The 115,343-nt window shown below is 64.3% G+C and carries 92 protein-coding genes, 1 tRNA gene and 2 pseudogenes (1 of these 95 running past the window's edge); 76 read left to right on the top strand and 19 right to left on the bottom strand.

Annotation, left to right across the window (positions count from 1 at the left end):
- The 4 genes from AC1AZA_RS07040 to AC1AZA_RS07025 all read left to right on the top strand — a co-directional run.
- Nucleotides 1-2,796 carry the 3' portion of a glycoside hydrolase family 2 protein gene (locus AC1AZA_RS07040; RefSeq protein ID WP_476513951.1) on the top strand. It extends 12 nt beyond the left edge of the window, so the window shows 2,796 of its 2,808 coding nt (coding positions 13-2,808); its start codon lies beyond the left edge, outside the window; it ends in the stop codon at nt 2,794-2,796.
- A gap of 109 nt (nt 2,797-2,905) precedes the next feature.
- Nucleotides 2,906-6,256 carry a DUF5107 domain-containing protein gene (locus tag AC1AZA_RS07035; RefSeq protein ID WP_476513950.1) on the top strand — a complete coding sequence of 1,117 codons (3,351 nt, stop codon included), beginning with the start codon at nt 2,906-2,908 and terminating at the stop codon, nt 6,254-6,256.
- A gap of 10 nt (nt 6,257-6,266) precedes the next feature.
- On the top strand, nt 6,267-8,627 hold the full coding sequence (locus AC1AZA_RS07030) for a beta-galactosidase (protein ID WP_476513949.1): 2,361 nt from the start codon (nt 6,267-6,269) through the stop codon (nt 8,625-8,627).
- 83 nt (nt 8,628-8,710) lie between these two features.
- Nucleotides 8,711-9,424: a YesL family protein gene (locus AC1AZA_RS07025; protein ID WP_476513948.1), complete on the top strand. Its 714-nt coding sequence runs from the start codon at nt 8,711-8,713 to the stop codon at nt 9,422-9,424.
- Nucleotides 9,425-9,473: 49 nt separating this feature from the next.
- Here AC1AZA_RS07025 and AC1AZA_RS07020 read toward each other — a convergent pair whose 3' ends face one another.
- A complete protein-coding gene (locus AC1AZA_RS07020; protein ID WP_476514021.1) occupies nt 9,474-10,418 on the bottom strand; it encodes an AEC family transporter in 945 nt (314 codons plus the stop codon).
- A 252-nt stretch (nt 10,419-10,670) separates the two neighbouring features.
- On the opposite strand from AC1AZA_RS07020, the gene dapE reads away from it, so the two are divergent.
- The 4 genes from dapE to rpmA all read left to right on the top strand — a co-directional run bounded on the left by dapE (nt 10,671) and on the right by rpmA (nt 15,735).
- A complete protein-coding gene (dapE, locus tag AC1AZA_RS07015; RefSeq protein ID WP_476513947.1) occupies nt 10,671-11,834 on the top strand; it encodes a succinyl-diaminopimelate desuccinylase in 1,164 nt (387 codons plus the stop codon).
- Nucleotides 11,835-12,190: 356 nt separating this feature from the next.
- On the top strand, nt 12,191-15,016 hold the full coding sequence (locus AC1AZA_RS07010; protein WP_476513946.1) for an Rne/Rng family ribonuclease: 2,826 nt from the start codon (nt 12,191-12,193) through the stop codon (nt 15,014-15,016).
- A gap of 118 nt (nt 15,017-15,134) precedes the next feature.
- Nucleotides 15,135-15,443: a 50S ribosomal protein L21 gene (gene rplU, locus AC1AZA_RS07005; protein WP_476513945.1), complete on the top strand. Its 309-nt coding sequence runs from the start codon at nt 15,135-15,137 to the stop codon at nt 15,441-15,443.
- Between the two features lie 40 nt (nt 15,444-15,483).
- A complete protein-coding gene (gene rpmA, locus AC1AZA_RS07000; protein WP_476513944.1) occupies nt 15,484-15,735 on the top strand; it encodes a 50S ribosomal protein L27 in 252 nt (83 codons plus the stop codon).
- A 399-nt stretch (nt 15,736-16,134) separates the two neighbouring features.
- Here the strand turns inward: rpmA and AC1AZA_RS06995 are convergent, their stop codons facing one another.
- Nucleotides 16,135-17,088 carry a CTP synthase gene (locus AC1AZA_RS06995; RefSeq protein ID WP_476513943.1) on the bottom strand — a complete coding sequence of 318 codons (954 nt, stop codon included), beginning with the start codon at nt 17,086-17,088 and terminating at the stop codon, nt 16,135-16,137.
- A gap of 474 nt (nt 17,089-17,562) precedes the next feature.
- Here AC1AZA_RS06995 and AC1AZA_RS06990 point away from each other — a divergent pair, with 474 nt between their 5' ends.
- The 11 genes and pseudogenes from AC1AZA_RS06990 (at nt 17,563) to nusG (ending at nt 27,027) form a co-directional block, all read left to right on the top strand.
- Nucleotides 17,563-18,525, top strand: a complete 963-nt coding sequence (locus AC1AZA_RS06990; RefSeq protein WP_476513942.1) for an ATP-binding cassette domain-containing protein — start codon at nt 17,563-17,565, stop codon at nt 18,523-18,525.
- An 8-nt stretch (nt 18,526-18,533) separates the two neighbouring features.
- On the top strand, nt 18,534-19,358 hold the full coding sequence (locus tag AC1AZA_RS06985) for a hypothetical protein (protein WP_476513941.1): 825 nt from the start codon (nt 18,534-18,536) through the stop codon (nt 19,356-19,358).
- 40 nt (nt 19,359-19,398) lie between these two features.
- Nucleotides 19,399-20,430, top strand: a complete 1,032-nt coding sequence (locus tag AC1AZA_RS06980) for a sensor histidine kinase (RefSeq protein WP_476513940.1) — start codon at nt 19,399-19,401, stop codon at nt 20,428-20,430.
- Nucleotides 20,427-20,771 (top strand): annotated as a pseudogene (locus AC1AZA_RS06975) (response regulator transcription factor); the annotation flags it as partial. The gene AC1AZA_RS06980 and the pseudogene AC1AZA_RS06975, both read left to right, overlap by 4 nt.
- Before the next feature lie 239 nt (nt 20,772-21,010).
- Nucleotides 21,011-21,160, top strand: coding sequence for a winged helix-turn-helix domain-containing protein (locus AC1AZA_RS06970; protein ID WP_476514020.1), 150 nt, complete (start codon nt 21,011-21,013; stop codon nt 21,158-21,160).
- 172 nt (nt 21,161-21,332) lie between these two features.
- Nucleotides 21,333-23,060: a GTPase ObgE gene (obgE, locus tag AC1AZA_RS06965; RefSeq protein WP_476513939.1), complete on the top strand. Its 1,728-nt coding sequence runs from the start codon at nt 21,333-21,335 to the stop codon at nt 23,058-23,060.
- A 4-nt stretch (nt 23,061-23,064) separates the two neighbouring features.
- Complete coding sequence (gene proB, locus AC1AZA_RS06960; protein ID WP_476513938.1) at nt 23,065-24,198, top strand: glutamate 5-kinase; 1,134 nt, start codon at nt 23,065-23,067, stop codon at nt 24,196-24,198.
- A gap of 121 nt (nt 24,199-24,319) precedes the next feature.
- On the top strand, nt 24,320-25,531 hold the full coding sequence (locus AC1AZA_RS06955; protein WP_476514019.1) for a pyridoxal phosphate-dependent aminotransferase: 1,212 nt from the start codon (nt 24,320-24,322) through the stop codon (nt 25,529-25,531).
- A 209-nt stretch (nt 25,532-25,740) separates the two neighbouring features.
- Nucleotides 25,741-25,816, top strand: a tRNA-Trp gene (locus tag AC1AZA_RS06950).
- 38 nt (nt 25,817-25,854) lie between these two features.
- A complete protein-coding gene (secE, locus tag AC1AZA_RS06945; protein WP_476513937.1) occupies nt 25,855-26,082 on the top strand; it encodes a preprotein translocase subunit SecE in 228 nt (75 codons plus the stop codon).
- A 27-nt stretch (nt 26,083-26,109) separates the two neighbouring features.
- A complete protein-coding gene (gene nusG / locus AC1AZA_RS06940; protein ID WP_476513936.1) occupies nt 26,110-27,027 on the top strand; it encodes a transcription termination/antitermination protein NusG in 918 nt (305 codons plus the stop codon).
- 1,480 nt (nt 27,028-28,507) lie between these two features.
- Here nusG and glgX read toward each other — a convergent pair.
- Together glgX and AC1AZA_RS06930 are read right to left on the bottom strand one after the other, a co-directional pair.
- Nucleotides 28,508-30,784: pseudogene (glgX, locus tag AC1AZA_RS06935) on the bottom strand (glycogen debranching protein GlgX); the annotation flags it as partial.
- 42 nt (nt 30,785-30,826) lie between these two features.
- Nucleotides 30,827-31,957, bottom strand: a complete 1,131-nt coding sequence (locus AC1AZA_RS06930; RefSeq protein ID WP_476513935.1) for an ROK family transcriptional regulator — start codon at nt 31,955-31,957, stop codon at nt 30,827-30,829.
- Between the two features lie 440 nt (nt 31,958-32,397).
- Between AC1AZA_RS06930 and adhE the strand changes: the two genes are divergently transcribed.
- Entirely contained in the window at nt 32,398-35,136 is a 2,739-nt protein-coding gene (adhE, locus tag AC1AZA_RS06925; protein ID WP_476513934.1) for a bifunctional acetaldehyde-CoA/alcohol dehydrogenase, read from the top strand.
- A 189-nt stretch (nt 35,137-35,325) separates the two neighbouring features.
- Here adhE and budA read toward each other — a convergent pair whose 3' ends face one another.
- Complete coding sequence (budA, locus tag AC1AZA_RS06920; RefSeq protein WP_476513933.1) at nt 35,326-36,078, bottom strand: acetolactate decarboxylase; 753 nt, start codon at nt 36,076-36,078, stop codon at nt 35,326-35,328.
- 359 nt (nt 36,079-36,437) lie between these two features.
- Here budA and AC1AZA_RS06915 point away from each other — a divergent pair, with 359 nt between their 5' ends.
- From AC1AZA_RS06915 to AC1AZA_RS06800, 24 genes are all read left to right on the top strand, one after another.
- Nucleotides 36,438-37,412 (top strand): glycosyltransferase family A protein, encoded by a 975-nt coding sequence (locus tag AC1AZA_RS06915; protein ID WP_476513932.1) that lies wholly within the window; start codon nt 36,438-36,440, stop codon nt 37,410-37,412.
- 261 nt (nt 37,413-37,673) lie between these two features.
- Nucleotides 37,674-37,982 (top strand): 30S ribosomal protein S10, encoded by a 309-nt coding sequence (gene rpsJ / locus AC1AZA_RS06910; protein WP_003827292.1) that lies wholly within the window; start codon nt 37,674-37,676, stop codon nt 37,980-37,982.
- 17 nt (nt 37,983-37,999) lie between these two features.
- A complete protein-coding gene (gene rplC / locus AC1AZA_RS06905; RefSeq protein ID WP_476513931.1) occupies nt 38,000-38,653 on the top strand; it encodes a 50S ribosomal protein L3 in 654 nt (217 codons plus the stop codon).
- 6 nt (nt 38,654-38,659) lie between these two features.
- Nucleotides 38,660-39,325, top strand: coding sequence for a 50S ribosomal protein L4 (rplD, locus tag AC1AZA_RS06900; RefSeq protein ID WP_476513930.1), 666 nt, complete (start codon nt 38,660-38,662; stop codon nt 39,323-39,325).
- Between the two features lie 5 nt (nt 39,326-39,330).
- Nucleotides 39,331-39,627, top strand: a complete 297-nt coding sequence (gene rplW, locus AC1AZA_RS06895; protein WP_476513929.1) for a 50S ribosomal protein L23 — start codon at nt 39,331-39,333, stop codon at nt 39,625-39,627.
- A gap of 36 nt (nt 39,628-39,663) precedes the next feature.
- Entirely contained in the window at nt 39,664-40,494 is an 831-nt protein-coding gene (rplB, locus tag AC1AZA_RS06890; protein WP_476513928.1) for a 50S ribosomal protein L2, read from the top strand.
- A gap of 15 nt (nt 40,495-40,509) precedes the next feature.
- Nucleotides 40,510-40,788 (top strand): 30S ribosomal protein S19, encoded by a 279-nt coding sequence (gene rpsS, locus AC1AZA_RS06885; RefSeq protein WP_003814508.1) that lies wholly within the window; start codon nt 40,510-40,512, stop codon nt 40,786-40,788.
- Nucleotides 40,789-40,801: 13 nt separating this feature from the next.
- Nucleotides 40,802-41,161: a 50S ribosomal protein L22 gene (rplV, locus tag AC1AZA_RS06880; protein ID WP_476513927.1), complete on the top strand. Its 360-nt coding sequence runs from the start codon at nt 40,802-40,804 to the stop codon at nt 41,159-41,161.
- A 2-nt stretch (nt 41,162-41,163) separates the two neighbouring features.
- Nucleotides 41,164-41,970 carry a 30S ribosomal protein S3 gene (rpsC, locus tag AC1AZA_RS06875; protein ID WP_476513926.1) on the top strand — a complete coding sequence of 269 codons (807 nt, stop codon included), beginning with the start codon at nt 41,164-41,166 and terminating at the stop codon, nt 41,968-41,970.
- Nucleotides 41,971-41,974: 4 nt separating this feature from the next.
- On the top strand, nt 41,975-42,394 hold the full coding sequence (gene rplP, locus AC1AZA_RS06870) for a 50S ribosomal protein L16 (protein ID WP_476513925.1): 420 nt from the start codon (nt 41,975-41,977) through the stop codon (nt 42,392-42,394).
- On the top strand, nt 42,394-42,657 hold the full coding sequence (rpmC, locus tag AC1AZA_RS06865) for a 50S ribosomal protein L29 (RefSeq protein WP_476513924.1): 264 nt from the start codon (nt 42,394-42,396) through the stop codon (nt 42,655-42,657). The genes rplP and rpmC overlap by 1 nt, the downstream gene beginning before the upstream one ends.
- Before the next feature lie 2 nt (nt 42,658-42,659).
- A complete protein-coding gene (rpsQ, locus tag AC1AZA_RS06860) occupies nt 42,660-42,935 on the top strand; it encodes a 30S ribosomal protein S17 (RefSeq protein ID WP_476513923.1) in 276 nt (91 codons plus the stop codon).
- Nucleotides 42,936-43,059: 124 nt separating this feature from the next.
- Nucleotides 43,060-43,428, top strand: a complete 369-nt coding sequence (gene rplN / locus AC1AZA_RS06855; RefSeq protein WP_003814521.1) for a 50S ribosomal protein L14 — start codon at nt 43,060-43,062, stop codon at nt 43,426-43,428.
- A 2-nt stretch (nt 43,429-43,430) separates the two neighbouring features.
- Complete coding sequence (rplX, locus tag AC1AZA_RS06850) at nt 43,431-43,766, top strand: 50S ribosomal protein L24 (RefSeq protein WP_476513922.1); 336 nt, start codon at nt 43,431-43,433, stop codon at nt 43,764-43,766.
- A complete protein-coding gene (gene rplE / locus AC1AZA_RS06845; RefSeq protein ID WP_476513921.1) occupies nt 43,763-44,341 on the top strand; it encodes a 50S ribosomal protein L5 in 579 nt (192 codons plus the stop codon). Before rplX ends, rplE begins: the two co-directional genes overlap by 4 nt.
- A 1-nt stretch (nt 44,342) precedes the next feature.
- Nucleotides 44,343-44,528 carry a type Z 30S ribosomal protein S14 gene (locus AC1AZA_RS06840; RefSeq protein WP_476513920.1) on the top strand — a complete coding sequence of 62 codons (186 nt, stop codon included), beginning with the start codon at nt 44,343-44,345 and terminating at the stop codon, nt 44,526-44,528.
- 80 nt (nt 44,529-44,608) lie between these two features.
- A complete protein-coding gene (gene rpsH, locus AC1AZA_RS06835; RefSeq protein ID WP_476513919.1) occupies nt 44,609-45,007 on the top strand; it encodes a 30S ribosomal protein S8 in 399 nt (132 codons plus the stop codon).
- 17 nt (nt 45,008-45,024) lie between these two features.
- Nucleotides 45,025-45,564 (top strand): 50S ribosomal protein L6, encoded by a 540-nt coding sequence (gene rplF / locus AC1AZA_RS06830; protein WP_476513918.1) that lies wholly within the window; start codon nt 45,025-45,027, stop codon nt 45,562-45,564.
- A gap of 1 nt (nt 45,565) precedes the next feature.
- Nucleotides 45,566-45,937 (top strand): 50S ribosomal protein L18, encoded by a 372-nt coding sequence (gene rplR / locus AC1AZA_RS06825; protein ID WP_476513917.1) that lies wholly within the window; start codon nt 45,566-45,568, stop codon nt 45,935-45,937.
- A complete protein-coding gene (gene rpsE, locus AC1AZA_RS06820) occupies nt 45,934-46,674 on the top strand; it encodes a 30S ribosomal protein S5 (protein ID WP_476513916.1) in 741 nt (246 codons plus the stop codon). The genes rplR and rpsE overlap by 4 nt, the downstream gene beginning before the upstream one ends.
- A gap of 5 nt (nt 46,675-46,679) precedes the next feature.
- Nucleotides 46,680-46,862, top strand: a complete 183-nt coding sequence (rpmD, locus tag AC1AZA_RS06815; RefSeq protein ID WP_476514018.1) for a 50S ribosomal protein L30 — start codon at nt 46,680-46,682, stop codon at nt 46,860-46,862.
- A 2-nt stretch (nt 46,863-46,864) separates the two neighbouring features.
- The gene (gene rplO, locus AC1AZA_RS06810; RefSeq protein WP_476513915.1) at nt 46,865-47,323 is read left to right on the top strand and encodes a 50S ribosomal protein L15; all 459 of its coding nucleotides are present in this window, start codon (nt 46,865-46,867) and stop codon (nt 47,321-47,323) included.
- A 250-nt stretch (nt 47,324-47,573) separates the two neighbouring features.
- Entirely contained in the window at nt 47,574-48,914 is a 1,341-nt protein-coding gene (gene secY, locus AC1AZA_RS06805) for a preprotein translocase subunit SecY (protein WP_476513914.1), read from the top strand.
- 72 nt (nt 48,915-48,986) lie between these two features.
- The gene (locus AC1AZA_RS06800) at nt 48,987-49,550 is read left to right on the top strand and encodes an adenylate kinase (protein WP_476513913.1); all 564 of its coding nucleotides are present in this window, start codon (nt 48,987-48,989) and stop codon (nt 49,548-49,550) included.
- Nucleotides 49,551-49,754: 204 nt separating this feature from the next.
- Here AC1AZA_RS06800 and AC1AZA_RS06795 read toward each other — a convergent pair whose 3' ends face one another.
- Nucleotides 49,755-50,945 (bottom strand): Gfo/Idh/MocA family protein, encoded by a 1,191-nt coding sequence (locus AC1AZA_RS06795; protein ID WP_476513912.1) that lies wholly within the window; start codon nt 50,943-50,945, stop codon nt 49,755-49,757.
- Nucleotides 50,946-51,196: 251 nt separating this feature from the next.
- Between AC1AZA_RS06795 and AC1AZA_RS06790 the strand changes: the two genes are divergently transcribed.
- Nucleotides 51,197-52,249: a LacI family DNA-binding transcriptional regulator gene (locus tag AC1AZA_RS06790; RefSeq protein ID WP_476513911.1), complete on the top strand. Its 1,053-nt coding sequence runs from the start codon at nt 51,197-51,199 to the stop codon at nt 52,247-52,249.
- Between the two features lie 161 nt (nt 52,250-52,410).
- Here AC1AZA_RS06790 and tatC read toward each other — a convergent pair whose 3' ends face one another.
- The 3 genes from tatC to AC1AZA_RS06775 are packed head-to-tail and all read right to left on the bottom strand — an operon-like array spanning nt 52,411 to nt 54,155.
- Complete coding sequence (tatC, locus tag AC1AZA_RS06785) at nt 52,411-53,277, bottom strand: twin-arginine translocase subunit TatC (RefSeq protein ID WP_476513910.1); 867 nt, start codon at nt 53,275-53,277, stop codon at nt 52,411-52,413.
- Between the two features lie 57 nt (nt 53,278-53,334).
- Nucleotides 53,335-53,754: a Sec-independent protein translocase subunit TatA gene (gene tatA, locus AC1AZA_RS06780; protein ID WP_476513909.1), complete on the bottom strand. Its 420-nt coding sequence runs from the start codon at nt 53,752-53,754 to the stop codon at nt 53,335-53,337.
- Entirely contained in the window at nt 53,751-54,155 is a 405-nt protein-coding gene (locus tag AC1AZA_RS06775; protein ID WP_476513908.1) for a twin-arginine translocase TatA/TatE family subunit, read from the bottom strand. The genes tatA and AC1AZA_RS06775 overlap by 4 nt, the downstream gene beginning before the upstream one ends.
- Nucleotides 54,156-54,592: 437 nt before the next feature.
- On the opposite strand from AC1AZA_RS06775, the gene AC1AZA_RS06770 reads away from it, so the two are divergent.
- From AC1AZA_RS06770 to rplQ, 13 genes are all read left to right on the top strand, one after another.
- The gene (locus tag AC1AZA_RS06770; protein WP_476513907.1) at nt 54,593-57,367 is read left to right on the top strand and encodes an exo-rhamnogalacturonan lyase family protein; all 2,775 of its coding nucleotides are present in this window, start codon (nt 54,593-54,595) and stop codon (nt 57,365-57,367) included.
- A gap of 43 nt (nt 57,368-57,410) precedes the next feature.
- Nucleotides 57,411-59,768, top strand: coding sequence for a bacterial Ig-like domain-containing protein (locus tag AC1AZA_RS06765; RefSeq protein ID WP_476513906.1), 2,358 nt, complete (start codon nt 57,411-57,413; stop codon nt 59,766-59,768).
- A gap of 203 nt (nt 59,769-59,971) precedes the next feature.
- On the top strand, nt 59,972-61,993 hold the full coding sequence (locus tag AC1AZA_RS06760; protein ID WP_476513905.1) for a sialate O-acetylesterase: 2,022 nt from the start codon (nt 59,972-59,974) through the stop codon (nt 61,991-61,993).
- Nucleotides 61,994-62,339: 346 nt separating this feature from the next.
- Complete coding sequence (locus AC1AZA_RS06755) at nt 62,340-65,729, top strand: glycoside hydrolase family 2 TIM barrel-domain containing protein (protein WP_476513904.1); 3,390 nt, start codon at nt 62,340-62,342, stop codon at nt 65,727-65,729.
- A 331-nt stretch (nt 65,730-66,060) separates the two neighbouring features.
- Nucleotides 66,061-67,425 carry an ABC transporter substrate-binding protein gene (locus AC1AZA_RS06750; RefSeq protein WP_476513903.1) on the top strand — a complete coding sequence of 455 codons (1,365 nt, stop codon included), beginning with the start codon at nt 66,061-66,063 and terminating at the stop codon, nt 67,423-67,425.
- A gap of 104 nt (nt 67,426-67,529) precedes the next feature.
- Nucleotides 67,530-68,510: a carbohydrate ABC transporter permease gene (locus AC1AZA_RS06745; protein ID WP_476513902.1), complete on the top strand. Its 981-nt coding sequence runs from the start codon at nt 67,530-67,532 to the stop codon at nt 68,508-68,510.
- 1 nt (nt 68,511) lies between these two features.
- Nucleotides 68,512-69,411: a carbohydrate ABC transporter permease gene (locus AC1AZA_RS06740; RefSeq protein WP_476513901.1), complete on the top strand. Its 900-nt coding sequence runs from the start codon at nt 68,512-68,514 to the stop codon at nt 69,409-69,411.
- A gap of 349 nt (nt 69,412-69,760) precedes the next feature.
- On the top strand, nt 69,761-69,979 hold the full coding sequence (gene infA, locus AC1AZA_RS06735; RefSeq protein WP_004268611.1) for a translation initiation factor IF-1: 219 nt from the start codon (nt 69,761-69,763) through the stop codon (nt 69,977-69,979).
- 24 nt (nt 69,980-70,003) lie between these two features.
- Nucleotides 70,004-70,117 (top strand): 50S ribosomal protein L36, encoded by a 114-nt coding sequence (gene rpmJ / locus AC1AZA_RS06730; protein WP_003814578.1) that lies wholly within the window; start codon nt 70,004-70,006, stop codon nt 70,115-70,117.
- 127 nt (nt 70,118-70,244) lie between these two features.
- On the top strand, nt 70,245-70,622 hold the full coding sequence (gene rpsM, locus AC1AZA_RS06725; RefSeq protein WP_150353344.1) for a 30S ribosomal protein S13: 378 nt from the start codon (nt 70,245-70,247) through the stop codon (nt 70,620-70,622).
- Nucleotides 70,623-70,707: 85 nt separating this feature from the next.
- Nucleotides 70,708-71,106, top strand: coding sequence for a 30S ribosomal protein S11 (rpsK, locus tag AC1AZA_RS06720; RefSeq protein WP_476513900.1), 399 nt, complete (start codon nt 70,708-70,710; stop codon nt 71,104-71,106).
- 80 nt (nt 71,107-71,186) lie between these two features.
- Complete coding sequence (locus tag AC1AZA_RS06715; RefSeq protein ID WP_476513899.1) at nt 71,187-72,182, top strand: DNA-directed RNA polymerase subunit alpha; 996 nt, start codon at nt 71,187-71,189, stop codon at nt 72,180-72,182.
- An 83-nt stretch (nt 72,183-72,265) separates the two neighbouring features.
- Nucleotides 72,266-72,781, top strand: coding sequence for a 50S ribosomal protein L17 (gene rplQ, locus AC1AZA_RS06710; RefSeq protein WP_476513898.1), 516 nt, complete (start codon nt 72,266-72,268; stop codon nt 72,779-72,781).
- Nucleotides 72,782-72,892: 111 nt separating this feature from the next.
- Here the strand turns inward: rplQ and AC1AZA_RS06705 are convergent, their stop codons facing one another.
- Nucleotides 72,893-73,921, bottom strand: a complete 1,029-nt coding sequence (locus tag AC1AZA_RS06705; RefSeq protein WP_476513897.1) for a LacI family DNA-binding transcriptional regulator — start codon at nt 73,919-73,921, stop codon at nt 72,893-72,895.
- A 422-nt stretch (nt 73,922-74,343) separates the two neighbouring features.
- On the opposite strand from AC1AZA_RS06705, the gene AC1AZA_RS06700 reads away from it, so the two are divergent.
- From AC1AZA_RS06700 to AC1AZA_RS06670, 7 genes are all read left to right on the top strand, one after another.
- Nucleotides 74,344-78,312, top strand: coding sequence for an immunoglobulin-like domain-containing protein (locus AC1AZA_RS06700; RefSeq protein ID WP_476513896.1), 3,969 nt, complete (start codon nt 74,344-74,346; stop codon nt 78,310-78,312).
- Between the two features lie 254 nt (nt 78,313-78,566).
- Nucleotides 78,567-79,502: a tRNA pseudouridine synthase A gene (locus tag AC1AZA_RS06695; RefSeq protein WP_476513895.1), complete on the top strand. Its 936-nt coding sequence runs from the start codon at nt 78,567-78,569 to the stop codon at nt 79,500-79,502.
- A 319-nt stretch (nt 79,503-79,821) separates the two neighbouring features.
- Complete coding sequence (locus tag AC1AZA_RS06690) at nt 79,822-82,017, top strand: circularly permuted type 2 ATP-grasp protein (RefSeq protein ID WP_476513894.1); 2,196 nt, start codon at nt 79,822-79,824, stop codon at nt 82,015-82,017.
- A 152-nt stretch (nt 82,018-82,169) separates the two neighbouring features.
- Nucleotides 82,170-82,970 carry a transglutaminase family protein gene (locus tag AC1AZA_RS06685; protein WP_476513893.1) on the top strand — a complete coding sequence of 267 codons (801 nt, stop codon included), beginning with the start codon at nt 82,170-82,172 and terminating at the stop codon, nt 82,968-82,970.
- A gap of 12 nt (nt 82,971-82,982) precedes the next feature.
- Entirely contained in the window at nt 82,983-83,690 is a 708-nt protein-coding gene (gene mtnN, locus AC1AZA_RS06680) for a 5'-methylthioadenosine/S-adenosylhomocysteine nucleosidase (RefSeq protein WP_476513892.1), read from the top strand.
- A 31-nt stretch (nt 83,691-83,721) separates the two neighbouring features.
- The gene (locus AC1AZA_RS06675) at nt 83,722-84,855 is read left to right on the top strand and encodes a LacI family DNA-binding transcriptional regulator (RefSeq protein WP_476513891.1); all 1,134 of its coding nucleotides are present in this window, start codon (nt 83,722-83,724) and stop codon (nt 84,853-84,855) included.
- A gap of 337 nt (nt 84,856-85,192) precedes the next feature.
- Nucleotides 85,193-88,999 (top strand): immunoglobulin-like domain-containing protein, encoded by a 3,807-nt coding sequence (locus AC1AZA_RS06670; RefSeq protein WP_476513890.1) that lies wholly within the window; start codon nt 85,193-85,195, stop codon nt 88,997-88,999.
- Nucleotides 89,000-89,318: 319 nt separating this feature from the next.
- On the opposite strand, the gene AC1AZA_RS06665 is transcribed toward AC1AZA_RS06670, so the two are convergent.
- The 3 genes from AC1AZA_RS06665 to AC1AZA_RS06655 all read right to left on the bottom strand — a co-directional run bounded on the left by AC1AZA_RS06665 (nt 89,319) and on the right by AC1AZA_RS06655 (nt 92,588).
- Nucleotides 89,319-90,479: a LacI family DNA-binding transcriptional regulator gene (locus AC1AZA_RS06665; protein ID WP_476513889.1), complete on the bottom strand. Its 1,161-nt coding sequence runs from the start codon at nt 90,477-90,479 to the stop codon at nt 89,319-89,321.
- Between the two features lie 386 nt (nt 90,480-90,865).
- A complete protein-coding gene (eda, locus tag AC1AZA_RS06660; protein ID WP_476513888.1) occupies nt 90,866-91,531 on the bottom strand; it encodes a bifunctional 4-hydroxy-2-oxoglutarate aldolase/2-dehydro-3-deoxy-phosphogluconate aldolase in 666 nt (221 codons plus the stop codon).
- Nucleotides 91,532-91,598: 67 nt separating this feature from the next.
- Nucleotides 91,599-92,588 (bottom strand): sugar kinase, encoded by a 990-nt coding sequence (locus AC1AZA_RS06655; RefSeq protein WP_476513887.1) that lies wholly within the window; start codon nt 92,586-92,588, stop codon nt 91,599-91,601.
- 104 nt (nt 92,589-92,692) lie between these two features.
- Here AC1AZA_RS06655 and AC1AZA_RS06650 point away from each other — a divergent pair, with 104 nt between their 5' ends.
- Nucleotides 92,693-93,697 (top strand): LacI family DNA-binding transcriptional regulator, encoded by a 1,005-nt coding sequence (locus tag AC1AZA_RS06650; RefSeq protein WP_476513886.1) that lies wholly within the window; start codon nt 92,693-92,695, stop codon nt 93,695-93,697.
- 151 nt (nt 93,698-93,848) lie between these two features.
- On the opposite strand, the gene AC1AZA_RS06645 is transcribed toward AC1AZA_RS06650, so the two are convergent.
- Together AC1AZA_RS06645 and AC1AZA_RS06640 are read right to left on the bottom strand one after the other, a co-directional pair.
- Entirely contained in the window at nt 93,849-95,120 is a 1,272-nt protein-coding gene (locus AC1AZA_RS06645; protein WP_476513885.1) for an MFS transporter, read from the bottom strand.
- A 149-nt stretch (nt 95,121-95,269) separates the two neighbouring features.
- A complete protein-coding gene (locus AC1AZA_RS06640; RefSeq protein ID WP_476513884.1) occupies nt 95,270-97,765 on the bottom strand; it encodes a glycoside hydrolase family 31 protein in 2,496 nt (831 codons plus the stop codon).
- Between the two features lie 433 nt (nt 97,766-98,198).
- Here AC1AZA_RS06640 and AC1AZA_RS06635 point away from each other — a divergent pair, with 433 nt between their 5' ends.
- From AC1AZA_RS06635 to AC1AZA_RS06615, 5 genes are all read left to right on the top strand, one after another.
- Nucleotides 98,199-98,483, top strand: coding sequence for a type II toxin-antitoxin system Phd/YefM family antitoxin (locus AC1AZA_RS06635; protein ID WP_476513883.1), 285 nt, complete (start codon nt 98,199-98,201; stop codon nt 98,481-98,483).
- Nucleotides 98,476-98,787, top strand: a complete 312-nt coding sequence (locus AC1AZA_RS06630; protein ID WP_476513882.1) for a type II toxin-antitoxin system RelE/ParE family toxin — start codon at nt 98,476-98,478, stop codon at nt 98,785-98,787. Before AC1AZA_RS06635 ends, AC1AZA_RS06630 begins: the two co-directional genes overlap by 8 nt.
- A 526-nt stretch (nt 98,788-99,313) precedes the next feature.
- Nucleotides 99,314-100,816, top strand: a complete 1,503-nt coding sequence (locus AC1AZA_RS06625; protein WP_476513881.1) for a hypothetical protein — start codon at nt 99,314-99,316, stop codon at nt 100,814-100,816.
- 102 nt (nt 100,817-100,918) lie between these two features.
- Nucleotides 100,919-102,373, top strand: a complete 1,455-nt coding sequence (locus AC1AZA_RS06620; RefSeq protein ID WP_476513880.1) for an MFS transporter — start codon at nt 100,919-100,921, stop codon at nt 102,371-102,373.
- Between the two features lie 328 nt (nt 102,374-102,701).
- Entirely contained in the window at nt 102,702-103,121 is a 420-nt protein-coding gene (locus tag AC1AZA_RS06615; RefSeq protein WP_476513879.1) for a hypothetical protein, read from the top strand.
- A gap of 121 nt (nt 103,122-103,242) precedes the next feature.
- On the opposite strand, the gene uxuA is transcribed toward AC1AZA_RS06615, so the two are convergent.
- The 3 genes from uxuA to uxaC form a co-directional block, all read right to left on the bottom strand.
- Nucleotides 103,243-104,373 (bottom strand): mannonate dehydratase, encoded by a 1,131-nt coding sequence (gene uxuA, locus AC1AZA_RS06610; RefSeq protein WP_476513878.1) that lies wholly within the window; start codon nt 104,371-104,373, stop codon nt 103,243-103,245.
- Nucleotides 104,374-104,512: 139 nt separating this feature from the next.
- Complete coding sequence (locus tag AC1AZA_RS06605) at nt 104,513-106,150, bottom strand: mannitol dehydrogenase family protein (protein WP_476513877.1); 1,638 nt, start codon at nt 106,148-106,150, stop codon at nt 104,513-104,515.
- Nucleotides 106,151-106,195: 45 nt separating this feature from the next.
- On the bottom strand, nt 106,196-107,614 hold the full coding sequence (uxaC, locus tag AC1AZA_RS06600; protein ID WP_476513876.1) for a glucuronate isomerase: 1,419 nt from the start codon (nt 107,612-107,614) through the stop codon (nt 106,196-106,198).
- A 159-nt stretch (nt 107,615-107,773) separates the two neighbouring features.
- Here uxaC and AC1AZA_RS06595 point away from each other — a divergent pair, with 159 nt between their 5' ends.
- The 5 genes from AC1AZA_RS06595 (at nt 107,774) to AC1AZA_RS06575 (ending at nt 113,845) form a co-directional block, all read left to right on the top strand.
- Nucleotides 107,774-108,817 (top strand): LacI family DNA-binding transcriptional regulator, encoded by a 1,044-nt coding sequence (locus tag AC1AZA_RS06595; RefSeq protein WP_476513875.1) that lies wholly within the window; start codon nt 107,774-107,776, stop codon nt 108,815-108,817.
- Between the two features lie 335 nt (nt 108,818-109,152).
- Complete coding sequence (locus AC1AZA_RS06590) at nt 109,153-110,514, top strand: ABC transporter substrate-binding protein (RefSeq protein ID WP_476513874.1); 1,362 nt, start codon at nt 109,153-109,155, stop codon at nt 110,512-110,514.
- Nucleotides 110,515-110,652: 138 nt separating this feature from the next.
- Complete coding sequence (locus tag AC1AZA_RS06585) at nt 110,653-111,603, top strand: carbohydrate ABC transporter permease (RefSeq protein ID WP_476513873.1); 951 nt, start codon at nt 110,653-110,655, stop codon at nt 111,601-111,603.
- 1 nt (nt 111,604) lies between these two features.
- Nucleotides 111,605-112,516 carry a carbohydrate ABC transporter permease gene (locus AC1AZA_RS06580; RefSeq protein ID WP_476513872.1) on the top strand — a complete coding sequence of 304 codons (912 nt, stop codon included), beginning with the start codon at nt 111,605-111,607 and terminating at the stop codon, nt 112,514-112,516.
- 444 nt (nt 112,517-112,960) lie between these two features.
- The gene (locus tag AC1AZA_RS06575; RefSeq protein WP_476513871.1) at nt 112,961-113,845 is read left to right on the top strand and encodes a YesL family protein; all 885 of its coding nucleotides are present in this window, start codon (nt 112,961-112,963) and stop codon (nt 113,843-113,845) included.
- Nucleotides 113,846-114,197: 352 nt separating this feature from the next.
- On the opposite strand, the gene AC1AZA_RS06570 is transcribed toward AC1AZA_RS06575, so the two are convergent.
- The gene (locus AC1AZA_RS06570) at nt 114,198-115,109 is read right to left on the bottom strand and encodes a hypothetical protein (protein WP_476513870.1); all 912 of its coding nucleotides are present in this window, start codon (nt 115,107-115,109) and stop codon (nt 114,198-114,200) included.
- Between the last annotated feature and the right edge of the window lie 234 nt (nt 115,110-115,343).

Here is a 115,343-nt window from a genome sequence, read left to right as displayed (position 1 = left end):
TTGCAGGGCCAGTGGGAGGCGACGATCGACGACGGCATGCCCCGCCCGTTCGCCGTGCCGGGGACGTTGGACGAATCCGGGATCGGATACCCGGACACGGTGCGCGAAGCGAAGGTGAAGACCGCGGATGACGACGGCAGTGCGCTCGTGCAGCAGACCGGGAATACCGGAAACGCCGCAGTGCCCGCCGCATGGGCTACGCGATTCACCCGTCGCCGCACGGTCGAGGGGCCGGCGGTGTTCTCCCGGAACGTGAACGTTGCCGGGCTGATCGCCCCGGGCGACCGGGTCTTCCTCGATGTGGAACGCGCCCGGTGCCTGAGCCTGCGCGTGAACGGCGAGCCGGTCAACCCCGCCGGCGGCCGCCGCTGGGCAGGCACGCTGAGTACGCCGCACATTTTCGAGGTGACCGGGCTGCTGGGGCGCATCCCGGGGAGTGCCGACCGCATTGAACTCATCGGAGACAACTCATACCCGGGCATGCCGTACGCGGGCATCATTCGATCGTCGGCGGCCACCGACGAAACGCAGACCAACTGGAACGGTCTGCTCGGCTACGTACGGCTGCGCACCGAGCCGCCTGCGTTCGTGACGTCGGTCCGGGCCTATCCGCACGGCAATCTGTTGCGCGTTGATGTAGACGTGGACGTCAACGCCCTGACGCACGGGGAGTCCGCGCACGGTCGCATCCGCCTGACGTCCCCGGCGCTGGAACGACCGACGGAACGGGACGTGACGCTTGGACCGGGCATGCGCACGGTGACCTTCGACCGGTTGCCGCTGCGCGACGATGCGGCACGATGGGACGAAGGCGAGGGCAATCTCCACGAGCTGACCGCCGAACTGGCCGTTGGACTGGGACAGGGCGAAGTCGCACGGGAGCCGCGATCCGCGAGGACCGTCCGCTTCGGCATCCGTGACTTCGGCACCGACGTGAACGGCAGGCTCACGCTCAACGGCCGGGCGTTCCTGCTGCGCGGCGAGGCGAACTGCGCGGTCTTCCCCGAAACCGGCCATGCGCCGATGGACAGGCGCGCATGGACGCGCATCCTCGGCACGTATCGGTCGTATGGCGTCAATGTGATGCGCTTCCATTCGTGGTGCCCGCCGGAAGCCGCGTTCGAGGCCGCCGATGAGATGGGCATGATGATGCAGCCCGAGCTGTCGCACTGGGACTACAAGGAGGCCTTAGAAAGCGACGAATCGGCCGCGTACTATGCCGCCGAGCTGGAGGCGGTGATCCTCGCGCTCGCCAACCACCCCTCGTTCGTCATGCTCACGCTCGGCAACGAGCTGGCCTGCGGCGAAACCGGCCATGCCCGCATGAACGAGCTGCTCGGCCGGGCCCGGACGCTCGACGGCACCCGCCTGTATGCCAACGGGTCGAACGTGCATTACGGCCACCGCGGCTGCGACGCGGCGAGCGACTTCTACACGGCGGCCAAGTACCATGACGGCTGGCTGCGCGCCACGGGATCGCCGATGGTCGGCCCGCTCAACGAACGGTATGCCAATGCCGCCAACGATTACGCCGGGACGATGGCGGATCTGCGGAAGGACTGCGGACAGCCGGTGTTCGGCTTCGAGGTGGGGCAGTACGAGGTGCTGCCCGACTTCGGCGAGATCGATACGTTCCGGGGCGTGACCATGCCGGAGAACTATCGGCTCATCCGTGAGCGTGTGCGTGCCGCGGGAATCGGCGACGAACGGTGGCGGTGCTCGGTGGCGGCGACCGGCGAGCTGGCGCTGCTGTGCTACCGCGAGGAGGTGGAGGCGGTGATGCGCACGCCAGCCATGAGCGGGCTGTCGCTGCTGGGGTTGCAGGATTTTCCCGGGCAGGGCACCGCGCTGGTGGGAATGCTCAACGCGCATCTGGAACCGAAACCCTATGATTTCGCGCGTCCCGAGCGGTTCCGCGCGTTCTTCCGCGACCGTCTGCCGCTCGCGCTGCTGCCGTGCTACACGTACGAGTCCGGCGACGTGCTGACGGCTGCGGTGAAGGTGGCGAATTACGGGCGCACCCCGATCGATGGACCGGTGCGCGTGACGCTCGAGGGATCCGGCGTGCGCCTGACCGACATGTTGCCGCCCGTGCACTGTCCCTCTGGTGCGTTGACGGACGTGGGCGAGCTGCGGCTGCCGCTTGCCGGCGTGGCGGCGGATGCGCCCGTGCGCCTCGATCTGATGCTGAGCGTGGGGGATGCGTCCAACACGTACCCGATCTGGGTGTATCCGCGTGAGACGGCCGGTGCCGGAGTCGGGGACGTGTACGAGACCCGGCATTTTGACGCCGAAGCGCGTGCGGTGCTGCGATCCGGCGGTACGGTGTACCTTGCGCCGCCGTCCACCGCCGAAGCGCTGCCGCATTCCATCCAGTGCCAGTTCTCCACGGATTTCTGGTCCGTGGGCACGTTCCCTGCGCAGTCCGGTGCCATGGGCCAGCTCATTGATGCCGGACACCCGCTGTTCCGGCGTTTTCCCACGGAGTTCCACACGAACTGGCAGTGGTGGCCGATGGCCCGCCGTCGGGCGGTCGTGCTGCCCGGCGATCCGGAGGCGTTCGGCTCGATCATCACCGAGTTGGACAGCTACGCGTTCCTGAGACCCATGACCCAGCTCATGGAGTGCCGTTGCGGCGGCGGCCGCCTGATGTTCTCCTCGCTCGGTCTGCAGGATCTCGAAGCGTATCCCGAGGCCCGTGCGCTGCAGTCGGCGATCCGCGCCCACTTGTCGTCCTCGGCGTTCGTGCCGCGCGTCGAAGTGCTGCCGGACGTGATTGCCAATCTGGTCCATTGATGGCAATTTTTCACTATCGATGAGCAGAGAAACCGCTGTTTCCCCTTGTCTGTGGCGATAGGCTGAAGTCAACCGGCACATAACGTACGTTCCAATGAAGGAGCAGACCATGAGCGGCGTCACCATCAGGGACACCACGATCGTCATCCCCACCTACGAGATCGGCGCGGCGGGCAAGAACCCGCAGTTCATCGAGAAACGCGTGTACCAGGGCAGCTCCGGGCGCGTCTACCCATATCCGGTGGTCGAAACGATCAGCGACGGCAAGCACGACAAGGCGTACCGGGCCGTGATCCTTGAGAACGAATACCTCGAGGTGACCGTGCTGCCCGAGCTCGGCGGGCGCATCCAGTATGCCAGGGACAAAACCAACGGCTACGATTTCGTCTACCGCAACGACGTCATCAAGCCGGCGCTCGTGGGGCTCGCCGGCCCGTGGATCTCCGGCGGCATCGAGTTCAATTGGCCGCAGCACCACCGTCCGACCACCTATCTGCCGGTCGACTGCAAAATCGAGGCGCTTGCCGACGGCGGCAAGGCCGTGGCCCTGCATGACACCGACCAGATGTACGGCACCCAGGCGATCACCACGATCGCTCTGCACCCGGGCAAAGCGTTCATCGAAATCTCCGCGCAGCTGTACAACGGCACCGCGCTGCCGCAGACCTTCCTGTGGTGGGCGAACCCGGCCGTCCCGGTCAACGAGCACACCAAAACCGTCATGCCGCCGGACGTGACGGCCGTCATGGACCACGGCAAGCGCGACGTCTCCCGCTATCCGATCGCCACCGGCACCTACTACAAGCACGACTATGCCGAGGGCGTGGACATCGGCCGCTACAAGAACGTGCCGGTGCCGACCAGTTTCATGGCCGCGCACTCCGACTACGACTTCGTGGGCGGCTACGACTTCGGCGTGGGCGCGGGAATACTGCATGTGGCCGACCATCACGTCAGCCCGGGCAAGAAGCAGTGGACGTGGGGCAGCGGGGACTTCGGGCGTGCCTGGGACCGCAACCTCACCGACGCCAACGGTCCCTACGTGGAGCTCATGACCGGCGTGTTCACCGACAACCAGCCCGATTTCACCTGGCTCAAGCCGTACGAGGGCAAGACCTTCACCCAGTACTTCATGCCGTACAAGGGTGCGGGGCTGGTGAAGAACGCCACGGTCGACGCCGCGGTGAACCTCGAGATCGGTCCCGAAGACGCGTTCGGCGCCGCCGGCGAGACCGAGGGCGTCGAAGCGCAGGGATTGCGGGCCGGGCGCGGCCGCGTGACCGTATACGCCACGAGCGTGCATGAGCATGCGCGCGTGACCGTGGCCAACCGCACGACCGGCGAGACGCTGTACGCCCATGCCGGCGCGATCGGCCCGAACAGCGTCGTCAGGGCCGAATTCGAGACCGGGGGCGCTCCGGCCACCGAGATCACCGCCACCGTTGCCGACGCGGACGGCAGGATTCTCGTCGAGTACACGCCGCAACCCGCGAAGATCGAGAAACTGCCGGAGCCGGCCAAGGCCATCGACGACCCCGAGCGGATCGCCACCAACGAGGAGCTGCTGTTCGCCGGCCTGCACCTCGAGCAGTACCGCCACGCCACCTACATGCCGGACCCGTACTACCTCGAAGGCCTGAAACGAGACGCGGGCGACGCCCGGATCAACAATGCCTACGGCCGCCTGCTGATGCGCCGCGGCGACTTTGCGGGGGCCGAACGGCATTTCCGCGCGGCCATCCGGCGCCTGACCAAGCACAACACCCAGCCGTACGACGCCGAGCCGCACTACAACCTCGGCTTGGCGCTGCTGCATCAGGGCAGACTCGACGCCGCTTTCGACGCCTTCTTCAAGGCCACATGGGACGACGCCCAGAAGGAGCGCGCGTTCTTCCACATGGCCGCCATCGCCGCCCGCCGCAACGACTTCGCCAGCGCCCTCGAGTACGTGGACGCAGCCCTGACCCGCAACACAATGAATATCAAGGCCAGAGGCCTGAAAGCGTACGTACTGCGCAAGATGGGCCGCGACGGGGACGCTGCTGCAGTCCTTGACGAGAACCTTACGGTGGACGCGTTCGATTTCGTGTCCGGCAACGAGCGCGTGATCGCCGGCGCCGACTCCGCCGAGCTCGAGGGCCTGATGCGCGGTTTCCACGAGAACCATCTGCAGGCCGCCCGCGACTACGCGTTGTTCGGCGCATACGAGGAAGCCCTGGGCCTGCTCGCCAAAGCCGACCGGACCAAGCCGATGGTCCGGTACTACGAGGGCTATTATCTCGCCGAGCTGGGGCGCGACGCCGAGGCCGTTGCCGCCTTCGAGGCCGCCGAGGCCGCCCCGTCCGACTACTGCTTCCCGAACAAGCTTGAGGACATCGCCGTGCTGGAGCGTGCGATCGCGACCGTGAACGGCCCGAAGGCCCCGTACTACCTCGGGTGCCTGTATTACGACAAAACGCTGGCCGACCGTGCCATTGCCCTGTGGGAGCAATCCCGCGACCTCGACCCGTCCTTCCCGACCGTGCACCGCAATCTGGCGCTCGCCTACTACAACAAGCGCGGCGACGCCGAAGCCGCCGGGCGCGCGATCGAGGAGGCGTACCGTCTCGACGAGTCCGACGCCCGTGTGTTCCTGGAACTCGACCAGCTGCACCGCAAGGTCGGCTGGCCCTACGCCAGGCGTCTGGCCGAGTTCGAGCGGCACCTCGACGTGGTGGCCGAACGCGACGACCTGTTCATCGAATACCTCACCGTGCTCAACCAGACCGGCAGCCACGCGCGCGCCTACGAGCTCATGGGCACCCGCCGCTTCCACCCGTGGGAGGGCGGCGAAGGCAAGGTCACCGCGCAGTGGCGCATCGCGCTGACCCTGCTCGCCAAGGACGCCATGGCGGCCGGCGACTGGACGCGCGCCCGCGACCTGCTTGTCCGCGCGCTCACGTACCCGCACAACCTCGGCGAAGGCAAGCTCGAAGGCCAGAAGGACAACGACCTGCACTACTGGCTGGGCGTCATCGCGCGCCGCCTCGGTGACGAGAAGGCCGCCGAAGATGAATTCAGCCGGGCTGCGGTCGGCCCAGACGAGGTCAAGGGCGCGATGTACTACAACGACCAGCCAGCCGAGATGATCCTCTTTCAGGGACTCGCGCACGCGGCGCTCGGGGAGCGGGGAGCCGCCAACGCCCGCTTCTACCGCCTGCTGGACTACGGCGAGCAGCATCTCGACGATCAGGTGAAGATAGACTACTTCGCCGTCTCACTGCCCGACTTTCTCATCTTCGAGAACGACTACACGACGATGAACCGCGTCCACTGCCTCTACCTCATGGGCCTTGCCAACATCGGCATCGGCGACCGTGCGGCGGCCATGCGGTTTCTCAACGAGGCACTCGCCCTCGACCCGAGCCACATGCAGGCGAACCTCTTCGCCGATGACCTTGCCCATCGCCACGCACTGTAAGGAGACTGACATGGAACGCCTCGTTGATCTGACCGGCTTCACCCGTCGCCCGATCCACCCCTTCAACATCGTCGACCGGACCTGCAACGTGAATCCGGCCGGCGAGGCGATCGACTTCACCAATGCCTCCATGACCGTGGACGGACGGCCGTTCCTCGGTGTGAGCGGCGAATTCCATTTCTCCCGCATGGACGCCTCGCGCTGGAATGACGAACTCGCCAAATGCGCTGCAGGCGGCGTGACCGTCATCTCCACGTACGTGTTCTGGAATCACCATGAGGAGGTTGAGGGACGGTGGGACTTCACCGGATCGCGCGATCTAAGACGATTCGTGGAACTGTGCGCACGGCACGGCATGTACGTGATCCTGCGCATGGGGCCGTTCGACCACGGCGAGGTGCGCAACGGCGGTCTGCCCGACTGGGTGTATGGCAAGGACTACGTTGTTCGCTCCCTCGACCCGGGCTGGCTTGCCGAGACGCGCGAACTGTACGGTCGCATCGCCGAACAGGTGGACGGACTCTTCTATGCACAGGGCGGGCCGATCATCGCCGCCCAACTGGACAACGAGTACATGCATTCATGCGCCCCGTGGGAGGCGACCACCGGCATCTCCGACGAATGGGTGAGCAGCGGCTCGGACGGCGTGGCCTACATGGAGGCGTTGCGGGACATCGCGCGCGAATCCGGCGTCCGCGTGCCGTTCTTCACCGCCACCGCGTGGGGAGGCGCGGCCGTGCCGGACGACGTGCTGCCGCTGTGGGGCGGCTACGCATACCGGCCGTGGCTGTTCTACGCGCACGGCGGCGAGCATCCGAAGACCGACGAATACCTGTACCGCGACTTCCGCTCCGACGACTGTCCGCGCAACGCCGAGTTCGACCCGTCCTACCCGCCGTCCGCCAAGCCCTACGCATGCTGCGAAATGGGCGGAGGCATGATGAACTCCTATAACTACCGGTTCATGTTGCCCATGAAGTCCGTGGACGCCATGGCCAACGTCAAGCTCGGCTCCGGCTGCAACTTCCTCGGCTACTACATGTACCACGGCGGCACCAATCCCACCGGCCGCGGCGTCTACCTCAACGAGGGGCAGGTGCCCAAGAAATCGTACGATTACCAGTGCGGACTGGGCGAATTCGGGCAGGTGCGCGAGTCCTACGGCCGCATGCGGGTGCTCCACCACTTCGTCAACGCCTTCGGGGACCGGCTTGTGCCCATGGATGTGGCACTGCCCGCGGATCAGGCGGCCATCACGCCGCAGGATCTGGATGCTCTGCGTTACTCGGTGCGTACCGACGGGCGATCGGGCTTCGTGTTCCTCGTTAATTTTCAAGACCATGCCGATTCGCCCGCCAAACACGGCGAGTCAATCCGCATCGTGCTGCCGGGCGGGGATGACTGTGCGGAGAGTGCGGTACGGTTCGGCGGCATTGGCTTGGCGCCGGGGGAGAACTGCGTGCTCCCGTTCAACATGGACCTCGACGGCGTGACGCTCGAGGCAGCGACCGTGCAGCCCGTCACCGCGATCCGTACACCTGGCGCCACCTGCCGCACCTTCGTGTTCATGCGCCCCGACGGCATGGACCGTGCGTGGATGCGGTTTGCGCCCGGAGGCTCGGTACGTGAGCTTGCGGTGGACGGCGAGGCGGACTTCCAGCGGTTTACGATTCACGGCGATGCTGCGGCATGCGTGGAGATCGTGGTCGTCAGCCGCGCCCTTGCCTGCCGTATGACGGTGTTTGACGGCGAAGCGCTGGCCTTCACGCCCGACGCAGCTGGTGCCCTGCCTGCCGGCGAAGCGGTCGGCCCGTCCGCTCTGGGCACGCTGCATGCGCTGTATCAACACGACGATGCGATGATCGTGGCACAGTCCTGCAATGGGCATCCCGTCGCCGCAGTGGAGACCTATCCGGTCGGCTATTTGGAACCTGCCGGGGGAACCGAAGCCCGGACCGATCACTCTTCGGCCGCGCCAGCCGTCACCGCGCTCGCCGCCGATCGCTTCGCCATCGATCTGCCCGATTGGGTGACGGATGCACTGCAGGGCGTCGCGGCCGATGTTCTCCTGCGTGTGCGTTACACGGGCAACATCGGCTGGCTGTTCGCCGGCGGCCGACTGCTCAGCGACAACTTCTGCAACGGCGACGTGTGGGAGATCGGATTGCGGGACTCCGCCGAAGCGATCCGGTCCGCCGGAGGGCGCCTTGTGCTCGTGATCACGCCGCTGAAGAAGGGTGTCAACGTGAACGTGGATTCGCCCATGGCCGCCCGTCTGGAGATTGCCGCCGAATGCATCGCTTCCCTCGATGGCGCCGAGCTGCGGCCTGTCTGCGAAACCGTGTTCGTCCGGGCTCACAGGACATCGTGAGCCCGGTGTGATACGATTCGTGGGCGGCGCGAGGCAGCCCGCCGGTCCGATCGCCGGTCCGATCGTCAAAGGAGCATGACGGCATGAAGTTCATCGACAACATCTACAATCCGCCGGAGCCCAACAAGGACGATCGCCGCGGTGGCGATGCGGGCGACGCGGGCCGTGACGCCACGAGCGCCAACAGCGCGGCGATCGTATGGGACGTGGTCGCCCACCGTACGTGGGACCTCATCAAGCTCAACGTGCTGGTGTTCGTCACCTGCCTGCCCATCGTCACCATCCCCATGGCCGCCGCCGCGGCGACGAGCCTGTACCGGGACATGATCAACGGCCGTGTGCTCTTCGTATGGCACGACTACTTCAAGGCATGGGGCGAGCAGTGGAAGCGTGCCAGCGTGGTCGGTCTGCCCATCCTCGCCGTCGTGCTGCTCGGCGCGTTCGGCGCATGGTTCTACTCGTCGTCCTCCGCGGTCCCCGGCCCCGGAGGCGTGGTGTTCGCCGGACTGTGCGGTGCGGCGGCCATCGTGGCGCTCGCCGTGATGATCTACCTGTTCCCCATGCTTGTGGCCACCGATCTGGGCCGCAAGGAGATCTGGCGCAACGCGCTGCTGCTGGTGCCTCTGCGCTTCCCGGCCACGCTGCTGACCTTCCTGTTCGACCTCGCGGTGACGGCCGTGGGCGTGCTGCTGCTGCCGTATTCGTTCTTCGTGCTGCCGTTGTTCGGCATCTCGCTCATCGGCCTGGCCGGCACGCAGACCGGGCTCAAGGGCATCGCCCAGTTCGTGGCGCGGTAGCGGTCAGCCCGTATTTCACGCGCCGCCCTGTCCGCCGCGTGCCAGCCCGTCAGCTCAGCAGGAAGGCGATGAGCGCGATGAACACAGGGCTGGTCATGGTGCTCATCAGGATGCCGTCGCGCGCGAACGTGAGACCCACGTTGTAGCGGGCCGCATAGTTGTACACGTTCTGGCCGGTAGGCAGGGCGGCGAGCACCACGCAGCCGTAGAGCTCGGCGCCGCGGAAGCCCATGACGAAGTACGAGAGCAGGAACGCGATGACGGGCATCACGATGTTCTTCAGGACGGCCACGGTGAAGATGGCCGGCCGGTCGCCCTTCTCCTGCAACGGTTTGGTGCCCCTGAGGGACATGCCGAACGCCATGAGGATCATGGGCACCGCGGAGTCGCCGATCATGTCGATCGGGTCGTACAGGAAGTCCGGCACCACGAAGTAGCCCACGTGCGCGCTGATCGCGGAAACGGCGATGCCGCCCAGCGAGCCGATGAGCAGCGGCTGGTGGAGCGGCTGCTTGAGCACCTCCTTGGCCGAGACCTTGCCCTTGGTGGTCACGTCCAGCACCGTGAGCCCGATGGGCGTGAACAGCGCCTGCTGCATCACGAGGATCGGGGCCACCAGCGCCGGATTGCCGAGGATGTACGTTGCTACCGGCAGGCCGATGTTGTTCGAGTTGAGGTACAGCGAGTTCAGCGCGCCGATCGTGGCGTCCGGCGCCTTCATGTGGAAGAACAGCGAGTTGAGGACCAGGAACACCACGCCCACGCCGGCAGCGGACAGGAACGCCACCAGCAGGCTCGGGTGGAAGATGTCTCCCAGCGGCTGCTTGGCCAGGATCGCGAACATGAGGCACGGGCTGGAGACGAAGAAGCTGAACCGGTTGAGCACCATCTGCGCGCTCGGGCCGCCGATGCGCATGCGCGCGGCCACGTATCCCGTGGCGATCACGATGCCGATGACGCAGAATCCTTCCATCGCGCTGAGCAGACCAGCCATGACGGTCGCCTCTTTCCTCATTCGCCGAATAATTCCCAAAAGCCATCCCAGTGTGCCACACTTCCGCGTCGGGTGGGCGTTCGTCTCACGCTCGTTCGTATTCGCTCGTGCAAAAGTTGCATATCCGTGCGCATTGAATGCCGGAGCGGAGTGCCAGGCGCGCGGATATGCAACTTTTGCCGGGTGGGTGTTCGTCTCACAAGGTAAGCGCTCCGCGTTACATGCGCGTCCGGGCGCGGTTACGATGGTCGCATGATGAACGTTGATCCGAGCGCCCTGCTGGAACGAATCATGGGCGTGTATTCCGTAAGCGACGACGAAACGCCGCTCGCCGACCTGATCGAGGCCTTTCTCGCCGAACAGTGCCCGCACCTGACCGTCCGCCGCCACGGCGACACGCTGGTCGCATCCACCGAGCTCGGGCGCGACCGTCGCGTGATTCTCGCGGGGCACATCGACACCGTGCCCGTGATCGACAACTTCCCGCCCCGCTGGCTCGAGCCCGGCGATCCGCTGATCCGTCCCGAAATCGCGCGGGCGCACCCCGGCGAGCGCGTGATGTGGGGGCGCGGCGCCACGGACATGAAGGCGTCCGACGCGGTGCTCCTCTACCTTGCCGCCACGCTCACCGAGCCGAGGACGGATCTGACGTACGTGTTTTACGACCACGAGGAGGTGGCCGCCGAGCAGAACGGCCTGCGCAAGGTGGTCGAAGCGCATCCCGACTGGATCCGCGGCGACTTCGCGATCATCGGAGAGCCGACCGGCTGCGGCATCGAGGGCGGCTGCAACGGCACGATCCGCTTCGACGTGGTCACCCACGGCGTGGCCGCGCATTCGGCCCGCGCATGGATGGGCGAGAACGCCATCCACAAGGCCGCGGAGATCCTGAACCGTCTCAACGCCTACAAGCCCGCGGACGTGGACGTGGACGGACTGACGTACCGCGAGGGCCTGAACGCCACGCTCATCTCCGGCGGCAAGGGCACCAATGTCATCCCGGACGAGTGCCGCGTGCACGTGAACTACCGGTTCGCCCCGGACAAGACGATCGGGCAGGCCAAGGCCCTCATGATGGGCGCGGACGCCGGCGCCGAACTCGGCAACGGCGAGCATATGGCCACCGGCGGCGTGTTCGCGGGCTACGGCATCGAGATGAAGGACGAGTCGCCGTCGGCCCGGCCCGGCATGGATTCGCCGTTCGCCGTGGCGCTCGCCGGACTCGTCAGGGAGCGCACCGGGCGCGAGCCGCTCGCCAAGCTCGGCTGGACCGACGTGGCGCGCTTCTCCCAGCTCGGCATTCCGGCCGTTAACCTGGGCGCCGGCGATCCGCTGCTCGCCCACAAGCACGACGAGCAGCTGCCCGAATCCGATCTGGAGTTGCTGGCCGGCATCCTCACCGACGCGCTGAGCTGACGGCAGGTCGGCAGGCTGGCGACCACTGGGCGGGCCGGCGTCTGTTGCGACACGCGCGGCGCGCCGGCCCGAACCCGCCACATGACCGCCGGGTTACGGCACGGTGTCGCCGCGTGGTCACGACATGCGAAAAAATGTGCCATACTTAACAGTGGCGGACCTGCATGCCGCCAATCCGCGAAGGCGTCGATCCCCTTGCGTACGGAGGCAGTTTCCATGACTGCATGCGCAAGCGCCGGTGTCCGCCTTCGTGCAAGCAAGCTTTTTGAGTGAATTCTCGATCGGCGCGCCACGATGCGCGGCCACGGTGAGAGCGTGGCGTGAGAGCCGAACGGGACCGGAACAGAAGCGGCCCGATGCAGCGTGCCGCAAGGAGCATTGTGCCCAGAGACAACGAGAACGGTTTCGACGTGCCCGAAACCGACGCAAACGCAGCCAGCAACCCTTCAGACAACGCTTCGTCCCCGGCTCCCCGCCGACGCCGTGCGGGCCGTCGCGTGGTGCGTGCGGCCGGTGCCGCCGGCAGCGCCCTGCCCATGCATGTGCAGGAGCCGCAGTTCGAGGAACCCGCGATCGGCGGGCGTGCCGTCTCCTCCCGTCGCCGTACCGACGCGACCGATCAGGCGGACCGCGATCCCGAGACCCGTCATGAGCGCGCGCTCGAGGCGGTCGGCGAACTGTCCTTCATGCGTCCCGCCGCATCCGGTGCTGCCGCGGCCCCGTCCGCCGCTTCCGCCGGCACGTCCCGCCGCGCGGGCCGTCCCATGACTTCCCTGCTGTTCCAGGAGCCGGTGCTGCCGACCCGTCAGCGTCCCGCCGCCGTGCGCGACGACGCCGACGATGCGGATGCCGCTGGCGCCGATGAGCCGGCCGAGCCGCGCGAACCGGTCCGTCGCTCCCGTCGCCGCCGCCTGCCCGCCGCGGAGGATTTCGGCATCGAACTGCCTGAACCGCGTGACGTGCGCAGGGCGCGTTCCGCAGCCGAGGACGAGGACGATCGTTCCGCCTCCGATGTTGACGACGAGCAGGATGCCGCGCCGCGCATCCGCCGCCGCACCCGTTCCCGTCTTGCCGAACGCGACGAGTCGGCCGAATCCCGTCCGCGCGAACGCCGTTCGATGCACGACGAGGAGTACGATCCGGACAGCGACACCCGCCGTTCTCGCCGTTCCCGCCGTCTCAACGCGCAGGAGCGTCGTGCCGCGGCCGAGGTCGAACAGATCGAACAGGACCTTGAATACGACGACATCACCTATGCGCCGATCGACGACGAATCCGTTTCGGCGGGCTCTTCGGCCGAAGCCGGCGACTCCGGTGCCTCCGACGCCGAGGGTGACGAGCAGGGCACGGGTGAGACGACCACGCGTCGCCGTCGTCGTCGCCGTGCCGGCCACGATGCCGACGCCGCCGAGTCAACCGCCGAGCGTACGGAACGCTCCGGTGCCCGCGCGGCCGATCGTGCCGACCGGTCCGAGGATGAGGACGACGAGGATTCCGGCGTGACCCGTCGTCGTCGCCGTCGCCGTGGCTCCCGCGCCGCGGAGGACGAGGACGACGCCCCGCTCATCCGCCGCTCCCGCAAGCAGCAGTACATTGACGAGATCACCGACATCGAAGGCTCCACGCGCCTCGAGGCCAAGAAGCAGCGTCGGCGCGACAATCGCCGCGAGCGTTCCCGCCAGTCGCAGCTCATGGAGCAGGACTTCCTGGCCCGCCGCGAACACGTGGACCGCCTCATGGTGGTGCGCGAGCGCGAACACCACACGCAGATCTCCGTGATCGAGGACAACGTACTCGTGGAGCATTACGTCTCCGACATTCAGGAGGTCGCCACCGTCGGCAACATCTATCTGGGCCGCGTGCAGAACGTACTGCCCAGCATGGAGGCCGCGTTCGTGGACATCGGCCAGACCCGCAACGGCGTGCTCTACGCCGGCGAGGTCAACTGGGACGCCGCCCGCCTCGATGGCCAGCCGCGCCGCATCGAACTCGCGTTCAAGTCCGGCGACCCAGTGCTCGTGCAGGTCACCAAGGACCCGATCGGCCACAAGGGTGCGCGTCTGACTTCGCAGATCACGCTCGCCGGCCGTTTCCTGGTGCTCGTGCCGTCCGGCGGCATGACCGGTGTGTCGCGCAAGCTGTCCGAACGGGAGCGCAGCCGCCTCAAGGCCATCGTCTCCCGGATCGCCCCGAAGGACATGGGCGTGATCATCCGCACCGCCGCCGAGGGTGCCTCCGAGGAAGCCATCACCAAGGACCTCGAGAACCTCGTCAAGCAGTGGGAGCGCATCAACGCCAAGCGCGAGGAGTACTGGCACGGCAAGCGTCCCAAGCTGCTGCAGGGCGAGCCGGACGTGGCCATCCGCGTGGTGAGGGACATCTTCAACGACGACTTCAACAAGCTCATCGTGGAAGGCGACCACGTCTACGCACGCATCGAGGAGTACCTCGACACCATGGCCCCGGACCTGCGCGACAAGCTCGAGAAGTGGGATCCGGCCGAGCACGAGGGCAAGGACGTGTTCGACAAGTGGCAGATCGACGGTCAGCTCAGGAAGGGCATGGAGCGTCAGGTCTACCTGCCGTCCGGCGGCTCGCTCGTGATCGACCGCACCGAGGCCATGACCACCATCGACGTGAACACCGGCCGGTTCATCGGCAAGGGCAAGTCGCTGGAGGAGACGGTCACCCGCTGCAACCTCGAGGCTTCGGAGGAGATCGCCCGCCAGTTGCGTCTGCGCGACATCGGCGGCATGGTCATGATCGACTACGTGGACATGGTCATGCCCGCCAACCGCGATCTGGTGCTGCGCCGCCTCGTGGAATGCCTGGCGCGCGACCGGACCAAGCATCAGGTGGCCGAGGTCACCTCGCTGGGTCTGGTGCAGATGACCCGCAAACGCGTCGGCCAGGGTCTCGTGGAGGCCTTCTCCGAGGAGTGCCCCACCTGCCACGGCCGTGGGTTCATTCTGCACGACGAGCCGACCGTGTCCGCTTCGTATGACGATCCGTACGCCCTGAAGGGCGGCGATCCGTTCATCAAGACGAACAAGCACGGGCGCGGCACGGCGGCGGCCAAGGAGCTGCCTCCCGCCACGCAGGGGTCCTCCGCGGACGTCAAGGCCAAGCTCGCCCAGATTGCAGCTGCTGCGGTGGCCGCGAACCGGGCCGACGAGGACTGACACGCCCGGGCATGCGGTTTGACTCGATGCATGGGTTGGTGTAAACTTTTGCGTCGGTGTCTAACCGCGGGCTCGGCGCGTTAGGCAAGAAGCTTTCCAAGTTAATAAAGGATTGGTTATGTACGCGATTGTGAAGGCCGGTGGCCATCAGGAAAAGGTCGAGGTCGGCGACGTGATCTACGTCAACCGCCTCCAGGCGAAGAACGGCGAGACCGTGGAGTTCCCGGCCGCCCTCGTGGTTGACGGCGCCAAGGTGACGCTGTCCGCCGCTGATCTGGCCAAGGTCTCCGTCAAGGGCGAAGTCGTCAACGACGAAGCCAAGGGCCCGAAGATCAACATCCAGAAGTTCAAGAACAAGACCGGCGTTGCCCGTCGCAAGGGTCATCGTCAGAAGCTGACCGGCGTCAAGATCACGGCTATCGCCTGATCGCCTCGGCAGTCGGTTTAGGAATCGAAAGGAACCAGACATGGCACACAAGAAGGGCGCGTCCAGCTCTCGCAACGGTCGCGATTCGAATCCCCAATACCTCGGCGTGAAGAAGTTCGGCGGCGAAGCAGTCGTGGCCGGCAACATCATCGTCCGTCAGCGTGGCACCAACTTCCATCCGGGCCACAACGTCGGCATGGGCAAGGATCACACCCTGTTCGCCCTGACCGACGGCGCCGTGAAGTTCGGCGTGCGTCGCGATCGCAAGGTCGTTGACGTCGTTGCCGCCTGAGCGCGCATAACGTTTGCTTGAAGGGCCGCATCCCGTGCATGGGGTGCGGCCCTTTCGCATATCCGCGCAGGCATTGATGCGCCGCCTACTTTCCCGCCCGTGCCGTCGCGCGCTGGCGTGCCGCCGCTGTTGTGCCGCCGTCCGTGCCGTGCGTTCTGACTGCACCCGCGTTCTATCCGTGCCGCGCTGCCATGCGCCGGCGTGGTACGCCATCCACTTTCCCTCCGTGCCGCGCGCTGGCGTGTGCCCAACTTACGGGCTGTGCGGGCCGAAATCTTGAATTCGCAGCATTTCCGGGCCGTTTTTCGCCGGATTTGCGACCCGATAGCGCTGCGAATTGCCGATTTCGGCCCGTACAGCCCGTAAGTTGCGGGCTCTCTCGGTTCTCGTGCGGCGAGGTTACGCGTGCGGTGCCCCGAACTCCTCCAGCCGTCTCTGCAGCAGCCAGGGTTTGTCCAGATCGTCGTAGTACATGCGCAGAATCGTCACGCCCTGACGTTCCAGACACCGCTGACGCTGCCGCTCGGCATCAACCACTTCCCGGATCGTGCGCGCGTTCGTCATTGACGGGTCCACATACTTGCGCGTGCCGTCGAATTCCCCGGCCAGTCTGGTACCGTCCGCGCGCACCCAGAGCATGTCCACCCGGTGCGTGTGCCGCGAATCGTCCAGACAAGGGAACGTCGTCTGCAGGTCCTGCGGCGGGTAGCCGAGTTCGGTGAGCACGGCGCGTGCCTCGGACTCCCCGCCGTTCTCGCTGCGCCCGTCCGCCAGATCAAACGCCCTCCGGACCTTGTCGCGCTGCCGTGAGTATTTGATCGCTCCCGGGTATCCGCGCAGCACCTCGGGCATCACCATCTGCCGTCGCAACGCCGAATCCAACGGTCCCAGCGCGTATCGCAGCGGCTGCTTGGCGGCGCAGTCGAAAAGTGTACGCAGCAGATCGGTGACGGGCACGCCATTGAGATCGACAACATCCGGATGGGCCATGGCGATGTGCGCCAGTGAGTCGGTGTTCCGGCAATGCGTCCCGGGTCTGGAGACGATGCAGATGGGACGCAGCCGACGGTAGGAACAGTCAAGCCCGTACATGATCGCCGCCGTGGGCCCGGCGAAAACCCAATCGGGATGCACTCTGGCCAGCGCGCGCACCAGATGACGGACCTGTTCGTGCGCGTCAAGGGACTCCCAGTACTGGCGTTGCGCGACGATGCCCGGCCACACGCGCAGGATTTCTCCGGTGCGAACACGTCGCTTCACCGCGCTGATGTCTGCATCGATCAGCGGGATCGCACATCGCCGCTCCTTCTGGGCGGTGGCGAACAGTTGCGTCAATGCTTCATGGGCTTTCACGCTCTCGAGCGTAGGAGCCAGAAGGAACGCGGCGATGTCCGGAAGGTGCCGTACCGACGAATAGGAACGAAACATACGGGGTTGTGGCCTGAGCTGGACGGGCATGGATGGGCCGGACTGGTCCGAGTTGGGACAGGCCGTGGAACGGCTGAGACAGACCAAGGTAGGACATATCGGGGCAGATTGGGGCAGATCGGGCAGGAAAGCCCGAGACCGGGACGGAACTGTGGCAGGGCAGACTGCCGGAAGGTTGGCCGACTCTCTTGCGCAGTCCTCCGAACGGTCCGTGCCGGGCCTTCAGATTCCCGGGTCAGCCGCGATCCCGCCTCAGGCAGGTTTGATCGCGGATGCGAGAATTCACATCATGAGAAGTAAGACATTGGTAAGAAATGGGAGAGAGACGGGTAAATCCTGCCCCGTAGGGTGAAGGTATCGCCGGACGGACCGGCGGGCTTGAACAATGGGAGGACCGCGATGAACGTGGTGGAGACTCGGGCGCTCGGCAAGCGATACGCCGGCAAGCGCGCGGTGGACCGCCTCGACATGCATGTGCCGGAAGGGGCGATCTACGGATTCGTGGGACGCAACGGCGCAGGCAAGTCGACGGTAATGAAGATGGCGGCGGGACTGGTGGCGCCCAGTGAAGGGGAAGTGCGGCTCTTCGGCGAGCCGTTCGTCCTCGGTGGGCGCGGTGCAGGGCGCGGCACCGGGCGCGGAGCAGGCGAGACCCGTCGGGTGGGTGTACTGATCGAAAATCCCGGCATTCTGCCGAATCTGAGCGCCATGGACAATCTCGTAACGCTGGGCCTGGCGGTGGGCGATCCCAGCCCCAAGACAACCGCGGCCCGCCTGCTGGAAACCGTAGGGCTGGCGAATACCGGTCGCAAGGCCGCCAAGGGCTTCTCGCTCGGCATGAAGCAGCGACTCGGCCTTGCCATGGCGCTCATGGATTCACCCGATCTGCTCCTGCTCGACGAGCCGCTCAACGGCCTCGACCCGGAAGGCGCGCGGGCCATGCGCAACCTGCTGGTGCGGCTCAACGAGACCCGCGGCGTGACGATCGTGATCAGCTCGCACGTGCTCGACCAGCTCGAACGCATGTGCACGCATTATGGGGTGATCGCGAACGGCCGCATGGTGCGCGAGATGACCGCCAAGGACGTGGCGGAGGAGTGTCACAGCAGCATCGGCGTGCGCACCGCGGACACGTCCGTCACGCTGGCCCTGCTGCAGGACCGCAATCTGCCCGGCGTGCGCTTTGCCGCCGAATCCGACGGTTCGATCACCATTTCCGGCGACGTGGAGCCGGAGGCGATCGCCCGGATGCTGCACGACGACAATCAGACCGTGTTGGAGCTTGCCGTGCGGTCGAACGATATGGAGGATTACTTCGTCCGCCTCATGGGGGACGAGCCGGCACAGGGAGGTGCACGATGATGTTGCCATTGTTGAAATCGGATCTCTACCGTCTGCTCCGCAGCACGTATTTCTGGGTGGTGACCGTGCTGTCCGTCGCATTCTGCGGGGGATTCACGCTGATCGGTGCCACGCTCGTTCCCGGCGGCGATGAGCCGACGCCCGGCGCCGGACACGTGTGGCGGACGCACGCCGCAATGCTGTCCGATGCGCTTCTGGCAGGCGGGATGCTGTGCCTCTTCGTGGTGCTCATGGCGGTGCACATCGCCTCGGAGGACGTGGAGCGCGGGTTCGTGAAGAACCTGTTCGCCGGGCGGTCCCGCCGCACGGTCTACTACGTGGAGAAGCTGGCGTTGATCGCCGGCATCACGGTCTGGCTCACGCTGCTGAACGTCGCGTTCATGGAGGTGATGTTTGCGGTGCTGGGCTATCGGTACGCGGTGCCCGAACCGTGGGGAGGAACCGTCCTGTACGTGGCGCTGATGATGCTGGGCATGTTCGCGATGGGTGCGGTGGTCGCGGCGCTCACGTGGCTCATCCGTAGCAAGGCGTTCGCCATGACGGCCGGCGTGCTCGTCGCCATAGGAATCGTGCACAGCGTGCTGGCCCTGCTCGCCGCGATGCTCGTCTCCGCCACGAAGGCGAATTGGATCGGCACGCTGCCGCAGATGACGATTACCTCCGCACTGCAGCAGCTGGGCGGGCAGCCGGAGAACCTGTTCTTCGCGCTCGGAGATTCCGCTCCCACCTGGGGATGGCCGCTGTGGGTGTTCTCGCTGGTGATCTTCACGCTGTGGATTGCGATGGCCGCGGTCGTCACGCTGCTGGCCAACCGCCGGCGCGACGTCTGCTGAGTCGCGTGTGCCGAACGGCGAGCCGAATATATTCGATAGGATGGCAGTCATGTGGATGGTGATCGGATTGCTTGCGGGCGCGGCGATCGGCGCGGGCGCGATGGCGGTCTGGTACGGACGCGAGTTCGCCCGCATGGCTGTCTTCCTGCGCGATCGGCCCGCGGCGGGCAATGCGCGGCTTGCGGTCGGCATTCCCGGCAGACCGGCACGGGAGCTGGCCGGGGCGATCAACGATCAGCTCGACGGCATCCAGTCGGAGCGCATCGCCGCCCGGAGGCGACAGGACGAATTCCAACGCGACCTGTCCTCCCTGAGCCATGATGTGCGCACGCCGCTCATGGGGGTGCGCGGGCACGTGCAGCTCGCGCTGGAGCTGCTGGCGGATTCCGGAGCGGATCCCGGAGCGGACTGCGGCGAGGTCGTTGCAGCCTCCGGACGGAACGTTCCACGTGAAACAGCGGCCGATCAGCCGGTCTTGCCCGCCACGGACCGCCATGCGGCACTGGTCCGCCACCTCACGGTCGCCTCCTCCCGGCTCGACGAGATGCACGAACTGCTGGACCAGCTCTTCGACTACGCCCGCGCCAACGATCCCGACCGCGCGCCGAAGATCGGTCCCGTGGCACTGCATCCGCTGCTGGCACAGGTGCTCGTGGGGCATTACCCCGAATTCGAGGCCCGTGGGTGGGAGCCGACGGTGGACGTTCCGGACGAATCCGTGACCGTCGAGGCCGATCGCGCCTCGCTGGCCCGCATTCTGGAGAATCTCACCGTCAACGCGCTGCGGCACGGGGCCGACGCGCCGACCGTCACGGCACGGAGCAACGCGGACGGTACGGTCACGCTCACCTTCGCCAATCGCATCCCCGCGGGCGTCGCCATCGACACCGACCGCCTGTTCTCGAGGTTCTACCGGGCCGACGAATCGCGCAGCGGCAAGGGAACCGGGCTGGGTCTCGCCGTGGCGCAGTCGCTCGCCGAACGCATGGGCATGGCGATCGACGCCTCGCTGACCGGCACCGACGCCGGCACGCTGACCATCCGCCTGACCATGAAGGGAGTCCCGGCATGACGCGCATTCTGGTGATCGAGGACGATGCGGACATCAGCGACGTGGTGTGTGCGCACCTGACCCGCCGCGGATACGAGGTCATGGCTGCCCGCACAGGAACCGAGGCACGGGCGCTGCTCAAGGGCACGTCCGTTTCCGAGGAAGGTCGGTTCGATGCGATCGTGACCGACCTCATGCTGCCGGGTGTGCCGGGGGAGGCGCTGGTCGCGCAGCTCAGGGCCGCCGGCGAAGGCGTGCCGATTATCGTGATCTCCGCCCGCGCGCAGGTGGACGACCGCGTGGCCCTGCTCGCCATGGGCGCCGACGACTATCTGGTCAAGCCGTTCGACCTGAACGAGCTGACCGTGCGCATCGAAGCCCAGCTCCGGGCGCGCGGATACGCCAGGGCGGACGCACGTGGCGATGGGAGCGCCGACGCTGCGGATGCCGGCCGACGCGTGCTGACGGCGGGACGGTGGACGATTGACGAGAGTGCGCATACCTTTGCCGTGGACGGCGAGCCGATCGCCCTGACGAATCTGGAGTTCGCGATCGTGGCTCTCCTCGCGGCCCACCCCAACACGGTGTTCACTAAGCACAGCTGTACGAACTGTGCTGGGGCGAGGCATGGGCCGGGGACGACAACACGGTCACCGCGCACCTTTCGAAGATCCGCGCCAAGCTCAAGCCCACCGGTACGGACGGCTACGTGGCCACGGTGTGGGGGCTCGGCGTGAAGTTGCGCGCATGAAATACGGGCTGCGCGGGCCGAAATCGGCAATTCGCAGCATTTTCGGGCCGTTTTTCGCCCGATTTGCGACCCGATAGCGCTGCGAATCCGGGATTTCGGTCCGCGCAGCCCGTAAGTTGCCCGGCAGGCGCACAGGGCGGGCGGGATATCCCAATCGGTACCATGGATGGCTATGAGTGATTTTGTGGATAGAGTGACCGTTCACGTTAAGGGCGGCAACGGGGGCAACGGGTCCGCCGGCGTGCGCCGCGAGAAGTACAAGCCGCTGGCCGGGCCGAACGGCGGCAACGGCGGTGACGGCGGTTCCGTGATTTTCGTGGCCGACCGCAACGCCACCAGCCTGCTGGACTACCGTTTCATGCCCCACCGCACGGCGGACAGCGGCACGATGGGTCTGGGAGACAACAAGGACGGCTCCAAGGGCGCGGACCTGATTCTGCCCGTGCCGTGCGGCACTGTGGTGTTCGCCAAGCTGAGCGCCAGGGAGGCCAAGCGCGGCGTAACCCCGACGCCGCTCGCGGATCTGCGCCACCCGGGAGACCGGTTCGTGGCCGCGGCCGGCGGTGCGGGCGGACTCGGCAACGTGGCGCTGGCCAACCGGACCCGCCGCGCACCCGGATTCGCCCTGCTCGGCGAACCCGGCGAGGAGCGCGACGTGGTGCTGGAGCTCAAGTCCATCGCGGACGTGGCGCTCGTGGGCTTCCCCTCGGCCGGCAAGTCCAGCCTCATCGCCGCCATGAGCGCTGCCAAGCCGAAGATCGCCGACTATCCGTTCACCACGCTCGTGCCGAACCTCGGCGTGGTGCAGGCCGGATCCATGCGCTACACCATCGCGGATGTGCCGGGCCTCATCCCCGGTGCCTCCGAGGGCAAGGGGCTGGGGCTGGAGTTCCTGCGGCACATCGAACGCACGGAGATCATCGCCCATGTGATCGACTGCGCCACGCTGGAGCCGAACCGCGACCCGATGGCCGACTACCACGCCCTCGAGCACGAGCTCGCCCAGTACGCAGGCAGCCTCGACCTGCCGCTCGGCGCCATTCCCATCGCGGAACGCCCGCGCGTGATCGTGCTCAACAAGGTGGACGTGCCGGAGGCCAAGGAACTGGCCGAATTCGTGAAGCCCGACTTCGAGAAGCTGGGGCTGAAGGTGTTCATCGTATCCACCGCGTCGCACGAAGGGTTGAAGGAATTGAACTTCGCGCTCGCCAACCTTGTGACGGACATGCGCAGGAAGGTGCAGGAGCGCGAGGATGCCGCCGAGGAGGCGCGCGTGGTCATCAAGCCGCTGGAGGACCGCCAGTCGGCCCGCCGCGCGCCCGCCGGACGCAAAGGTCTGCTCGAGTTCACCATCGAACGCGAGGAGAACGAGGACGGCGCCCCGGTGTTCGTGGTCACCGGCACCAAGCCGGAACGGTGGGTCATGCAGACCAATTTCGACAACGACGAGGCCGTGGGCTACCTCGCGGACCGTCTGGCCAAGCTGGGCGTGGAGGACGAGTTGCGCCGCAAGGGTGCCCGCCCCGGAGACGAGATCCGGATAGGCCGCGGCAACCGTGCGGTGGAGTTCGACTGGGATCCCGCGATCGCTGCCGGCGCGGAAATGCTCGACGGCTCGCAGCTGGGCGCCCGCGGCAAGGATCTGCGTCTGGTGGACGAGGGCGCCGGATACGCCCGTCGCCGCACCAACGCGGAGCGTCGCGAACAGTACAAGGCCATGATGGACGCGAAGACCGCCGTGCGCGCCGCCATGGCTGCCGAACGCGCCGCCGGGCACTGGGCCGATCCGTCCGTGGACGATGACCGGCACGACACGACCAGTCTGTTCGGCCGCGGCGAGGACCCGGATGCCGGCTCCGAAGACTCCGGGTCTGGTGACGGCAACGCGGAAACCGAGTGATCCCGTGAGCGCGCAGAGCGAAAACGCAACGCGCCGTGCGATCGCCGGAGCGCAGACCGTCGTCGTCAAGGTCGGCTCGAGTTCGCTGACCCGCCCGTCCGGGCATCTGGACGCGGAACGGCTCACTGCGCTCGTCGCCGCCCTGGCGCAGACCGCGCTGATGGGCGCGCGCGTGGTGCTGGTCTCCTCCGGTGCGATCGCCGCCGGATTCGGTCCGCTCGGCTTCGCGTCGCGTCCCGCGGACGTGGCCACCCAGCAGGCCACCGCCGCCGTGGGGCAAGGTCTGCTCATGGCCCAGTACGAGGCCGCGTTCGCCCGCTACGGCATTCGTGTGGGGCAGATCCTCATCACCGCGGAGGACACGATCCGCCCGCAGCAGTACCGCAACGTGCAGCGCACGCTCGGCCGTCTGCTGGATCTGGGCGTGGTGCCGATCGTCAACGAGAATGATTCCCTGGCCAGCAACGAGATCCGTTTCGGGGACAACGACCGTCTCTCTGCGCTTGTGGCCAATCTGGTCCGCGCCGACGCGCTCGTGCTCCTGACGGACGTGGATGCCCTGTACACCGCGCCGCCGTCGCAGCCCGGCGCCCGGCGCATCGGATTCGTGCCGGACGTGGTGGCTGCGCTGGGCGATGTGACGGTGACCGGACCGACCTCCGGCGTGGGCACCGGAGGCATGGTCACCAAGCTCGAGGCGGCGCGCGTGGCTGCGGTCTCCGGCATTCCGACCGTGCTCACCTGTGCATCCAACGCCGGTCCGGCCCTCATGGGGGACCCGGTGGGCACCGCGTTCGCGCCGGTCAAGTCGCGTGGATCGTCGCGCCGGCTGTGGATCGGGTTCGCCGCAGAGCCGCGCGGCACGCTCGTGGCGGACGCGGGTGCCGCCAAGGCCGTGCGCGGCGGTCGGGCGAGCCTGCTGGCCGCCGGTGTGCTGGAGGTGCGCGGTGAGTTCTCCGCCGGGGACCCGGTGTGGATAGACGACGAGTCGGGCGCGCATCTGGCCCGCGGGCTCGCCGGCTTCGACTCCGAGGAGATTCCGCAGATGCTCGGACGCACCACCGTGCAGCTCAAGCGCTTCCTGGGCGATGAATACGCGCATCCGGTGGTGCATCGCGACAACCTCGTGCTGGTGTAGCGGGCGGGCGGCGCACTCGGGCGTTCCAGACGGCGACGCGTTCAGGCCGTTCGCCCCGGACCGGCGCCCGCGTCACCCCTTGCCCGGGTCGCGCATTGGGATTACCCTGAAAGCCATGACTATGGCTCAATGGCAGACTTTCAGTGACCGCATCAACAACGTTGCCCCGAGTGCCACGCTGGCCGTCGATTCCAAGGCTAAGGCCATGAAGGCCGCCGGTCTCGACGTCATCGGATTCGGCGCCGGAGAACCCGATTTCCCCACCCCCGCACCCGTGGTGGACGCCGCCGTGGAGGCGTGCCGTCAACCGCGCAACTACAAGTACACGCCTACGCCCGGCCTGCCCGAGCTCAGGGAGGCCATTGCGGCGAAGGTGCTGCGTGACTCCGGCTACGAGGTGGGCGCCGATCAGGTGGTGGTGACCAACGGCGGCAAGCAGGCCGTGTACGAGACGTTCCAGATCCTGCTCAACGAGGGCGACGAGGTCATCATCCCCACCCCGTACTGGACGAGCTACCCGGAGGCCGTGAAGCTGGCCGGCGGCGTGCCCGTCGAGGTGTTCGCCGGCGCCGACCGTGACTTCGAGCCGGACCTCGCGGCCATCGAGGCCGCACGCACCGATCGCACCAAGGCGATCATCGTCACGTCCCCCAACAATCCGACCGGTGCCGTGTGGAGCCGCGAAACCATCCGTGCGATCGGCGAGTGGGCCGTGGAGCACCACGTGTGGGTCATCTCCGACGAGATCTACGAACACCTCAACTACGACGGCGCGAAGACCGCCTACGTGGGCGTGGAGGTGCCGGAATGCCGGGGCCAGCTCATCGTGCTCAACGGCGTGGCCAAGACGTACGCCATGCCCGGCTGGCGCGTCGGCTGGATGGTGGCGCCCGTGGAGGTGGCCAAGGCCGCGTCTAAGCTGCAGGGGCACCTGAGCTCCAACGTGTCCAACGTGCCGCAGCGCGCGGCCCTCGCCGCCGTGGCCGGTCCGCTCGACGAGGTGTACATGATGCGCACCGCGTTCGACGCCCGCCGCAAGGCCATCGTGGCCGCGCTCAACGAGATTCCCGGCGTGTACTGCCCCACGCCCACGGGCGCGTTCTATGCGTTCCCGGACGTGACCGGCCTGCTCGGCAAGCCTCTGGGCGCGAACGGCACGGTGGTGGATTCCTCCGCCGCCTTGGCCGCCGCGCTTCTCGACGAGGCCCACGTGGCCGCCGTTCCGGGCGAGGCGTTCGGCGCCCCCGGCTACCTGCGCTTCTCCTACGCGCTGGCGGACGATCAGCTGGCCGAGGGCATGCGCCGATTCCAGGCGTGGGTCGCCGGCAAGTAACGGGACGTAAGGCGGGTCTGCGTGGATTTGCGCCTCTGCGGCCCATTCGGCGTGTTCGTTGCAATCCCGTGGATTTTCACGGGATTGCGCAACGCTCGTGGGCGCCGAGTGGACGAAGTCGCCAAGACCTGCTAAATTGTCCTCTTGGCGGTTTTCGCCGTGCGTAAGCGTCCGGTCTTCCGGTTCGGATAGCATGGCGGAGTTCACCTAGGGAAGTGGCGCAATTGGTAGCGCAACGGTCTCCAAAACCGTAGGTTGTGGGTTCGAGTCCCGCCTTCCCTGCCAATCAATCTTAAAAATAGTCGAGCAAGCGAAGGACGAACATGGCAAAGGCATCCGAAGCTCAGAAGGCGGCCAAGCCGAACGTTTTTATGCGCATCGGTCTGTTCATCAAGCAGATCATCGACGAAATGCGTAAGGTCGTGACTCCCACCGGCAAGGAATTGCTCGGATGGTCTTTCGCCGTGTTCATCTTCGTTCTGCTGCTGATGGCCTTTGTGACCGCGATGGATTTCGGTCTGGGCAAGCTCGTGATGTGGGTGTTCGGCTGATCGCCGGACTGACATGAAGGTGAGTGCATGACTGACGAAGTGAATCTGGACAACATCCCGCAGGACGGCGAGGATACGGTTGCCCCCGAGGCCGACGAGACCCACGAGGTCGCGGTCGATCTTTCCGCTCCGGTGGATGGTGCCGCCGAGGATGCCACGGCTTCCGAAACCACCGATGAAGCCGCCGCTCCGTCCGTGAATCTGGACGCGGACCTGAGTGCCGAGCAGCCGGTCGCCACCGTGGCCCCCTCCGCTTCCGTCGCTCCCGCGTTTGATGATGACGACGAGGACAAGGAAGAGAACCTGTCCGAGGAGGCCGAGGCCGCGGATGCCGGGCAGCAGGCCGTGGAGGAGTTCTCCAAGTCCCTGCGCACGCTCGAGGGCAAGTGGTACGTGCTGCACACGTACTCCGGCTACGAGAAGCGCGTGAAGACCAATGTCGAATCCCGCATCGTGTCCTTCGGACTGGAAGACAAGATCTTCCAGATCGAGGTGCCGATGGAGGAAGTCGAGAAGCACACGGACAAGGGCAAGAAGGTCATCACCCGCGTGCGCGTGCCCGGTTACGTGCTCATCCGCATGTGGCCCGATGAGGACGCCCGCCGCATTGTGCGCGAGACCGAAGGCGTGACCGGATTCGTGGGCCCGACCCGCGATCCCGCGCCGCTGTCCCGCAAGGAAGTCGTGGCCATGATGGCTCCGATGATCGCCTCCGAAGCGCTCAAGAAGGCCGGCGACAAGCCTGCCGCAGCCAAGAAGCGCACCGTCGAGGTGGAGTACGCGGTTGGCGATCAGGTCACCGTCACGGACGGCCCCTTCACCACCATGTCCGCCGTGGTCTCCGACGTGGAGCCCACCACCCAGAAGCTCACCGTGCTCGTGTCCATCTTCGGCCGCGATACGCCGGTGGAGCTCGGCTTCGATCAGGTCGAAAAGCTGCAGTAGCTTACGGCGCGGCGCGTGGCGCTGTGCGTGCAGCGCGAGCGATAGTCAGATCCCCGCAGGAGTGCGATGCTCCCGCGGGGATTTTGCATATGTGCCGCTGGTGCTGCGGGCCGGGGCGGCTGGCGTGTCGGGGTTTCGGTGTGACGGCGCGAGGCTCTGCCGTGCGGTATGCGTTGGCTGCTGGTGTGCTGTGCGGGTGTGCTGCGATGGCGTGTGCGTGCCGGGGCGGCTGGCGTGTCGGGGTTTCGGTGTGACGGCGCGAGGCTCTGCCGCGCGGGTCCGTTGGCTCTTGGCGCGTTGTGCGGGTGTGCTGCGATGGCGTGTGCGTGCCCGGGGTGCGGGTGTGCTGGCGTGTCGGCGTGAGGCTTTGCCGTGCGGTATGCCGGTGCGTTGTGCGGGCGTGCTGGTGCGTTGCATGTGCGTGCTGAGCTGCCGTGCCGTGCCGACCGACTGGCTGGCGCATAGGGCTGATGCCGGGTTACGGGGTCGTTGCTGTGACGCCAGGTTGTGCCGGCGCATGGAATACGGGCTGAATTGCGCGCGAGAGCGTTCTCGGAGCACGGAGTGGCGTGCGGGTGCGTGAAATACGGGCTGGATGTCGCGTTTTTCCGGATTCACAGCGCGAATCTATCGCTCCAGCGATCATTTGGCGCTTGGAATTCCGGATTTCGCGATATGCAGCCCGTAATGTTGGCCGGTTGCCGCCTTCCGTTGCCCGCCGTAGACTTCCGCTGCCCGTCGTCGCACTGTTGCGCCGCCGAGCTGCTCTGTTGCCGTGCTGCTCTGCTGCCGCGTTGCACTGTTGCGCCGCCGGAATCGCTTGATCGGTCCAACCTGTGCGCCCTCATTGGCAGCTTGGACCGATCATGCGATTTTTGGCCATCAAAGGGCCCGTTTTTTCGCACAATCGGTCCAAGCTGCGAAATTGCAGCCGCACGTTGGACCGATCGGGCGAAACACACAGAGCCTGCTACTGCATCTGGCACATGACGCTGATGCTCAGCGCGGGCACGGTCCACATCCCGGCAAGCTCGTCCGCCGCGGCCTGACGCTGCGCTTCCGCCTCGGACGCAATGCCCTCGTGATCCATCGACTCGGCGGAACGCGAAGCCGCCTCCGCATCGCTGGAGCCGTCGCGCGCGTCGTCCATCGCATCGGTGACGGCGTTGATCGCGTCGTCGGTCGCATTGCCACCCGGATGGTGCTGTGCGGCGTACGTGAGCACATGCGGGTCTTCGGGGTAGGCCGAACCGGACGGATCGCCCACCGTCCGCGCCGTGGTATCCCCGGATGCATCCCCGCCCGCAGCGCTGCCGCCCGCCGTAGCCTCGTGCGCCTGAGCACCCCGCGTCTTCAATGCCGGCGAGACGTCAAACCGCGCGTAGTCGAGCTTGCGCTCCGCGGCCAGCCGCGCCTGCACCTGCTTCACTAGCGAGGTGATGGCATCCGTATCGCCCACCACGCTCGTCCAGTTGCGTTCGTCCCCGTGGGTGCCGGTCCGGCGCACCGCGAGCCCCGGCGCAGGCGTGAGCCCGATGGACTCTGCGGAACTCCACTCGCACTGCCACTCGTAGTCCGCGGGCAGGCGGAACGAGCAGTCGGCGTCCGTGCCGTTGATCACGATCAGAATGTCCCGCGCATCGTCGTTGGCCTGCGAGCGCAGACGCATCACGAAGCTGCGGCGGCCCATGTCGAACCAGTCGGCGTCCATGGGTGTGGTGCCGTCCGGCAGGTACCATTGCACGCGGCTCGAGGGGCGGAACAGGCCCAGCTGGGTGAGGCGGGTGAAGAACTCCTCGTGGTGGTAGAGTCCCAGCGCCTTGCGGATGGCGATCAGGCGCGAAACGCGCTCCAGCCGGTGCATCTGCGGGGTTTTGCGGGTCTGGTACAGCCAGTCCCAGTCAAGCCAAGTGATGTCGTTGTCCTGCGCGTACGGGTTGTTGTTGCCCTGCTGCGTGTGGCCGAATTCATCGCCGGCGAGGATCATGGGCGTGCCGAGCGAGAGCATGAGCGTGCCGAGCATGTTCATGGCCGCGCGTTCGCGTTTGCGCAGGATCTGCGGGTTCTTGCTCGGCCCCTCCACGCCGAAGTTGGCGGAATGGTTGCCGTTGGTGCCGTCGTTGTTGTTCTCCCCGTTGGCCTCGTTGTGCTTGTTCACGTAGCTGGTCATGTCGGTGATGGTGAAGCCGTCATGGCTGGCTACGTAGTTGATCGAGGCGACGCAGCCGCGGCCGGGTTCGGTGGCGTACAGGTCGGCCGATCCGCACAGGCGCGTGGCCATCTCCTGCATGCCGATAGCCGGCGTGGCCCCGGGCTGCGTGTCCGTGAGCCAGAAGCGGCGGGTGGAGTCGCGGAAGCGGTCGTTCCATTCGCTGAACGGCATGCCGAACGCGCCGGTGCGCCAGCCGTCCGGGCCCAGATCCCACGGTTCCATGATGAGCTTGAGGTTGCCGAGGATAAGATCGGATCGCAGCGCGTACAGGAACGGGTGGTGCTTCGTGAAATTGCCTTCCAGACGGCCCAGCGAGACGGCCAGGTCGAAGCGGAAGCCGTCGATGCCGATGCGCTTGGCCCAGTAGCGCAGCGAGTCCACGGCGAAGGTGACCACGTGCGTGTTGGTGAAGTCGAACGTGTTGCCGCAGCCGGTGGTGTCGATGAGCCGGCCCGCATTGTCCGCCTCGCGCCGGTAGTAGGCCACGGCGTCGAGTCCGCGCCAGCAGGTGGTGGGCCCTTCCACGCCGCCTTCGCAGGTATGGTTGTACACCACGTCCATGATCACCTCGAAGCCGGCCTCGTGCAGCGCGCGCACCATGCCGATCACCTCGTCGCGCACGGCTCCGGCGCCCTTCTTCTGCGCGGCCTTGGTGGCGTAGCTCGGTTCGGGGGTGAAGTAGCTGAGCGTGGAGTAGCCCCAGTAGTTGTGGCGGCCGTGCTCCTGGAGGAACAGCTCGTCCTGCTTGGCCTGGATGGGCAGCAGTTCGATCGACGTGACGCCCAGGCCCTGAAGGTACGCGAGCGTAATGGGGTGGGCCAGTCCGGCGTACGTGCCGCGCAGCTCCTCGGGCAGCCAGGGCGCCTTGGCGGTGAAGCCCTTGACGTGCAGTTCGTACAGGACGGTCTTGCTCCACGGCACGTGCGGGTGGGACGGGTCGGCGTCGTGCTTGGTTTCGTCGCGGTCGTCGATCGCCACGGAGACGGGCATGCGGCCTAGGGCGTCCACGGTGCTCATGGGGCCGAACGCGGAGCCGATCACCTTGCGGTCCTTCACCTCGCACTGGTAGGAGAACGCGGCCGGGCTGAGCTGCATATGTCCGTCTATGCCCTTGCCATACGGGTCGAGCAGCAGCTTGTACGGGTTGAAGCGCAGGCCCTTGGCGGGGTTCCATGCGCCGTCCGCGCGGTAGGCGTAGTGCATGCCGTCCCACGCCTTGGGCAGGTGCACGTACCACAGGCCGTAGTTGGGGCCTTCCATGCGAAACAGGGTTTCGCGCACGTACATCGATTCGATGATGCGCGTGCACACCGGGTGGCTGTGGATCTCCTTGAGGAACGGCACGGGGGAGTCCTCGAAGATGCGGACCGCCTCGTTGAAGAAGGCGGTGGGCCGGTCGACCGGCTCGTAGACGCACAGCCACATCTGGTCGGCGGTTTCGGAACGCACCACAGCGTCCGCGCCCCCGTCCTCGGTGAAGTAGAATCCCGGTCTGGTCGCGTAACGGTGCGGTATCGCATACCGCTGGGGTATTGCGTTCTTCATACTCCCATTGTAGGCGGAGGGGCGCTATCGGACGCCGGGCGGTCAGTCGGCGCAGATCTCGTCCAGGTACGTGCGCACGAGGCACAGCGCGGCGCCGGCCACGTCCTGCCCGTCCGCGCAGCGGCTGGTGCGCAGCGTGAAGTCCTCCCCGCCGAACGCGCTGCGCTCCTCGACGCGGCGTCTGAGGTCGGCCATGTCGGCGTCGTCCAGATAGTGCGCCGCCTCGCCGCCCACGATCACGTCTCCGGCGATCACCGAACGCACGTTGACGATGGTCTGCGCCACGTAGTCGAGCCACTGGCCCATGCGCTGGCGGTGGCCGGTCTCGCCCTGCTCGAGCACGCTGAAGAAGCCGGGGATGCTCTCGTAGTCCTCGGTCAGGGTTTCCGGGGAACAGTAGGCGTCCATGCATCCGAGCCGCCCGCAGTAGCACGGCCTGCCGCCGGGGACGAGGGTCATGTGCTCGATCGTGCCGTTGCGTCGGGCCGGGCCCTGATGCAGCCTGCCGTCGATGATCACCGCACCGCCGGGACGCCGGTCCAGATACAGGCATATCGCGTCCGTGAGCGTGGGGTCGGCCCACAGCTCCGCCATGGCCGAGGCGTCGGCGTGATGGATCATGATGCACGGGTAGCGCACGGATTGGCCGATCTCGGCGAGCGTGAGCCCCGTGTTGCCCATGGCGTTGCCGAACGCGATGGTCTGCCCGTCGGGCGAGACAATGCCCTGAACGGCGAATGCCACGCCGAGCACGGGGCCTGCGGTCCGCTCCACGCCCGCCGCAAAGTCGTTGACGATGGCTCCCACGCGCTGGTAGTGGGCCGTGGCGTTGCGGTAGGGCAGCGTGCGGCGCAGTTCGGCAACGGTGGCGCCGTAGAGGTCCACCGCGCACAGGTCCACCTCGTTGGGGCGCATGGCCACGCCGACGGCGACGCGGTGCCGGGGGTTGAAGACGTATGCCTGCGCCTTGCGGCCGCCGGTGGAGGCCAGATAGTCCCCGCGTGCGACGACGCTCTCCTGCCCGAGCGCGCGCAGGTTCCGGGTGACGGTGGGCAGGCTCAGGCCCAGATCCTGCGCGATCATCTGCTTGGTGGCCCGGCGGCGGTCATACAGATATCGCGTCATGGCGCTGCGGTTGCGCTCCCTGACCGTCGCCGACGGCGTGGACTTCATCGTGACCTCCTCTGGCGCCAGTGCGCCCGCGCGGTGCGGTGCAGGCGACGGGTCGGAATTCCGCTGACAGCACTGGTGTCGGGGCAACTTATGGAAAACTACTTTCTAAAAATAGCACGGAGGTACTGACTTTTGAAAAGGTAGATTGCAGAAGTGGAGCGTTCCGAGGTGTTCCAGACTTGTGCAAAGTGACAAAAAAGTAAACAAAACCTGTATTGATGGGCGGTTGTTGCCGAGAAAATGCCGAAGAGCACATGGTTTCACACAAAAACATATCAAAATCGAACGCGAAACGCCGTGCAAAATGTGCGAATGCAAATCGATATGCCATTCGCTAGATTGTGAGCTAGGTCACATCATGTGACGGCATCGCCATGAGGCGAATACGCAATGCGAACACCTACGCGGATGTTGCCCAGCCCATCATTGAGGAGGATACCGTGGCAGAAGCGAAGAAGAGCACCGAACCGGTCGAGCCCACCAAGCCGACCCCCGAGGAGCGGCAGGCGGCCGCCGAGGCCGAAGTCGACGCGCTGGTCCAGAAGGCGCTCAAGGCCCTGGTCGAGTTCGAGAAGCTGAATCAGGAGCAGGTCGACCACATCGTGGCGAAGGCCTCCGTCGCGGCCCTCAACAAGCATCTGGTCCTGGCCAAGATGGCCGTCGAGGAGACCGGCCGCGGTCTGGTGGAGGACAAGGCCACCAAGAACATCTTCGCGTGCGAGCACGTCACGCACTACATGGCCGGCCAGAAGACCGTGGGGCTGATCCGCGAGGACGACGTCATGGGCATCGACGAGGTGGCCGAGCCCGTGGGCGTGGTCGCCGGCGTGACCCCGGTCACCAACCCGACCTCCACCGCCATCTTCAAGTCCCTGATCGCGCTGAAGACCCGCTGCCCGATCGTGTTCGGCTTCCACCCGGGCGCGCAGAACTCCTCCGTGGCCGCAGCGAAGATCGTGCGCGACGCGGCGATCGAGGCCGGCGCCCCGGCCGACTGCATCCAGTGGATCGAGCACCCCTCGATTGAGGCAACCGGCGCGCTCATGAAGCACCCGGGCGTGGCCACGATCCTCGCCACCGGCGGCCCCGGCATGGTCAAGGCCGCGTACTCCTCCGGCAAGCCCGCCCTCGGCGTGGGCGCCGGCAACGCCCCGGCCTACGTGGACACGGACGTTGACATCGCACGTGCGGCGAACGACCTGATCCTCTCCAAGCACTTCGACTACGGCATGATCTGCGCCACCGAGCAGGCCATCATCGCCCACAAGGACGTCTACGCCCCGCTCGTCGCGGAACTGAAGCGCCGCAAGGCCTACTTCGTGAACGCGGACGAGAAGGCCAAGCTCGAGCAGTACATGTTCGGCTGCACCGCCTTCTCCGGCGGCACCCCGAAGCTCAACTCCGTGGTGCCGGGCAAGTCCCCGCAGTACATCGCTCGCGCCGCCGGCTTCGAGATCCCCGAGGATGCGACCATTCTGGCCGCCGAATGCTCGGAGGTCTCCGACAACGAGCCGCTGACCCACGAGAAGCTCGCCCCGGTGCAGGCCGTCCTCAAGGCCGACAACAAGGAGCAGGCCTTCGAGATGTGCGAGAAGATGCTCAGGCTCGGCGCCGGCCACACCGCGGCCATCCACACCAACAACCAGGAACTGGTGCGCGAGTACGGCCTGCGGATGCACGCATGCCGCATCATCTGGAATCAGCCCTCCTCGCTGGGCGGCATCGGCGACATCTATAACGCGATCGCCCCGTCGCTCACCTTGGGCTGCGGCTCCTACGGCGGCAACTCGGTGTCCGGCAACGTGCAGGCCGTGAACCTGATCAACATCAAGCGCATCGCTCGGAGGAACAACAACATGCAGTGGTTCAAGATCCCGGCCAAGACGTACTTCGAGCCGAACGCGATCAAGTACCTGCGCGACATGTACGGCATCGAGAAGGCCGTGATCGTGTGCGACAAGGTCATGGAACAGCTCGGCGTCATCGACAAGGTCATCGACCAGCTGCGCGCCCGCTCCAACAACGTCACCTTCCGCATCATCGACTACGTGGAGCCCGAACCCAGCGTGGAGACCGTCGAGCGCGGCGCGGAGATGATGCGCGAGGAGTTCGAGCCGGACACCATCATCGCGGTGGGCGGCGGCTCCCCGATGGATGCGGCCAAGATCATGTGGCTGCTCTACGAGCACCCGGAGATCCACTTCGGTGACGTGCGCGAGAAGTTCTTCGACATCCGCAAGCGCGCGTTCAAGATCCCGCCGCTGGGCGCCAAGGCCAAGCTCGTGTGCGTGCCCACCTCCTCCGGCACCGGTTCCGAAGTCACGCCGTTCGCGGTGATCACCGACCACAAGACCGGCTACAAGTACCCGATCACCGATTACGCGCTGACCCCGTCCGTGGCGATCGTGGACCCGGTGCTCGCCCGCACCCAGCCCCGCAAGCTGGCCTCGGACGCCGGCTTCGACGCGCTGACCCACTCCCTCGAGGCGTACGTGTCCGTGTACGCGAACGACTTCACGGACGCAATGGCCCTGCACGCGGCCAAGCTCATCTGGGACAACCTGGCCGAGTCGGTCAACGGCGAGCCCGGTCTGGCCAAGACCGACGCGCAGGAGAAGATGCACAACGCGGCCACCATGGCCGGCATGGCGTTCGGCTCCGCGTTCCTGGGCATGTGCCACGGCATGGCCCACACCATCGGCGCGCTGTGCCACATCGCCCACGGCCGCACCAACTCCATCCTGCTGCCGTACGTGATTCGCTACAACGGTCAGGTGCCCGAGGAGCCCACCAGCTGGCCGAAGTACAGCAAGTACGTGGCCGCCGAGCGTTACCAGCAGCTGGCGAAGAACCTGGGCGTGGACCCGGGCAAGACCCCGGCCGAAGGCGTGGAGAACCTGGCCCGCGCGGTGGAGGACTACCGCGACAACAAGCTCGGCATGAACAAGTCCTTCAAGGATGCGGGTGTGGACGAGGCCTACTTCTGGAGCGTGCTCGACCAGATCGGCATGCGCGCCTACGAGGACCAGTGCACCCCGGCCAACCCGCGCATCCCGATGATCGAGGACATGAAGGACATCGCGATCGGCGCGTACTACGGCGTCTCTCAGGAGGAGGGCCACCGCATCCGCGTGGAGCGCGAGGGCGCGGAGGCCGTCGAGGAGGCATCCCAGCGCTGAATGACGGCATAGCGTGACGGCGGGGTCGGCGTTCGCTCGGTGCAGTGGCATCGGGCGAACGCCGACCCCGCCGTTGTTATGCGTGTTATGCGCTGGAGATTACCCTTCGGGCGGTTCGCCTTCGGCCCTGCAATTATGGTCCGGCCTTGCGCCCGGTCTCATTCTTGTCCTCGCCGCCGTGGTGTAAGCTCAGCCTTCCGCGTTTGTGATGGCTTCGGCGATGTTGTCTTGCGTGAAGTCGTGGTTGCGGTACTGCGGATTGTCCACCGGCAGATGCTGGACCAGCGTGTCGAACACTTGCGTAAGAATCTCGCCGCGTTCCAGCACCGCGTCCAGCACATGCCCGCCGATCGAATGGTCGTCCGCAAGGAAATGCTCGTGGAAGCCGGCCACCGCAGCCCCGTGGAACATGATCGGGGAGAAATAACCGAGCATGGTGCCCTTCACGTCCTGTCCGAGGAAGATGGCCTGCCGGTCCGCCACCTCCTCGAGCGTGGGGTAGGGTGCCTGCTGTTTGATCACCGCGCGCGTCTTCATGAAGCTGAACGTGCCGCGCACGATCACCGCGAAGAACGTGTTCGCGCGCCCGTTCGCCTCCACGATGCGCTGGTTGAGCTCCTTGAGGCCAATGTCGCTGCGCTCGCACTGGTACTGGAACGCCGCGCGATGCATGGTGGCGAACGGCATGGCGAAGTCGTCCGGCACCGCCTCGACCTTGCCACTGCGCCCCACGCGCCACGGCTTGCCGTCCAGCACGATGATCTCCCCGTCCAGCCCTTCTCCGGTGCCGATGCCGGTATCCCCCTGCGCGAGCAGCTCTCCCATGGTGGTGGTGCCTTCGAGCAGGCCGGGCACGAGCAACGCCAGCGTGCCGTGTTGGTACAGCACATTCGCCCGATGCTCCCGGATCGGCTCGATGTTCTTCGCAATCGCAGTGCTCATACTTGGTACCTTAGGCCATGTGGTACCTATGCCGGGGCGAGCATGAATCTCCATGCGCTGCAGTCGGGTGCCGTTCCATGCGTCGAAGGGGGCGCTCGCGGGGCTACGAGCGGAACTACATCCATATTTTCGATTTGTGTGGTTGAAATATGCCGTATGCCTGAGTAGAAGCGGCGGAAAACCGGCACAATGACGCGGTCTCTATCCGGGCGATGCCGTCAAAACCACCACACAAATCGAAATTATCCCGAACGGTCCGGCGGAGGCCGCCCGCATCGCGCATAGTCCGGCTTTGTACAACGTAGTTTGCGTGTGCGAAGGCGGGAATTGCGGCGTGCGATGCGGCTATGATGAGCGACATGGCGGTAGGGCAGAGCACAACGGCACGGCAGGGCATCGCAGCGCAGCAGAGCGTGGCACGGGACATCACTGCGGTGGTCACCGGATGCAATCAGGGGGAGATGCTCGCGGACGCCGTGGACTCGCTTCTCCGCCAGACGGTTCGCCCGGCGAGCGTCATCGTGGTGGACGACGGGTCCGAAGACGCCGCATCGGTGGCGACGCTCGAGGCGTTGTCCCGCCGTGGCGGCGAAGGCATTCGCGTGATCCGGCAGGCCAATGCCGGCGTGTCCGCCGCGCGCAATGCGGGCGTCGCCTGCGCGCACACTCCATATATCTGTGTGCTGGACGGCGACGACCTGTTGCTGCCGCATTTTCTGGAACGCACGCTGGCCGTGCTGCGTGAGGATGGGACGGCCGTGGCCGCGTCCGGCTGGCTCAAGTGCTTCGGTGTGCTGGATTGCGTGGTGCGGCCCGGCGGCGGGACGCTCGAGGATTTCCTGCCGTGCAACCGCTGCCCGTCAGCATGCCTGTTCCGCCGCGAACTCTGGGAGCGCTGTGGCGGCTATGACGAATCCATGCGCGAGGGCTTCGAGGACTGGGAGTTCTGCCTGAGCCTGCTGGAGGCGGGCGGGGCGGACTCGCATATCAAGGTGGTAGAGGAGCCGCTGGTGAACTACCGCACCGCGGCGGTGAGCTCGAACATGAAGAGCATGGAGCGGCGCACCAGACTGCTGCGGCACATCATCGGCAGGCATCGCGAGGCGTATGCGGCGCACGTCGAGCAGGTGGCGCTGGCTCTGGATGCGCTGGCCTCGACGAGACTGCGCATGTGGGAGGACGCGGTGCAGGTGCATCCCGAGCTTATGCAGCATTCCATGGTCACGCGCGCGTTTCTGGACCACCCCACCTATGGAGACGGCGGCATGGCTGCGGCCGTGCGCATCAACCGTGCCCGCTGCTCCGCCCCGCAATACCCGCCCGAGGCCCGCTGAGTCGCCAAGGAAGCGTGGCGCGAACGCGACACGCCCGAATTCTGCTAGGGCCAGTCCTAGTGCTTTAATAGTCAAGTTGCCTGTTTTGGGCTCGCAAATTGGAATTCAAAAAGCGAGCGCGAAGCGGCCGCGCGTGGCAAGCGTGCGGCGGGTTCGCGCACTGATGTGGTAAGACCGCCGGGTTCGCCCGTGTGCGTCGGACTGCCGGTGCCCTGAATCAGGTTGGTAATAGTAACGAATCGCTAGAAAGGGCGGACGGCAATGGCGGGACAGAAAATCCGCATCAGGCTTAAGTCCTATGACCATGAGGTCATCGACCAATCGGCGAAGAAGATCGTCGAAACGGTGACGAACGCGGGCGCAACTGTTGTTGGCCCCGTTCCGCTGCCGACCGAGAAGAACGTTTTCTGTGTTATCCGTTCTCCTCACAAGTACAAGGATTCTCGCGAGCACTTCGAGATGCGTACTCACAAGCGTCTCATCGACATCGTGGACCCCACTCCGAAGGCTGTGGACTCCCTGATGCACATTGATCTGCCCGCAGACGTCAACATCGAGATCAAGCTGTAAGGGAGGAGGGAACCATCATGACTTCGCAGCGTGGTAGCCACAAGGCTATGCTCGGCAAGAAGCTCGGCATGTCTCAGGTTTGGGACGAGAATGGCTTCTTCGTCCCCGTCACCCTGGTGGAGGTTTCCACCAACGTGGTGACCGCCGTCAAGTCCGAGGAGACGGACGGCTACAAGGCCATCCAGATCGGATACGGCCAGATCGATCCCACCAAGGTGACCAAGCCGCTCGCTGGCCACTTTGCCAAGGCCGGCGTCACCCCGCGTCGCCACCTCGCCGAGGTGCGCACCGAGGATGCCGAGACCTACCAGCCCGGTCAGGAGATCACCGCCGAGGTGTTCCCGGAGGGTTCCGAGGTCGACGTGACCGGCACCACCAAGGGTAAGGGCTTCGCCGGCACCATCAAGCGCTGGGGCTTCAAGTCCTACCGCCGTTCCCACGGTTCTCACAAGAACGAGCGTCGTCCCGGTTCCGTCGGCGCCTGCGCCACCCCGGGTCGTATTCTCAAGGGCAAGCGCATGGCTGGCCGTATGGGCCACGTGACGTGCACCGTGCAGAACCTGGCCGTCGTTTCCGCTGACGTGGAGAACGGCGTGCTCGCTCTCAAGGGCGCCGTTCCGGGCCCGAAGGGCAGCATCGTCCTCGTCCGCACCGCAGTGAAGGGAGCCTGATAAATCATGGCTAACATCGCTCTGAACATCACGGACGCCAAGGGTCAGGCCGCCGGCACCGTCGACGCCCCCGCCGACATCTTCGGCTTCTCCGCCGAGGAAGTGGAGTCCCGCATTCCGCTGATCCATCAGGTTGCCATCGCGCAGCTCGCCGCTGCCCGTCAGGGCACCCATGCCACCAAGACTCGTGGCATGGTCTCCGGCGGCGGCAAGAAGCCGTGGAAGCAGAAGGGCACCGGTCGTGCTCGTCAGGGCTCCATCCGCGCTCCGCAGTGGTACCACGGCGGCGTTGTCCACGGCCCGCAGCCGCGCGACTACTCCCAGCGCACCCCCAAGAAGATGAAGGCTGCAGCCCTGCGCTACATCCTTTCCGATCGCGCCAACAACGGCCGCGTGCACGTGGTTGACTTCGGTGTTGCCGAAGCTCCGTCCACCAAGTCCGCCGTCGCCGCTCTGGCCGTGACCGAGAACCGTTTCACCACGGTCGTCCTCTCCCGCGAGAACGTGAACGAGTGGCTGTCCGTCCGGAACATCCCCACCGTGCACCCGATTTTCGCTGATCAGCTCAACACGTACGATGTGGTCACTGCCGAAGACGTCGTCTTCTCCAAGGATGGCTTCGAAGCCTTCCTCGCCGCGAAGAGCGTCCAGGCCGAGACCAAGGAGGCCTGATCTTCATGGCAGCTATCCATAACCCCGCACACGACGTGATCATCAAGCCCGTCGTTTCCGAGAAGAGCTACGCCAACTCTGACCGCGGCCAGTACACCTTCGTGGTGGCTCCGAACACCAACAAGGTGCAGATCAAGCAGGCCGTCGAGCAGATCTTCAAGGTGAAGGTGACGAGCGTCAACACCCTCAAGCGCATTGGCAAGGTCAAGCGCACCCGCACCGGTTTCGGTCAGCGCGTTACGCAGAAGCGCGCCATCGTGACCGTGGCCGAGGGCCAGACGATCGACATCTTCGGCAACTGAAGGCTAGCCGAGAAAAGTTAAAGGAAGAACTACATTATGGCTATCCGCGTTTATAAGCCGACGACTGCAGGCCGTCGCAACGCGTCCGTTGCGGATTTTTCCGATCTCACGCGCTCCACGCCTGAGAAGTCGCTGGTTCGCAAGCTGACCAAGACCGGCGGTCGCAACTCTTACGGCCGCATGACCTCCCGCCACCGCGGCGGCGGTCACAAGCGCGCCTACCGTCTCATCGATTTCCGTCGCTGGGACAAGGACGGCGTGCCCGCCAAGGTCGCTCACATCGAGTACGACCCGAACCGTTCCGCCCGCATCGCGCTGCTGCACTATGCAGACGGCGAGAAGCGCTACATCATCGCGCCCAAGGGCATCAAGCAGGGCGACGCGATCGAGACCGGTGAGAACGCCGACATCAAGCCCGGCAACAACCTGCCGCTGAAGAACATCCCGACCGGTACCGTGGTGCACGCCATCGAGCTCCGTCCGCTGGGCGGCGCGAAGATCGCCCGCTCCGCCGGTGCCGCCGTGCAGCTCGTCGCCAAGGACGGTGCCTACGCCCAGCTGCGTATGCCGTCCGGCGAAATCCGCAACGTGGATGCGCGCTGCCGCGCCACCGTCGGTGAGGTCGGCAACGAAGATCACGCCAACATTCAGCTCGGCAAGGCTGGTCGCGCCCGTTGGATGGGCAAGCGCCCGATCACCCGTGGTGAGTCCATGAACCCGGTCGACCACCCGCATGGCGGTCGTACCCGCGGTGGCAAGCCGCCGGTGTCGCCTTGGGGCAAGGGTGAGGTTCGTACTCGCCGTCCGAAGAAGGCTTCGAACAAGATGATCGTTCGTCGCCGTCCGAATGGTAAGAACCGCAAGTAAGGGAGTAGCGAGAAGATGACTCGTAGCATCAAGAAGGGCCCCTTCGTCGACGCCCACTTGCAGAAGAAAGTCGACGAGCAGAACGAGAAGGGCACGAAGAACGTCATCAAGACGTGGTCCCGTCGTTCGATGATCACCCCTGATTTCATCGGACACACCTTCGCCGTTCACGATGGCCGCAAGCACGTCCCGGTGTTCGTCACCGAGGCCATGGTGGGCCACAAGCTCGGAGAGTTCGCCCCGACCAAGACCTTCAAGGGTCATGTGAAGGACGACAAGAAGGCACGCCGCTAAGGAGTAAGGACACATGGAAGCTAAAGCAATCGCTCGTCACGTCCGCGTGACGCCGCGCAAGGCTCGCCGCATGGTCAACCTCATCCGAGGCAAGCAGGCGACCGAAGCCATCACCATTCTCAAGTTCGCTCCCCAGGACGCGTCCCTTCCGGTGCGCAAGGTCCTCGAGAGCGCCATCGCGAACGCGCGCGTCAAGGCCGACAAGGCCAACGAGCCGTTCCGCGAGAACGATCTGGTCATCAAGGAGACCTACGTTGACGAAGGTGTGACCCTCAAGCGCTTCCGCGCTCGTGCCCAGGGCCGCGCCGGTCGCATCAACAAGCGTACCTCCCACATCACCGTCGTCGTCGCTAGCAAGGAAGGAGCCCGCTAAAGATGGGTCAGAAGATTAATCCCTTTGGCTACCGTCTGGGCATTACCGAGAACCACCGCTCCAAGTGGTTCTCCGATTCCGTCAAGGTCGGCGAGCGCTACCGTGATTTCGTCCTTGAGGACGACCAGATCCGCAAGGCCATGAGCAAGGATCTCGAGCGTGCAGGCGTGTCCCGCATCGTCATCGAGCGCACCCGCGACCGCGTGCGTGTGGACATCCACACCGCCCGCCCGGGCATCGTCATCGGTCGCCGTGGCGCCGAGGCCGAGCGCGTTCGTGCCAAGCTCGAGAAGATGACCGGCAAGCAGGTTCAGCTCAACATCTTCGAGGTCAAGAACGCCGCGCTGGACGCCCAGCTCGTCGCTCAGGGCATCGCCGAGCAGCTGACCAACCGCGTTACCTTCCGCCGCGCGATGCGCAAGGCCCAGCAGGATGCTATGCGTGCTGGCGCCAAGGGCATCCGCATCAAGCTCTCCGGCCGCCTCGGCGGTGCGGAAATGAGCCGTTCCGAGTTCTACCGCGAGGGTCGTGTTCCGCTGCAGACCCTGCGCGCCCTGATTGATTACGGCTTCTTCGAGGCCAAGACCACCTACGGCCGCATCGGCGTGAAGGTGTGGATCTACAAGGGCGATATGACCGAGCGTGAGTTCGAAGAGCAGCAGGCTCAGCAGAACAACCGCCCCGGCCGTCGTGGCGACCGTGATCGTCGTCCGCGCCGTGGCAACCGTTCCGCCGAGGCCCAGCAGCAGACCGCCGCCGCCGCGCCGGCCGCCGCCGAGGCTCCTGCCGCCACGGAAACGAAGGAGTGAGCTGATGCTTATCCCAAAGAGGACCAAGTACCGTAAGCAGCACCGTCCGGACCGCCATGGCATGACCAAGGGCGGCGCCAACGTCGCCTTCGGCGATTACGGCATCCAGGCGCTGGCTCCGGCCTACATCACCAACCGTCAGATCGAGGCTGCACGTATCGCCATGACCCGCTACATCAAGCGTGGCGGCCGCGTGTGGATCGACATCTTCCCGGATCGCCCGCTGACCAAGCACGCCCTCGGTGCCCGAATGGGTTCCGGTAAGGGTGCGCCCGAGTTCTGGGTGGCCAACATCCACCCCGGTCGCGTGCTCTTCGAGATCGGCGGTGTGTCCGAGGACGTCGCTCGCGAGGCCCTGCGCCGCGCCATCGACAAGCTCCCCATGAAGTGCCGTGTGATTGCGCGTGAAGGCGGTGACATCTGATGGCAGTCGGAACCAAGGAATATTCCATCAAGAACCTGACCGAGAAGACCAACGCTGAGATCGAGGACTTCCTCAAGAAGTCCAAGGAGGAGCTGTTCAACCTCCGCTTCCAGCTGGCCACCGGTCAGCTCGACAACACCTCCCGTCTGAAGGCCGTCAAGCGCGACATCGCCCGCATGTACACCGTGCTGCGCGAACGTGAGCTGGGCATCGTCCCGACGCCGGCCGAGGACTCCACCGAGACTAAGGCTGAGGAGAAGTAAGCATGGCTGAGGAAAAGCAGCAGGAACAGCGCAATTCCCGCAAGGTTCGTCGTGGTTACGTCGTGTCCGACAAGATGGACAAGACGATCACCGTCGAGCTTGAGCACCGTTCGACCCACCCGCTGTACGGCAAGGTCGTTCGCACCACCAGCAAGGTCAAGGCCCATGATGAGCAAAACGCCGCACACATCGGCGATTTAGTGAGTATTATGGAAACTCGGCCTCTGAGCAAGACCAAGCGCTGGCGTCTCGAATCCATCATCGAGCGCGCCAAGTAAACAAGTTCGGCAAGGCTCCGCGTGTCACCGAGCGGAGCGAAGGCGCATGCTCCCGTTCATCGGGGGATTGCGCCTTCGCTCCGCCCCGGTGCACGGGGAGAACCAGCGCGGCTAAGGAGAATCAATGATTCAGCAGGAAACGCGGCTTCATGTCGCCGACAACACGGGTGCCAAGGAACTCCTTGCCATCCGCGTGCTCGGTGGTTCGAAGCGACGCTATGCCGGCCTCGGCGACGTGATCGTCGCCTCCGTCAAGGATGCGATCCCTGGCGGGTCGGTCAAGAAGGGCGACGTGGTCAAGGCCGTCGTCGTTCGCACTGTCAAGGAGCACCGTCGCGTGGACGGCTCCTACATCAAGTTCGATGAGAACGCCGCCGTCATTCTCGGCTCCGGCCGTGAACCGAAGGGCACGCGTATCTTTGGACCGATCGCTCGTGAACTGCGCGACAAGCGCTTCATGCGCATCGTGTCCCTCGCCCCGGAGGTGATCTGATTATGGTAGCCAAGATCAAGACCGGCGACCAGGTGAAGGTCATCCGCGGCAAGGATCGCGGTAAGGAGGGCAAGGTCCTCCGCGTCCTCAAGGACGATCGTCTGATCGTCGAAGGCGTGCAGATCGTCAAGAAGCACGTTCGCGCCACCCAGCAGGGCCAGCAGGCCGGCATCGTCCCCACCGAGGCTCCGATCCATCGCTCCAACGTGATGCTGATCGACCCGGAGACCGGCGAGCCCACCCGCGTCGGCGTGATCATCAAGCAGGAAGCCCGTGACGGCAAGGTCAAGACCGTGCGCGTCCGCGTGGCCAAGAAGTCAGGCAAGGAGCTGGCATGAGCGAAACTACCACCGCAGTTGAAGCGCCTGCTGTCCCGCGCTTGAAGCAGCAGTACAAGGACGTCATCATCCCCGACCTCGAGAAGGAGTTCCACTACTCCAACCCGATGCAGGTGCCGCGCCTTCAGAAGGTCGTCGTCTCCATGGGTGTGGGTGCCGCCGCTCGCGACTCCAAGCTCATCGAAGGCGCCGTCAAGGACCTCACCCTGATCACCGGCCAGAAGCCGAAGATCACCAAGGCCAAGAAGTCCGTCGCGCAGTTCCACCTGCGTGAAGGCCAGGCCATCGGTGCGTACGTCACCCTGCGTGGCGACCGCATGTGGGAGTTCCTCGATCGCCTCCTGACGCTGGCCCTGCCGCGCATCCGCGACTTCCGCGGCATCAACGGCAACCAGTTCGACGGTCAGGGCAACTACAACTTTGGTCTCACCGAGCAGTCCATGTTCCACGAGATCGATCCCGATTCGATCGATCACCAGCGCGGCATGGACATCACCGTGGTGACCAGCACCAAGGACGACAAGGAAGCCCGCGTGTTCCTCAAGCACCTCGGCTTCCCCTTCAAGGAGAACTGATATGGCAAAAACCGCTCTTAAGCAAAAGGCGGCCGGCAAGCCGAAGTTCAAGGTGCGTGCCTACACGCGCTGCCAGGTGTGCGGTCGTCCCCATTCCGTGTACCGCAAGTTCGGCCTGTGCCGCATCTGCCTTCGCGAGAAGGCTCACCGCGGCGAGCTGCCCGGCGTGACGAAGTCCAGTTGGTAAACATCGACGTTGAAGGTCCGCGGCCTTAGCCCTTCGGGGCGGGCGGCGGAAACCGCGACGAGAAAGGGCATAAGCCCACAATGACAATGACAGATCCGATCGCAGACATGCTCACGCGTCTGCGTAACGCGAGCGCGGCGAAGCACACCACGGTGGACATGCCGTACTCCAAGTTCAAGGCCAACATCGCGCAGATCCTCAAGCGCGAAGGCTACATCGCCGACTTCTCCGCCAAAGAGGCGAAGGTCGGCCAGACCCTTGAGGTGACCCTCAAGTACGGTCCGCACGGTGAGCGCTCCATCCAGGGCATCAAGCGCATCTCCAAGCCGGGCCTGCGTCGCTACGCGAAGTCCGATTCCCTGCCCATGCCGTTGGGCGGCCTCGGCATCGCCATTATCTCGACTTCGTCGGGACTGATGACCCAGAAGGAATGCCTGGACAAGGGCATCGGCGGCGAGATCGTCGCCTTCGTGTGGTGAGAAAGGAGAGCTGACACATGGCATCGCATATTGGTAAGCTCCCCGTCACCGTTCCCGCCGGCGTTGAAGTGACGATCGAAGGTCAGAACTTCTCCGCCAAGGGTGCGAAGGGCACCGACTCCTACGTGCTCCCCGAGGGCATCACCGCCAAGGTCGAAGGCAACGAGATCATCCTGACCGCTGCCGACGACCTGCGCCCGACCCGCGCCAAGCATGGCCTGTCCCGCTCCATCATCGCTTCGATGGTCAAGGGCGTGCACGACGGCTACGAGAAGCACCTGCTCATCGTCGGCACCGGTTACCGTGCCGCCATGAAGGGCAAGGGCATCGAATTCTCCCTGGGCTACTCCCACACCATCACGGTCGAGGCTCCCGAAGGCATCACCTTCGAGCTGCCGAACCCGAACGAGGTCGTGGTGAAGGGCACCGACAAGCAGCAGGTGGGTCAGGTTGCGGCCAACATCCGCAAGCTGCGCGCTCCGGAACCGTACAAGGGCAAGGGCATCAAGTACTCCGACGAGCACATCCTGCGCAAGGCTGGAAAGGCTGGTAAGTAACATGACCGTCCAGATTTTCGGTAAGGGCAAGTATGTCGCGCGTCTGCGTCGTCACGCACGCATTCGCAAGAAGATCGTGGGCACCGCCGAGCGTCCGCGTCTGGTGGTGAGCCGCTCCACCCGTCACATGGTCGCGCAGATCATCGACGACACCAAGGGCATCACCCTCGTGTCCGAGTCCACGCTGCACAACGATTTCAAGGGCTTCGAAGGCACCAAGACCGAGGCCGCCAAGCACGTTGGCGAGCTCATCGCGAAGAAGGCCCTCGACGCCGGCATCACCCAGGTGGTGTTCGACCGTGGCGGCAACAAGTACACCGGTCGCGTCGCGGCTGTGGCGGATGGCGCCCGTGAGGGAGGTCTGGCACTGTGAGCGACAACGAGAAGGAAACTCAAGTGGCTGAAGAAACCCAGAACACTGCGGCTGCCGAAGAGACCAAGAACAACGCCGGCGAGGACCGTCGCGGCCGTCGTGGCCAGCGCGGCGAAGGCCGTCGTGGCGAGCGCCGCAACCGTCGCGAGGAGAACAAGGGCGATGAGCTCCTTGATCGCGTCGTGACCATCAACCGCGTGTCCAAGACCCACAAGGGTGGCCGTACGTTCAGCTTCGCCGCCCTCGTGGTGGTCGGCGACGGCAACGGCACCGTTGGCGTCGGCTATGGCAAGTCCCGTGAGGTCCCGGCGGCCATCGCCAAGGGCCAGCTGGATGCCAAGAAGCACATGTTCTCCATCCCGCGCGTTCGCGGCACCGTCACCCACCCGGTGATCGGCCACGACGCCGCAGGCACGGTCCTGCTGCGTCCCGCCGCCCCCGGCACCGGCGTTATCGCCGGCGGCCCGGTCCGCGCCGTCATGGAGTGCGCCGGCATCACGGACATCCTGTCCAAGTCCATGGGCTCCGCCACGGCCGTGAACATGGTTCGCGCCACCGTGGACGCCCTCAAGCAGCTCGAGGAGCCGGAGGAGATCGCCGCCCGTCGTGGACTTTCCCTTGAGGAAGTCGCCCCGGACGCCCTGCTCCGTGCCCGCGCCGCCGGCATCGCCGAGGCCCGCAAGGCTCGTGAAGAGGCTCAGGCCAAGGCCGCCGCAGAAGCGAAGGATGGTGAGTGAGCATCATGGCTACCATCAACATCACCCTGCACCACGGTCTGGTGAACTCCACGCCGCGTCAGCGCGCCGCCGCCCAGACCCTGGGCCTCAACAAGATCGGTAAGACCGTGACCCGCGAGGACACCAAGGCCGTGCGCGGTCAGGTGGCCGTGCTGCGTCACCTGGTCACTGTCGAGGAGGTCGACTGATCATGGCAAACGAAGAAGAGCGCACCATCATCCAGATGCACCACCTGAAGCCGGCTCCGGGCGCCAACAAGGATCGCATCCGCGTTGGCCGCGGTGAGGGCTCCAAGGGTAAGACCTCTGGTCGCGGCACCAAGGGCACCAAGGCCCGCTATCAGGTCCGTCCGGGCTTCGAAGGCGGTCAGCTCCCGCTGTATATGCGCCTGCCGAAGCTGCGTGGCTTCAAGAACCCGTTCAAGACCACCTATCAGGTCGTGAACATCACCAAGCTCGTCGAGGCCTTCCCGGCCGGTGGCGAGGTTTCCGCGGAAGATCTGGCCGCCAAGGGCCTTGTCCGTCGCAATGCGCCGGTCAAGGTGCTTGGCGATGGCGACGTGACCGCGGCCTACACGCTCAAGGGCGTGAAGGTCTCCGCGTCCGCCAAGGCCAAGATCGAGGCCGCCGGCGGTTCCGTCGAGGCCTGATTGCTATGCGCCGGATGCTGAGGTGTCCGGCGGCATACGCATCGTAGAGAATGGTCCTTCCCAGCGTCACGAACGCAGGGAAGGACCTTTCTTGTATTCCGGGTTTTCCCGTTGCTCGGCGCCGGCGTGCTCCAGCCGCACAGACGTGCCACGCACTCATTTGCCCGCGCATCGGCTCGTCGGTAGGTTTTTACGTGGGAAGAGAGTACACTGGCTGACAGTGTGTTTTTTCAACTAGGAGGATCATCAGGTGAGGACGTTAATCCAGGCCTTTAAAACGAAGGAACTGAGGAAGAAGATCCTCTTTGTCTTCTTTATCATCATCATCTACCGCATCGGCTCGTTCATCCCTACGCCGGGCGTGGACTACAAGGTCGTGCAGCAGTGTGTGGCCAGCTCCAGCAGCGAGGACTTCGTCGGACTGGTCAACCTGTTCTCCGGCGGCGCCTTGCTCCAGCTGTCCATCTTCGCGCTGGGCGTCATGCCGTACATCACCGCGTCCATCGTGGTGCAGCTGCTGCGCGTGGTGATCCCGCGCTTCGAAGCCCTGCACAAGGAGGGCCAGTCCGGCGAGGCCAAGCTCACGCAGTACACCCGTTACCTCACCATCGGTCTGGCATTGCTGCAGTCCACCACCATTCTCGTCACCGCCCGCTCCGGCGCGCTGTTCAACTACTCCTGCTCCCAGGTCATCCCGGACGGTTCCGTGTGGAACCTCGTGGTCATGGTGCTCATCATGACCGGCGGCACCGGCCTGATCATGTGGATGGCCGAGCTCATCACGGACAAGGGCATCGGTCAGGGCATGTCCATCCTCATCTTCATGTCCATCTGCTCCGGCTTCCTGCCGCAGCTGTGGACCATCGGCTGGGGCACCAACGGCACCGACGGCGACTGGCTCAAGTTCGGCATCGTCGTGGGCGTGCTGCTCGTCATCTTCGTGTTCGTGGACTTCGTGGAGTTGTGCCAGCGCCGCATCCCGGTGCAGTACACGCGCCGCATGATCGGCCGCAAGATGTACGGTGGCTCCTCCACCTACCTGCCGCTCAAGATCAACATGTCCGGCGTCATCCCGCCCATCTTCGCCTCCTCCATCCTGGCCATCCCGACCCTGATCGCCCAGTTCGGCAACGCCGAGCAGAGCTGGGTCGTGTGGATCCAGAACAATCTGGCGTCCACCACCTCTGTGTGGTACATCGGCCTGTACGCGCTGATGATCGTGTTCTTCTGCTTCTTCTACACCTCCATCACGTTCAACCCGGACGAGACGGCGGACAACATGAAGCAGTACGGCGGCTTCATCCCCGGCATCCGCGCTGGCCGCGCCACCAGCGCCTACCTGACCTACGTCATGAACCGCCTCAACACCGTGGGTGCCGTCTACCTGCTGTTCGTGGCGCTCATCCCGACCGTGCTCATCATGGCCCTGCAGATCAACTCGCAGCTGCCCTTCGGCGGCACCACGATCCTGATCATCGCCGGTGTGGGTCTCGACACCCTGCGTCAGGCCAAGGCGCAGACCGAGCAGTTCCAGTACGCCGGCTTCCTCTTCGAGGACGACGCCAAGGGCGCCGCAGCCAAGGCCAAGTAAACTCAACCAAGTCAACCGTCGCGGCGGCAGGCAAAGGACGCCGCCGCGACCCCGAGGGAAAGAGAGACTATCATGCGTCTGCTGATCATGGGACCGCAGGGCGTCGGCAAGGGCACCCAGGCCGCGCTGCTCGCCGAGCACTACAACATCCCCGCCATCTCCACCGGCGATATCTTCCGCTACAACATCAAGAACAAGACCCCGCTCGGACTTGAGGCGCTCAAGTACACAGACAAGGGCGAACTGGTCCCCGACGAGCTGACCAACAAGATCGTCAAGGACCGTCTGGCTCAGGATGATGCCAAGTCCGGCTGGATCCTTGACGGCTACCCGCGTAACGCCGCTCAGGTTGAGGCGCTCGATGCGATGCTCAAGGATCTGGACACCCCGCTCGACAAGGTCGTCGCGCTGGACGCCGACCACGACGTGCTCATGGAGCGCATTGCCAAGCGCGCCCAGATCGAGGGCCGTTCGGATGATACGCCGGAGGCCATCGCCAAGCGTCTGGAAACCTACGCGAAGGAAACCGCTCCGCTGCTGGACATCTACCGCGACCGCGGCCAGCTCGTCGAGGTGGACGGCGTGGGCGAGATCAAGGAGATCTCCGCCAACATCATCGCCAAGCTAGACGCCTGAGTTCGTTTGCTTGCCAAGGACCCTGCCGCATTTCTGTGGCAGGGTCCTTTTGCATGATCGGTCCAACCTGTGCGCCCGTATTGGCAGGTTGGACCGATCATGCGATTTTCGGCCCCGGAAACGGCCGTTTTTTCGCGCGATCGGTCCAACCTGCGTCAGCGGCGGCATAGGTTGGACCGATCATGCGAAATGTTCGGCACGACTTCAGCCCGCCCGGCGGCTCGTCTCCGCGGCGATCCGCGCCTCCAATTCACGTGCGAACAGCGCGGCGTCTAACGGCAGACGGACCGTCTCGTCCTGCCACGCCGAAAGGTATGCCGCATCGGCCAGCTCCAGACAGCGCAGTCCCTCGCGCCCGTCCGCCACCTGCTCGCCGCGTCCCTGCACGGCGAGGCCGAACCGTTCCAACACCTGCCAGTAATGCTCCATGCCGGTCGGGTCGGGAATGCGCTCCTCGCGGTATGTGACCGGCAGGGCGCGCGCATCGGTGCAGGAGGCCGTGCGGCGGTAGTCGTCCGTATCCATGCCGTATTCCCAGATGCGCAGCAGATCGCCGTCCATCACGAGCCGCCCGCGCGTGCCCTGAATGTCGAGGCGCGTTTCGCCCACGCCCTCGCCGGTGGTGATGACGAACGTGCCGGTCATGCGGTTCGGATAGGTCATGACGAGCGTGGATTCGTCGTCGACCGCGAAGTCGTTGTACTTGCCGAACGGGATGGTGGCATGGACCGTGGCGGGCATGCCGAACAGCCACTGCCATAGGTCGAGGATGTGAGGACCCTGGCTGGTGAGCACGCCGCCGCCCTCGTGCGCCCAGCTGCTGCGCCACGGGCGGGAATGATGGTAGGCGACCGTGCGGAAGTACTGCGAGTCGGTGAGCTGCGCGCGCCGTACCGTGCCGAGTGCCCCGGACAGTAGCAGTTCGCGGATGCGTAGGTGCCGGGCGTAGCAGCGCTGCTGGAAGATCATGCCGAACGCGAGTCCTGTCCTGTCCGCGGCGGCGACCATGGACTCGCATTCACCGAGCGAGCGGGCTGCCGGCTTGTCGCACAGGACGTGCTTGCCGTGCTCGAACGCCTGGACGGCGAGCTGCGGGTGAAGCTCCTGCTGGGTGACGATGAGCGCCGCGTCGAACAGACCGCGGTGCTCCGGCGCGTACAGCGCGTCCGTGTCCGGGCAGATCAGCACGCGGTCGTCGAGCGTGCGTGCGGCCCACTGCCGGGCGTCCTCGCTGCGGCAGACGGCGGCGGTGAGGCGCAGTGGCCCCTCGGGGTGGCTGCGGATGAGTTCGGCGTATTGCCGGCCCATGCCGCCGGCCCCGATGAGGGCGATGCGGACGGGCGGGATTGCGGGTGGTGTGGTGACTGGTGGTGTTGCGGGACGATCGGATGGCATGGCGATTCCTCCTTGAATCTCCGGCGCGTGACGAGTAATTCGGCGTGTTGCGGGGCGAGCCGGCGTATGGCAGTCGGTGCAGCCATTGTATCGGCCCGTCCGGTCTGCCGTTCGTGGCGCTCGCCCCTGTGGCTCGGGCAACGATCTGAATGCCGGTAAAACAGGCAAATCAGCTATCTATTGACACAATATGACTGCTTGTGTACACTGAAGGTAATCTATTACATGTTCAGTGGTCAACGAGGAGCGTCATGGCAGCTAAACGAGTCACCATGGCAGAGGTCGCCAAGGAGGCCGGCGTTTCGATCAAAACCGTATCGAACGCCATCAACGGCGTGGGCAACGTACTGCCCAAGACGCAGAAGAAGGTCGACGCGGCCGTCGCCAAGCTCGGCTACCGCATCGACACTGCGGCGCGCTATCTCAAGACCCGCCGGCACCAGACCATCGGGCTGGCCATCGGCGGCTTCGACAGTCCGTTCTACACGCAGCTGCTCGAGGGCGTGATAGACGAGGCGACCGCCAAGGGCTACACCGTGACCATCAGCACCTACAACCAGCTCAAGGGAGGGGTGGAGGAGCTCATCCGCGAGGCGCCGTACTCCAACGCGGACGGGTGGATCGTGTACGCCAGCCATCCGCTGGAGGACGAAGGCAAGGCGCTCGAGGGCGAGTATCCGATCGTGCAGTGCGGCAACTACACGGCGTTCGGCAAGGCCGACCTTGTCACGCTGGACAACCGCGGCACGCTCCGTGAAACCACGCAGCTGCTCATCGACCGCGGCTGCACGCGCATCGCCGCCCTGTGCGCTCCGGAGGGCATCACGCGCGATACGTACCATCGTCAGGCCGCAGTGCGCGGCGCGGCCGTGATCGACCGACTCGAAGGCTACCTCGACGCGCTGCGGGACAACGGTCTGCCCGTCGACTGGTCGCTCATCCCGGATGGCAGGCGCTGGACCATGGGCGGCGGGGCCTCCGCCGTGGACGATCTACTGTCCGCAGGCGAGGGCGGCCGTCCCGACGCGATCCTGTGCTACAACGACTCCGCGGCGCTGGGCGCCCTGTACGAGCTGCAGCTGCGCGGCGTTTCCGTGCCCGGGGACGTGCAGGTGATCGGTTTCGACAACATTGCGGAAAGTCGGTATTCCTCGCCGGCGCTTACCACCGTGGACCCGATGTGGAAGGACTATGCGAAGCTGTGCGTCACGCGTCTGCTGGCGCGCATCAACGGCGACGATTCTCCCTACGCGACGATCGCTCTGCACCCGCGGCTGGTGGAGCGCGACTCCACGCGGCGGTAAGCGCGTCCGGGACGTTGCGGGCTGCGAATTACGGGCTCAACGTCGCTAATCTCGCGATTCCAAGCGTCAAATGATCGCTGTGGCGATAGATTGGCGCTTGGAATTCCGATTTTCGCGACGTTGAGCCCGTAATTTCATCAATGGCATGCTTTCGCATGGAGTCAGCGCGAGGTGGTCGCTGCGGTTTGCGGCTGGTGGTGACGCGTGATTGCGCGCTCGTGCAGCGCGCTGATGCCGATGGCCGCGCCATACAGTGCCAGTAGCACCAACGCCTGGATGATCATCGGCACGGGATTGGGCACCGGGTTGGCGATGGCGGCGAAGGTGAAGGCGATGATCGTGGCCCAGCGCCAGCCATGCAGCATGGCGGAGGTGCGCAGGATGCCTGCGAAGTTGAGCGCCACCAGCAGTTCCGGGATGAGGAACGACAGGCCGAACGCCAGCACCAGCTTCACGCAGAAGGCCACGAACGCGTCCGCGCGCAGAAGCACCGCCGCGTCCTCGGGCACGAAGGAGGATAGGGCGACGACCGCTTCGGGAATGCACATGACCCCCACCCATGCGCCCGCAACGAACAGCAGCGTACCCGCGAAACCGAAGGCGGCGGCGAACAGTTTCTCCCGGCGCATGAGCCCAGGGCCGATGAACAGGCAGATCTGCAGGATCCACCACGGCGAGGACAGGATGATGCCGGACCAGATGGCCACGTTGACCTGAAGGTCGAGCGCTGCGCCGATGGTCTGGAAGTTGAGCTGCGGGGTCTGGCCGGTGATGCCTCGCAGCAGTGATTGCAGATAGTCGAGGATAGGAGTGTAGGCGAACCATCCGGCCGCGATGCCGACGGCGATGCCGGCGAACGCCCAGAGCAGCCGTTTCCGCAGCACGCGCAGATGGTCGCCGAGACTCATGCGCGTGCGGGCGAGCCTGCGACGCTCCCGCCATGCGCGGAATGCATCGCGTCGGGCGACGAGAAAACTACGCAAACGAGCGTAGAGCGCAGCAGTACCTGCCATCAGGGCGTGCGGCACGATGCCTCCTTTCTACAGGGCGGGAACGACTGGCGGCTGCAATGCGCAAGGCCGTGTTCAGTATGATCGGGACGCGGTCGAGGGGTCGGTGATCGTTGGAGACGTCGGTGCGACGATGGACGGCACGGCGTATGCGGGAGCCGTGCCGGGTGTTGCCGGCGGCTGTGCATACGCCTGTTGTGCATACGCGTTCTGCTGCGTGGCGTATGCCGCCGGTTGCGACATTCCGGGGGCTGCAGCGGGTGCCTGAGCGGTTGGTGCCGCGGCGACCCATGTATTGCCGGCCACCGGGGATGCCGCAGGCGTGGCGGGCGTGGCGGCGGTTGCCTCCGCGCGGTCCTCTTCCTGCATGTCCTTGAGGTCCTTGCGCAGGATCTTGGCGGATTGGCCTATGGATCGGGCGAGGTCAGGCAGCTTGGAGGCGCCGAAGATGATGAGCACCACGATGAGTACGATGAGCAGATGGGTTGGTTTCATGACTGGACTCCCTTCGAAGTCGGAACGGTTGCGGCGGGCACTCTCGCAGAGTTGGCGGTATCGGTCGTGCGCTGTGCCAGATCGGCCAGTGAGTTGAGGTCGACTTCGCGCATCCATGCGTCCATCTCCTCGCGCACGGCCTTGCGCACTATCGCCTTGGGATTGACGTCGCGCAGGTCGAACGATCCGGCATCAAGTCCGATGGACTTGAGCGGATCGCCGGGCGCATCGATGCCCGGCAGATGGCCGTTGACCTCCGCTCGAAGGTTCGAGCTGAAGCCCTTGGCTGTCTGCACGAGGGATCGGAACGCCTTGACGGCCTGCGCGATGTTGCGTGGTCCGAGTACGAGTGCGGCCACGACGAGGATGACCGCGAGCTCGGAACCGTTGATGCCGAACATGGTGCCTCCTCTCCGCCCGATCGGTGGAGGAGCCGGGCTCCGGCGGCATCGGGGATATCTCGCGCGTCGTTGCGTGGCTCTGGGAATGGGTTGATTGGCTCCATCGTCAAGCTGGGGTAAACGATAGCACATAAAATCGTATCAATCAACGTGCTCCATACCTCGATGTGTGCGACACGCCGAGTGTGACTGCTTTGAAATGCCCTTCTTTTATTGTAAATACGCCATTTCTGCGTTCCCGTACAAATATGAATTGACAACACGTCGGATTCGGCACATCATGTAAACGGTTACTTGCGGTGGTGTGTCGGTGGTTTGTCGGCATGGTCTCCCGCAGTGGCCATGACAATCATTCGGACAGTCGAGGGCGACGGGGGCGTACGAGGCTCCCAATCATCCTTCTTCCGTTCATCGGGGAGCGAAGAGTAGGAGCGACTATGCCAGAACTCAACAGGCGCACCTTCCTCAAAATGGCTTTGGGGGCTGGGGCGGCTGCCGCGCTGGTGCCGACTCTGGCTGCCTATGGCGACGACATCGCCGGTGCAGCCGGTGCCGCGGGGGCGGCGGGCACGGGGCAGGCATTCAAGGGACATGATCCCGTGACCGTGCACTGGATCGAAGGTGCGGCACCGGCAAAACTCGCCGGCGGCGTAACCTGGGGCGTGCCGTGGCCCAAGGGGGCGCTCGCGGACACCGCACAATTTGCGCTCAATGCAGAGGACGGCACCGACGTGCCTCTGCAGAGCTGGGTCACCGGATGGTGGCCGGATGGTTCGGTCAAATGGACTGCGCACGCCTTCTCCGACGATGCCGCGAAATCCGGCACCTACAAGCTCACCCCGGGCAAGGCTCCCGCCCAGGGCAAGCATTCGATCGCCGTCTCCGATGGGACGGACATTGTGGTGGACACCGGCGTCATCAAGGTCACCTTCCCCAAGTCGGGAACCAACCTGATCTCCTCCATCGTGCGCAACGGCGTCGAAATCGCCCGCAACGGCCGCCTCGTGGCCAGCGTGCAGGATGTGGCGGATAGCGAACAGCCCACCGTCATCAATCGTCGCAACCTCGCCAGTGCCATCGAATCCGCCGAGGTGGAGAACCAGGGCACGCAGCGCGCGCTCGTGCATGTCAAGGGACGCCACGCCGACGACAAAGGCGGACTGCTGCCGTTCGACGTGCGCTTCTACCTGTACGCCGGCTCGGACGGCCTGCGCGTGGTACACAACTTCATCTACGACGGCGACCAGCAGAAGGACTTCGTCAAATCCCTGGGCATCACCTTCGACGTGCCGTTCCAGGGCGCCGAGGCGTGGGATCGCCATGTGCGGTTCGCCGGTCAGGACGGGGGCGTGTTCGGCGAGGCGATTCAGCCGGTCACCGGGCTGCGCCGCGATCCCGACAAGAAGGGCACGGACTTCAAGATCAAGGAATCCCAGGTGGCCGGCGTGGCACTGCCCAGTCCCGACAAGTGGGATCCGCGCGTCTCCGGTGCCATGCAGTACGTGCCCAAGTACGGCGACTACAGTCTCACCCAGCTCAACCCCAACGGCTTCGAAATCCGCAAGCGCACCGGCAAGGGCATGGTGTGGATCCGCTCCGACGCTGGCAAGCGTGCGGCGGGCCTCGGCTATGTGGGTTCGCCCAAGGGCGGCCTGGCATTCGGCCTGCGTGATTTCTGGAAGCGCTACCCCGCGGAACTGGCCGTGACCAACGGAGCCGCCGACGCGGCCCAGGCCACGGTCTGGCTGTGGAGCCCCAACGCCGATTCGATGGACCTGCGCACCCTGCATGACGGCCTCGGCCAGGACACCTACGAAAAGCAGACCGAAGGTCTCAACATCACGTACGAAGACTGGGAGAAGGGCTTCGACACCCCGTACGGCATCGGCAACACCCACGAACTCATGTTCTGGGCGCTCGCCGCCACGCCGAGCCGAACCGACTTCGCCACGCTGGCCGCCGCCAACGCTCTGCCGCCGATGCTTGCCAGCGATCCGCAGCACAACCATTCGGCCCATGTGTTCGGCAGCTGGGCGCCCGTGGATCGCAGCACCCCGCTCAAGAACCAAATCGAGGACGGACTCAAAGCCAAGAACGACTTCTACCATGCCGAGGTCGACCAGCGTTCGTGGTATGGGTTCTGGGACTACGGCGACGTGATGCACACCTACGACGACGCCCGGCACATGTGGTGTTACGACATCGGCGGCTATGCGTGGGACAATTCCGAACTGTCCAGCGACCTGGGTTTCTGGTACTACTACCTGCACACCGGCGATGGCGCCGCGTACCGCTTCGCCGAGGCGATGTTCCGCCACTGCTCGGAGGTGGACACCTACCACGCCGGCCGGTTCCGTCGCCTCGGCACCCGTCACGGCGTGCTGCACTACGGCGACTCGGGCAAGCAGAACCGCATCAGCAACGCCACATATCGTCGCATCTACTACTTCCTGACGGCCGACGAACGCGCCGGCGACATCCTGCACGATCTGGTGACGGCCGACCAGACCTTCATGCTGCTCGATCCGAACCGCAAGGTGCGCACCGACGGCTATACGCCAAGCGATCCGAGCACGCTGGACGTCTCCAACGTGCTGGACTGGGGTGTATTGTCCGCCGCGTGGTTCACCGAGTGGGAACGCCGCGGGCCGGATGCCGAGATCGCGCACACCAAGCTGCTCAACTCCGCGAAATCCATCGCCGCAATGCCCAACGGATTCATGCAGGGCGGCACGATGAAGTACAACCTTGCCGACGGAAAATATCAGGCCATGACCGAGCAGACGCTCGAAGTGGGCTCGCTTGACTTCTCGTTCGGCCAAGTGCAGATGATCCCCGAGATCATCGATTCGTTGGGCGAGAACGACGTGCGCGACGCCTGGCTGGAATACTGCCGGCTCTACGGCCTGAACAACAACGGTCAGGAGGTGCAGGACGCCACCGGCGTGAACTGGAAGGCCAACAAGTCCGGCGACATGTTCTCCGGTGCCGTGGCATGGGCGGGCGTACAGCTCAACGACGACGGACTCAAGGAACGTGCCAAGAACATGTGCGGCTGGCTGAGCCCCACCAACACCACATTGGTGGATATCGGCGGCGCGGACGCGCTGAACCCAGTGAAGGAAGCTCCCGGCATGGCCGGAACGAACGGCTATGCCTCCGGCTCCATCGGCATCATCCAGTGCCTTGCGCTGATCCCCGAGAAGTTCTAGCGCCAGCCCATTGCAATCATCCATTGAAAGGAATGTCAACCCAATGAAACACAAATCAACTTCACCGTTGCGGCGACCCGCGTTGTCGCTGCACAAGGCATGCGCGGCGGTTGCCGCCATCGCCGCGTTGTCGGTGGGATTCTCGGGCATCGCGCTCGCTGCGGAACCCGCAGTGTCCGGAGCCTCGACGTCGCCGGTCGCGCCCGCCGTTCAGGAAGCCGAACCGACTTGCAACCTCGACAAGGACACGTACGCTACATGCTTCCCGGACGCAAATCTGGCGAAGGCGGTAGCCGCCGCGGTCAACAAGAAGGGCAAGCCCGAAGATGTGGTCAAGAAGGCCGATGTCGAAGGCGTAACCTCGCTGACACTGGACAACAAGAAGATCGCCGACATGAGCGGTCTGGGAATCTTCACGAACCTCGGGCGCCTTTCGCTCTCGAGGAACGAGATTTCCAAGATCGAAGGTCTTGCCGACATGCCTAAGCTGACGTATCTGTCGGTGGCATACAACAAACTGACCACTGTGGAAGGGCTTGACGGCAACCTTCCCCGCCTGACCCAGCTCATGCTGAGCGGAAATGGCATCCATGACTTTACCGGACTGAACAAGCTGGATAAGGTCATGCAGTTCTCCGCGATCGAGCAGGACATCGAATTCCCGAAGATCGAGGCAGCGCCCGCCGACGGCAAGGTGGTCGTGCAGGTTCCGGTCGATGTGCAGGGCAATGCCATCGAGCCGACGACGATCTCCCCGGCCGACGGCAAGTTCGATGCCGCATCCAAGACCGTTACGTGGAACAACGTTCACTCCGATGCTGAGCTGACGGTGACATTCGTCAACAAGTTCATCCGTGTGGGGGACACTTCGCGCGGTAAGTTCACCGGTACCGTCGTCCAGCAGGTGGGCAACCCGGTGGTGAACGTCACCGTGACGTTTGATTCCAAGGGCGGCAGCGAGGTTGCGCCCGTCACCGTGAAACGCGGCACTGCGATCGCCCAGCCCGCCGATCCCACCAAGGACGGTTACGTGTTCCAGGGGTGGAGCGCGATCGATGGCTACGCCACCACCACCGGCAATCTGTTCGACTTCGCCACCCCGATCGAGAACGACATGAAGCTCTACGCGCTGTGGAAGCCGGACGGCGCCCCGCAGCCCGGCTTCAACGGCTTTCTGGCCGTCACCGGCGTGACCAAGTCCCAGTACAAGGTAGGTGAGGCATTCGACCCGTCCACCATCACCGTCACGCAGTACGACAAGAACTACACCATGACCGTGCTCACGCCCGACCAATACGAGGTGTCCGGTTTTGACTCGTCCAAGGACGCCGAGATCACCGTCACCGTGACCAGTAAGCTCGACAAGTCCGTCAAGCCCGCCACGCTCAAGCTCACCATCGGCAACGGCGGCTCCGAGCCGGCGCCCGAGCCGACCGTGGAGTCGATTGCGGTGACGGCGTTGCCGGCGAAGACCGAGTACAAGGTCGGTGAGGAGTTCGATGCGGCCGGTCTGCAGGTGACGGCGGCGCTGTCCGACAAGTCCGAGCGTGTGCTGTCTGCGGAGGAGTACGGGCTTTCCGGTTTCGATTCCTCGAAGGCTGCGGACAAGGTGACCGTGACGGTGACGCTGAAGGCCGATCCGACCAAGACCGCCACGTTCGACGTGACGGTCAAGGAGAAGGCCGACCCGAACCCTGATCCGGATAAGCCCGACCCGGATAAGCCGACTCCTGACCCGGACAAGCCCACTCCTGATCCGGATAAGCCCGACCCGGACAAGCCCACTCCTGACCCGGACAAGCCCACTCCTGACCCGGATAAGCCGACTCCGGACAAGCCGACTCCGGATGAGCCGCAGACCGCGGACAAGACCAAGCTCAACGAGGCGATCGCCGCTGCGGAGAAGCTCGAGGAGTCCAAGTACACGGCCGAAACGTGGAAGCCGTTTGCGCAGGCGCTCGTCGAGGCCAAGGCCGTGGCTGCCGATGCCGAGGCCGGTCAGTCCAAGGTCGACGCGGCCCTGAAGTCGCTGACCGACGCCCAGGCCGCGCTGAAGGAAGTTGAATCCCAAGGTGATCAGCCCGGAACCGATCAGCCCGGAACCGATCAGCCCGGCGAGGAGCAGCCTGGGAACAAGCCGGACGGCGACGGTCAGAACGGTGGCCAGTCTCAGGACGAAACACCGGATGGCAGCACTCCCGAGGACCAGCCCGACGCCGACGACTCCGATGGCGTCAAGGATGCTCCCAAGGAGACCGATCAGTCCGAGAAGGATCAGCCCGACGACTCCGATGGCGGCAAACTGGGCAACACCGGTGCCAGCGTCGTTGCGATCGCCGTATCCGCTGTGCTGCTGCTGGCTGCGGGATCGGTTCTGATCATCGCGGTGCGTCGAGCCTGACGTTTCGCGTGTGACCGCGCACCGAGGGCGGTGGCCAGGTCGACGAGATCTGGCCACCGCCCTTATTGCGTCCCACGGGGCAGGTTTTCTCTGCTGCCCTGACTTTTGAGCGTCTTCAGATGCGCATACCGCCGTTGTTACATCGATGTAATGCAATGATTGTAGGAAAGTCGTTTATGGCTTCAATGAATGAAGGTAATCGTATGAATAATACATTGGAACTCGATCCGCTGTTCCGTGACGGTGCGGTGTTGCAGCGTAATCAGGCCGTGCATATCTGGGGCGAATCCCGGCCGGAGGCCCGCGTGTCCGTAAGTCTCACGCGCTCGGGAACTGACAATAGGGAATGGTCATCCGCCTATGCCGATGCCAGGGGCCGGTGGCGCATGACCCTGCCCGCGCATCCCGCCGGCGGGCCGTATGAACTGTGCGTGGAATCCGGGCAGTCCGTCGTTCGAGCGCGCGACCTGCTGTTCGGCGATGTCTGGCTGCTCGGCGGCCAGTCCAACATGTGGCTGTGGATGAACCGCGTGGCCGCGCGCTATCCCGGTGAACTTGATTGTGCCAGGGATAGTACGATCCGCTTCTTCCTGATCGATCAGGAGGCGGATTTCTCGGGATCTCGCACGCGAACGGCCGGCGGCGGGTGGCTCGTCGAAGGCCGCGACGACATGTCCGTCGTCTCCGCGGTCGGCTTCTTCTTCGCCAAGCACCTGCGCGCCGACGCCGGCGTGGACGTGCCGCTCGGCTTCGTGCAGGCGGCCATCGGCGGAACGCCCATCGAACCGTGGATTGCCGAACCGTGGCTGCGCAAGCTCGATCTCATTCCCGGCGACTACGGTCGTTGGGGCGAACCGGGATATGCAGAGCGAGCGGAGGCCGCTGCCGCGGAGCGGTTCGAGCGCTTCGTGGCGCAGGCCGACGCGGTCGACAGGGGTCTGGTTGAATGCTGGCAGGATCCCGCGTTCGACGATTCCGATTGGGGTGAGACCGCGCTTGCCGAAGCCAGCTCCGACCACGATCCGGAATTGGGTGAACCCGGCATGTTCTGGTTCCGTAAAACCATCGACCTGCCGGATAACGTGGCCGGCAAACCCGCGACGTTGCGGTTCGGCACGCTGGTCGACGCGGACGACTGCTATCTCAACGGCGAACCGATAGGCCACACCGGTTATCGCTTCCCGCCGCGCAATTATGCGATCGCGGCCCTGCCCAAGCACATGACGCTCGCCTTCCGCCTGCGCGTGAACACCGGTGCGGACGGTGGCTTCACCGCGGGCAAACGCCACATGATCGTGATTGACCCCACCGCTGCGACTGACGGTGCCGGCAATCCCATGCCGCGCGGGGACGGGTCCCTGCCGTGCGTCTGGCCTGCCGTCGGACCCGATGAGGATTCGCATGGTACCGGTCCGATCGACGTGATCGACGTGGATGCGCTTGGTCCTTGGCGGTACCGGCGTTCCGCGACATTCGGCCCGGCTCCCGCCAAGGTGTTCCCGACACGGGAACCGGCGGGGTGCTACAACGCAATGATCGCGCCATTGCGGGGTCTGGCCCTGACCGGCGTGCTGTGGTATCAGGGCGAGACGAACGCCTCGCGCGGTCCGGCCGGCTATGCGGAGAAGATGCTGGCGCTGGTGCAATGCTGGCGCTCGCTGTTCCGTCGTCCCGACCTGCCGTTCCTCTATGTTCAGCTGCCGAACCTGACCTTGCAGGCGCGCGGATATGCACGGCTTCGTGACGAGCAGCGCAAGGCGCTGGTGCTGGATCGCACCGCGATGGTCGTGACGCTTGACGTCGGCGAGGACAACGACCTGCATCCGATCGGCAAGGAGCCGATCGGACGTCGCCTGGCCATTGTCGCCGATGCGTTGGTCTATGGGGGAAACCATGAGTTCATGGGGCCGCTGGTTTCCCGCGCATGGAAGGAGGAAAGTGCCGTTGTTGTGCGGTTTACCCATTGCGGGGGAGGCCTGTGCGTGCGGGATGAGGCCGATGCGGGTGCGGTGCCGTTCGAGCTCATCGACCCGTCGGGGGAGTGGCCGATGCTGAAGGTGACGGGCCGGGTGTCGTCCGAGAATGAGGTGACCATTGCCATGCCGTGGGGTGTGATGCCCGGCGAGGACGCCCTGCTGCGCTATGCGTGGGGAGAATCGCCCGATCCGGTGCTGCGCAACGGTGCCGGGCTGCTCGCCAGCCCCTTCGAAGTGATGCTGAACTGATTTTCCGGTTCACGAGATGTTTTGCGCGGCAACTTGTGAACCGGGAGATGTGTTCGCTTTGACGCTCAGTTCGTTGAAATACCGTCAAGCCCATGTGTGAACCATGTGCGGTATTGGGAGATTTCCGGTTCACAAGATTTTTCGTTGCGCAACGCGTGAACCGGAAATCACGCCCGACCTCATTTCAAGGAAATACATCGATAGTAAGAAACATCTGAATTGACAAGAATATAAATACTGAATATAGTAAGAGTAAACGGTTACCTCATGAAAAGATGGGGTGCGGGGCTCCGGTGCGCGGAAGGACCGAGGTGCCCCAAACCCATAGCCAAGGACGGAGTTATTCATGACATCCCTCTATTTCCACCACGGTTGGAAGTTCCAACTCGCAGACGCATTCCCCCTGCGCGAGGCAATCGAGCGGTGGCGGGACTCCGCGGGCCGCGACTTTGCCGATCCCGCCTATGACGACGAGCAATGGCAGGCCGTCGCCCTGCCGCATACGTTCAACGACTCGGACATCTTCCGCGACCGCATTTCCGACGGCGGCAGCCTCCAGAAGCGCTGTGTGGCGTTCTACCGCAACTGGCTCACCGTGCCCGCCGAGCACCGCGGGGAGAAGGTGATCCTCGAATTCGAGGGCATGCGCCAAACCTGTTACCTGTACGTCAACGGCGTACTTGCCGGGTACGTGGAGAACGGTGTGGCGCCGTTCGGCATCGATGTGACGGACTTCGTGAACCCGGACCGCCCCAACCTCGTCGCCGTCGCCACCGACAACACCAGCCTGCGCAACCTGTCTTGCTACGGCGCGGAAACCCCCAACGAGCCCGGGGTGGAGCCCGGCAGCTACGTTGCCCGAGGTGATGGCGACGTTCCCGCCGGGTATCCGGAAGGCGTTCCGTTCTTTTGGAACACCAACGACTTCAATCCCACGCTCGGCGGCATCACGCGCCCGCTCAAGGTGCATTTCAAGCCCCGCACCTACCTGACGCTGCCTCTGTACTCCAACCTGCGCACCAAGGGCACCTACGTATACGGCGCAGACTTCGATCTGACGGATCCGGCCGCACCCAAGGCGCGCATCAACGTGGAGTCCGAGGTGCGCAACGAGACTGACCGTGCCGTGCAAGCGAATCTGCGCGTGAGCGTGCGCACGCTGGACGGCGTGGAGGTGGCGGGCTTCGAGTCCGAGCCGGTTGCGGTCCGGCCGTCTGGAAGGGTGGTGCAGCCGCTGTCCATCACGCCGACTGACGCCTACCGATGGGATGACGCCAAGCGGCAGTATGTTGCCGTGGAGGACGAGGACGCCGTCGCACCCACCGTGACCGACTCCCTTGACGTGACCACGCTGAAGGCGTCCACCGCCGTGCCCGTGCCGCTGCGCCTGTGGAGCCTCACGGACCCGTACCTGTACCGCGTGAGCGTGACTCTGGTGGTGGATGGTGAGCCTGTGGACGAGGAAACCGTTGAGACCGGCTTCCGCGCCGTCGGCTACGACAACACGAAGGGCGTCACCATCAACGGTGTGCCCGTATGGCTACGTGGCTATGCCCAGCGCGCCACCAACGAATGGTCCGCCACCGGCATCGCCACCGACTGGATGAAGGACGAGGACGCCGAACTCATCCGCGCTTCGAACGCCAACCATGTGCGCTGGATGCACGTAGCCGCGTCCCCTTCGGACATCGCTGCCTTCGACCGTCACGGCATCGTGTGCATGCAGCCCGCCGGCGACAAGGAGAAGGAAAGCTTCGGCCGCCAGTGGGACCAGCGCGTGGAACTCATGCGCGACGTGATCGTTGCGTTCCGCAACAACCCGAGCATCGTGTTCTGGGAGGCCGGCAACAACTCGCTGCACGCCAACCACATGCACGAGATGCTCGAGCTCAAGCGCTTGCTTGACCCTCATGGTGGCCGGTTCATGGGCTGTCGCACGCTCAACACCGAGGACACGGTGGCCGAATCGGAATACGTGGGCACCATGCTCAACCGCCACGCCGCCCGGTTCATCGCCGAGCACGGGCCGATCACCGAAACCGAATACGCGCGCGAGGAGGCGCCCGGCCGCGTCTGGGATGACTACACCGGCCCGGACTACGACTACCGCAACAGGTGGATCGGCGTGGGCGGGCGCAAAGGCCCGGGCGTGGATTTCTATGATTTGACCGCGGAGGGATTGGCGCTCGCCGATGCGCGAGGGTACGCCGAATTCTTCAATGACCGCCTGGGCGGCGCCTCCCGACGCGATCTTTACTCGGCGGCCGCCGCGCTGTGCTGGACCGATTCCGCGCAGCACGGTCGGCAGTCATACTCCGAGAACGCGCGCATGTCCGGCAGGGTGCGTCCGGACCGCGTCAGGAAGCAGAGCTTCGACGTGTTCCGCGTGATGCAGTCCGAGACACCCGCGGTGAAGATCCTCGGCCACTGGAACTACGAGCCCGCCAACGCCGCCAAGACCGGCCCGGTCTACCGCTATGAGAAGAAGCGGTTCAACGGCCGTTTTTGGGAGGGCACGGGCGAGTTCGCCTATCGCGATCCCACGGACAAAACCGTGTATGTGGTGGCCAGTTACCCGGTGGCTCGCGTGGAGCTCCTGGTCAACGGTGAGACGGTCGGGGAGTGCCATGAGCCGCAGGATACGTTCGTGTTTCCCTTCGAGCATGTGGACGTGACGCGGTCGGGTGCGGTGGAGGCCGTGGCCTACAACTACGACGGCTGCGAGGTGGCCCGCGATCGCATCGAAACGGTGGGGGATCCAGCCGGGCTGGTGCTCGCCGCACATGTCGCCCCGGGCGGCTGGCGGGCGGACGGCGAGGATCTGGCCTATGTGGACGTGAGCGTGACGGATGCCGAGGGACGCGTGTGCCCGCTGGCGTCGCAGCGCATCGATTTCACGGTCGAGGGTCCCGCAGTGTTTTTGGGAGGCTACAACGAAGGGCGGTTTGACGGGCGTCTGGACGGCAGACCGGATGACAGCGTGATCCACTCGGACCATGTGTTCGCTGACTGCGGTCTGAACCGCGTGTTCCTGCGTGCCTCGGAGACGCCCGGCGTGGTGCGGCTCACGGCCCGTGCCGAGGGCCTGCCGCCGGCGACTGCGAAGCTTTGTGTCGAGGCGGCGGACACCGCCGTGCTGAGCGCGGAGCCGGCGAGTCGGGCCTATGCGCGGTATGCGCCGGTCGCTCCGCTGCCGGCGCGCGAATTCCCGCCGATCGCCGCTGCGGACAATGCCAAGTACGTGCCTCCGAGCGAGGATTTCTGCAAGGTGCTCATCGACGGACAGGAACCGGATTCGCGCATGGTGCCGACCGTCAACAAAAACGGTGCCGTGTGGGGCAACGTGATGGTGGTGCTCGAGCGCATGCGCATGCAGTGCGGCGACCGGTTCTCGTACGAGTGGGATCCGTCCGCGCGGACGCTGACGCTGCGCTCCGGCGGGCATGTGGTCCAAGCGGAGGTCGGCCGCACGCATCTGCTGGTGGACGGCCGGGAGAACCTCATGGACGGCGAGCCGTACCTGTCCCCGCGCGGGGACGTGGTCATGGAGGTGGCCGCCCTGGTGAGCTGGGTCAAGGACGTGACCGTGCAGTACGACGACCGCGTGCATGTGCTGCGCGTGGAGACGGGTGCGCTGGACGGCGGCGACGCGTTCACACCCGCCGAAGCGGAGGCGCCGTTGGCAGGGAAGGAGAGGGCGGGCGAGGTGCCGGCGATGGTGGCCGTGCCGCGTTGACCGGCGTGTTGTGCGATTGGGGCAAGAATAGATAGCTTTCCATGTCCGATCGCCTGTTTTTCTTCGCTCACTCTCAGGTCTGCCATGGTGCTGAATTAGTAAAAGTACCAACGATGTAATTTTGGCATAACTGAATAAACAAAACAAAAATAGAGACTTGTTGCGCAAATTCAATTCGAATCGCGTTTGACAAAACTTCCGACGTTGTAATACACTAATTTCAACAGTTCCACAGCGATCTGCATACAACGTAGGGAGTCGCAATCGGCGTGCATCGAAGCGTGCCAAGCCAACCCGACAAGTCGGCATTGATGCCGAGAAGGAGAGAACCATGAAATCCACCAAGCTCACCGGGGCTGTAGCCTTCCTCGCAGCGTCCACCATGCTGCTCGGCGCCTGCGGCTCGAGCAACGCCGCTAACGGAGGCGGTAACGAGACCATTCCGGCCTTCGACCCGAACGCCAAGACCACCATCACCTTCGGCGCCTGGGCCGTTTCGCAGTCCCCGGAGTTCGGTTACCTCAAGGACGGCTTCATGAAGAAGTACCCGAACGTGACCGTGGAGATCAAGGAATACTCGAACGACAACTACGAGAAGCAGCTCACCGCCGATCTCGCCGCCGGCAAGCCCACCGACGTGATTCCGCTGAAGTCGATGAACAGCTACTACACCTTCGCCGTCGAGTCCAAGGGCCTCGCAGACCTGACGGACATCGCCAAGTCCTTCGACTCCAAGAACCTCGATTCCTCCACCCATGAGCTGGATGGCAAATACTACGGCATCCCGTACCGCCGTGACTTCTGGGTCATGTACTACAACAAGGACATCTTCGAGAAGACCGGCATCGCCGCCCCGGACGGCACCTGGACGTGGGACGACTACGTCGAGACCGCCGAGAAGATGAAGGACGCCCTCAAGAAGGCCGGCTACGGCGACGACGTCTACCCCACCTTCACGTGGAACAAGAAGTCCTTCGTGCAGGATTTCGCCAACAACCAGTCCCAGAAGGACCCGAAGGCGTCCATGCTCTCCGGCGACTACAACTACTTCAAGCCCTACTACGAGCGAGCCCTCAAGCTTCAGGACGAGAAGCTCGCCCTCGACTTCAACACGCTGACCTCCACCAAGGCCACCTATCAGGGTCTGTTCGGCTCCCAGAAGATCGCCTTCTTCCCGGTGGGCAACTGGTACACCTCTGCGCTGGTGAGCGCCCAGAAGAAGGGTGACTCCGAGAAGTTCGACTGGGGCATCGCCCCGGTTCCGCAGAACCCGGACAAGTCCACCAACACTCAGACCGACAAGCCGGTCACCGTGGCAGGTGCCATGGGTCTGGCTGTCTCCAAGTACGCTACGGGCCAGAAGGGCGCAGCCGCCCGTGAGTTCGTCAAGTGGGCTGCCGGCGAGGAAGGCGCCCTCGAGCTCGCCAAGAACGGCGTGAGCCCCGCCTACTTGTCCGACAAGGTGACTGAAGCCTATCTGGCCGCCGATGGCATGCCGACCGACGAACTGAGCAAGAAGACCATCACCGACTTTGACACCAAGGTTTCCGCTCCGGTCGTCACTGGCAAGGAAATCTCCAAGATCACCACCCTGCTCAACGACGCCCACTCGGCGATCATGACTGAGACCACGCCGATCGATCAGGCGCTGGCCGATGCCGGCCAGAAGGCCAAGGACGCCGGGGTCGTCAAGTAAGAGGACACCTGTCCGCATGGTATCGAAGGCCGGTGGATTGTCGGTCCACCGGCCTTCGCATCGCGCGAAATCAACCATCACATTCATCGGAAAGGAGTTGCGCCATGTCCCACAGCGCAACAAGCGGCACGGCAAACGTGGCGGGCAGCAAGGCCAACGGCGGGGCCACGCGCGTCGGCTCGGACAATTCGAAGGAGCTGAGCAAGGCCTTCCGTACGGTGCACCGGCGCAACATCCGCAACGGCCTGACCTTCATCGCTCCGAACTTCATCGGCTTCGCGGTGCTCATCCTCGCCCCCGTGCTGAGCATGTTCTACATCGCGTTCTCCGAGTGGAGCGCATTCGGCGACCCGACGTTCAACGGACTCGTCAACTGGAAGAGGCTCGTCAAAGACGATCTGTTCTGGGATTCGTTCTGGCAGACCCTGTACTACGCCGTCGTGCACATCCCGCTGACTCTCGCCATCGCGTTCGGCTTGGCTGTGCTGCTCAACACCAAGCTCAAGGGTCGTGCGTTCTTCCGCACCGCGGCCTACTTCCCATACATCACCTCGATCGTCGCCGCCGCACAGGTGTGGAACATGATGTTCGACCCGAACTCCGGCCCGATCAACCAGTTCATCCGCGTGTTCACCGGCGGCGCCGCCCCCGGGTGGTTGTCCACCACCGAGTGGGCCATGCCCGCCGTGATCGTCGTAGGCACCTGGCGTGAGGTCGGCTACTTCATGATCCTGCTGCTCGCAGGCCTGCAGACCATCCCCACCGAGCTGTACGAAGCCGCCCGCGTGGACGGCGCCAACGGCTGGCAGCAGTTCTGGAAGATCACCGTCCCCATGATGCGCCCCACCCTGTTCTTCGTGCTCGTGACCATGACCATCGGTTCGTTCCGCGTGCTTGATCTTACCCTCGTCATGACCGACGGCGGCCCCGGCACATCCACCATGGTGATCGCCCAGTACGCCTACCGCGTGGCGTTCCAGGAGCAGGAGTTCGGCTACTCGAGCACCGTGTCCCTGGTGCTGTTCGCGATGTGCATGGTCGTGACCATCATCCAGTTCGTCTACAACAACGCAAAGGAGAAGTGAGATGAGCGCAGCGGTTCCCTACACTCCGGCCGGCACGATCCACTCGGCAAACATTCCGTTCAACAAGCGTCGGGTCTCGCCCCTGCGCATCGTGGGTACGGTGATCGGTTACGCCATCATGATCGCCGTCGCCGCGTTCACGCTCCTGCCGTTCGCATGGATGGTCCTGTCGTCGGTCAAGAACAACAACGAGATCTTCACCGTGCCCATCAAGTGGTTCCCCGAGGTGTGGCACTGGGAGAACTATGCAACCATTTGGACCAAGGCCAATCTGTTGGTATGGACCAAGAACACGGTGATCATCGCCGTGGCGGTGACCCTTCTGCAGGTGTTCACCGGTTCGTTCGCAGCCTATGGCTTCTCCAAGATCAAGTTCGCCGGACGCGACATCCTGTTCCTGTGTTACATCGCCACGATCGCCGTGCCGTGGCAGGCGTACATGATCCCGCAGTTCAAGATGCTCTCCAGCTGGGGACTGTCCGACTCGCTGCCGTCGATCATCCTCATGCAGTCGTTCTCCGCGTTCGGTGTGTTCATGATGAAGCAGTTCTACGACACCATCCCCGAGTCGCTGTCTGAGGCGGCGCGCATCGACGGCCTGTCCGAGTTCGGCATCTATGCGCGCATCGTGCTGCCGCTGTCCGGTCCGTCAATTGCCGCGCTGGGCATCATCACGTTCACCAACGCTTGGAACGAATACATGCAGCCGTTGCTGTACCTGCGTTCCCCGGAGCTGTGGACCATCCAGATCGGCCTGAAGTCCTTCGTCGGCGAGTACTCCTCGGCGTACGACCTCATCATGACCGGCTCGGTGCTCTCCGTCCTGCCCATCCTCGTGGTGTTCCTCTTCGGGCAGAAGTACTTCATCGAGGGCATCGCCACCTCCGGCATGAAGGGCTGACACGGCCTCGCCGGCCGACTTTACGGGCTCAACGTCGCGAAAATCGGAATTCCAAGTGCCAATCTATCGCCACAGCGATCATTTGGCGCTGAGAATCCGGACTTTCGCGACGTTGAGCCCGTTTTTTCCTGTATTGATGCGTATTTCCTGCGTTTTCACTGCCCGGATGCCCGCATCCGCCAGCGACCGTGCTATAGTTTCACGTAGTTACACCCGTCGGCATGCAGAACCTCGACCCGCGGGCGCGACACGCCGTTGTGTCACTGGCCTTCCTCTGCTATACTCGCAGTTTGGCGTGTCTTCTGACATGTCAAAACAGTAATCAGCCAACGAACGGAAACTGAGGCTCATGGCAAAAGACGGTGTGATTGAAGTCGAAGGTCGGGTAGTGGAGGCACTGCCGAACGCGATGTTCCGCGTCGAACTTGAGAACAAGCACATCGTGCTCGCCACCATCTCCGGCAAGATGCGGAAGAACTACATCCGCATCCTCCCGCAGGATCGCGTGGTGCTTGAGATGAGCCCCTACGATCTGAACCGCGGTCGCATTACGTACCGTTACAAGTAAAGGTACACAAGCAAAAGGAAAACCATGAAGGTCAGCCCTAGCGTGAAGAGGATCTGCGAGAACTGCCGCGTGATCCGCCGTCACGGCCGCGTCATGGTGATCTGCACCAACCCCCGCCACAAGCAGCGTCAGGGCTGAGAGCAGATCCAGCGGCAACACCATCAGGCGCTGAGTCACAGCGAAAGCTGAACCCCGGGGATGCAGGCCCGGGCCGGGAGACCGGACGACTCGGTGCACGACCTGCAGAGAAACAGAAGGAATCGCAATGGCACGTCTTGCCGGAGTCGACATCCCCAATGAGAAGCGCATCGAGATCGCCCTCACCTATATTTTCGGTGTTGGTCGTACCCGCGCGAAGGAGACCCTCGCCGCGACCGGTGTGAACCCGGATACGCGCGTCAAGGATCTCACCGATGAGCAGCTGATCACGCTGCGTGACTATCTGGAAGCGAACTACAAGATCGAAGGCGATCTGCGTCGTGAAATCGACGCCGACATCCGCCGCAAGATCCAGATCAACTGCTACCAGGGTCAGCGTCATCGTCGCGGTCTGCCTGTCCGCGGTCAGCGCACCAAGACCAACGCGCGCACCCGCAAGGGCCCGAAGCGCACCGTCGCCGGAAAGAAGAAGGCCACCAAGTAAGGTCGGCCGGTCCGGGCCACGGGGCGCAACAGCAAGGTCCCATCGTCCGGACACCAACACATCGTATTAGGAAACGAGGGTTTCAATGGCAGCTCCCAAGCAAGCCGCACGCAAGCCCCGTCGCCGCGATCGCAAGTCGATCCCGGTCGGGCAGGCGCACATCAAGTCCACTTTCAACAACACCATCATCTCCATCTCGGATCCGTCCGGCGCGGTTGTGTCCTGGGCGTCCGGTGGCGACGTCGGTTTCAAGGGCTCCCGCAAGTCCACCCCTTACGCCGCTGGCATGGCCGCCGAGTCCGCCGCGCGCAAGGCGATGGAGCACGGCCTCAAGAAGGTCGACGTCTTCGTGAAGGGCCCGGGCTCCGGTCGCGAAACCGCGATCCGTTCCCTGCAGTCCGCCGGTCTTGAGGTCGGTTCCATCACCGACGTCACCCCGCAAGCCCACAACGGCGTTCGTCCCCCGAAGCGTCGTCGCGTCTGAGCACTGACAGAATCCCCATCGTCCACCCGCTTCGCCGTCGGTAAGGTGCACAGCCGACGGAAGCTGAAAGGATAACCAAAGTGCTGATTGCACAGCGTCCGACACTCACTGAGGAAGTAGTCAACTCTCAGCGTTCCCGTTTCACGATCGAGCCTCTCGAGCCCGGTTTCGGCTACACGCTTGGCAACTCGCTGCGCCGTACCCTCCTGAGCTCCATCCCGGGAGCTGCGGTGACGTCGGTCCGCATCTCCGGTGCCCTGCATGAGTTCACCACTCTGCCGGGCGTCGTCGAGGACGTGACCGAGATCCTGCTCAACATCAAGGGGATCGTGCTCACTAGCGAGTACGACGAGCCGGTCGCCATGTATCTGCGCAAGAACGGCAAGGGCGAGGCCACCGCCGGGGACATCACCCCGCCGGCCGGCATCACCATCGCCAACCCCGATCTTCACATCGCCACCCTTGACGAGGACGGCGAGCTGGAGATCGAGTTCACCGTCGAGCGCGGCCGTGGTTATGTCCCGGCCCAGCTGAACAAGCAGGACAACGGCGAGATCGGTCGAATCCCGGTGGATTCGATCTATTCTCCGGTGCTCAAGGTGAGCTACAAGGTCGAGGCCACGCGCGTTGAGCAGCGTACCGACTTTGACAAGCTCATTCTGGACGTGGAAACCAAGCCCGCCATCTCCCCGCGCGACGCCGTGGCGTCCGCCGGTTCCACTCTGGTGGAGCTCTTCGGTCTGTGCCGCGAGCTCAACACTCAGGCGGAAGGCGTGGAGGTCGGCCCGGCCCCGGTGGTCGAAGAGACCAGCCCGGAGATGGCCGTCCCGATCGAGGATCTCAACCTCACGCAGCGCAGCTACAACTGCCTCAAGCGCGAGGGCATCCACACCATCGGCGAACTGGTTTCCCACACCGAGCAGGATCTGCTCGACATCCGCAATTTCGGTATGAAGTCGATCGACGAGGTCAAGGAGAAGCTGCAGTCCCTCGGTCTGTCGCTCAAGAGCTCGCCGCTCGGATTCGATACCACCAACCTCGAAGGCGGCACCTTCTTCTCGCCGGAAGACGAGTGAGTCCCAGCCGTTTTTGACCAATTCCATGCGGGCGGACGTTCGGGCGTCTGCCCACCTGCCCGCATGGCCCCAAAGGAGATAACATGCCTACACCCAAGAAGGGCCCGCGTCTGGCATCCAGCCCCGCCCACGAGCGCCTGATGCTCGCGAACATGGCCACCAGCCTGTTCCAGCACGGCCGCATCACCACCACGCTGCCGAAGGCCAAGCGCCTCCGTCCGCTGGCCGAGCGCCTGATCACCTTCGCCAAGCGCGGTGATCTGCACTCCCGCCGTCGCGTGATGCGCGTCATCCGCAACAAGTCCGTGGTGCACTCCCTGTTCACCGAGATCGCCGAGCAGATGGAGCAGCGCGAAGGCGGCTACACCCGCATCGTGAAGATCGCCTCCCGTCAGGGCGACAACGCCCCCGCCGCGATCATCGAGCTCGTCACCGAGCCGGTGAGCCCGAAGCAGGCCGTCGTGAAGGAAGCCGAGGCCGCCACCAAGGTTGCCGCTCCGGCCGAGACTCCGGCTGAGGCCGCTCCGGTCGCCGAGGCCCCTGCCGCCGAAGCCACCGAGGCTCCCGCTGCTGAGGCTCCCGCCGAGAAGGCTGAGTGAGCGTAGCGCCCGTCTGACGGCGTGACGTACGTTCTGGGCCGGGAATCCGTTCCGTTGCAAGGATCGGGTTCCCGGCCTTTTTGCATACGTGACCGAGTTGGATGGAATTGTCTATGCGGTTTCACCTCGTACCAGCCGGCAGGGTATCGTGATTCTGCGCGGGGATAGCGGGCCGTCGGCGGGCTTGCGTCGGATTCGCTCGATCAGGAGCTCAACGGCTCGTTCGGCCAGTTCGCCGTAACCAACCTCAAGCGTGGACAGCTGCGGCACGGAGTATCGGGCGTTCTGCCCCATGCCGTCATGTCCGAAAACGGCCTTGTCGTCGGGCACGCGGATGCCTGCTTCGTGCAGTCCGCGAATGAATCCTGTTGCCACCAGATCATTCATGCAGTAGAACACGTCGTATCGGGCCAGCAACTCCGGTTGCGCCACAAGATTCTGGGCCGTCTGAAAGCCACCTTCAGCCCTCCAGTCGCAGGGGAAGCAGTCGGACTCATCGCCCAAGCCGGAGCTGACCAGACTGCGCAGCACTTCCTCGACTCCCGTGTCACGTCCGGTCCAGTTGTGGTCGATGGGGGAACTCGACGGCTGATGCGCACCGATGACGGCGGCGTGCTGGTATCCCCGACCGGTGAGATATCCGAAGGCGACGTCGGTATTGCCGCGATCGGTGATCACGCTGTCGAACAGCGGAGGCTCATCTTTGTAGTTGAGCAGAACAGTGGGCAACTCGCCGATGATGTCCTTGAGATCGGACGCATTCGAGCTGTTGAGGTTGATGATCATGCCGTCGCACGGCAGCGTCGTCATGCGGCGCAGAGAATCCTTCGCAGACAGCGCTTCGTATGAGGATTCCTGCACAATGACGCGGAGTTCACGCCCCTGTGCCGCTCGGGAGACCGCGGCAGCGATCTGGGCGAAATACGGATGCAGGAGATCCGGCACAAGCAAGGCGATGATGTTGCTGTTCCCGCGCTTGAGGAATCGGGCTGCGGCGTTGCGCGTGTAGCCGATCGCCGTCGCAGCGGCAAGCACCTTCTGCGCAGTGGACGGTCGGACGCTGTCCTCGCCGCGTAGCGCGGCCGCTGCGGTTCCCACGGACACGCCCGCTTCGCGCGCCACATCTTTTATCGTTGTCATTGCCGCTTCCGTTGTCGCTTGCTGTTGGATCGGTACACGTCGATACGTGGTAGACAGACCCCGTCGGGGCGCTGCCGATCGCGGTCCAGTCTAGCGTGTGCGGGCGTCTTCCGCAGGGCGCCGATCAGACTTGAAAAAACCTGACAGGTTTGTAACGTAACAGTTGAAGTTGCATAAAAAATCTCTTGGTGTTATGCTCAAAGTGATCATCGAAGACCGAAGCCGATCGATGATGATCACGATAAGAAATCCTTGATTCTTTGCTTAATGCCAAGTGAGCAAAGAATTTCGGATAGCACGGGGCAATGGAAGGCTCGATGTGTGTAGTGCAGTCTGCTGCTGCATTGCTGTTCCTAAAATTGCAACGTTACAATTCAAGACTGCGTCGGGCATACGCCCGATGCTCGGTCGAAGGAGAACATATGAGAAGACCACACTCTCAAACATTCCCAGGCAAGGAAGCCAAACGACTGGCAGCCTCCGTGGCGGCCATAGCCACGCTCGCCTCCATGGCGGTCACCACAGGTGCCGTTGCTGCGGGCGCTGCCTATGCCGCTGACGGTCCAACGCTGGAACAGCCGTACGATAGCATCCGCCCCGGTGAGGTGTGGCGCGACACGGACGGCAACCTTATCGAGGCTCATGGCGGTGCCGGAGATGCTTTCGAGGAATCCGAGATTGGTTATGATGTGACGGGGGACGGCGATCAAAATGATCGGGTTTACCTGTTGTATGGCGAGAACAAGACGCATGCCACGCGGCCCGTCGATGGCGTCAACGGGTATTGGTCCACGGACATGAAGAACTGGCACAACATGGGTACTGTGCTACCTACTCATAATGTGCTGCCCAACAAGGTCATCACCATAGGCGATCCCGGTACGCAGGAATCGTATACTGACGTAGATCAGCGCGTCTACTACAAGGATCATCAAATTGATCCTGATGGCGTGCGCATCGACTACGGTACCAAAGATCACAAGGACAAGACACAAACATTTGCGGTGCTCAGCGAGGAGAACTATTCCGAGTTCAAACGTCTGGCCGCTCTGAGCGAGCAGGAAGCGGCTGCCGAGAACAAGAGCGAGCAGGCGGCATCTGCCAAGGCTGTGGCGGCGGCATATGTTACTGGTACCGGCGAAGATGGCAAGCCCACGTATGATGAAGCTCTGCTGCGCAATGCTTTCGTGGATTTGTACGGCATGTATAACATTGTCGAACGTCCGAAGATGATCTACAACAAGAAGACCAAGCAGTTCGTCATTATTTTCCATAGTGATTCGGCTGCCAACGCCCATGCAGGACGTAACGCATGGATCCAGGGGTGTGCTGCGACTGCCACCCCGACCGACTGCACTCAGTACTACAAAGATGGCAATACCGACACGGGGTCGCGTTATTCTCGCGCCGAAATCGGTTATGCAGTGTCCGACAGTCCGTTCGGACCGTTCAAGCTCGTGAATACCGAGCGCATGAACTACAAGAAGGAGCTCAGTCCGAAACGTCTTGGCGAATCCCGTGATTTCACGGTGTTCATTGACCGTGGCGTCGACAACAACCATGATGGCGTGGACGACGCGTATGCCGTCTATTCCTCGGAAATGAATGCGCAGATGTACGTCTCCCTGCTCAACGACACATATACTGCGCCCGCCAAGCCAGGAGATACCGCCGAAGTTGGCAAGGATTTCAGCTATCGCGTGCTTCCGGATGGCAAGCGTGAAGCTTCTTCGGTGGTGCATATCGGAGACTGGTATTACATGCTTACATCCGGTACCGCCGGATGGTCTGCATCAGGAGTCATCGCTTACCGTTCCAAGTCGATGATCACCGCTGAGGGTACCCAGTGGGAGAAGATCGCCAATCCGTTGCAGGGCCCCGGAACGGATGTGGATCACGGAAATGGTTTCAATTCGCAGCCCACATACATCTTCACGGTTGATGCGTCCAAGAATGAATACATCTACATGGGCGATCGCTGGAAGACCGAAAACGGATCCGCGGGGCGCAACTCTCGTTTGGTCTGGCTGCCCATTCAGGTGACCGATGACGGTCAGATGCGCATCGAATTCTATGACAAGTGGGATCCGCAGAATCCGAACGTATACAAGGCCACCACCACGTTGACTGATCTTAACTACACGGTTCCGATCGATCAGACCAGTGACTTCGCGGCCAACACGCTTACCCGGGATGTGAATGTCTCTCTGGACGGTAAGGAGTACAGGGACGTACCCGTTACATGGGATGCCAAGACCCTCAACGAGGCTTTAGCATCACTGGGTACTTCCACTGTTTTCGGCGTTCTGCACGCCGATGGCAATAACGAGCCGGTCAATGAGCGCAAGGTGTATGCCACCGTAACGGTCGTCTCGGCTACCACGCAGCCCAATACATTGGGTGTGGCTCTGGGCAGCGGTCTCGATACCTTGAAAGTCGGAGTGACCGATTCCCTGAAATTGCGTATGACTACGCCTGCCGGCAAGAACATTGACGTGAGCGGTGCTTCTTTCTCTTCCGATGACGATTCCTTAGCTACCATCAAGAAGGGGAAGATCACCGGCGTTAAAGAGTCCAAAGAGGGTGTGACCGTTACCGCGACAGTGCCCAATTGGGACCCGAATGGGGTTGCGCGCGAGCTCGATTTGTCGAAGAACGTGATCATGCCTTCCGAGGCTGAGAAGCTGCTGTCCATCGATACCATGAAGGCCAATCCGTTCGTGGACAAGAAGGGCAATCCGCTGCCTTCTTCCAAGGAAGAAAACGGTGGCAGCGGCGGCGTGTTTCTCAAAGATGGCGTAATTACCATCGACGGTGGGGGTGCATTCCTTCCTGCGGAAGGCGGCGATGAATGGACTGATTACACCGTGGAGATCGAAGCTGAGTCTGGTGCGAGCTTCCAACTTGGATTGCGTAACTCCGGCAAGAGCGACAAGACCACCGCGGTATGGGGACTGAGCAACTCCACTCTGAGTCGCACCGATGGTGATGAAAAACTTGCCAATGTTGACATTGATGGATTGACCAGCACCATCAAGGGCACTTCAAACACGTTCCTTATTTCGGTGCGAGGCCGAGTAGTCACCACCTATGTCAATGGCCATTTCATCGACCGCGCACTCCTGTCGAAGTCTGCGACGAGCGGCAAGATTTCCTTCGGATCTAACTGGTGGAGCGTGTCTACGCTGACCAAGCTCAACGTATATGCCGCCAATCCGTCTCTTACTGCCAGTGCCGTATTCCCCGTAGTATCTGCCGATACGGTTCGCGCTACGGAGCTCAAGCTGCAGGATCCCATGAAAGAAGTCGTTTACGAGCAGGGACAGCCGCTGGATTTTGATGGTATGAAGTTGCTTGCCAAGATCGAACCCAGCAGTGAATATACCGATGTAACTGCTGAGATTGCTGCTAATCCTAGCAAGTACGTGACTGGGTACGATGCCAATACGCTAGGTACTCAGATTGTGACCATCACCTACGGTGGCCAGTCTGTCACGCAGGCCGTGACCGTAATAGCCAAGCCCGTGCCGGATACGGTCAAGCCGACCATTGAAGGAGCGACTGACATAACGGTGAAACTCGGTGCTTCGTTCGATCCGTTGGAGGGTGTGACCGCTACGGATGACGTGGACGGTGACGTGTCCGGTTTGATCAAGGTTGCCGGTGCGGTGGATACGTCGAAGGCCGGTTCGTATGAGCTGACCTACACCGTGTCCGACAAGGCCGGCAACACAGCGACCGCGAAGCGTACGGTCACGGTCAAGGATGAGTCGGTGACGCCGCCTGCGCCGGACAAGACCGCTCCGGTGTTTGCCGGTGTGGCTGACGTGACGGTGGAGTTCGGTGCTTCGTTCGATCCGTTGGAGGGCGTGACCGCTACGGATGACGTGGACGGTGACGTGTCCGGTTCGATCAAGGTTGCCGGTGCGGTGGATACGTCGAAGGCCGGTTCGTATGAGCTGACCTACACCGTGTCCGACAAGGCCGGCAACACGGCGACCGCGAATCGTACGGTCACGGTGAAGGACAAGGCCGCGGATGGCAAGCCTGGCGAGGATGGCAAGCCTGGTCAGGATGGCAAGCCTGGTCAGGATGGCAAGCCTGGCGAGGATGGCAAGCCTGGTCAGGATGGCAAGCCTGGCGAGGATGGCAAGCCTGGCGAGAACGGTGAGGACGGTCAGCCCGGCCAGAATGGTCAGGATGCCGGCCAGTCCAATCAGCCCAACCAGAACAACCAGTCCGGTCAGAACGGTGGCAAGGTGCAGCAATCCGGCAGCACCAAGAACGGCGGCCTGGCTTCCACGGGCGCTGCGGTGAGTGGCGTGGCTGCGCTGGCTGTGGCGCTGCTTGCCGGCGGTGTCGCGCTGGTTCGTCGTGCCCGCCGCGACTGAGACCGGTGACGGCATCCGTACAGGCTCGTAGAAAGGAGATCATCTAGGGCTATCTCAACTCATCTGTTTCACTGATGATTGTGTTTCCCGGCGCGTCGTATGAATCATCATGCGACGCGCCGTTTTCTGTGTCATCGTGCGGGCACGCAAACATCCGATATGGATGTACACCGTGTGCATCCGTCGTCGCCATCGGTGCGGATGCCGTTGCGTTGTGGCCGGCATCACGCGCGCGGTATGCGACAATGAGGGGCGTGATACGACTGCGGATTGACTTGGCATACGACGGCGGCGAATTCTACGGCTGGGCGAAGCAGCCGACCCTGAGGACCGTGCAGGGGGAGATCGAATCGGCGCTGGCGAGAATCCTGCGCACGACGGCATCGGCGGACGACGGGCTACAGCCGCGGCTTGTGGTGGCCGGGCGCACGGACACGGGCGTGCACGCGGCGCATCAGGTGTGCCATCTGGACGTGGAGGAGGAGTCGCTGGCCGGCGTGGTCAGGCATATGGACGTGCCGGCCGAAACGGCGTTGCAGCGTCGGCTCGACCGCATGCTGCCGAACGACATCGTGATCCACCGCGTCACCCGCGCGCCGGAAGGGTTCGACGCCCGTTTCTCCGCGCTGGAACGAACGTATGTGTACCGCGTGTGTGACGCTGACGATCCGGCCACCGCGCCCATGGACCCGCGGCTGCGCGGTTTCGTGCTGCGCGTGGACGGCGGTCCGCTCGACGTGGACGCCATGAATCAGGCCCTTGCCGCGACGATCGGCCTGCACGACTTCGGCTCGTTCGCCATCCCCAACCCGGGCGGCACCACCATTCGCGAGGTGAAGTACGCGCATTGGGCTCGCGTGCCCGTCCGGCCGCTGGCCATGCCGGCTGAGACCGCCGTGGGCGTTCCCGCGTACGCGACGCCGACCGCGGAATCCGGGCTGCTGGCACTCACTATCGTGGCCGACGCCTTTGCACGCAACATGGTCCGCTCGCTTGTGGGCGCGTCGATCAAGGTGGGGCTCGGCAAGCGGAGCGTCGACTGGTTCCATGGGAAGGTCGTCGAACCGAAGCGCGAGGGGGAGACCGGGCCGATCGCGCCGCAGGGCCTCACGCTCGAGCACGTGGCCTACCCGCCGGACGATCAGCTGGCCGCCCGCGCTGAAGCCATCCGCGCCAAGCGCACACTGTAGCCGCAGCCCTGCACTTTCGCATGATCGGTCCAACCTGCGCGCCCCGAAACGCAGCTTGGACCGATTGCGCGAAAAAACGGCCCCAAAACGGCCGGAAAATCGCATGATCGGTCCAAGCTGCAAAATACGGGCCACAGGTTGGACCGATCATGCGCTTAGCACAGCCGTAACATAACCGGGCATCCCCGGTAACGCCGGCCGCCTAGCGTAGCCATCAGTGAGCAGGCGGGCCGCAGCTCGAATGCGGCCTCGCACGGTCGCAAGCCGCCATCGAACCGGTGGCACGCCGACCGGGAACGGCACGGGCAAGGAGCGCGAGATGGTCGATACGAGTGCACGGAAATTGGCCGCGGAACTGGTCAACCGCAGGGAGGCCATCAACCGTGAGCTGAGCCGCAACGGCGTGCGGTTCGGCATCTACAAGAACGGCACATACCACGATCAGCTGTTCCCCTACGATCCGGTGCCGCGCGTGATCGAATCCAACGAATTCGACGAGCTCGAACGCGGCCTCAAGCAGCGCGTCGATGCCCTCAACGCGTACCTGAGGGACGTCTACTCGGACAAGCGCATCATTCACGACGGCATCATTCCCGAAGAGTACGTGTACACGTCCGCCGGCTACTTCCCGCAGGTCAACGGCGTGACCCCGCCGGCCGGCATCTTCGCGCACATTGCCGGCGAGGATCTGGTGCAGGGCGAGGACGGCCAGTGGTGGGTGCTCGAGGACAACCTGCGCATTCCGTCCGGTGCGAGCTACCCGCTGTTCGTGAGAGACATCGAACGACGCACCTGCCCCACGCTGTTCCGCGACGTGCGCATCCGCGACAATCGCGCCTACCCCACGTTGCTGCGCAAATCGATGGATTTCGTGTCCACCGAGGGCATTGCTGTGGTGCTCACGCCGGGCCGCTACAACTCCGCGTTCTTCGAGCACGCGTATCTGGCGGAGAAGACCGGTGCCGTGCTCGCCTTCCCCGAGGACCTTGAGGTGGAAGGCAACAAGCTGTGGTTCGTGGACTACGCGGGCGCCAAGCACCGGGTGGGCGTGGTGTACCGCCGTCTGTCGGACGAATATCTGGACCCGTTCGCCTTCAACCCGGATTCGGTGATCGGCGTACCGGGGTTGCTGTCCGTGTACCGGGCCGGCAACGTGGCGATCATGAACGCGCCGGGCAACGGCGCCGCGGACGACAAGGCGATCTACTACTTCGTACCCGCCATGATCCAGTACTACCTGCATGAGGACCCGATTCTCAAGAACGCGCCCACGTACATGCCGATGTTCGAGTCCGACCGCAAGGAGGTGCTGAACCGGCTGGGCGAACTGGTCATCAAGGACGTGGCGGAGGCCGGCGGCTACGGCGTGGTGTTCGGCTCGTCGCTCGATGCGGCGCGCCGCGAGGAACTGGCGGACCGGATCAAGGCCGAGCCGCGGCGGTTCATCGCCCAGGAGGTCATCCAGTTCAAGGATCTTTCGGTGATCGACCCGGCCACGGGCGAGGCGGTGCCGCGCAAGGCCGATCTGCGCGCCTTCGTGGTGACCGGCAAGAGCACGCACGTCTGGTATTCGGGCCTGACGCGCTACTCGTCCATCCCCGGGCAGATGATCGTGAACTCGTCGCAGGGCGGCGGCTTCAAGGACACGTGGATCATGGCCCCGGACGAGCATTCGGGCGTGCAGGAGGACGCCGACCAGTCGCGCGAACGCGAGAAGATCGCCATCGCCGCGGAATCCGCCCGCCACGCGCTGGCGCTCGTCACCTCCTCCAAGACGGACACGCTGTACTGGCTGGGCCGCTACACCGAGCGCGTGTTCACCACGATCAAGCGCTTCTTCCCGTTCTACGACCAGGTGATGGACACGGATGTGGATGCATTTCGTCCGTTCGCCCGTGCGCTCGACCTGCCGGAGGACTTTGCCGACTTCGACGCGTTCATCCAGAACTTCCTCTACGACGAATCCAACCCGGACTCCGTGCACGCCGCCATCAAGGCCGCTTTCAACAATGCGGTGATCCTGCGCCCCGAACTCGGCTCCGATCTGCTGCAATACGTGGAGCTCGCGCTCACGAACATCGTGGATGCCTCGCGCAGCGCCGGCAGCAGCAGCGAGGGCCTGTACAAACAGCGTGACATCACCGACGATCTGCTTGCCTTCTGGGGCGGCATCGAGAACTCCACGGTGGATCAGACGCTCAAGTCGTTCATCTTCATCGGCAAATACGTGGAGCGCATCGACCTGTACACCCGCTTCGGCCTGCCCAAGGAGCAGCTGCTGCCGCCGCTGAGGAAGCTCGCATCCTACGCCATGACGTTGGACGGCATGCCCCTGCCGCAGTGCTTCGCGGACGGAGTGCGCTGGCTCATCGACCAGATGCCGGTGCGCGGATACGCCGATCTGGCCAGCACGCTCAGGGCCTTCCTCGACGGGTTCGGCGACCGCATCAGCGCCAGCCGGCTCAGGGACATCGGCATGATCAACGCGATGAACATGGACGCCACGAAGCTGTAGGGCCGGTCGCTGCGCCCGCGTACGGCCCTGCGGCGTGCGGCTCCGCGCAAAGGCCGTACAATGGAGGCGACGGACTGATACCGTGACGGAACCGGGCCGTCGGCGTTGCTGTACCATGTCGTTACGAACTTCGAGGCGAGGGGCTGAAACCGTTGAAAAAACTGGTGTTCGACTATCGGATGAAACTGTCGTTCAGCGCGCCCGTCACCGACCACCGCTTCCAGCTGCGCTGCATCCCCGCCACCGGCCCGCGCCAGCAGGTGGTGGACGTGGAGGTGTCCATCGACCCGGACGTGAAGCTGGAGACCACCATCGACTCGTTCGACTCCGTGGTCAAGACCGGCTACATCCCCGAGGCGCACGACCATTTCAACTACTCGGTCACAGGCATCGCCTTCGTGGACAACGAGCACATCAAGCCGGAAATCTACAAGCCGCTCTACCGGTTCGACTCCGCGCTCACCGTACCGGGCCCGACCGTCACCGCCCTGACCGAGCGGTGCAAGGACCGTCTGCGCCACGAGTCCAATACCGGCTCGCCGGTCGCCGTGGCCCGCGTGATCATGGACGAGGTCTACAAGGCGTTCACTTACACGCCGCTGTCCACCACCATCCGCACCACCGCCGAGCAAGCGCTCGCGCAAGGCAAGGGGGTGTGCCAGGACTACGCGCACGTCATGCTCGCCGTCTGCCGCCACATGGGGCTCACCGCGCGCTACATCGCCGGACTGCTGGGCGGCGAGGGCGCCACGCACGCGTGGGTGGAGGTGTATCACAAGGACCGTTGGATCGGTCTCGACCCCACGCACAACCGCATGGTGGACGACAACTACATCACCATCGCCCACGGACGCGACTACCGCGACTGCATGCTCGACATAGGCATCTTCTCCGGCGTGAGCGTCAAGCAGACCCAGTGGGTCAACGCCTCCGTGCACGAACAGCGTATCTGAAAGGATTGTTTCATGACCACCATCGCCATCATCGGAGCCCTTGACGAGGAAGTCGCGCTCATTGCCGGCGCGCTGGACAACGCCGAGCATGACCGTGCCGCCAGCCTCGATGTTTCCCGTGGAACACTGACCACGAACGGCGGTGAAACCGTGAACGTGGCGGCTACCGTGGGCGGCATGGGACTGGTCAACGCCGCGGCCACCACGCAACGGCTCATCGACGCCTACGCGCCGGACGCCGTGATCTTCTCTGGCATTGCCGGCAACCTCAACCGAGAACTACACGTCAACGACGTAGTGCTCGGCGGCACGCTGCGCTACCTCGACACCGACATGCGCCTGGTGGGGCAGTGGACGCCTGGTACGGAGAGCGCTCCGGTGGAGGAATTCCATTCCGACGACCGGCTGCTCGCGCTCGCCGACGCGGCTCTGACCGATGCCGGCATTCACCACATCACCGGCATCATCGCGTCCGGTAACTACTTCGTGGACACGCCGGCAAAGGTGAACGAAGTGGTGCTGGCCACCGGCGCCGACGCAGTGGAGATGGAAGGCGCCGCCGTGGCCCACGTGGCCGCCCGCAACGGTGTGCCCGCGCTGGTGATCCGTGCCCTGTCCGACAATGCGGACACCGACTACGAGGTGTTCAAGGAGTTCGACATCTCCGAATACGCGAACACCGCCGCGCGGCTGGTGGTGGACATCCTGCGCCGCATGTGAGCGCGGGCGTTGACGGGAACGGAACATACAGGTGACGAAGACGGATGATGAGGCCCATGAGGGCGCCGGTGCACGGGCCGACGGGCATACGGGTTCCGCGCACGGGGGACAGACTCGTGAACGGAACCAGGGCGAGCGGACGCCGAGCGGCGGGCGGCGACGGACGCTGCGTGACGCGGCGGCCGAGGCCCACGTGTCCATCGCCACCGTGTCGAATTACCTGAGCGGCTACCCGTACATGCGCGAGACCACCAAGAAGCGCGTGCAGCAGGCCATCGACGACCTTGGCTACGTAGTCAACAGCGCTGCGCGCACGCTCAAGACCGGGCGCACCGGGCTGCTCACCCTGTCCGTATCCGACCTTCGGCAGGCGTACTTCGCGGAGCTGTCCGAGCGGATCATCGCCGCCGCACGGTACCGCGGCTACGGCGTGCTCATCGAATCAACGGGGCTTGACCGTTCGCGCGAGCTTGCCAGTCCCACCAACGTGCGCAATCATGCCACGGACGGGCTGATCGTCAGTCCCGCCATGCTCACCGATCGGGACACGGAGGTTTTCGCCGGCGACTACCCGCTCGTCATGCTCGGCGTGCAGCCGTTCACGCCCGACTGCCCGCATTTCGTGGTCAACAACGTGCAGGCCGCCTACGATGCCACGACGCATCTCATCGCAGCCGGGTGTCGGCGCATCGCGATCATCGGCGGCGAGTTGGAGGGCAGACCGTCCTCCCGGACCACGCGAGCCGAGGGATACCGGCGGGCCATCGAAGACCACGGCATGGCGTTCGACCCGCGGCTCGTGCGCGCGGTACAGGATTGGAACGGTCTGGCCGGGGCGCATGCGGTGACCGCGCTGCTGGACGACGGGCTTCGCCCGGACGGCATTGTGGCCTGCAACGATCATCTGGCGTTCGGCGCCATGAGGCAGGTCAAGGACTTGGGCATGAACATCCCCGAGGACGTGCGCGTGGTGGGCTTCGACAACATCGACGAGGCGCGCTTCTCCATCCCCTCACTCACCACCGTGGACCAGAGCGCCGATGCCGTGGCCATCAAGGCCGTCGATTCGATCATCGCGCAGATCGAGGCCGGGCATCGGGCGCCGGCCGGACTGGAGTATGTCCCGCATCGGCTGGTCTACCGGGCTTCCTCGCCCGAGGCGTAGGGCGAGCTCTCTTTCGAGCAAACTTTCGGGGGTATTTCTGTCCCAACCGTTGAAATTCCGCCGATCTGCCGGGAAATACCCCGGAAAGTTTGTCAACAGCAGCAGGCCAACCCGCTCGCCCGGTCTGCCCTCCTGACCGGCCCGTCCACCCGCCCGGCCAACGTCTGGGTAAACGCCGTCTTACGGCTGAATGATTTCTCCATAAAGACCGGTCGCCGCTCCACGCGAAGGCGGGACAATCGAGTCGGAACGACGAGAGGGGGAGTATGCCCGCTGCCGTCGCAAACCATGGGAAACCAAAACCATCAACGGTTGGAGAGATATGAGGAACACAGCCATGCCTGCCAAGGCCCTGCGGGGAGCGATCGCCGCACTGGCCGCCGCGGCCACGCTGGTGTCCGGAGCGATCGTCGCGCAGGTGCAGCCCGCGTACGCCGCCGAGTCCGGCAACCAGCAGAGCTTCATCCAGTATGACGTCGCCGCCGCCCCGTCCGGGGATCCGAACAAGGCGCTGACCGCCATGCTGAACGACTTCAACACCTATTGGACGCCCGGCAAGGGTGTCACGGACGCCGGCGTCAGCGTGCTCAAGCACGACGACGACCTGACCGAGCAGATCAACAACAAGGCCGCCAAGGACACCGCGGACAAGACCAACGATCAGCAGGCGCGCGCCTACTCCGACGCCCAGATGAACATCACCGACACATTGGCCGACGGTCTGGGCGCCACGCTCGGCGGCTACTTCAAGGCGGACATGAACGCCGGCAAGCTGCCGAAGACCGAGGCGTACCTCAAGGCCATGGCCGGCTCCATCGGCACCGGCGACGCGAAGAACACGTACGCGCACCCGCGCCCGTACATCGATCGCGCGAACTATGACGGCGAGAAGCTGGACCTCAAGGGCCTCAAGACCACGCTGAACATCAGCAAGGTGCCCGCCTACGAATCCGATCCGTACGGCTACGACGCGCTGGCAAACTCCGGCTCGTTCCCGTCCGGCCACACCACCTTCGCGTTCGCGCTGGGTACCGCGCTCGCCACCGCGCTGCCCGAGCTGGGCCCGCAGATCATGACCCGCGTGTCCGAGGCCGGCAACAACCGCATCGTGCTCGGCGTGCACTACCCGCTGGACATCATGGGCGGGCACATCGCCGGTGCATACGGCGTGGCCAACGCGCTGGCCGACTCAGCCACCGCTCAGCAGGCCAAGGATGCTCGCGAGGAGCTCCAGTCCGTGCTCGGCGCCGACTGCCAGGCCAACGGTCTGACCAGCGACGTGAACCTGCACTCCTGCATCAACAAGACCAACGCCAACGGTCAGTCCAGCAAGAAGGACTACGGCGGCTACACCAACGCCTTCACCGACGACGTGGTCAAGGATCCGGTCGTGGACGAGGACTCCACGCTGGCCGCCTACGAGGCCCGCATGACCTACGGCTTCCCGCAGACCGGTGACGCCACCAAGCGCCCGGTGGTGCCGGAAGGCGCCGAGCGTCTGCTCGCCAACGTCGAGTACTTCAACACCGACGACGCCAGCGATCCGGACGACGCCAAGCTCAAGTTCACCACCGACGAACTGCGTCAGGTGATCGCCGCCAGCGAGATCGAATCCGGCTACCCGCTGGACGCGAACAGCAACGGCTGGGGTCGCGTCAACCTGGCGAAGATCTACACCGCGCGCGTCACCTTCGACGGCACGGATCCGTCCACCCGCAAGATCACCAGCATCTCCTTCGGCCACCATCGCAACGAGGTGAAGATCGAGCAGAAGGCCGAGGTTCCCACCCAGCCCAAGGCGGATGATCTGTCCAACCTGCTCAAGGCGTACAACAACTACTTCGACTTCTACAAGGGCGGCGTGACCGACGGCGATAAGTCCGGCGTGCTCAAGCACGACGACGACACCACCGAGGCCATCAACAACAAGGCCGCCGCGGACGACGCCCAGAAGGCCCGCGCGGTCTCCGACGCCGCCATGAACTCCACCGACACGCTGTACGACGCGCTCGGCCCCGTGCTCGGCCAGTACTTCAAGGAAGGCATCGCCACCTGCACGTCCGACGACAACTACGGCGACAAGGACTGCAAGCTGGCCAACGTGTCGTTCTTCCTCAGCTGGGCCGACTACTCGGTGAGCACCGGCACCGCCAAGAAGTACTTCCAGCACCCGCGTCCGTACGTCGACCGCATCAACTACCGCGGTCAGACCCTGAACCTCGGCGATCTCAAGCAGACGCTGGACATCAAGAAGGTCAAGGCGTACGAGGATCAGGGCCAGTACGACGGCCTCGCCTCCTCCGGCTCGTTCCCGTCCGGCCACACCACGTTCGCGTTTACGCAGGGCACCGGCTTGGCGTACCTGCTGCCCGAGCTCGGCCCGGAGATCATGACCCGTGTGTCCGAGGCCGGCAACAACCGCATCGTGCTCGGCGTCCACTACCCACTGGACATCCTCGGCGGGCACATCGCCGGCCAGTGGGGCGTGGCCTCCATGGTCGCCAACCCGGCCACGGACCCGAACGATCAGAACAACTACCAGGCCATTTACGGCCAGTACGCGCGTCAGGAGCTCGTAGACTACCTGACGGCTCGCTGCAAGGCCGACGGTCACGGCTCAACGCTGGCCGAGTGCATCGCCAACACCGGTGCGAACGCTGCCAACGGTTACCAGAACGCCTTTACCGACGCGGTGGCCACCGAGCCGGTCACCGACCGCAAGTCCGCCATCGACGTGTACGGCGAACGCATGACCTACGGCTTTGCCCAGGTGGGCGAGACCGGGCAGGCTGCGCAGGTGCCGGATGCCGCCGTGGCGCTGCTGGACAACGTTGAGGCCTTCAAGGACCTCACCGTCGACCAGAAGAAGGCCGTGCTCGCCGCCACTGAGGGCGATTCCGGCTATCCGCTCGACGCCTCCTCCGAAGGCTGGTCGCGCCTGAACCTCGCCAAGGCGTACAGCGCCAAGGTGACCCTGAGCCAGGACGGCAAGACCGTCGTCAAGGTGGAGCCGGGCCAGCCCGTGGCCTCCGTGGTACGCGAGTCCGCTCCGCAGCCCACGCCGGATACTGTTGCGCCGGTGTTTGCCGGTGTTGACGACGTGACGGTGGACTTCGGTGCTGCGTTTGATCCGTTGGCCGGTGTTTCGGCTAAGGATGACGTGGATGGTGACGTGACTGCTGCGATCAAGGTGTCCGGTGCCGTGGATACCTCGAAGGCCGGCAAGTACGAGCTGACCTATACGGTGTCTGACAAGGCCGGCAACACGGCGACTGCGAAGCGTACGGTGACGGTCAAGGCTGAGCCGGTGACGCCGCAGCCCGTGGATAAGACCGCGCTGACTGCGGCGATTACGGATGCTGGGGCGCTGAAGCAGGCGGATTACACGGCTGAGTCGTGGGCCGTGTTTGCCACGGCGTTGGCTGATGCGAAGGCGGTTGCCGCGGATGCGGATGCCACTCAGGATCAGGTGGACGCTGCTTTGAAGGCGCTGTCCGCCGCGCGTGAGGCGCTGGTGAAGGCTGAGCCGGTGACGCCGCAGCCCACGGATAAGACCGCTCCGGTGTTCTCTGGTGTGGCCGATGTGACGGTGGACTTCGGTGCCGCGTTTGATCCGTTGGCCGGGGTTTCGGCTACGGATGACGTGGACGGTGACGTGACGGCTGCGATCAAGGTGACGGGCTCCGTGGATACCGCGAAGGCCGGTCCCTACGAGCTGGTCTACACGGTGTCTGACAAGGCCGGCAACGTGGCGACTGCGAAGCGTACGGTGACGGTCAAGGCTAAGCCGGTGACGCCGCCGCAGCCCGGTCAGCCCGGTCAGCCGGGTCAGCCCGGTCAGCCGGGTCAGGATGGCAAGCCGGGTGAGCCTGGTCAGAATGGTCAGGACGGTCAGGACGGTAAGCCGGGTGCCGACGGTCAGGACGGCAAGCCGGGTCAGGACGGTGCTGCTGTCGACGACGGTCAGGACGACGGTCAGAAGGCCGATCAGAAGTCGGATGCCGGCAAGACCGTTGACTCCGGCAAGAAGCAGGCTGCCGCGACGCCGCAGACCGGTGTGGCCGTGGCGGGTGTGGCTGCGTTGGCGCTGATCGCCGCTGCGTGCGGTGCGGTGCTGACGCTGACCCGTCGTCGTCGCGACTGAGCCTGCCCCTAGGGGCGGTCCTGTAGGGCTCGCCCTTTTTCCCGGGCGGGTCGGATGGAACGCGTGTCCGTCCGACCCGCCCTTTATCTATGTCCGGACGGGCGGTGGGACGGTTCCGTCTCGTTCCTTCCGGCAAACTTTCCGGGGTGTTTCTCGGTTGGTCGGCGGAATGCCAACATTTTGGCCATAAATACCCTCGAAAGTTTGCCGGATGAGGTGGCCGGACTGGCCATGTAGCTGGTCGGTCAATTGCCTGTCGGGCGGGCCGGTCCGGTCGACAGGCCAAGCCCTGTCCAGGTCGATCCGGCCCAATCCGGCCCTACGAGATGGTGGCGACGGAGCCGCGGTCCACGAGCGTCGGGTCCACGAAGATATGGCGCGTGGCGGCTTCCGGATCGGCTATGCGCTGCATGAGCGTGCGCACGCACAGGTCGCCCAGTTCCTTGGTGTTGGAACGCAGCACGGTCAGCGGGCGGGAGCTCGGCGTGGCATAGCCATCGATGGAGATGAGCGAAATGTCGTCCGGCACGCGCTTGCCCCGTCGCTCCAGAACCTGTGCGATGGCGATGGCAAGATAGTCCGAATGCACGAGCATGGCGGTAACGTGCGTGCCGAGGATGCGGTCCACGATGCCGTCCACGCCGGACGTGTCGTACGGCTGAATGCCGTCCAGAATGAACGGGCAGTCGATGCGGTCGGAACCATTGAGAACATGCTTCCAGCCGTTTTCGATGACCGCGGAGGTGGGGGTGTCGGAGAAGGCGGCGCCGATGCGCGTGTGGCCGTGCTGCAGGAAGTGCACGGCGGCCTTGCGCACGCCGTAATGATGGTTGGTGCGTACCGAATCTACGTAGCAGGTGCCGAATACGGGCTGGTCTCGCTCAGCCACCACCACGGGTACGGGGGAGTGCGCGAACCACTGCCACGTTTGCTCGCCCACGTCGGGTCGGCCTGACGGGGATGCGATGATGCCACATAGGGACGGTTCGGTGGCGAGCCAATCGAGGATTTCCGTCTCGTTGATCTTGTCGTACGAGCTTTCGCGCGAGACGATGCGTGCGCCGAGTTCATTGGCGGTCTCGCGGATGGATTCGATGACGTTGGGCCAGAAGAAGCTGGGCTCGGGCAGCATGACGCCGATGACGGGCTTGCCGGCGTTCGATTCGTCGATGCCGGTGGGCAATGGCATGTCGCTGATGCCGTCCGGCGTGGGAATGGGAGCCGTGAACGATGGGGTGAGCGAGCCGGTTCGCGTGGTGGTGCCGGACAGGGACATGGCCCCGCCACGCACGCGCTTGAGCAGGCCTGCGTTGGCAAGAATGGTCAGATCGCGACGGACCGTGATCTCCGTGGTGTTGAGCAGCGTGGCGAGTTCCGTGACGGTCACGACGCTTTGCCGCGTGAGCAGGCTCAGGATCATGTCCTGACGCTCGGCGGGCAGCAAATCACGCCCATGATGATCGTTAGTGTTCTCAGCCATTGTTCGCTTCCTCGCGTGTGGACCAACCGCGGTCCGTAGATGTTCATTTTCAATCAATAATAGCGTAATCCCGTGAGAAATGATCACAAATGAGCCAAAGGTCGTGTCGAAATACTGAAAACCGGATGATTATTGGTGAATGAACATGATCAAAAATGATTGTATGGTCGGGTTGGGTTGGGTTGGGTTGGGGGTAGGGGGCTGGTCCCGGCTCGGGCCCGGCAAACCATCCGGGGGATTTTCCGGCCGAGGGGGCGGAATGCCGACGGTCGGGAGGGAAATACCCTCGATAGTTTGCCGGATGGACGGCGCCCCGCCCGATACTAAAAGATGCCGACCCTCCCGCTAAGGAGGATCGGCACCCTATGTTGTTTCTGCCGGACCGCTCAGGCGTTCTTGGAGGCGATGATCGGTTCGACGATCGCGCGGGAGTCCTTGCAGGCCTGCGCAACGGCGGCCCAGTCGCCAACCTTCTGCGCGGCGGACGGCACCGGGAAGGAGCCACCGATGGCGAACACGTTCTTGAGGCTGATGTAATCGGCCGCGTTCTTCAGGCTCACGCCGCCGGTGGGCAGGAACTTCATCTCCGCGAACGGGCCGTTGAGGGCCTTGAGGGTCTTCACGCCGCCGTAGGCCTCGGCCGGGAAGAACTTCACGTAGCGCATGCCGCGCTGGTAGGCCTTGTCCACGTCGGACGGGACGGCGGTGCCGGGCAGGATCGGGACGTTGTTCTCCAGCGCCCAGTCCACAATCTCCTCGGTGAAGGCCGGGGTGACCAGACCTTTGGCGCCGGCATCGACGGAGGCCTTGGCCTGATCGAGCGTGTGCACGGTGCCGGCCACGAGCGTGACGCCCGGGACCTCGGCGGCGATCTTCTTCATGCCTTCGATGCAGAAGGGGGAGCGGAAGGTGACCTCGGCCACCGGCACGCCGCCCTCCTCGAGGGCCTGCGCCAGCGGAACGGCTTCGTCGAGGGAATGCAGCGTCACCAGCGGGACGACGCCCAGCTGCTCAAGGTAGGGGAGAAGCTCTTCGCTCTTCGTAACTGCCATTTGGTTCTTCTTTCTGGTTGGGATTGATATTGGATAAGTCGAATCGGCCGGCCGCGCCGGCCCGCGGTCAGTCCGCGCGGTGGTGGGACGCCTTGAACGCCTCAAGCTCGCTCGGCGTGGGCAGACCCTCGTTGTCGGAGACGAACTGGGTCTGGATGGCTCCCAGCGCGCAACCGCGTTCCATGGCCTCGGCGATGGACTTGCCCTCCAGCAGGGCGGACAGGGTGCCGGCCGCGAAGCCGTCTCCCGCGCCGACGGTGTCCACCACGGTGTCCACCACGAAGCCGGGCACGTATATGCTTTCGGAGCCGTTGGTGGCGTAGGCGCCCTTCGGGCCGTCCTTGACGACCGCGACCTTCGCGCCGTTGTCGATGAACGCCTTGGCGGTGTCCTCGATGGTCTCCGCGCCGAACAGTTCGCGGCCCTCGCCGATGCCGGGCAGCACCAGATCGGCCTGGGAGGCCAGCTCACGCAGGGTGTCGCGCATGAGGTCGAGGCTCGGCCAGATGGCGGGGCGCAGGTTCGGGTCAAACGAGACGAACGCGCCGTGCGCGCGGGCCTGCTTGACCAGCTCGTGCGAGGCGGCCAGCGTGGAGTCGGACAGAGGCGGCAGAATGCCGGTCAGGTGCACCACGGAAATGCCGTCGAAGTCCACGGCGTCCACGTCCTCGGGACCCATGGTGGAGGCCGCAGAACCTTTGCGCCAGTAGTAGGTTTTGGGGTCGCCGTGCGAGACCTTGGACTTCATCATGAAGCCGGTCGGGCGCGAGGCGTCCACGGTGACCAGCGAGGTGTCGATCGCGTTGCGCTCCATGAACGCGCGGATGCGATCGCCGAACGGATCCGGAGCCAGCTTGGTCATGTACACCGGCTTCTGGCCGAGACGGGCCAGACCCACGCACACGTTGAGCTCGGCGCCGGCCACGGACGCGTTGAACGTGTCCACGGCACCCAGTTCGCCTTCCTCCATTGCGGTGAACAGCGCCATGGCCTCGCCAACGAGCAGGACCTTGCCGGGCTTCAAGCCTTCGACCGTGAAATCGGCGGTTGTCGTCATTGCAGAACTCCCTTGTAACATCGGTGCTCCTATGCTCCTTCCACACTAGCGCATCGGGCACCCAGAGGCGGGTTGTTGCACGCAAATGCCGTACGATACGACGTATGACAACGATCTGGGATGTGGCCCGGGCCGCCGGGGTGTCTCCGGCGACGGTCTCGCGCGCCTTCCGCCAGCCCGGGCGCGTCAACGTGGACACGCTCAACCGCGTGCTGGCCGAGGCGCAGCGGCTCGGCTACCGGCAGGACGCCATCGTGCCGCGCGGCGAAGACCGGCTCGTGGGCCTCATCGCCTTGGTGGTGACGGATCTGGAGAACCCCGTGTCCGCGCAGTTCGCCCGCAGCATCCAGCGCGAGTGCGCCCGACGCAACTTCGGCCTCATGGTGTGCGAGAGCGAGGAGAGCAAGGAACGCGAGCGGGCGATCATCGTACGCAGCATCCCGCACGTGGACGGCGTCATCCTGAGCGCCTCGCGCCTGTCCGATGCCACGATCCGCAAGATCGCGCAGGAGCGGCCCCTCGCAGTGCTCAACCGCATCGTCGGCGGCGTGCAGTCCATCTATCCGGACGACGCATCCGCCCTGACGGCAGCGGTCGCGGAATTGAAGCGTCTCGGCCATCGGTCGGTCACCTATCTGTCCGGCCCGGAGACCTCGTGGCAGAACGGGTTGCGGCTCAACGCCGTCATGGGTGCGTGCCGGCGCGAGGGGCTCGCTTTCCGCCGCACCCCGTGCGCCTACCCGGTGGGCGAGGCATCCGATGCGGCGTTCGCATCGTTCCTGTCCCGGCCCACCACTGCGGCGATCGCATTCAACGATGACGTGGCCTACGCGTTCATGCTTTTCCTCGAGTCGCATATGATCCGCGTGCCGTGGCAGGTGTCCGTGGTGGGCGTGGACGATACGCCCAAGTGCCTCATCTGCTCGCCGAACCTGTCCAGCGTGCGCGTGCCGCGTGACGAGATGGGACGCATGGCGGCCGACCGGATCATCGACCGCCTGCTGCACACCGCGCCGGCGGACGGGGGAGGCATGCGTCCCGTGGCCCTGCCGTCCGTATTCGTGCCCCGCGCCTCGATCGCCCCCGCGCCCACCGCCGTCCAGATGTAGCGGCTGTCCAGATGGAGTCGTGGTCCCGTACGCGGGATGCCGCAGATACGGCAAGGCTCCCCTCGGCAGGGAGAAGCCGAAGGGAGCCTTGACGCGAATGGTCGCGCGCCGAGCGGAACCGGGCCGCGCGCGAGTTGCCCGTCCGCTCGCGCTACTTCACCGACTTGATGAGCAGCACGGAGACGATGGACAGCACGGACATGACGATGGCGATCGGGAAGATCAGCGTGTAGGTGCCGGTCGCGGTCACGATCGCGGAGGTCAGGGCCATGCCGGCGGACTGGCCGGCCGTGGTGGCCGCGTTGATGAAGCCGAGGTCCTTGCCTGCGTTCTCCTTGCTGGGCAGCACGTCCACGTTGAGCGCCTGGTCGATGGACATGAAGATGCCGTTGCCCAGCGCCACGAAGCAGGCCGCGAGGTACATGCCGGTGATGTCCCGCATGACGATCGGGAACACGAAGCCGACGATCGCCAGGCACGCGGCCAGCACCACCATGGGCTTGCGGCGGTGGATGCGGTCGGACAGCGGGCCCACCACCATCGCCACGATCGAGGCGATCATCTGGAAGACGGCGATCATGGACACCACGTGCGCGGCGGCGTTGCGTTCCAGACCCACGTAGTCCTGGCAGATGTACAGCCAGTAGCCGGAGAGCATCTGGATGCCGAGCAGCAGGAACGTGCGGCAGCAGAACGCCTTCCAGAAGTCGGACGCGCCCTTGACCGGCGGAGTGAAGGAGTAGAGCACGTGCTTCCACACGCTGCCTTCCTTCAGCTCGGTCTTCTCCTCCTTGTTGCCCGGCTCGCGCGGAATGATGAGCAGGAAGAGCATGGCGGAGCCGAACATGCACAGGGCGGCGATGGTGAAGCCCATGCGCACCGAGTTCACGAAGTAGGCGCCCACGAACGCGCCGATGGCCAGACCCAGCGTGTTGCCGAAGCCGATGGCGGACGAGATGGTGCCGCGGTACTGCTCGGGCACGCGGTCGGACACGGTGGAGTAGATGGGCGAGTTCATCATGTTGAAGCCGATCTTGCTCAGCCACAGCGTAACGGTCAGACCCGCGATCACGCCGATGTTGCCCATGAGCAGGTAGAACGCCAGTGTGAACCAGGCGCCCCAGAACAGCCACGGGGTGCGCTTGCCGAACTTCGACTTGGTGAGGTCGGACAGGGCGCCGATCACGATGTTGGCCACGAGGGCGACGATCGAGCCGACGGCGGTCATGGTGCCGAGCACGGCGGTCGGGTTGGCCGCGCCCATGTCCTTGATGCGCTGCGGCAGCAGGACCTGACTGACCATGGCGAAGCCGATGGACATGATGATCCAGAACGCCAGATAGCCGGTCATCCAGCGGGCCAGATTGAACTTGGGGGCCGCGTTTCGGGCGTCCTGCCCGGTTGCGGCGGTTGCTGCGGTCATGTGTTTTGCCTCTCCTTCGGGGGTAATGGGGGTATGGGGATTGGGCGGCCCGCCGCGCGTACGGCGGATCGGCGGGCCGCAAGGGAAGTGACGAACCGGGATCGTCGGGCGGATCGGCCCGGACGGCCTTGCCCGATCGTCCGAACGGATCAGATGGACACGAGGTCCTTGGCCTTGAAGACGAGCTCGGCATGCCAGTCGCCGGACGGGTTGGCGAAGCGGACCATGGCCTTGCGGGTCTGGCCGTCGAAGAACCAGCCTTCGCCGGTGCGCAGGAACTTGTCGTAGTTGAGGAAGCGCGGCACCTCATGGCCATTCACCTCTACGCTCAGCGGGGCGATGCGCCGGCAAAGCACCTCGAGCTCCATGCGCTCCACGCGGGTGGCGTAGGAGCCCTCGCGCGTCGCGTCGATCGCCAAGCCGTCCGCGGAGGGCGTGACCTCCATGCGGGTGGCCAGATACTCGCCGCGCTCCCAGGCGCGGGTCACGCCGTCGTCCTCGTACAGGGTGAACGCGGTGTGCTCGCCCGGCTCGATGAGCACGGTCAGGTGGTCGATCGTCTCGTTGTGCAGGTTCGTCAGGCCCGGGCACTGCGGCACGATGCCGCCGGAGCGCAGGAACATCGGCATGGAGGCCAGCGTGACCGGCACGGTGACGGTCTGGCCGCCGGCGAGCCACGAACGGGTCTCAAAGTCGTACCAGTCGCAGCCGGCGGGCAGGTACACGTCGATGTGGTCGACGCCCTTGTCCAGCACGTTGGCGATGAGCAGCGAGGGGCCGAGCATGAACTCGAAGCTCTCGTCCCAGGCGCGCGGGTCGTTCTGGAACTCGTAGACCAACGGGCGCATGATGGGCGCGCCGGTCACGGACGCCTCGTGCAGCAGGGCGTAGAAGTAGGGGGCCAGACGGTAGCGCAGGCGGATCGCGTCGGCGATGTAGTGCGTGTACTCGGGGTACATCCACGGTTCGGTCACCGTGTTGTCCGTGTTGCACGAGTGGATGGAGAAGCGCGGCTGGAACACGCCGTTCTGCACCCAGCGCACGAACAGCTCGGGCTCCGGAGCATGGCCGTCGAACCCGCCGATATCCGCGCCCTGGTTCGCCACGCCGGACAGTCCCATGCCCAGGATGGTGGGCACGTTGTATTTGAGGTTCGTCCACGTGGTGCCGTTGTCGCCGCACCAGGTCTGGGCGTAGCGCTGAATGCCCGCGTAGCCCGCGCGGTTGGTGACGTACGGGCGTACGTCCGCGTCGAACGCCTCGATGGCGGTGTGCGCGGTCTTGGCCATGAGCGTGCTCATGAGCGGCTTCATCTCGCCGATCGGGCGCTTGAGGCCCTCCGCCTCGGTCAGGGCGTCGTTGTCCGCGATCTCGTACTCGTTGTTGTCGTTCCAGATCCAGCGGATGCCGTTGTCCAGCAGCTGACGGGTCATGTGCTCGCTCCACTTGGCGCGGCCGGCCGGGGACGTGAAGTCCACGAAGTGCGCGGGGCCGCCCCAGTAGCGGTCGGTCTCGGAGGCGGTGCCGTCCGCGGTGCGCACGTAGGCTCCCGCGTCCTCGAAGTCGCTTGCCAGCGGGTGGGTGAGCAGCATGCCGGGCTTGATATTCGGGGAGACCTGCACGCCCTTGGCCTCGAGCGCCTCGATGAATCCGGCCGGGGACGGGAAGCGGTCGTAGTTCCAGTTGAACACGTAGCGCTTGCCGTCCTTGCCGGACGTGTAGCCGGAGGACAGGAAGAAGCCGTCGCACGGCACGCCGTACTTGGCGCAGGTGTCCACGAAGTCCTCGATCGCCTTGTCGCAGTCGCGGTCCAGCTCGGTGTAGAACATCGTGGAGCCCATGTAGCCCAGGCTGGAGAGCGGCATCATGGCCGTCTTGCCGGTCAGGTCCGTGTAGTGCTCCACCACGTCCTTCACGGTCGGCCCGCCGATGAAGTACAGGTCGATGTCCCCGGCCTCGGCCTGGAAGTAGCTGTAGCGCAGCCAGTAGTTGGAGTGCTCGCAGTCCATGTCGAACACCGAGTCGGCGGCGTTGTTGTAGAACATGCCGTGCGCCAGGTTCCGCTCGGCGTCGAAGTCGATGTAGAACGGGATCATCTTGTACAGAGGGTCGGACTTGGAGGCGTCCCAGCCGAGCGAATCGGTGTTGTGCATGCGCATGCGGCGGCGAATCTTGTTGAGCTCGCCGCTCTTCTCGCCGAAGCCGTAGAAGTGGTCGTGGTCGCCCATGCGCGAGTAGTGCGTGGGGCGGCCGAGGCTGTCCTGCATGAAGGAGCGGCCGGGAAGATCGGCGTGCAGCACGTTGCCGTCCATGTCTAGGATCTCGAAGGCGAACGGCTCGGCCGTGATGCGCAGACGGTACGCGCCGGTGGACACCTCGGTCACGCCGGGCTCGGGCTCGACCGTCTCGACGGCGATGGGCTCCACGCGCGTGCGCTCGCCGGCCATGAGCTCGTCGGAGGCGTCCTCCCACGCGGTCTTGACGAGCGCGTAGTTGAGCTCCTCGGGGAATTCGGGACGGAAGGTGCTGCGGATGCGGATGATGTTGCGGTCGATGAGGTAGATCTGGAACCGTGCGCCGTCGGTTTCGACGTCCAGCCGGTTGCCGTGGTTGGTCAGCGAGATGAGCTTGGTGCTGATCTTCATGGGTGCTCCTTTGCCGTGTTGTGCCTGCGTCGCCGTGGTGCTGCTGCAGTGCTCCTGCGGTGGTGGTTGCGGGTGCGGCGCCTGCTGCCTTGCGGCGTCGACGGCTTCAGTGTGCGGCTTCTGCGCACGGTGCGACGCGGGTTTTCCGCCGTTTTCCATGACGGCTGGGTGGGCTGAGGCGCTGCGGATGGGTTGATTCGATTCGACGCGCGTCAATCGTTTGATTTTTCCGTCCGGGTGAGCGTTTTCGATCGATGTTTTCCACGGTTTTCCGCCGATGGTTGGTGTGACGGGCGAGGGCTGTGGCGGCGGCGTACATCGTTGGCGTCACCGGGGCTTCGGATGTTGACGGATGAATGAAACGTGGCCGGGCTGACGCCGCGATCCTCAATTTAGCGTAATCATGCTAAATTGAGGATTGGAGGTGGTTGTCGTGGCCAATACGATGATTCGTCCGGTGTCGGACCTTCGCAACAATTTTGCGGACGTGTCCCGCACCGTACATGAGACGGGCGAGCCTGTGTTCCTTACGAAGAACGGTTTCGGCGACATGGTGGTGCTCAGCATGGAGGCATACGAGAATCTTCGCTTCGACAGCCATGTGTACGACATGCTGTTGGAGGGGGAACGCGAGGCGGAAGCTACAGGAACCCGGTTCAGCCCCAAGGAGGCGCTGGCCTCCATGCGAGCGGCAATCGACAATGCCGCCCATGTATAAGGTCGAGATTCTGCCGAAGGCCGTGGGGGATATGAGCGCCGCGGTCTCCTATATCGCAGGCGAGCTGCACGGTCCGCATGCGGCAGAGAGCCTCATGATGGGATTTGACGTCGCGATCGAGGGTCTGGCCGAGTTCCCGTATTCGCATCCCGCCTATATTCCGATTCGTCCGCTTCGTCACGAATACCGACGCATCATGGTCGGCAATTACGGGGTCTTCTACTGGGTTGACGAGCAGTCCCAAACCGTCACCGTGTCCAGGGTTATCTATGCGAAACGTGATTTGTCACAACATCTGCAGTAAAGCCCCTGTGGCGGTGTGCCGCCTCGAGCGCCTGCATAGCCGTACTGATCGCAAGCGTATCCGACTTCCGCATGGCGTGCTCACCGAAGATTCTCCGTGCTGGGACGGTCTCGATGAGACTCATCGGCAGGGGAACGCGGGCAGGGTGGGTGGTCCATGGCGTGATCACCGCTATCGACCCGGACGCCGGCGAGGTCCTTGTCGACCAGGTGCTTGACGTCTCCCGGGGCTGCCAGCGCCGCCGGCCTCTGCCGGGCGTCAACGATGCCCCGAGACAATACACGGGCGTGGTCGGGGTTCGATTGACAAACTTTCCGGGGGATTTCCCGGCCGGATGGCGGAATGTCAACGATCGGGGAGGAAATACCCTCGGAAGTTTGTCAACCGTAGACCGTCGGCCGTCCCGGCGTCAATCGTTCTCCACTGAAAACGCGTGAAACAAAAACGCCCCTCGTGCAAACACCATACAGTGAAGATGTCCGGCGAGGAAGCCGGAAGATAAGGAATCTCCGAAGGAGGAGACTGCATGGCTACCATATCGTTGCGGTCGGGCGAGCTGCCCAGGATCCGCGAGGTGAATCCGCTCATGGCGTCCTACAACGTGGAAATGACCGAGGTGACCGGCGGCACGTTCTGGAAGCGCTACACCCCGGAGCAGATTGCGGGCACCGAAGGCTTCGAACTGAGCGATCTCTCCCAGTTTGCCAGCATCATGGAGGTCTACCCGCCCAAGGACCTGTCCGACCCCCGTCTGCGCATGCTCGCCGGCGCGCTCGGACCCGCATGGGTGCGCGTTTCCGGCAGCTGGGCGTCCAACACGTACTACGACTTCGACGGCACCACCGGCGGCAAGGCCCCGGAAGGCTTCGCCAGCGTGCTCACGCGCGAGCAGTGGACGGGCGTGCTCGACTTCGTCAGGGCGATCGGCGGCCACCTCATGGTCTCCGTGGCCAACAGCGCCGGTGCCCACAACGCCGACGGCACGTGGAACCCCGAGCAGGCCAAGCTGCTGTTCGACTTCAGCCGCGACTACGGCGTGCCGATCGAAGCCGCCGAATTCATGAACGAGCCGAACGCGCTCGCCAACGGCCAGTACTCGCCGCTGGACTACGACATGGCCGACTATGCGCGCGATCAGGACGCCTTCTTCCGCTTCCTGCGCGAGAACTACCCCGGCACGCTGTGCGTGGGGCCCAGCGCCTCCGACGGCTCCGACCCGTCCGTACCCACGAGCGAGGTGAACACCTACCGCTCCCCGATCTACGACAAGATCATCTCGTTCCGCACGTCCGAACTCATGCCTGCGCTCACGGAGCCGGCCGACGCGTTCAGCTACCACTGGTACAACGGCATCTCCGAGCGCGGCGCCAGCCTGCTCGGCAACCACTGGGACGCGGGCGAGGCCATGGGCGAGCGCTATCTGGATGTCACCCGCGCCGCCTGCGCGGTCTACCTTCCCCTGCGCGACCGGTACACGCCCGGCGCCCCGATGTGGGTGACGGAGACCGGAGACGCCGGCCTGGGCGGCGACACGTGGGCGTCCACCTATCTGGAGGTGTTCCGCACCGCCAACGAGCTGGGTACGTTCGGCGAACTCACCGACGGCGTGCTGTTCCACAACACGCTCGCCTCCTCCGACTATGGCTGGCTCGACCACGACGACTACACGCCGCGGCCCAACTACTGGTTTGTGCTGCTGTGGAACCGGCTTATGGGCACCACGGTGTACAACGCCGGGGAGCCCGCGCGCGAGGGCGTCCACCTGTTCGCACGCTCCCGCAAGGACGGCCGGGACGGCGTGGCCTACCTGCTGATCAACAATTCGGCCACGGAACCCACCGTGGTGCGCGGCGCCGATGGCGGCGACCTGTACCTGCTCGATGCGGAGGGCACGCACGCGGCGAGCATGCGGCTCAACGGGCGTACGCTCGCGCTCGAGGCGGACGGCACGCTGCCGGCGCTCGAGGCGGTCCCGGTCGATGGCGAACTCACGGTGCCGCCGGCGTCCATCGCGTTCGTCGTGCTGTAGTCGGCGCGCTGTAGCCGGCCACAGCCGCCGGCCCGCCCGCCGCCCATCCATTCCATCCATCTGTCCATCAATCCAACGAATTCTCAAAGGAGAGAAACCATCATGAGTACCGCAACAACCACGGCCACGCCGCCCGAGGACGTGCGCCCCTTCGGCATCCGAGACAAGGTAGGCTACCTGTTCGGTGACTTCGGCAACGACTTCATGTTCACGTTCGCCAGCTCGTTCCTCATGATCTTCTACACCAAGGTCATGGGCATCTCCGGCGCCGTCGTGGGCACCCTGTTCCTCATCGCCCGCGTGATCGACGCCTTCGCGGATGTCACCGTCGGCGTGGTGGTGGACAAGATGCCCGCCGGCAAGGGCGGCAAGTACCGTCCGGTCATGATGAAGGTCGCGCCCGTCGTGGTCATCTTCTCGTTCCTCATGTACCAGTCCTTCGCGGTCAGCTCGCCCATGTGGGTCAGGATCGTGTACATGTACGTCACGTACATCATCTGGGGCATCCTGTACTCCTGCGTGAACATCCCCTACAGCTCCATGGCGTCCCTCATCTCCGCCGAGCCGGAGGACCGCACCTCGCTGTCCACCTTCCGTTCCGTGGGCTCCACCTGCGCCAGCCTGGTGATCGGCGTCGTCGCCCCGCTCATCATCTATGAGACCGCGATCGACGGCTCCCAGATCATCCGCGGCGGCGAAGGCACGCAGATCTTCGCCCTCGTCTCCGGCATCTTCGCCATCCTGGCGTTGGTGTGCTTCTTCGCCTGCTACCGTCTGTGCACCGAGCGCGTCAAGCCGGAAAGCCACCACCAGGAGGGCGAATCCGCCGCCGCCGAGCGCAAGTCCACGCTGCACATGATCGGCAACGCGCTCAAGAGCCGTTCCCTGTGGGGCCTGATCCTCATGAGCGTGTGCTCCGCCATCGCGCTGATCTTCCTCATGCAGATGGTCAACTACATCTACGCCGACTACTTCCGCAACGCGGGCATGATCGCCGTGACCACCATGGGCGGATCCCTGGCCATGCTCGTCTCCGCCCCGCTGGTCCGCCCGCTCACCAAGCGCATCGGCCACAAGGGCATCTCCATGATCGGCCTGTCGCTGGCCTGCGCGGTGGTGATCATCCTGTTCGTGCTGCACACCGATCAGCCCCTCGTGTTCACCGTCGGCTACATGATCATGTTCTTCGGCGTGGGCATGAGCACCATGGTCTGCTACGCCATGGCCACGGACACCATCGACGACATCGAGGTGACGCAGAACATGCGCGAGGATGCCACCGTGTACTCCGTGTACTCGTTCGGCCGCAAGGTGGGTCAGGCCATCGCGGGCTGGCTCGCCGGCAACGCGCTCACCTGGGTCGGCTACCAGTCCGGCGCCACGACGGTGCAGACCGACGAGGTGCGCAACAACATCTACACGTTCAGCACGATCATCCCCGCAGTCGCGCTGGTCGCCGGCATCCTGCTGCTCGTCTTCCTCTACCCGCTCAACAAGAAGCGTGTGGACTCCAACGTGGCCATCCTCAAGGCCAAGCGCGGCGAGGCCGAGGCGTAAGGTAGTGGCTATTCTCTGGCTTCCTCCGGTACGCTGGGGAACAACAGGGGCCTAGGGGGAGTGGCGCGATGCTGTTGCGCTACTCCCCTTGCCATGCTTCACGACGGGACTGACAGGGCATGCGAGGGGATGCATTGATGATTGTGGCATGCTTTTTTCGATAGTGTGTCAAATGAATCGTTCTGTTAGTATAAGAATAATTTATAGGAGGAGGTGGTATTCGACATAATTATGCCATTGATGTGTATTTTGCAATAGTAACAAAGGAGTTATTGTGCGTATTCATCTTATTGGTATTTGATGTTTCATACATGAATGGGGTACATCAATGATGAATGTATCGCGTGATGACCGCTGTTATCGGCCAGCCTTTGTACTTGGTCTCGTCATCTTTCTGCTGTCGTTGGTCCAACTATGGGCTGATTCCGGGGGATTGGGCGGGGCTGATTATCTCTTGTATCTGCTCTGGATCGTTCCGTCATTGGCCATGACCATTTGTTCGTATGACATGGCATCTAGTATGCGCAAATGCAGGAGTGTTATCGTATGGTGCGCGTTATTGGCCATTGGCGTGACGAGTTCGGAGTTGCTGATACTCGTCGGCAATGTTCAGGTAGACAATCTGCTGTGGAACGTGGTGCTTATTCCATCGCTGCTGTTCAATGTCATTGTGGTTGCAACATGCATAAAGGTTGCGATAAACGTGAGAAATTACCTTCGGTACCAAAGCAAGCGCCATATCGGATAGTTGCACCAGCCATGCCTTGCCCATGCGAATGGGCCCCGGGCCGCGGTTTCATCAACCGCGATCCGGGGCCCATTCAGTTCACATGCGACCGGCGCAAGGCGTTAGCGCCAGCGCAGGCGCATCACTTGTTGTACTTGAAGGAGTCCCACACGCCCAGCAGGTACTGGATGCCCAGGGCGCGGTCGTACAGGCCGTAGCCGGGGCGCGGACGGCCGGCCTCGGTGTTCTCGCTCCACAGGTGACGGCCGTGGTCCGGACGGATGTAGCCCTGGTAGTCGGCCTCGGCGTAGGCCTTCATGATGCCCACGGTGTCCACGTCGCCCTCGGACGCGCGGTGGCCCACCTCGGAGAAGGAGCCGGCCTCGTCGTAGAACTTGATGTTGCGCACGTGGGAGAAGTGGATGCGGTCCATGAAGGTCTTGACGGCGTCCACCGGGTCGTTGCCGCGGCGGGAGCTGAAGGAGCCCAGGCACAGGCACAGGCCGTTGTACGGGGACGGGTTGAGGTCGAGCACGCGCTGGATGCCCTCCTTGGAGGAGACCACACGCGGCCATCCGAACAGGTCGAAGGCCGGGTCGTCCGGATGGACGGCCAGCTTGACGTCGTACTTCTCGCAGGTGGGGATGACGGCGTCAAGGAACACCTTGTAGTTCTCGTAGTACTTCTCGTGGTCGATGCCCTTGTACGCCTCGATGAACTCGCCGAGGTGGGCCAGGCGCTCCGGCTCCCAGCCCGGCATGGTGAGCTTGCCGGCGCCGTTGAGGGTCTCGTCGATCAGGGCCTGCGGGTCGGTGAGCTGGGCGACCTTGTGCGCGTCGTAGTACAGGGCGGTGGAGCCGTCCGGGGACGGGTGGAACATGTCCGTGCGCAGCCAGTCGAACACCGGCATGAAGTTGTAGGTGACGACCTTGACGCCGGCCTTGCCGAGGTTCTCGACGGTCTTGATGTAGTTGTCGAGGGCCTCGTCGCGGCTCATGCCCAGCATGGTCTTGCCGGTCTTGATGGACTCGTGCACGTTCACGGACTCGACCACGTCCGCGTTGAACGTCTTGGTGACGCCGCGCTTGCGGTCGTCCTCGGAAAGGCCGGTGATCTTCTTCATCTCGGCCTCAATCTCCTCCGGCTCCCACAGTTCGCCGGCCTGCTTGTGGTGCAGGGACCAGACGATGGTTTCGACGCCGGGGATCTGGCGGATGTCGTCCAGCGAGATGGTGTCGTTGCCCTCGCCGTACCAGCGGAATCCCATATGCATGGTGGTGTTCTCCTTTGAATGGTTTGCTTACAGTTTCAAGTCTACTTGGGTCTCTTGGCAATCTGCGGTCGTGCGAGGAGCCGCCCGGGCGAATCTTCGCGGGCGGCTCCTCGCGGCGGCCATGCGGATGCGGGTCCGATCAGGCGAGCGCCTTCTCCAGCACGGCGTGCACGGTGCCGGTGCCGGCGGCGAACTGCTTGAAGTAGTCCAGCACCTTCGCGGCGAGCGGCGTCGTGTTGAGGTCGGTGCCGAAGATCGTGGTGTCCGCAAGGATCGGCTTGATCACGTCGTCGGCCTTGGTCAGATCGCCGCCGAGCGAAAGCGGAGCCAGCTTCTCCTGCAGGTCCTTGAGGCGCGGATCCGGGCTCAGGGCCACGTTCTCGCCCTTGTCGTTGGTGGCCACGCCGTTCTCGCCGAGCAGCAGGCGCAGCCAGCCGGCGATCACCAGCGGGATGGCGGTCAGGGAGCCGAGGTCCTTGGACGGGTCCTCGACGTACTTCTTGATCGTCACGCCGTAGCGCACCGGGATCTTCTGCGAGGTGTCGGTGGAGATGCGGGCCGGGGTGTCCGGGATGTTCGGGTTCGGCACGCGCACCTCGATCACCTGACGCAGGAACTCCTTGGGGGAGAAGATCTTCGGGTCGGTCACCACGGGCAGGCCCTCCACGTAGCCGAGACGCTCCACGAGCTTCTTCAGGTCCGGGTCCGCGATGGTGGCGCTCATGGACGGGTAGCCGAGCAGCACGCCGAAGGTGGCCAGTGCGGTGTGCAGCGGGTTGAGGCAGGTGGTGACCTTCATCTCGTCGGCGTCGTTCACGGTGGCGCGGTCGGCCACGTACACGCCGGCCTTCTCGAGGGCCGGGCGACCGTTGGGGAACTTGTCCTCGACGACCAGATACCAGGTCTCCTCGGTGTTGGCGAAGGGGGCCACGTTGGTGCGCTTGGCGGTGTGGATGATCTGCGTGTCGCCGAAGCCGGCGGCCTCGAGCTGCTTGGCCACGGATTCGGCCGGGTTCGGGGTGATGCGGTCGATCATGGACAGCGGGAAGGTGACCTTGGACTCGTCGTTGAGGTAGTCGAGGAAGTCCTGGCCCACGAAGCCCTTCTCCTTCCACAGTCCGGCGAACTGCTTGATCGCGGCGCCGAAGCGGTCGCCGTTCTGGGAGAAGTTGTCGGTGGAGACCATGGCGATCGGGTAGGCGCCGGCCTTGAAGCGTTCCAGCAGCAGGGCGGTGATGGCGCCCATGGCGGAGACGGCGGCCTCGGGGCCGTTCTCGACCTCGGGTTCGATCCACGGCAGCACGTCGCCGGCCGGATCGGTCAGCGCGTAGCCCTTCTCGGTGATGGTGACGGTGGCGAACTGGAGCTCCGGGTTGCGGAACACCTTCGCGAGTCCCGCCCAGGCCTCGTCCTCGTGGTTGCGCACGCCGTATGCGGCGGCCACGGAGGCGATGAGACGGTTGTCGACGGAACCGTCGGCCTTGAGGACCACCTGCAGGCAGCGGTCGTCGAACGGCTTGTAGGCCTCGTCCACGATGTCCGCGTCGAAGGTCTCGGCCACGATTACGCCGGACTCGGTTTCCCCGGCCTCGATGAGGTCCTGGGCGATGGCGGCGTGCACGGCGCGGAACAGGTTGCCGGCGCCGAAGTGGACCCAGTACGGGTGCTCGACGGTGTGCTCGCGCACGGCGGCGGGATCGAAAGCGGGCAGCTTGATGCCGGCCTTGGCCCACTCGTCCTTGGTGGCGTTCAGGTCGTCGGTGAGATGAAGAACCATGGTGTTCGTTTCCTTTCTGAACAATCGAATCTGAGGCTGTGAAGACTAGAGCTTGAAGACCTTGGTGGGCTGGGCGACCACGGAATCGACCACGATCTGGCGGCCCTCCTCAAGGGTCAGGCGGTGGTCGGCCACCAGTCCGGACACGTAGCGCGCGGTCAGGCGGCGGTTCATGTCGTGGCGGGCCGGGATGGAGCACAGGGCGCGCGTGTCGTCGATGAAGCCGGACAGCTTGGTGAAGCCGGCGTTCGGCACGACCTCGCCGTAGAAGCGCAGGATCGGTTCCGGGGCGTCGATGAACCACCACGGGGCGCCGATGTACAGGCTCGGGTAGAAGCCGGCCAGCGGGGCCAGCTCGCGGGCGTACACGGTCTCGTCCATGGTGAAGGCCACGAAGTGGAAGTCCGGGTTGTTGCCGTACTCGTTGAGCAGGGCCTTGAGGTCCACGGTGAATTCGGCCTTGGCGGGCACGTCGCCGCCGGTGTCCTTGCCGTAGGCGGCCAGATTGGACGGGTCGTAGGAGCGGTGCACGTGCGGGTGCACGGTCATCACGAGGCCGTCCTCCTGAGCCATGCGGACCTGATCGGAGAAGAAGTGGCGGCGCAGGCGCACGGCATCCTCGGCACCGATCGTGCCGGCCAGAGCCTCGGCGTACAGCTTGTTGACCTCGGCGTCCGACAGACGGTCGGTGCGCACGTCGGCGTGGGAGTGATCGGACAGGACGGCGCCGTGCTCCTTGAAGTACAGGCGGCGGCGGCGCAGGGCCTCGGTGAAGCCCTCGTAGGTGGAGGTGTCCACGCCGGCCACATTGCCGAGCTTGCCCACGAGCTCGGCCCAGCCCTCGGTCAGCGGCTCGAGGTAGACGTCCGGACGGAAGGCCGGGGCCAGACGGGCCGGGAAGTCCGGGTCCGCGTTGGTCTCGTCGTGCAGGTGGAGATCGTCGAGCGTGTCGTCGGTGGTGGAGATGAAGCCGATGTTGAACTTCTTGACCAGTTCGCGGGTGGTGAATTCGGGCTGCTTGAGCAGGTCGTTGAGTTCGTCGTAGATGTGGACGGCGGTGTCCGGGCCGAACTTCTCGTGGATGTCGAACACGTTCTGCAGGGAGTCCTCGAACCAGTAGCGCATGGGCGTGCCGGCGTAGGCGCCCCAGTTGTCGCCCCAGATCTGGAACGCGTTGCGCGCCTGCTCGGGGGTGAAGTGCTTCTGGTTGACGCCCAGATCCTTGAGCTGTACGCCCTGCGCGTGCATGACGCGGGTGACATAGTGGTCGGGCGTGATGAACAGGCTCGTCGGATCGGAGAAATGGTAGTCCGCGTCGTGGAACCACTCGACCGGCACATGGCCGTGCGGGGAGATGATGGGCAGGTCCTTCACCGCGTCGTACAGGTCGCGGGCGATGTCACGCTCCACGGGGTTCGGGGGAAGAAGACGGTCGGGATTGAGATCATACTTCGTTGTGGTCATGTCTCCATTATCGTTTCTTGCCCCTGAAACTGCCCTACGTTGCCACGTTTTGACGGCAAAAGCGCCGATTGGCGCACCGCAGCCCGTCTTGTGCCCGGCGCGCAAGGGGAGTCCATCGGTTATACCTTATATATAACTGTCATAAGCGAGGGGAGTGCCATGACGCAGGACGAACGGGCCGAAGCGGAATCCGTGGACGAGGGCGGCGAGCATCGCGTCACCATCCGGGATGTGGCCCGCGAGGTGGGCGTCTCCCCGTCCACCGTGTCCCGTGCGTTCGCACGTCCCGGCCGTGTGAGCGCGGAGACCGCCCGTCGCATCCGCGAGGTGTCCGACCGGCTCGGCTATCGCGCGGCGCCCATCTCCTCGTATGATCCGACCGGCGGTGCCACCGATCAGATTGCGATTGTGGTTTCCGATCTGGCCAATCCCATCTTCGCGGATTATGTCAAGGCCGCCCAGCACCGTTGTCTCGATCTGGGGTACGGTCTGCTCGTCATCGATTCGGAGGAGACCGGCGCCATAGAGAAGAATGCCGTGGAGATCGCCCGCCCGCATGTGGACGGCATCATCCTTGGCTCGTCGCGCCGTTCCGACTCGGCCATCCGCAAGCTCGCGGAGATCAAGCCGGTCGTTGCGCTCAACCGTTCGATCCGCGGCGTCAAGTCGATCATCGGCAACGTGCAGACCGGGCTGGAGGAGGCCGTGGGGCATCTGGCGCAGCTCGGGCATACGGAGATCACCTATGTATCCGGTCCGCAGACCAGCTGGCAGGAGGGCACGCGCTGGCGCATCATGACGGCCCTGTGCTCCATGCGGGGCATGCGGCTCAGGCGCATCGCTGCGGACGCGCCGTCGTTCTCCGGAGGCTACCGGTGCGCGGAGACGTTCCTGAGGAATCCCACCACCGCCGTGGTGGCCTTCAACGATATGATCGCCATCGGGCTCATCGCCGCCTTGCGCGCCCAGCATGTGGCCGTGCCCGGGCAGGTTTCCGTGGTGGGCATCGACGATATCCCCGTCAGTTCCTTGGTCACCCCGGCCCTGACCAGCGTGCGCATGCCCCGGCGCGAGACGGCGGCTCTCGCCGTGGACGAGCTGGTGGGCCGTCTGCGGCGTATCAAGTCGCAGGAGGGCATGAAGCCCGTCGTGGTGGATTCCACGTTCGTTCCGCGCGCCAGCACCGCCCGCGTGGTCCAGTAGGGCGGTGACGGCATCCGGCTCCGGTTGCGCCCCCGCAAAACGCCCGAATGTTCGCCGGTGAGCGGAATTGAGCATTTCCGTAGCGCTGTGATGATTACAAGTGAGCGAAAGTTCGGCGCTCGAAAACCCTTGAAAACATTGGCAAACGTTGATATGGCAACGTTCTTCAGGTGATTTCAGGGAGTGTGTGGTCGGAAATAATCAAGGCAAAAGATGGCAACAATCAGAAGTGATCAATCAGGTGCGGTATAGTAATAACCAAGAACGGAGCCGATCACGTAGCAGCGATCAGCCCCGGTCTTAGCAAAGATGCTAGGAAGGAAGAAAGGAACATCATGAAGTACACGCGCACTGTTCAGGCAGCTGCCATCGCTTCCATCGCCGCCATGGCCCTGTCCGCCTGCGGTTCGTCCGGCAACGGCGGTGACGTCGCCAACGCCACGCTGGACCCGAACGCCAAGGTGGAGATCCAGTTCGCCGGCTGGTCCCTCAAGTCCACCCCGGAGTTCCAGACCCTGGTCGACGCGTTCGAGAAGGAAAACCCGAACATCACCGTCAAGATCAAGGAATACTCCGCGGACGACTACGACAAGCAGCTGACCACCGACCTCTCCGGCGGCACCGCCCCCGAGGTCTTCCCGATCAAGAACCTGCAGAAGTACTACACCTACGCCGTGGACTCCCAGGGCCTCGCGGACCTGACCTCCGTGGCCGACACCTACAAGAGCGACAAGAACATCGACATCTCCCAGTACAACATCGACGGCAAGTACTACGCCATGCCGTACCGCCAGGATTCCTGGGTCCTGTTCTACAACAAGACCATGTTCGAGAAGGCCGGCGTGGCCGTTCCGGACGGCACCTGGACCTGGGACGACTACATGAAGGCCGCCGAGGAACTCAAGGCCAAGCTGCCGGCTGCCGGCTACGACGCCAACTCCGTCTTCCCGACCTACCACCACAACTGGCAGTCCGTGTTCCAGTCCTTCACCACCGCCCAGTCCGCGGCCACCGCTGACGGCGCCAAGAAGAACTTCCTGTCCGGCGATTACTCCTACATGGCCGACATGTACAAGAACGTGTTCCTTAAGGCCCAGGACGACAAGCTGACCGTGGACTACAACACCTCCACCGCCAACAAGGTCCAGTACCAGGCGCAGTTCGGCACCGAGAAGGCCGCCATGCTGCCGATGGGTACCTGGTACGCCGCCACGCTGGTCTCCCAGCAGAAGTCCGGCGACGCCAACAAGTTCGAGTGGGGCATGGCTCCGATCCCGCAGTCCTCTTCCGTGAAGAGCTCCGACGGCAAGCCGATCACCTTCGCCGATCCGACCGGCCTCGCCATCTCCGCCGGCGCCTCCGGCGACAAGCTGGCCGCTGCCAAGAAGTTCGTCGAGTTCGCTTCCGGCGAAGGCGGCGCCAAGGCTCTGGCTGCCATCTCCACCACCCCGGCCTACTTCTCCGACGCCGTGAAGAGCACCTTCTTCGGTGTGGACGGCATGGCGAACGACGACCTCTCCCAGAAGTCCTGGCAGGAGCACGACACCCGTCCTGAGAACTTCGTGGACAAGGCCACCAACGAGGTCCAGACCATCCTGAAGACCACCAACTCCACCATCATGACCGAGACCGGTGGCGTGGATGACACCCTCGCCAACGCTGCCAAGCAGATCGCCGATCAGGGCCTGCTGAAGTAAGTTTAGCTTCGGCTTGAACGACTATGAGCGGGTCGTGCCTTACAATAATGTGCGCGGCCCGCTTTTTCATTGCCGAAAATCCAAGCCGTGAGCAATATCAACCCAATCATAGGAATCTTTTTAGGGAGGAGAATTCCAATGAGTGATGTGGCAAGCAAGCCCGTGGCCGCTCCGGCGCCCGCGGCGAAGAGGCCGAAGGGCGGTGAACTGACGACGAACGCCATCGGGCGGCGCAATCTGCGCAATGGCCTGCTGTTCATCGCGCCGAACTTCATCGGCTTCCTGTTCCTGGTGCTCGGACCGGTGATCTCGCTGTTCTACATCGCGTTCTCGAAGTGGAGCGCGTTCGGCATGCCGAAGTTCAACGGCCTGGACAACTGGACCCGCATGTTCAAGGACGAGAAGTTCATGCACTCGTTCTGGCAGACCATCTACTACGCGGTCGTCCACATTCCGCTGACGCTCGTCATCGCGTTCGCGCTGGCCGTCATCCTCAACTCGAAGCTCAAGGGCAAGGCGTTCTTCCGTACCATCGCCTTCTTCCCCTACATCACCTCGATCGTCGCCGCCGCCCAGGTGTGGAGCATGCTGTTCGACCCGAACGCCGGCGTGATCAACCAGTTCATCCGCATCTTCACCCGCGGCTGGGCCCCGGGCTGGTTCTCCACCACCGAGTGGGCCATGCCCGCCGTGATCATCGTGGGCACCTGGCGTGAGGTCGGCTACTTCATGATCCTGCTGCTCGCAGGCCTGCAGACCATCCCCGGCGAGCTGTACGAGGCCGCCGAGGTGGACGGTGCCAACGGCTGGCAGCGCTTCTGGAAGATCACCGTGCCGTGCATGCGCCCGACCCTGTTCTTCGTCATGGTCACCCTGACCATCGGCTCCTTCAAGATCCTCGACCTGACCTTGGTCATGACCAACGGCGGCCCCGGCGACGCCACCTACGTGCTCGCCCAGTACGTGTACGAGCAGGCGTTCGACAACGGCAACTTCGGTTACTCCGGCACCGTGTCCCTGGTCCTGTTCTTCCTGTGCATGATCGTGACGATCATTCAGTTCATCTACAACAATGCGAAGGAGAAGTGAGATGACGAGCGCAACCTCTACGTCCCCCGTCGCCGTGAAGGGCGCCGGGTCTCCGTCCGCCGAGATTCCGTTCAACAAGCAGCCCGTGAGCCCGCTGAAGATCGTGGGCACCGTGATCGGCTACCTGGCCATGATCGCCCTGTCGATCGCCATGGTCCTGCCGTTCGTGTGGATGTTCCTTTCGGCCGTCAAGCCGAACAACGAAGTCTACATGGTCCCGATTCAGTGGTTCCCCTCCGTGTGGCACTGGGAGAACTACCTGACCATCTGGACCAAGGCCGAGATGGGCCTGTGGACCGGCAACACCGTCTTCTTCGCCATCTGCGTGACGTTCCTGCAGGTGTTCACCGGCTCGTTCGCCGCCTACGGCTTCTCCAAGATCAAGTTCGCCGGCCGCAACGTGCTGTTCCTCATCTACATCGCCACCATGGCCGTCCCGTGGCAGTCCTACATGGTGCCCCAGTACAAGATGCTCGCCGCCCTCGGCATCGCGAACACCCGCTGGTCCATCATCCTGCTGCAGGCGTTCGGTGCGTTCGGCGTGTTCATGATGAAGCAGTTCTACGACACCATCCCGGACGAGCTGTCCGAGGCCGCCCGTCTCGACGGCCTTTCGGAGTGGGGCATCTACTCGCGCATCGTGCTGCCGCTGTCCGGCCCGTCCATCGCGGCTCTGGCCATCATCACGTTCACCAACACGTGGAACGACTACATGGGCCCGTTGATCTACTTGCGTGACAACAAGCTGTGGACCATTCAGCTCGGTCTGAAGACGTTCATCGGCCAGTACTCCGCGGATTACGCCATGATCATGACCGGTTCGGTGATCTCCGTGCTGCCTATCCTGGTCGTGTTCCTCATCGGCCAGAAGCAGTTCGTCGAAGGCATCGCGACCTCCGGCATGAAGGGCTGACGCGGTAGGTCGGCAGCCCGGTGGACTGCCGACCAGCGTCAGCCTGAGCGGCCCGTGGTGGGTCGCGAAGGTTGGATTGAGTCTCGCCGTAGGCGAGTCAATAATTGCAGGGGCCGAAGGCGAGCCGGTTGGTCTGGCGGAGTCCCCGCCGGGCTTCCCATAGGCCCGTCTCGCCCCTCCCCATCCAACCCGCTAGCGAGAAATCATACTTTCCTCTGAACTAGCATCACTAAGCCCCTCCTCCCCAATCGGTGGAGGGGCTTATCCTTATCATCGTAGGTAAACGTTGAAATCCGGTCTGGCCCGTCGGCCCTTCGGTACGTCGGCTCCGGAGCGACCGTCACGGTTGGTTACGCTGCGAGCATCCGCGGTCGCCTGCATCCGGGTCTACGCAGGCCGACCGTTCACCGGAACCTCCCAGACATATCGAGTAAAGTAGGAACAATGGCGTCCTCATTCAGCAAGCAATCGTTCAACAAGGCCTTCACCACCGTGGCCAACAGCATCTACCTCATGCTCATGGCCGGATGGCTGACGTTGCTGTGCACGCTGCCGCTCACCATCTGCTTCGCGCTGCGCGTGCCCATCACGTACTATCCCACCTACGCCGGTGCCCTGGCCCTGAGCGCGCCTGGGTTCGCGGCTTTGTTCGCCATCTTCCGCGATCAGCCCACCTTCGGCTCCCGCGACGCCCAACTGCGCGTCAAGCTCGCGGAGGACCACGCCAAGGATCCCGATTTTCCGCCGGACTGGATCGCTGCACCGTACGTGCCGTCCGACCGTCCCGCCGCCATCTTCAAGCCGTTCTTCCGTGCCTACGGCAAGCTGTTCCTGCGTGCTCTGCTCGTGGGGCTCACGTGCGGATTCGCGATCTTCGCCTTCGGGTACGACATCCAGCTTTCCCAGCAATTCCAAGGCGGGGCGGTGCTCATGCCGGTACTGCTCGTGGCCATGGCGCTGTTTCTTCAGGCCTACTTCGTGGGGCTTGTGATCATCGTCGAATACCCCAAGGCCAAGTGGTGGAGTGTCATGAAGAGTGCCGTGCTGCTATCCGTGCGCCGGTGGGTGGCGTTGCTCATCGCACTCGTGGTCATGGTCGGGTTCTTCTGGGGCGTGATGTGGAATCCGATCCTCGTGCTCATGCTCGGCACCGGGCTGATCTTCTACATCGAGTATTCGGCCGCTCGCTGGCAGGCGCAGATCCTCTTCGCGCAGATGGCCGTCGAAAGCGGGGACAAGCGGATCCGGGACATGTACTCCGTGGGTGCGGATGCCAAGCGCCCGCGCCGGTCGTCCTTCTGGCGCGGCGGGGCCGACGTCATGCAGTAGGCCGGCCCGGGCGGGACCGGGTTGGCCGGGCGGGCCGGATAAGACCGTTTTCGCATCCGCCTGGCAAACTTCCGGGGGTATTAATTGTCCGAGCGGCGGAATTCCGCCGTTTGTCCGTGAAATAGGTGGAAAAGTTTGTCGGGTCCTGTGCGGCTCTTGGCAAACTTCCGGGGGTGTTTCTTTCCGGAACGGCGGAATTCCGGGGCTGTCGGTCAAAATCCCCCGGAAGGTTTGTCCGAGGAAAGGTCTGTCCGGTCGGCCTGTCTGATCGGTGTTTGGCAAACTATCGGAGGATTTTGCCCGGCCTTGTTGGTATTCCGCCGCTCGGCCGTGAAATGGGCGGGAGGGTTTGTCAGGCCCCGCGGGGCGGTCTGCCCGCCGGGCGATCGGACACCTTCCTCAGACTGAGCGGCTCCGATCGGGCATGCTCGATGGGCGCGCCGGCCGCATGAAGCGCCGCGGCCACGGCCTCGAACATCATGTATGCCAGCGCGGGATCGGTCAGCATGCCGTGCGTGAATTGGAACGCGATCCATCCGGTCCTCAGGATTCCATTGCCCCGGATGAGGTCGTTCTCGTACTGTTCGCGGTGGTGTTTCCCCTGATATTCCATCCCGATCCGATATTCGGGCCAGCCCGCGTCGAGCCGGATCTCGAGCGGTTCCTTGGCTATGACGACATCCGTCTGCGGGCACGGTAGCCCGTACTGCATGGCCATGAGCCGCATGCGCGTTTCCGCGGGCGAATCGGTCCGGGAGCGGATCAGCCGCAGTGCCCGCGACACGTTGGCTTTTCCGAAGAATTGCCCGGCGCGGTCCACGAAACGTTGCAGCTGTTCGACTTCGGCGCGGCGCAGCATGGCGTCACGGCATGTGAGCGAATCGCCGATGGCGACCAGATCCTCCAGCGAGCAGTATGCGCCCAGCTGCGCGAATGTGGCCGCGGGGGACGTACAGCGTACGCCGTCGACGGTGACGATTGACCCCAGAGTTTCGAGCGGGCGCCACGTATGACGCATCGCATCTCCGGTCCGGCGTACGTCCCGTGGCGTGGGAAACACCGTATGAAGAACGTTGCTTGGGAGAGCGAACGATTGCGGTGTCTGCCGGCCGAGCAGCTGCAGGGCCGTGGAAAGGGCATAGACAGGGTTCTTGCCCGTCTTCGCGTTGAGGGTCTTGGCTCTGGCGAGGGCTTGGCCGTTGGTCTGCCATGCCTGATGGCGCATGATGCGGTTGGCGCTGGGCTCGTGCCTGAATTCGAACATGGAGGGACCTTCTTCACTGATATCCCTCATCGGCCAGTGTAGCAGAGGGCGGAGAGGCACCGGGCAAACCCGGGTTCTAAATAGAAGCGCAACACCCGCTCTAAGGTTGGAAGTGTTCAAGTCCACAACCGAAGAGAAAGTGTCGCGCTCATGACGAAAGTGTATTCCCACCTGTCGGCCGAGGAAAGAAACCGCATCGACGAGCTAAGGAACCGCGAGGGACTCGGCGTGCGC

The sequence above is a fragment of the Bifidobacterium sp. LH_389 genome, from assembly GCF_056357235.1.
Note: the sequence above shows the minus strand (reverse complement) of the source record. Positions and strands in the feature narration are given on the sequence as shown.

Bases quoted from the DNA above. Each gene is read 5' to 3' on its own strand.
- rpsM (WP_150353344.1), top strand. From the start codon at position 70,245: ATGGCACGTCTTGCCGGAGTCGACATCCCCAATGAGAAGCGCATCGAG.
- AC1AZA_RS06930 (WP_476513935.1), bottom strand. From the start codon at position 31,957: ATGAAGTCCACGCCGTCGGCGACGGTCAGGGAGCGCAACCGCAGCGCC.
- AC1AZA_RS06590 (WP_476513874.1), top strand. From the start codon at position 109,153: ATGAAGTACACGCGCACTGTTCAGGCAGCTGCCATCGCTTCCATCGCC.
- rpmC (WP_476513924.1), top strand. From the start codon at position 42,394: ATGGCAGTCGGAACCAAGGAATATTCCATCAAGAACCTGACCGAGAAG.
- rplW (WP_476513929.1), top strand. From the start codon at position 39,331: ATGGCAGCTATCCATAACCCCGCACACGACGTGATCATCAAGCCCGTC.
- rpmJ (WP_003814578.1), top strand. From the start codon at position 70,004: ATGAAGGTCAGCCCTAGCGTGAAGAGGATCTGCGAGAACTGCCGCGTG.
- AC1AZA_RS06765 (WP_476513906.1), top strand. From the start codon at position 57,411: ATGAAACACAAATCAACTTCACCGTTGCGGCGACCCGCGTTGTCGCTG.
- mtnN (WP_476513892.1), top strand. From the start codon at position 82,983: ATGACCACCATCGCCATCATCGGAGCCCTTGACGAGGAAGTCGCGCTC.
- AC1AZA_RS06840 (WP_476513920.1), top strand. From the start codon at position 44,343: ATGGCAAAAACCGCTCTTAAGCAAAAGGCGGCCGGCAAGCCGAAGTTC.
- AC1AZA_RS06955 (WP_476514019.1), top strand. From the start codon at position 24,320: ATGGCTCAATGGCAGACTTTCAGTGACCGCATCAACAACGTTGCCCCG.
- AC1AZA_RS06800 (WP_476513913.1), top strand. From the start codon at position 48,987: ATGCGTCTGCTGATCATGGGACCGCAGGGCGTCGGCAAGGGCACCCAG.
- rplR (WP_476513917.1), top strand. From the start codon at position 45,566: ATGACCGTCCAGATTTTCGGTAAGGGCAAGTATGTCGCGCGTCTGCGT.
- AC1AZA_RS06595 (WP_476513875.1), top strand. From the start codon at position 107,774: ATGACGCAGGACGAACGGGCCGAAGCGGAATCCGTGGACGAGGGCGGC.
- rplF (WP_476513918.1), top strand. From the start codon at position 45,025: ATGGCATCGCATATTGGTAAGCTCCCCGTCACCGTTCCCGCCGGCGTT.
- AC1AZA_RS06665 (WP_476513889.1), bottom strand. From the start codon at position 90,479: ATGGCTGAGAACACTAACGATCATCATGGGCGTGATTTGCTGCCCGCC.
- AC1AZA_RS06750 (WP_476513903.1), top strand. From the start codon at position 66,061: ATGAAATCCACCAAGCTCACCGGGGCTGTAGCCTTCCTCGCAGCGTCC.
- rplE (WP_476513921.1), top strand. From the start codon at position 43,763: ATGAGCGAAACTACCACCGCAGTTGAAGCGCCTGCTGTCCCGCGCTTG.
- AC1AZA_RS06790 (WP_476513911.1), top strand. From the start codon at position 51,197: ATGGCAGCTAAACGAGTCACCATGGCAGAGGTCGCCAAGGAGGCCGGC.
- AC1AZA_RS07035 (WP_476513950.1), top strand. From the start codon at position 2,906: ATGAGCGGCGTCACCATCAGGGACACCACGATCGTCATCCCCACCTAC.
- AC1AZA_RS06690 (WP_476513894.1), top strand. From the start codon at position 79,822: ATGGTCGATACGAGTGCACGGAAATTGGCCGCGGAACTGGTCAACCGC.
- AC1AZA_RS06655 (WP_476513887.1), bottom strand. From the start codon at position 92,588: ATGACGACAACCGCCGATTTCACGGTCGAAGGCTTGAAGCCCGGCAAG.
- obgE (WP_476513939.1), top strand. From the start codon at position 21,333: ATGAGTGATTTTGTGGATAGAGTGACCGTTCACGTTAAGGGCGGCAAC.
- AC1AZA_RS06770 (WP_476513907.1), top strand. From the start codon at position 54,593: ATGCCAGAACTCAACAGGCGCACCTTCCTCAAAATGGCTTTGGGGGCT.
- secE (WP_476513937.1), top strand. From the start codon at position 25,855: ATGGCAAAGGCATCCGAAGCTCAGAAGGCGGCCAAGCCGAACGTTTTT.
- AC1AZA_RS06755 (WP_476513904.1), top strand. From the start codon at position 62,340: ATGACATCCCTCTATTTCCACCACGGTTGGAAGTTCCAACTCGCAGAC.
- rpsK (WP_476513900.1), top strand. From the start codon at position 70,708: ATGGCAGCTCCCAAGCAAGCCGCACGCAAGCCCCGTCGCCGCGATCGC.
- AC1AZA_RS06795 (WP_476513912.1), bottom strand. From the start codon at position 50,945: ATGCCATCCGATCGTCCCGCAACACCACCAGTCACCACACCACCCGCA.
- tatA (WP_476513909.1), bottom strand. From the start codon at position 53,754: ATGAAACCAACCCATCTGCTCATCGTACTCATCGTGGTGCTCATCATC.
- AC1AZA_RS06915 (WP_476513932.1), top strand. From the start codon at position 36,438: ATGGCGGTAGGGCAGAGCACAACGGCACGGCAGGGCATCGCAGCGCAG.
- uxaC (WP_476513876.1), bottom strand. From the start codon at position 107,614: ATGACCACAACGAAGTATGATCTCAATCCCGACCGTCTTCTTCCCCCG.
- AC1AZA_RS06640 (WP_476513884.1), bottom strand. From the start codon at position 97,765: ATGAAGATCAGCACCAAGCTCATCTCGCTGACCAACCACGGCAACCGG.
- AC1AZA_RS06775 (WP_476513908.1), bottom strand. From the start codon at position 54,155: ATGTTCGGCATCAACGGTTCCGAGCTCGCGGTCATCCTCGTCGTGGCC.
- rplN (WP_003814521.1), top strand. From the start codon at position 43,060: ATGATTCAGCAGGAAACGCGGCTTCATGTCGCCGACAACACGGGTGCC.
- AC1AZA_RS06620 (WP_476513880.1), top strand. From the start codon at position 100,919: ATGAGTACCGCAACAACCACGGCCACGCCGCCCGAGGACGTGCGCCCC.
- rplX (WP_476513922.1), top strand. From the start codon at position 43,431: ATGGTAGCCAAGATCAAGACCGGCGACCAGGTGAAGGTCATCCGCGGC.
- AC1AZA_RS06570 (WP_476513870.1), bottom strand. From the start codon at position 115,109: ATGTTCGAATTCAGGCACGAGCCCAGCGCCAACCGCATCATGCGCCAT.
- AC1AZA_RS07010 (WP_476513946.1), top strand. From the start codon at position 12,191: ATGCAGCGTGCCGCAAGGAGCATTGTGCCCAGAGACAACGAGAACGGT.
- budA (WP_476513933.1), bottom strand. From the start codon at position 36,078: ATGAGCACTGCGATTGCGAAGAACATCGAGCCGATCCGGGAGCATCGG.
- rplQ (WP_476513898.1), top strand. From the start codon at position 72,266: ATGCCTACACCCAAGAAGGGCCCGCGTCTGGCATCCAGCCCCGCCCAC.
- AC1AZA_RS06760 (WP_476513905.1), top strand. From the start codon at position 59,972: ATGAATAATACATTGGAACTCGATCCGCTGTTCCGTGACGGTGCGGTG.
- rpsC (WP_476513926.1), top strand. From the start codon at position 41,164: ATGGGTCAGAAGATTAATCCCTTTGGCTACCGTCTGGGCATTACCGAG.
- rplV (WP_476513927.1), top strand. From the start codon at position 40,802: ATGGAAGCTAAAGCAATCGCTCGTCACGTCCGCGTGACGCCGCGCAAG.
- rpmA (WP_476513944.1), top strand. From the start codon at position 15,484: ATGGCACACAAGAAGGGCGCGTCCAGCTCTCGCAACGGTCGCGATTCG.
- rplB (WP_476513928.1), top strand. From the start codon at position 39,664: ATGGCTATCCGCGTTTATAAGCCGACGACTGCAGGCCGTCGCAACGCG.
- rpsQ (WP_476513923.1), top strand. From the start codon at position 42,660: ATGGCTGAGGAAAAGCAGCAGGAACAGCGCAATTCCCGCAAGGTTCGT.
- AC1AZA_RS06615 (WP_476513879.1), top strand. From the start codon at position 102,702: ATGATGAATGTATCGCGTGATGACCGCTGTTATCGGCCAGCCTTTGTA.
- infA (WP_004268611.1), top strand. From the start codon at position 69,761: ATGGCAAAAGACGGTGTGATTGAAGTCGAAGGTCGGGTAGTGGAGGCA.
- rplC (WP_476513931.1), top strand. From the start codon at position 38,000: ATGACTTCGCAGCGTGGTAGCCACAAGGCTATGCTCGGCAAGAAGCTC.
- rpsH (WP_476513919.1), top strand. From the start codon at position 44,609: ATGACAATGACAGATCCGATCGCAGACATGCTCACGCGTCTGCGTAAC.
- rplD (WP_476513930.1), top strand. From the start codon at position 38,660: ATGGCTAACATCGCTCTGAACATCACGGACGCCAAGGGTCAGGCCGCC.
- uxuA (WP_476513878.1), bottom strand. From the start codon at position 104,373: ATGCATATGGGATTCCGCTGGTACGGCGAGGGCAACGACACCATCTCG.
- dapE (WP_476513947.1), top strand. From the start codon at position 10,671: ATGATGAACGTTGATCCGAGCGCCCTGCTGGAACGAATCATGGGCGTG.
- AC1AZA_RS06670 (WP_476513890.1), top strand. From the start codon at position 85,193: ATGCCTGCCAAGGCCCTGCGGGGAGCGATCGCCGCACTGGCCGCCGCG.
- AC1AZA_RS06580 (WP_476513872.1), top strand. From the start codon at position 111,605: ATGACGAGCGCAACCTCTACGTCCCCCGTCGCCGTGAAGGGCGCCGGG.
- AC1AZA_RS06605 (WP_476513877.1), bottom strand. From the start codon at position 106,150: ATGGTTCTTCATCTCACCGACGACCTGAACGCCACCAAGGACGAGTGG.
- AC1AZA_RS06650 (WP_476513886.1), top strand. From the start codon at position 92,693: ATGACAACGATCTGGGATGTGGCCCGGGCCGCCGGGGTGTCTCCGGCG.
- rpmD (WP_476514018.1), top strand. From the start codon at position 46,680: ATGGCTACCATCAACATCACCCTGCACCACGGTCTGGTGAACTCCACG.
- nusG (WP_476513936.1), top strand. From the start codon at position 26,110: ATGACTGACGAAGTGAATCTGGACAACATCCCGCAGGACGGCGAGGAT.
- AC1AZA_RS06700 (WP_476513896.1), top strand. From the start codon at position 74,344: ATGAGAAGACCACACTCTCAAACATTCCCAGGCAAGGAAGCCAAACGA.
- AC1AZA_RS07020 (WP_476514021.1), bottom strand. From the start codon at position 10,418: ATGGCTGGTCTGCTCAGCGCGATGGAAGGATTCTGCGTCATCGGCATC.
- AC1AZA_RS06745 (WP_476513902.1), top strand. From the start codon at position 67,530: ATGTCCCACAGCGCAACAAGCGGCACGGCAAACGTGGCGGGCAGCAAG.
- AC1AZA_RS07030 (WP_476513949.1), top strand. From the start codon at position 6,267: ATGGAACGCCTCGTTGATCTGACCGGCTTCACCCGTCGCCCGATCCAC.
- AC1AZA_RS06625 (WP_476513881.1), top strand. From the start codon at position 99,314: ATGGCTACCATATCGTTGCGGTCGGGCGAGCTGCCCAGGATCCGCGAG.
- AC1AZA_RS06990 (WP_476513942.1), top strand. From the start codon at position 17,563: ATGAACGTGGTGGAGACTCGGGCGCTCGGCAAGCGATACGCCGGCAAG.
- AC1AZA_RS06705 (WP_476513897.1), bottom strand. From the start codon at position 73,921: ATGACAACGATAAAAGATGTGGCGCGCGAAGCGGGCGTGTCCGTGGGA.
- AC1AZA_RS06575 (WP_476513871.1), top strand. From the start codon at position 112,961: ATGGCGTCCTCATTCAGCAAGCAATCGTTCAACAAGGCCTTCACCACC.
- AC1AZA_RS06740 (WP_476513901.1), top strand. From the start codon at position 68,512: ATGAGCGCAGCGGTTCCCTACACTCCGGCCGGCACGATCCACTCGGCA.
- rplU (WP_476513945.1), top strand. From the start codon at position 15,135: ATGTACGCGATTGTGAAGGCCGGTGGCCATCAGGAAAAGGTCGAGGTC.
- rplO (WP_476513915.1), top strand. From the start codon at position 46,865: ATGGCAAACGAAGAAGAGCGCACCATCATCCAGATGCACCACCTGAAG.
- AC1AZA_RS06585 (WP_476513873.1), top strand. From the start codon at position 110,653: ATGAGTGATGTGGCAAGCAAGCCCGTGGCCGCTCCGGCGCCCGCGGCG.
- rpsS (WP_003814508.1), top strand. From the start codon at position 40,510: ATGACTCGTAGCATCAAGAAGGGCCCCTTCGTCGACGCCCACTTGCAG.
- rpsJ (WP_003827292.1), top strand. From the start codon at position 37,674: ATGGCGGGACAGAAAATCCGCATCAGGCTTAAGTCCTATGACCATGAG.
- AC1AZA_RS06645 (WP_476513885.1), bottom strand. From the start codon at position 95,120: ATGACCGCAGCAACCGCCGCAACCGGGCAGGACGCCCGAAACGCGGCC.
- eda (WP_476513888.1), bottom strand. From the start codon at position 91,531: ATGGCAGTTACGAAGAGCGAAGAGCTTCTCCCCTACCTTGAGCAGCTG.
- AC1AZA_RS07025 (WP_476513948.1), top strand. From the start codon at position 8,711: ATGAAGTTCATCGACAACATCTACAATCCGCCGGAGCCCAACAAGGAC.
- AC1AZA_RS06980 (WP_476513940.1), top strand. From the start codon at position 19,399: ATGGCAGTCATGTGGATGGTGATCGGATTGCTTGCGGGCGCGGCGATC.
- rplP (WP_476513925.1), top strand. From the start codon at position 41,975: ATGCTTATCCCAAAGAGGACCAAGTACCGTAAGCAGCACCGTCCGGAC.
- AC1AZA_RS06630 (WP_476513882.1), top strand. From the start codon at position 98,476: ATGTATAAGGTCGAGATTCTGCCGAAGGCCGTGGGGGATATGAGCGCC.